The following is a 115,343-nucleotide window of genomic DNA, read 5'->3' on the forward strand; positions in this document are numbered from 1 at the left end:
ATTCATACGAGTGGCATTACGATTTCGCACCTTTTTGTAGCATCTGACATCCGTATGCCCGCAATTTAATCGCTTCGAGTACGAGCGACATCTGTTGCTCATCCAATCGTTCAATCAGCTCGATGATCGTGATCGTCGTTCGTCCATTATACAATTGGACGATCAAGTGGATGATTGCTTCTAACGCTGGACTCGGATAGGGTTCAGCCAGAAATTCACGATCAAAAAACTCACCACTATCCGGAAAGAAGTAATCCGAGAACCGTTCGAGCACTTCTGGCTGTCCTGTCGCAAGGTACAGCATCGAGACCATCGCTGCATCTTCTCGTTGTTTCGGCTTTAATCGTCTCCACAACAGATCGAATCGTCGTTCATGTCCCTCTTGCATGAATTGTATCGTCTGCATGGTTGAAGCCCCCTTTGTTTTCATACTTCCTGTTGGTTCTTTTCCATATGTTACTATTCCCTATTCCATTCAACTGAATCGTCTCAGCATATCCTCTTGCGATTGAACCGACTCGATTGGGGGTACATTACAACAGATATAAGAGAGGAGTTTACATCCATGCCAACGCGCCTAGCTTTAGCCGGAGCCACCGGATACATTGGTCACAATTTACTGAACGAACTAAAGAAAAAATATGACGTCATCGCCCTTTCACGAAATGGTGACGACAAGGACAATGAGGAACGCGTCGAATGGCGATCGTGCGACCTCTTTTCTCTAGACGATACGATCGCTGGTATGAAAGGAGCAGACATCGCTGTCTATCTCGTCCATTCGATGATGCCATCTGCTAAATTGACACAAGGATCGTTTGAGAATATGGACTTATTGTTAGCCGATAACTTCGCCCGTGCCGCAAAAGAAAACGGCATCCGGCAAATCATCTACTTAAGTGGTATCATCCCCGAGGAAACAGAAAATCTATCGCGTCACTTAAAGAGTCGACTTGAAGTCGAACGCGTTCTCGGTGCGTACGGAACACCGGTGACGACGATCCGTGCTGCGTTAATCGTTGGTCCTAAAGGTTCATCGTTCCCAATCTTATCGAAACTCGTCAAACGCTTACCCGTCATGGCACTCCCACGATGGACACGTAACAAGACCCATCCTGTCGCCTTACCCGACGTCATTCATGCCCTTGGTGAAAGTGTCGATCGCGATGACGTCAAAGACCGGGCCATCGATATCGGTGGACCGGAAGCGATGACCTATAAGGAGATGATCCTTAAAACAGCCGACATCATGGGTAAACGACAACCGACGATCGATATTCCTTTATTGACCGTTAAATTATCGCGCCTTTGGGTGACGCTCGTGTCCGGAGAACCAAAAGAAACCGTCTATCCACTCGTTGAAAGCATGGTCCATGAGATGGTTGCGGATCCAGAAAAAATGGTTCCCGGCATCAGTGACGGCAAAATCACATTCGAACAATCAGTCCGAGATGCATTAAAAGAGGAGGAGGAACAAAAAGGATCTTCTTCCTCGTCGTCTTCGACACCAGACGTCCTTGACGTCCGATCGGTACAACGTGTTCTTTTGCCAAAGGATCGCGATGCCGACTGGGCAGCTGACGATTATATGAACTGGTTGTCATCATTTGCCCGCCCTTTCCTATCGTCAACTGTGAAAGATCAAGTCGTTGGAATCCACATTCCGTTTTACGAACAACCGCTGCTTGAATTGACGAAGGAACCGGTTCACGATCGACAAATGGCGACATACCGGATTACCGGCGGATTGTTCGCAAAAGTCGAGCAAGATAGCCGTGGTCGGATTGAATTCCGGCAAATTCCCGGTACGCAAGAATGTATCATCGCCATCCATGAATTCGTCCCTGCGCTACCGTGGATACTCTACAAGGCAACACAGGCGAATGTTCACCTGCTCGTCATGTATCTCTTCAAATTACACTTGTTGCGCCGGATTCATTCGACGGAACAAGAATCGACACGTGCGGACGAAATCGTTCCGTCGTCTTGAACCTAATTAAAACAATCTGCCTCTTACTGGGCGGATTGTTTTTGTCGTTTGCGGAAGGATGACGAAACGGAAAAAATCGTGATACACTGGACGATGACTGAAAGAAAGGGGTTTCATTGCATGCGCTCATTTGAGGAACGATTATCGAACCAACTCGAGGCGACGGCTTCACTCGCCACATTGATTCAACCTTCAACGGATCAACTCCGTTTAGATAAACTAGATAAATTTGCTAGCAAACTATTAAAACGAGAGTTCACGATTGCGTTTGCTGGTCACTTTTCAGCTGGAAAGTCGAGCATGATCAACGCCTTGACGGGTGAATCGGTCTTACCGACGAGTCCGATTCCGACGAGTGCAAACATCGTGACACTTCAGCAAGGTGAGATGGATTCAGCAATCGTTCACTTTCATGAACAGCCGTCTGTTCGTCTGACTGCAAAAGAGCAAGAGAAGCATCTTCAATCGCTTGGGAAAAGTGGTGATGTCCAACAAATCGATTTGACGCATGCCGCGTCCGCGCTGCCTCCTGGTCTCGTCTTAATGGATACGCCAGGCGTCGACTCGGTCGATGATGCCCACCGTGTATCAACGGAGTCTGCCCTTCACTTGGCTGACATCTTGTTTTACGTCATGGACTACAATCATGTTCAATCCGAATTGAACTTCATGGTGACGGATGAATTACAAGCTGCCGTACCGGAATTATATTTAATCGTCAATCAAATCGATAAACATCGTAACGATGAACTATCATTCGACGCCTTCCGCCGCTCGGTTCATGCGTCCTTCGCTGAACACGGTGTCGTACCGAAAGGAATCTTCTTTACGAGCCTACGGGACCCAGCCCATCCGCATAACGATTTCACGGAAGTCGAACAGCTCGTCAAACAAAGCATTCGCGACGCTCAACCGAAGTTGTTGACTTCTGCCGCTTTGACACTCGAAAGTCTTCACCAGGAACATACACGTTATCTCACACGTCTCGTCTCAGAAACACAAGAGACGATGGCTGAGCAATTGAATGACGCTGAACGACGGGATCCGGCGAAAATCGAAACCGAATTAACGCGTGTCTCGCAACAATTAGAAGCACGCCAACCGGACCGCTGGGTACAGACGTTTTCGCTTCATCGGGATCAACTCTTGAAAAATGCGACATTGATGCCATTTGAGTTACGCGAGAAGATGCGCCGCTTCCTCGAGTCACGTCAGCGTGATTTCAAGGTTGGATTATTCCGTAGCGCGAAAAAAACGGAAGCGGCTCAAGCAGAGATCGCACAAGACGTGCTCCGTGCCTATCAGACAGTGACCGCTTCCGAAATTTCGCTTCATTTACGTAACTTGATGAAACAATCATTACGTGACCTTGGTCTCCTGCAGGATACGCATATCGTCGCAATCGATCAGCTATCACTCGACCCACCGCTTTCCGTACTCGAAAGTGCCTTGCCAACCGGTATTACGATCACAGGTGAATCAGTGCTCCAGTTCACGAATCGTGTCGCCGAACAGACACAAGCGTGGTTCGTCAAGGAAACGAACGCGTGGCGTGAGCTTGTTCGTCAAGAGTTGACGGCAACTTTCCCGAAAGAACAAGCTGAACTATTGCAACAACAGACGTCACTACAGCATAAATGGAATAGCGTTCAAGCATGGCAACAGGCTACCGTAGCACTCGAGCGATATGAGCATGGCGTTGCCAATCCATCTGACCAACAACTCGAACGGGCTCGGACGCAAGTCTCAGTTTGGGAGGAGCAATTGATTCAGCAAGAAGCGGCGATCGTTTCCTTTACCGGGTATGAATCGGTAACAGAAACTACTGCGTTTGAAGTAGCGACGACGATCAGTGAGCAACAAACCATCCGTTATGCACCGGAAGACGTCGCTCAAATCCGTCAGCATCTGAATGGTCTTCAAGGTTTTGAAGATGCTGTTGCTTATTTGAATGACAAATTGGACCGACTGACACACCAATCGTTCACGATTGCCTTATTCGGTGCCTTCAGTGCCGGAAAATCATCGTTTTGCAATGCCTTACTCGGAGATAAAGTCCTCCCAGTCTCTCCGAATCCGACAACCGCATCAATCAACCGGATTCACCCTGTTGACGCTGCACACCCGCACGGCGTGGCAGAAGTCACGTTCAAGTCGGAAGCAGCGATGCTTGAGGACTTAAATGAAGCAATGGTCGAAACAATGACGTTCGAGTCAACGAAACAGGCATACGATACGCTCTTACCACGTAACGCGTCACTGACAGACCCGTTCTTGCGTGCTTTCTTGAAAGGATTCCCTGCCGTCCAACCCTTCATCGGTACCATTCACACGGTCGATCAAGACGCTTTTAAACAGTATGTCGCGCAGGAAGAACGAAGCTGTTTCGTAGATGTCATCGATTTCTATTACGATAGTCCGTTAACACGTCTCGGCGTGACGCTCGTCGATACACCGGGAGCAGATTCAATCAATGCCCGTCATACTGATGTCGCTTTTGATTACATCAAGAACGCGGATGCGATCTTATTCGTCACGTACTTCAATCATGCCTTCGCCCGCGCTGACCGTGAATTCTTGATTCAACTCGGTCGTGTCAAAGACGCATTCGAACTCGATAAGATGTTCTTCCTCGTCAACGCGATTGATCTCGCTGCGTCAGATAGCGAACGTCAAGATGTCTTGAACTATGTCGCGACGGAATTGCAACGCTTCGGGATTCGATCGCCTCGACTGTATGGAGTCTCGAGCTTACAAGGACTCACGGAAAAGCAACAAGAGCGATCAGATTCAACTTCCGGTTTACCTGAATTCGAGGAGGCATTCCATCACTTCCTAGCGGAGGATCTGACCGGTCTCGCCAAAGTATCGTTGTCTGAGCAGACGGAAAAGACCGTCCAGCGACTCGAACGATTTATCGCTGCGACTGAAGCGAATCTGTTGCGAAAAGAAGAACGGTTGGCTGAGTTATCTACTCTAGAACAGCAGGTCACGGATCGTTTCGAAGACAATCGCGCCGCTTTGATCGAACCTGCACTCAAAGCAGAGATCCATGAGCTGTTGCATCATGTCGTACAACGCATTTATTACCGTTTCCCTGACTTTTTCAAGGAAGCCTATAATCCTGTTCGTTTTGCTCAAACTGGCAAAGGAGTGGCATTACAGGATGCGTTAACGGAACTGTTGATGTTCCTTCGGTTCGATTTTGAGCAAGAGCTCCGGGTCACGCATTTCCGTGTCGACCAATGGCTCGAAGCGGCCTTGATCCGGCGTCAACAAGAGGAGCAACAGTTGCTAGAGCAATGGAACGAATCCTTCCAGCTCGCGCCTGTCACGGTCTCTCGATTAAATGAAATGACGTTCGATGGTCCATTCGAAGATGCAACGCCTTATGTCGGCGTCAAACGCCACTTCCGGAATGCGAAAGCCTTCTTTGAAAAAAATGAGAAGGAGCAGTTGAAGGAGGAACTTGCGACATTAACTAAACAAGAAGCACTCGCGTATACTGCCACTCAAGAAGAACGCTTGCTGGCAGTCGCTGCGGCACATCTGGACGTTTCTTTGACAGCCGTTTCAGAGCACCTGTTACGCCAAACACTCGAGCAACTTGAGAGTGAACGCGCGACGTTACAGGCACAAGAGACGCTGACTCCTTATAAACAAGCAGCAAAGCAGATTCGTAGTCTGACGCCACACGTCACTTCTTGAAACACGATCGCTCCAACGTAAAAGAGGCTGACCCAACAGTCAGTCTCTACAAAGATAAGGGTGGCAGATCATAATTCTGCCACCCTTATCCCGTAAAAATAGAATGACCCGTCATACGCCACTCCTACAGGAAAAGCGCATTTTTGCGCTGTCAGAGACAAACAAGACCCGTTTTCATGCTGGAATGAAGCAGGAAAACAGGCTTGTGTCTCGCCTGAGGAAAGGGCGTGAATAGACGAGTCATTCTTTTTTTTGAGTCAGTCCCCTTTTTGATTGCCTTCTCGTCATCGCGATGGCGTTGGCCAGTACGACTGAAAATAGTGGACGATGTATTGGTGAACGTGCCGGACGACAGGACGTAATTCCGTCCCAACGAGTCGGTTCAATGAGACATCCCATAACATCGGTGGGTCGAACGGGATGATTTTAATGTCATCCGCATGATGAAACCGTAGTATCGGCTCCGGTAGGATCGAGATGACGTCAAGTTCTTGGACCATCCCGATCAACAAGTCCCATGCCCCTGACATGAAGAAGATATTCGGCTCTTGCTGCACTTTACGAAACTCCGATAGTATTTGATGATGTAACATGAATCGGTCGTTCAAGATGACGAGTGGTTCATTTCCGATATCACGATAGGATAGCGCTTCTTTTGCTTGAAACGGGTGATTCGGACGAACGGCGACGACGACCTCATCTTCGATCAATCGAAAACGTTCGATGCCATAGGATTCACCCGGTTCGATCAAGATGGCCAAGTCGAGTTCTTCAAGTAACAGTCGACGTTTGAGTTCAAACGCCCCCTCCTCGATGATTTCGAGTTCGATGCCAGGGTGTTCCGCCATGAACTTCGGAATCAACTGCGAAAATAAGACAGGGAGGATGACGGGTGGGATGCCGAGACGGACTTTTCCTCGGACGACGTTCGAGCGTTCACGCAGATGCCCCATCAATGCTTGATGACGTGTCAGAACGATCTTCGCATCCTCATACAATTGACGTCCCGTTTCCGATAACCCTGTCAACCGTCCGTGCTTTCGAATGAACAGTTCCACTTGCTCCAGCTGCTCGAAGTCGCGGATCATCTGACTAAGCGCCGGTTGCGAGATTGACAAGTGCTTCGAAGCACGCGTTAAGTTATAGCCTTGCTCAACGATTGTCGTAAAAAAAAGTAACTGTCGAATATCCACTTACATCTCCCCTTATTCATCAAACCAGCGATTTTTTTTGAAAAACAGAATCATTCCTAAAGCGAGGAGTCCCATTGCCCCTAATGTCACGAAATAACCGTACCGAGTGGTCAGTTCTGGCATATGTTCGAAGTTCATGCCGTATATACCGGCGATGAACGTCAACGGCATGAAAATCGTCGTGAAGATCGTCAACGTCTTCATGATGCTATTCATCCGGTACGAGTTGAGGGAAATGAAATTATCCCGAAACTCAGATGTCATCAATCGGTTGTATTCGATCATTTCCGATAACTTCAGTAAGTGATCGTACAAATCGCGAAAGAATGCCTGTTTCTTTGGATGAATCGATAACCGCTTCGATTCGACGACACGATACAGTAAGTCCCGCATCGGCATGACCGTCCGCGAGATTCGAAGTAACCGCGCGCGTAGTTCGAAAATCTCCTCCATCAACCGACGATCATTGCCACGCGTTCGGTAGCGTTCCTCAAGCGCAAACAATTCATCTTCCGTTGCATGAACGATCGGAAAATACCCGTCGACGATCTTATCCATGATTTTATGTACGAGGTCGACTGTTTCTTGTTTGTCGAGGCGTTGGCTACACTGTTCAAACACGATATCAATTTCTGGTGAAGATTGCTCATGGTAGCTAACGAGATGCCGATCACTTGCGAACAAATTGATTTCACGACTCGTCAACGTTCCTTCATCGAGCGCATGAAGGACAAAAAAGCTATGTTCTGTATAATATTCAAGCTTTGGGCGTTGCAAGTAATGAAAACAATCTTCAATCGCCAGTGGATGAAAATCAAAAACCTCAATCAATTTTTGCTTCTCTGCGTCTGTCGGTTGATCGAAATCAACGAAATAACGTTTGATGCCCGACTCCTGTATCCGACTTACATCATCGGTCAAAATGATTGTGTCATTCGCATCGATCAGTATACAACGAATCAACTTTTTCTCCCCCTTTTCCTATGTAAGCGTACTATATTTTTTCGTATGCAACAAAAAAAGGATTTCCTCGAAGAGAAATCCTTTCAGATTGTAGACAAATGAACTGACTCAAAAAATGACACACCTTTTCACGCCCTTTCCTCAGGCGAGACACAAGCCAGTTTTCCCGCTCCATTCGAGCAGGAAAACGGGTCTTGTTTGTCTCTGACAGCGCAAAATCGCACTTTTTCCTGTAGGAGTGGCGTGTAATGCGTCATTTTTTTATATCCGGAAGAAGGACCGAGAAGCATTTTGTTCACTCGACATCGCTTCCTAGGGAAAAACAAGCAAGAGCGACCCTGAAGCGAAGCGGCGCGATGCTTGTCCCAGGAAAACGATGCGAGTCGAACAAAAAAAGCGCAATCCTTCTCGTTAGAGAACAATTGCACTTGTCTTCAGTCTCAAAAGATTTCCCCGAAGAGAAATCCTTTTCATATAGCAATCAACCATGTTCAATATAAAATCCGCTCCAATAAACCTGACGATACGTAAACTCTTTTCCACTCTTCGTCGTCACAAGCATCTCATCTTCTGCCATGACGGCAATTTTAATGGGTACTTCACCGTGATCCGTCAAATAATTGAGGATCTCAAGATGCCGATTCAACCAAAGACGACGGCGGAACCAACGAAAACGACTGAATGCCGCACTGAAGTGGAGTAAGGCAAGCGCAAGGATAATTAAAGCAAACGGAAGTGGAATATCGAACAACGCAATCAAATATACATCTGCGATCAGCAAGGATAACGAGAGACCCATTTCCGTCATCTCCATGAAAGATGCTTTATAGGTCGCAAAGTAGGTCATCACACGAAATAGGAAGATGACCGTGAGGTACGGTACAAAGTACATTTGAAACACATGGTCCGTGCCGCTGTTGACGAACATGAGCAGTGGCAGGAAGAATAGCAATTTCCAGATTAGGATGGCGGAATAAAATAAAGTATGATCCGTGTAGCGTCTGCGTACGATGGCTTGACTCATATTCATTGCCTTCCCCTCCTTCATGATGGACCGTTTCAAAGTCGATGATGACAGGACATGATGCCTATAAGGGTATGTTTCCGAATTCAGCTGTTTCTAATCGTCTAATTCACAGTTTTTAGAAACTGTATATTTAGTATACGTCATGACGCGCTAAATGGTTCACTTTCCCCATCATTTCCCATCATTCGATGTGCTACAGATTGGAAACCCGCTCTTGCTAGTCGTCCGGATCTTCTACTGCTACAATAAAAGATATTCCAATTGAACAGAATCGAGTTGAATCTTTCATGTACACCCATATCATCATCGGCGCCGGAATTCTCGGCGCCTCGACTGCCTATCATTTATCGAAGGCTGGTGAACGCGTCTTACTCGTCGATCGGAAGGAACCCGGTCGAGCCTCTCATGCGGCAGCCGGCATCATCTGTCCATGGATGACACAACGGCGAAATAAGGCATGGTACAAATTAGCGAATAACGGGGCTCATTTTTACAAGACATTGATTCCTGAACTGGAAGCACTCGGTGAGACGAGTACGGGTTATCAGCAAGTTGGCACGATCGCCTTACACGAAACATCAAAAATCGAAAAGATGGAGACAATTGCGCAAAACCGTTTTCCGGAAGCACCTGCCATCGAACGTATCGAACGACTGGACCAAGATCGTGTCAAAACGCTCTTTCCACTCGTCGAACAGATCGAAGATGCCTTATTCGTTTCCGGTGGTGCCCGCGTTGACGGACGTGCCTTGTGTGCCTCATTGATTCGTGGTGCTGTCGAACACGGTGCGACCGTCCTAGAAGGAGATGCTACTCTTGTCGTAGACAAGGGAGTCGTCACTGGTATAACCATGGAAAATGAACAGTACTCGGCAGAACAGTTCATTTTAACGGCGGGTGTTTGGTTAAATGACCTGCTCCGTCCACTTGAGCTTAAAATCGATTTGCATCCGGAGAAGGGACAGATCCTGCAACTCGATTTGACGGATTCTACATCAACGACTTGGCCCGTCGTCATGGGACAACGCGGATTATATCTCGTCTCCATCCACGAAGGGAAACTGATCGTCGGTTCAACACACGAAAAACAGACCAACTACGACTTGAAACCAACCGTTAAGGGGATGTATGCCTTATTGAATCGGGCTTTACCTGTCTTACCGCGTCTCGAAGAAACAACGATTGATGAACTGCGTATCGGCTTACGCCCGTATACGAAAAACTCCCTGCCGGTGATTGGACCGCTTCAAAATCATCCGAACGTGTTCCTAGCGAACGGACTCGGTGCATCTGGTTTGACGATCGGACCCTATCTCGGTAGCCAATTAGCGAAGCTTGCACGTCATCAAGCGCCTGATATCGAATGGACGACTTATGAGCCGACCTATGTCTCTCTCAACTCCTGACCAACTCTATGCTTCACTTTGAAAGGAAGTACACCATTGTCCATGAAACCAATCGTTCCTCTTGAATTATTCGATGCTTTAGATATACGTGTTGGTACAATCCAGTCGCTTTCGGATCTTACCGATGGCTCAATTCAGCTTGAACTACAATTCGACGGATTTACGCGTTTATTCTCACTCGACTGGGAATCACTGCGACCCGATGTCCATGAATTGCTTGGAAAACAAGCGATTGCCGTACTCAATATACCTGGTCGTACGCCTGAAGAGTCCGGGCGGTTGCTTGAGATCGGACGTTCGGAACAATGGATGCCGATCCTCGTCGTACCGGAACATCCGATTCCGGAAGGAGCACGTGTCGAATAAGGCATATCATTTAGAAAAACACTCCCTGTGTCGCTTCGTAATGGAAGCTTTCAAGTGGGAGTGTTTTTTGATGTGCCGTTACATTTTTTCTAAATAATGCACGCTGAATCGTTCATCGTCATCGATCCAACAATTGACTGAATGAAAACCACTTTGACGGGCAAGTGTCTCAAACTCTTCTTTACTATACTTATAGGAGTTTTCCGTATGAATCGTTTCCCCTTGTTTGAATGGAACCGTCACATCTCCAACTTGCACGAGTTGATCGAGTTGACTCCGAAGATGCATTTCGATTCGTCCTTTTTCTTCATTATAAAAAGCATGATGTTCGAATCGTGTCACATCAAACGTTCCCTCGAGCATCTGATTCAAATGCGTCAACATGTTCAAATTGAATGCTGCTGTGACACCGGCTGCATCATTATAAGCCCGTTCAAGCACATCAACAGACTTTTTCAGATCAACACCGATCAAGAATCCATCGCCCGTTTCAAGAATTCGTGAGGAATGACGTAAGAAGCGCATCGCTTCCTCCGGTTCAAAGTTACCAATCGTCGATCCCGGGAAAAAGATGACTCGTTTTTGAGACTCCTCGACCGGTAAAGAAATCGATTGTGAGTAATCCCCACAGACCGCTTTAATATGCAGCGCAGGATACCGTTCCGACAATTGGCGTGCAGATTCCATTAGGAAGTCTTTTGAGATATCAATGGGCATATACGTATCGAGATGTGTAAATGTCTCCAGTAACATCTGGATTTTACGACTGCTGCCACTTCCATATTCAATCAGTGTATGCACATCGCCGATACTTCGTGCAATCTCCGCTCGATGCTGCTCCAAGATGGCGAGTTCTGTCCGTGTCGGATAATATTCCGGTTGTTGCGTAATCTGTTCGAACAACTGGGATCCGATATGATCATAAAAATATTTTGCCGGTAAGACCTTTTGTTCTCGCATCAGACCTTCAATGACTTCTAAACGCATGTTTTGTTGCGGCGTATATAAATCGTACCCAATGACTGTCTCTCGCATCACATGTCACCTGCCAATCGGAAGCCGCCAAATAACCAACGTTTATCAGGCGGGAAGAAGTTGCGGTATGTCTCGCGAATGTGATCGTCAGGCGTCACGCACGCTCCTCCACGCAGTACCATTTGATTACACATGAACTTCGCATTGTATTCCCCGAGCGCTCCTTCGAGCGGTTTACTGCCTGGATATGAACTATAAGCGCTCGACGTCCACTCCCAGACGTTTCCGAACATGCTCGCAAGCGTTGTCTCTGACTCTTCGACGGCTACCGGATGGAAGGTTCCGCTTCCCATCATATTACGCTTCGTGACAGAATCGACTTGGCGAGAAGCCCATTCCCATTCCGCTTCTGTCGGCAAGCGTTTCCCTATAAAGCGACTATAAGCGTCCGCCTCATAAAAACTGACATGACAGACCGGTTCATCGAGACGAAGTGGTTCGACACCGTTCATCGTAAAGATCGTCCATTCTCCCGCGTCATCTTTCATCCAATATAACGGGGCTTTCCAGCCTTCTTTTTGAACCGTTGCGTACCCATCCGATAGCCAGTACTCTGATTTTTGATAGCCCCCTGCTTCAATGAACGCCAAATACTCCCCGTTCGTGACAGGACGCGTCGCTAATTCAAACGGATGTAACCACGTTTTATGACGTGGACTCTCGTTGTCAAACGCAAAACCGTCTCCTGTATGACCGATCTCGACGAGTCCTTCCTCGAATTGGATAAACGATGTTTCCTTGACTGCATTTTCAGGCACATCTGTTGTCAACGACTTTGACTGATAAGCAGGTAACAGTGGATTCGTGAAAAAGTTATACTTCACGTCCATCAAGATCAATTCCTGGTGTTGTTGCTCGTGTTGCAGTCCCATCTCGACTAACGATTCGATTTTCCATTGGTCTTCTGGAGTCCGTTCTTCTTTCAAGAACTCGACCATTTGTCCATCGACATATGACCGGTAAGCAATGATGTCTTCGACGGTCGGACGTGACAACATCCCCCGTTGTTGACGAGGCTGGTAAGGACCGATTGAATTATAGTAAGAATTGAATAGATAATTGTACTTCGGATGGAAGACTCGATAGCCTTTACTATATTCTTGTAAAATCATCCGTTCAAAAAACCAGGTCGTATGGGCGATGTGCCATTTCGGCGGACTCACGTCCGAACTCGCTTGAATAATGAAGTCTTCTGCTTCGAGCGGTTCAATCAAGGCAATTGTTTGGTTACGAACAGTGGCAAATTTTTCGATTAAGTACGATGTCGTTTCAAATAGCATGTCAATCACTCCCTATCCAAAATATTCCGAATCTTTTGGTCCATTTGATGTATACCCCTCCTATGGAAGAGTTATGCTAAAGAAACAAAAAAAAGTCCGCTCCGTTAAGAGCGAACTGATCACTTTAATATACTTTATCGCCGTTGAAGATCGAGTTCTTGACGACGACGTAGTCGACCGTCCGAATCGCCTGCAATTTGTTTCCGCCAGCGTATGAGATTGCCGATTGTAAATCTTGCTCCATCTCGATCAACGTATCCGCCAGGCTTCCTTTATGCTCGACGAACATCTTTTTTCCTTCAACGTTCTTGCGTTCCCCTTTTTGGAACTCAGAAGCAGAACCGAAGTATTCCTTGACGAGCACTCCGTCCACTTCATGTGTCTCACCAGGCGATTCTTCATGCCCCGCGAAGAGTGAACCGATCATGACCATCGACGCACCGAACCGGACCGACTTCGCGATATCGCCATGCGTCCGAATCCCACCATCCGCGATGATCGGTTTACTTGCTGCTTTTGCACACCAACGAAGTGCCGCGAGTTGCCAACCGCCTGTACCGAATCCTGTTTTAATCTTAGTGATACACACTTTACCTGGTCCAATTCCGACTTTTGTTGCATCGGCTCCCGCATTCTCAAGTTCACGCACCGCTTCCGGTGTCCCGACGTTACCCGCGATGACGAAACTTGCTGGTAGAAGCGACTTGATGTGACGAATCATCTGAATCACGGCTTCCGAATGACCGTGCGCGATATCGATCGTGATGTATTCCGGAGTCAGCCCTTCTGCTGCGAGCTGTTCGATCAGCTGATATTCCTCTTCCTTGACACCGACGCTAATTGAAGCGAACAGTTGGCGTTCTTGCATCATGCGAACGAAAGCCAAACGACGAGCCGGTTCGAATCGATGCATGATATAGAAATAATCGCCTTCCGCTAAGAACAAAGCGATCGATTCATCAATGATCGTTTGCATGTTTGCCGGTACGACCGGAAGCTTGAAACGTCTACCACCGAACTCGACTGACGTATCACATTCCGAACGACTACCAACGATTGATTTTGCTGGAATTAATTGAATATCTTCATAATCGAATACTACATCCATGAATAACACCTCTAATTACGAATATTTTTTAATATATTGGCGATAATCATTCGCCCCTTGACTACTATAACGAACTGTCCTCATAGTGTCAAAGAAATTTTCGCATTTTTAAAGCTTTTTAAGAACTTTATTCAGATATCAACAGTTAAATGTTCGTATTTTACCGATTTTTACATTGTAAATTTGTCAACCAGTGCTCTTCCCAGTCAAAATAGCTTGTTGCTTCGGATACTTCGAACACATGATCAGGATAAGGGAGTGCTAGAGGTGGACGATCCTGTTTTGGGAAATATGCCAGTTGTTTGGATTCCCCATCGACGGCTTCGAGCGTTCCCCCGACTACCTTACACTCGAATACTGTCGCTACGTATTCAACTTCGTTTCCGTCTGGGTACGTCAAACGAAACGACTCTCCACCGAAGGTCGCAATCAGACGGACCGGTCGGACGAATAGACCCGTCTCTTCATAGACTTCGCGAATGACTGCCTGTGCCGGCGATTCCCCCAGTTCGATCGCTCCAGCAGGCAAACTCCAAAACGGACCTCCTGGATCCTGAAAGAGGATGTGACCTGCTTCGTTTCGAATGATCGCTGCGACGCATGGTGTAAAAAGACGCTGCGTTCCGACAAGTTGGCGCAGATTGGCATAATAATTAGAGATTGGCATGACGTGACTCCTTTCGGTCTTCTTTTAATAGGGCAAACAAAACAAAGTCTTCCCAGGCATCGTTGATGAAGAGATTTTGTTTCGCGATTCCCTCTTTACGAAATCCGACTTTTTCAAGGACACGGATCGAGCCGATATTCTCTGGCATGACTTCAGCACGGATCCGGTGGAACTGGTGGACATCAAATAAATGATCCACGAACAATCCGACCGCTTGTGCCATATATCCTCGTCCTGAAAAGGCGGCATCCAACTGGTAGCCAATCATGCATGTCTCCGCTGGTCCACGTTGAACGAACATCGCCGAAACATCCCCAATCAACTGGTCCGTCTCGGATAAAAAAACACCATACGCATAATAAGCATCTTGACGCATTAACTCTTGATGACGATGAATCCGTTCACGTTGCCCTTTTATCGTGTATTGTTCTGGTGACGGCTTGATTGGCATCCAGTATTCAAAGTGATCACGGTTTCGCAAATTCACCTCAAGGATCTCCGCTGCATCCTCCAAGATGTACGGGCGAATGTATACAGGAAGCATATAACGTTCCTCCATTTCCATTATTATCTTCAGTTCAAGAAGTTTGGGTGTTTCATAATTCATATAGCGGGAATCTACATTATAGTTTCATTACATTACAGTGACAGCATACTATAGAGAAAACTGTCGAAGAAGGAGTGACCTATGTATTCAGACACTGATTTGCTTAATCAAATCAAACAACGCGATTCTGTCGCGTTAGAACGATTATACGATCGTTACGAAAAAACACTCTTTCTTCTATTCCGTCGCACACAAGTCGAGGATGCACTCATTCATTCCGCGATGACACAACTATTCCGAACTGTTTGGGAACAACCGACACGTTATCCGAACTTCCAAGGATTCATTTTGCATACATTACGACAGCTCAGTAGTAAAAGAGAACATATTCCGACTCGTTGAAAGAATCAGTTATACTCTTTCGACACGGGTAGAATGAACCCTTTAATTGCATGATTTATTCAAAGAAGAACAGCTTCGTTTGTTCTTTTTTTGTTTTGTCCTTTCTTTTTCAATTCAGGCATGCTATATTATTAAGTAATTATTGTTGTTCGGTGGAGATACGAAGTGTTTCACTTTATATTCGATGAAATTGATCACGGTAGTAATAATCAGTGTGCCAGTCACACGCAGGAGGCAATACACATGGAACAAGGTAAAGTAAAATGGTTTAACGCAGAAAAAGGATTCGGCTTCATCGAGCGCGAAAGCGGAGACGACGTATTCGTACACTTCTCAGCAATCCAATCTGAAGGTTTCAAATCACTTGACGAAGGTCAAGAGGTTTCTTTCGAAGTTGAAGAAGGTCAACGTGGACCACAAGCAACTAACGTTGTAAAACTTTAATTTCTTTTAGACCCTGCTCACGCAGGGTCTTTTTTTGTGTTTATATATGCTACACTAGCGATTCAGGAAGAAAGGAGATGTATTATGACACTTGAACAAACGATGCAACACCTTCAAGATGCTATGCTAAAAGGCGACCTAACACAAGTCTCGCATCTATTATCTCCCGAATTTACGTTCATCGATGCATTAGGGCGGTCATTTGATACCGAGACCTACCTCGATCATTACGTGGATCCTGCAAACATCCGCTGGTTATCCCGGACCGATGATTTTTCATACATTGATCATTTCGAAGATACGGCAATCCAGTATAGTTTGACAGAAGACCGATTTGAATACGGGACAACTCAATACGTTGGTCGTTTCCGGATCGTGTCCATCTATCGTGCTACGTCAGATGGTTGGAAATGGCACTTTGGTCAATTAACATCTCTTGATCCGTCGTAACGGATTCAAGGGATGTTTTTGTTTTCATTTTCCATTCATCGTCAGTTGGAATTGCTTCTCATTTTTCATTCCGTTACACTTGAGGGGTACATATTTTCTGAAAATTCAAGAAGGAGTGTTCCTCATGACGGTTTATAACTTCTCTGCCGGTCCAGCAGTCCTTCCTGCCCCGGTCCTATTGAAGGCTCAATCCGAGCTACTCGATTATGAAAATTCAGGACAATCCGTTCTTGAAATGAGTCATCGTTCGCCAATCTTCGAATCGATTCGGGAGGCAGCTGAACAATCCTTACGGAGACTGATGTCGATTCCCGATTCGTATTCCGTATTGTTTCTTCAAGGAGGAGCTACACTTCAGTTCGCGATGTTACCGCAAAATCTGGCGACGAAGACCGGACGGATTGATTTCATCGATACCGGCGGCTGGTCGACGAAGGCAATTGCAGATGCAAAACGGTACGCCACGGTCAACGTGCTCGCCTCTTCCGCTGATCACGGGTATCGCTTCATTCCAGAAGGTCCGTTCACGTCAACAGCCGACTATTTGCACATCACTTGGAACAATACCCTCGAAGGGACGACTTATCAGACACCGCCTCATGTCGATGTGCCACTCGTCGCTGATGTCTCGTCATCGATTTTGTCTGAACCATTGCCAATCGAGTCATTCGATGTGTTGTATGCTGGTGCTCAAAAAAACCTTGGTGTCGCTGGTTTAACGGTCGTCATCGTGAAGAACGAGTTGCTTGATCGTGTTCCTGACACGATCGGTGCCTACTTACGGTATGACATCCATGCAAAACAGCGATCTCTTTATAACACGCCACCGACGTTTAGTCTTTATATGACGAAATTAGTGCTCGATTGGATTGAAGAGACGGGACTCGAGACGATCGCGGCACGAAACGTCTCACAAGCGCGCATGTTATATGAAGCAATTGATCAATCCGATCTATTTCATAACCATGTAGCCGTCAAGGATCGAAGCCGGATGAACATTCCATTCTCGACTGGAAGCGAATCGGAAGACGCTGCTTTCTTGAACTTCGCTGCGCGTCACGATTTGATCAATCTTGCCGGTCACCGCTCGATTGGTGGAATGCGCGCGAGTCTTTACAATGCGATGCCGACCGAAGGGGTTACGGCACTGCTTCATATCATGCACCGTTTTGAACAGGGGGAACGTTAAATGTATCAAGTCCAACTATGGAATGATCTATCAGACAAAGGATTAAAACGATTTACAGACGACTATCACGTCCAGCGGGAAACGGAGCAACCAGACGCCTTTCTCGTCCGCAGCAAGGATTTACATGACATGCGCTTTCCAGATAGTCTCAAAGCCGTCGCCCGAGCTGGCGTCGGTGTCAATACGATTCCACTCGATCAACTCGCGAACCGCGGGATTCCCGTCTTTTCGACACCAGGTGCCAATGCGAATGCCGTCAAGGAACTTGTCATCGGTAGTTTGTTCCTGACGGCGCGAAAACTCGTCCCGAGTCTGCTTTGGACGAACAACTTGCGCGGACCGGATATTCCGGAGCGGATCGAAGCGAACAAAAAACAATTCGTCGGAACGGAGTTACTCGGGAAACGAATCGGGATCGTTGGACTTGGGGCGATCGGGGCAAACTTAGCCAACACCCTTCACGAGCTCGGCATGACCGTCACAGGCTATGATCCACATATGTCCGTTGAGTCCGCTTGGCGCGTCTCGAATCAGATTCAGCGGGCAACACAGCTCGAGGATCTCCTCGCGACAAGCGACTACATCACGTTGCATCTCCCGCTCGTTGATGCGACGACGGGTTTACTCGATGCGTCACTCTTTTCAAAAATGAAACACGGCGCGACCCTACTCAACTTCTCGCGTGGTGAACTCGTCGATGAACAAGCGCTAGCCGAAGTGCTCAGGTCCGGTCGCCTGGCGAATTATGTGACGGATTTCCCGAACGCCTTCATCTTGTCCCTCCCCCGGGTCATTGCTTTACCACATATCGGGGCATCAACAAGTGAAGCGGAGGAAAACTGTGCCATCATGGCGGTCGATCAACTGCGTCTGTTCCTTGAGACAGGAAACATCCGCAATGCGGTCAATTTCCCAGCCGTCGAGTTACCGTTCACTGGAAAACGACGAATTACGATTGCTCACCACAACATTCCGAACATGGTCGGTCAAATCGCCTCCGTGTTAGCGCAAGAGTCGATCAATATCGCGAATATGATCAATGGTAGTAAAGATGCGATTGCCTATACGATCATCGATATCGATAACCATGCGGACGAGATGATTTCGCTCGACCGACTGAATCAGATTCCTGGCGTCTTGAAAACACGCCTACTCTAAAGGAGTGAACCCCATGCCAACTTTCGAACCTTTTGCGGCGTTACGACCGGACTCAAAATATGCGGCAGAATTTGCCGCTTTACCGTATGATGTTTATTCGCGCGAAGAAGCACGTTCCGAGATCCGACGTCATCCGCTGTCTTTTTTACGGATCGATAAAGCAGAAGCTACTCTTCCGTCATTAATCGCTGAAGATGACCCACGCGTTTATCAGCAAGCAGCGCTTGCCTTCGAAGAGAGTCAAACAAACGGCATCTTACAACTCGATGCAGACGAGACGTATTACATTTATCAATTGTCAGATGGAACACATACGCAATCCGGTTTCGTCGGATGTGTTGCCGTCAGTGATTATGAGACGAATCAAATTCGTAAACATGAGTTCACACGTCCTGATAAAGAGCGCGACCGTGTCCGACACGTCGAACAGTTACAAGCACATACGGGTCCGATTTTACTTGCGCATCAAACCGATGCACAACTCGAAGCAATCGTCACGACGATTACTGCTGGCGATCCCCTATATGATTTCACCGTCGAAGGAGTGACGCATCGAATTTATAAAATCACCGATCGCAATCATCTATTGACGATCGGGAGCCAGTTCGCCCGTCACGATGCTCTCTATATCGCTGATGGTCACCACCGCGCTGCAGCAGCAGCCATCGCTGCCAGTCGGACGGACCAGGAGGAAGCACAACGTTTTCTTGGCGTCTCCTTCCCGCAGGATCAATTACGGATTCTCGGTTACCATCGTGTCGTTGAAGATTTGTACGGTCAATCCGTCGTTGATTTCCTCGAGCGATTAGCCCATCGCTTTACGATCACAAAAGGACGTGCCGAACAAACGAAGCCTCACCAAATCGAGATGTATCTCAACCGGCAATGGTATATCCTTTCGTACGATTCTGAACGAACAGGGACGAAAGCGAATCTCGACGTCTCGATTTTACAAGAAGAGTTGTTGACACCGTTACTCGGTATCGAAGATCCACGGACGGACGCACGGATCCAGTTCGTCGGTGGTCATAAGGGGTATGCCGGCCTTGAGCAGATCGTGGACTCTGGACATGCCGCTGTCGCCTTCCACTTGCATCCGACTTCGATCGAAGATTTAATGGCTGTGGCTGATGCGGGAGAAGTGATGCCGCCGAAGTCGACTTGGTTCGAACCGAAGCTTCGGAGCGGTTTACTGATCCATCCGTTTGATTCATAATGCACACGCACTAAAAAAGCAAGTCGTGGATTCGATATCCACGACTTGCTTTTTCTTATACGTGTCGCAAAAGAAGAGCCGACACAGCTTCTACTTGAATAGTTCCCGACAACGTCGTTGCATTTAACAGACTTTCATACGTTCCCTCAAGCGAAAGAGATTGTGCCTCTTCACTTACGTTGACCACGAGCAAGTAAATCTGTTCACCCTGACGTCGCTCGACGACAAATGTCTGTTTTGTATCATCGATCCTTTGGAAATGATACGTTCCGGCATTTGCTAAAACAGGATGCTGTTTTCGAAGAGCGATCAACTGTGCAACGTGATCGAACAACTCACGGTTCTGCTTCGTCTCACCCCATTCCATACACGCACGGTTTGCCGGGTCTTGCCCCCCAGTCATTCCAATCTCATCGCCATAGTAGATGACGGGTGAACCCGGAAACGTCAACAGTGTAGTGAAGAGTAACTTCATTCGATCGATATTCCCTTTCGCACGCGTTAGAGCACGCGGCGTATCATGCGAGTCAATCAAATTGAACATGACCTCGTTGACATTTTGAGAATGCCAGTTTAAATTCCGGCTGACTGCATGTGAGAAATCACGAACGCTCGTCTCGCCCGTCGCAAAACAAGTCAAAAAGCTCTCTGTCAAACCGTAATTCATGACGGCATCAAATTGATCGCCGAGGAGCCATGGTTGCGAATCCGTCCAGCATTCGCCGACGATATAACATGTTCCGTTCGCAGCCCGGACTTCCTTTCGAAACTCACGCCAAAACGCATGATCGACTTCACTAGCGACATCCAGACGCCAGCCGTCAATTCCGAATTCCTCGACCCAGTAACGTCCGACGTGAAGCAAATAGTCTTTGACGTCCGGATGGGCAGTATTCAACTTCGGCATGTTTCGTTCAAATGCAAACACTTCATAGTTTGGAATCGATGGATCGACCGGGAAGGAATCAATCGTAAACCAGTTGGCGTATTTTGAGTCTTTTCCCTTTTCTAAGACATCTTGAAATGCTGGGTGCTCTTCACTAATATGATTAAAGACGGCATCGAGTAATACGCGGATACCGTTCTCATGTAGCACATCGATCATCTTGCGGAACGTTTTCTCGTCACCGAACGCAGGATCAAGCTTCAAGTAATCAAGCGTATCGTATTTATGATTGGATGGTGCCTCAAAGACTGGGCAGAAGTAGACACCCGTGACGCCGAGACGTTGTAAATGATCGACGTGATCAATGACCCCTTGAAAATCTCCACCGAAGAAATTCTGAAAAGCCGGTGCTTCACTTCCCCACTCCTTCGTTCCCGCTGGATCATTCGTCGTGTCGCCATTCGCAAATCGTTCCGGGAAAATTTGATACCAGACCGTATCCTTCACCCAATCCGGTGTATCAAAGACATCCGTCGCATGAACATATGGCACAGAAAAATAATAGCCTGGATGATCGAGTGGTGCTTCGTCATACCAGCCACGCTCGGTTAAAACGGCTATCTTATCGCCATGAACCTCAAACCCATACCGTACCCGCTTCCGTTCTGGACGGATTGCAATGAACCAATAGTCATACGTCGCATCACTTCCATTGTGTTGCATCGGCGTCCGTTTCACTTTCCATGATTTTTCTTTCTCCGGATCAAAATTCCAATCTCGGTCTTCTTCTTTTTCCGCTTCCCATTCATACGGATCACCATATATCAATTCAACTTTTTCAATATCGCCTTTAGCCGTCATAAGTCGGACATGGACGGTTTCTTGATCATAGGCATAAACGAACGGTGATAATGCGCGATGAACTACTCCAGCCTGATTCAAATTCTGCCACTCTCCCTTAAATTGATATTTCTCTATCGGTAAAGTTCCTTTCTTCCGCATCGCTTAAACGTATTTAGTAGAAATTCAACTGTTCCACCGACATTTTAGTTCAGTCTGTCAGGTAGTTTAAGGTATACTGATAACGCATAGGAAATCAGGGATTTCTGATATTACGGAAAGAGAGTGGATACGAAATGGGTCGTAAATGGAACAACATCAAGGAAAAAAAAGCATCAAAAGACAAAAATACGAGTCGGATCTACGCAAAGTTCGGTCGTGAGATTTATGTAGCGGCTAAACAAGGTGAACCCGATCCAGAATCAAACCAAGCATTAAAGGTCGTTCTCGAACGAGCGAAGACATACAACGTGCCACGTGCCATCGTCGATCGGGCGATTGAAAAAGCAAAAGGTGGAGCGGAAGAAAACTACGATGTCTTACGTTATGAAGGATTCGGTCCAAGCGGTTCAATGGTCATCGTCGAAACGTTGACGAACAACGTTAACCGGACGGCTTCTGACGTCCGTGCTGCATTCGGAAAAAATGGCGGAAACATGGGCGTGAGCGGATCCGTCGCTTATATGTTCGATGCGACGGCAATCTTTGCCTTCGAAGGTAAAACTGCAGATGACGTTCTCGAGTTGATGATGGAAGCGGATATTGATGTGCGCGATATCCTCGAAGAAGACGAATCTGTCATCATCTACGCTGAGCCGGAACAATTCCATGCTGTACAAGAAGCGTTGAAAGCTGCAGGGATCACCGAGTTCTCACTTGCCGAACTCGTCATGCTCGCTCAAAACGAAGTCGCGTTGTCTGAAGACGACGTCGCACAATTCGAGAAAATGATCGATGCACTGGAAGATCTTGAGGATGTGCAACAGGTCTACCACAACGTAGAACTATAATTAAAAAGACAAGGGGATGGTCACGACCATCCCCTTGTCTTTTTGATTATAGTTTCTGTATCGGTTAACGCCCAGAATCGGTCACGCACCGTCTGTATTCATCATAAAGTATGAAACGCGTTTCATAACAAGAACTAAAAAAGATTCATTTATGATGTTTATTTCTTGAATTTAATGGGAATAGTAATATTCGGAGTCGATTATAACTTATTTTGCTTTGAAGAAATAAAAGGAGGAACGAACGATGACATATTCTTTAATTGAAACATTCAAACACATCGTAAGCGAGGCAACTAGCTTTAAGCGCGTTGATTTCGGAGGATACGATATTTATATGCAGACAACAGATGGACGAACGATTACGGCACACATCCGCTATGATGGTGGTGGAACAGACTTCAATGAAGCTTATTTAATGCTAGAATCGAGTACCGGTCAACGTCGCACAGCGACCTTAACGCTTTATCAATTCGAACATCTTTCTTCTTATACTGCACACAGTGAACGGACACGTGCCCTAGTCACAACAAGTGCTTAATGACTATAAAACACGCCTCTCATTCGAGAGACGTGTTTTTTTAATTTTCTTCTCGCTCGAGGCGTTCGAGTTCTGCGTGTGTTTGTGGGAATCCATTCGCTTGCCAATCTGCCCGATGAATGGAATCCAGTTGTGTCAGTCCGACTTCAGCCGGATCGCGTTTCGCGTCGACACTTGGACGATGGTCAATATCTTCTGAAGTCGATTTTCGTTGTTGGTATTGTTGATAGGCGATTGTCGCAATCGCTGCTAGACCACCTAAAATAACACCTGTCTTGAATGTTGCTCGCATGAAAGTTCCCCCTCTATGGTCATTAGTTGTGCTCTAGATAGATGTACCCGCGTTCCTTGAGTTTGAATCATTCTTCTCATGGATCCACGTGTTTTTTGAAAAAAATCAAAAAAATTTTCAGCCTATTTCTGCCGTGTTCCTACATATTTAATAATCAAGAGAAAAAATGGCTCTATCCCTTATGCTTCAACGCTTCACGTCATGCAAGAAGGAAAAAAGTACGCTATACTTGATTCAGAAACATCTTCGACGAACAAAATGAATCGTGTCTTCTACTGGACAGTTCCGAGCTTCAACAGCTTGCGTTCGCGTCCCTTTTTCATTTTTGGTCGTCGATGTCACAAAGGAGGGAATTTCGTGTCTGTGATGCACGGGGCTATTTTACTGCCCATATTGATCAGTCTTTTCATTCCGCTTCTAGCGAAACGCCTTCCGAACATTCATACCGGTTGGTTTGTACTTGTCGTACCTGTACTGCTCGTATCGTATTTCAGCCGCTTTCTCCCTGGTACGATGTCAGGTGAGACCTTTACGGCACGCATGCCGTGGATACCATCGCTCGGTATCGATTTCGTCACGTATCTTGACGGACTCGGCTTATTGTTCGCACTATTGATCACAGGAATCGGATCACTCGTCGTTCTTTATTCGATTTTTTATCTAGATGCGAAAAAAGAATCACTCGGAACATTTTATGTCTATCTGTTGATGTTCATGACCGCCATGCTTGGGGTCGTGTTGTCAGATAACATGGTCGTCCTCTATCTGTTCTGGGAATTAACGTCGATTTCGTCGTTCTTATTGATTGCCTACTGGTACGAGCGGGAACGTTCTCGTTACGGCGCTCAAAAATCGATGCTGATCACCGTCTTCGGTGGACTAGCGATGCTTGGGGGAATTGCGATTCTCTCTACACTCAGTGGATCGTTAAGTATTCGTGAGACGTATGCGTCACTTGAATCGATTCAAGGTGAACCCTTCTTTACGGTCGCCCTTGTTTTATTCTTGCTAGCTGCCTTCACGAAATCGGCTCAGTTTCCGTTCCACATCTGGTTACCAGATGCGATGGAAGCACCGACTCCTGTCAGTGCCTACTTGCACTCGGCAACGATGGTCAAGGCAGGGTTGTATCTTGTCGCTCGTTTTAGTCCGATTTTTGCGGATGAGTCGCTTTGGTTCTATCTCGTCTCATCTGTCGGAATATTCACCTTATTCTGGGGTTCACTCAATGCGGTGAAACAACATGATTTGAAAGGAATACTTGCTTACTCGACGATTTCTCAGCTTGGATTGATCATGTCCTTACTTGGACTTGGAGCTGCCGCCTTACACGTCGATGCCTTAGATGACGGATTATATACAATCGCGACAGTTGCTGCGATCTTCCATCTGATCAACCACGCGACGTTTAAAGGCAGTCTCTTCATGATGGCGGGAATCGTCGATCACGAGACTGGTACTCGCGATATTCGGAAGCTCGGTGGTCTTGCGCAACTCATGCCGATTTCGATGACGATTGCGATGATTGGGACGCTTTCAATGGCGGGGATTCCACCATTCAACGGGTTCTTGAGTAAAGAGATGTTCTTGACAGGTGTACTTCAAGTTTCAGGATCTGACTTGTTCCACTTACCGTCTTACGGTTGGATTATTCCTGTACTCGCCGTCGTCGGAAGTATCTTTACATTCGTCTATAGCATCTTGATCGTCCGCAGAACGTTCTTCGGTAAGCGTCAAGACGACAAGTTACCGAAAACACCACACGAGGCACCGATTGGCATGTTGATTCCACCTCTCGTCCTCGTCTCGCTCGTCGTCATCATCGGACTCTTCCCGAATCTATTATCGGATACGTTGATTCGACCGGCAGTCGAAGCGATCTTACCGCAAGTCGTTGATGCGGGTGGCAAGATTGATGTGCATATTTCAATGTGGCATGGATTCAATACTGAATTATTCCTGACACTCGTGATCATCAGTGCTGGCGTAATCTTGTATAAAACACTCCCACGTTGGCAATCGCTTTACAACCGGATGCCACGTGCCGTCTCCTTGAATCATCAATATGACGCCTTGTTACGTCGTGGTGAACAGACATCGACAAAGATCCATGATACGGTCATGACCGGATACATGCGGTCGTATCTCGTCTACATCTTCGGATTCATCGTCATCTTGATCTTGACGGCATTATACGGGTTTGATGCCTTCCGCTTCGCAGTTGATCCAATCAGCTCGATTGACGCGTATGAGATCATCCTTGCACTCGTTCTCGTTTCGAGTGCACTTTCGATCACCTTTGCGCGTTCACGACTGACATCGATCATCTTGCTCGGTGTGACAGGTTATACGGTCGCTCTGTTCTTCGTCTTGTTCCGAGCGCCAGATCTCGCCTTGACACAACTCGTCATCGAGACCGTATCGGTCGCTCTATTCCTGCTCGTTTTCTATCGTTTACCGGAAATCAGTCGGAAAGAAGAACGCATTCCGTTCAAGCTCGGCAACGCCTTGATTTCAGCACTCGTCGGATTGACGGTGACACTCGTCGCCCTTGCTTCTCTCAGCCAACGATCGTTTACTTCAATCGCCAAGTATTACATCGATAATGTCGCTGATCTTGCCGCTGGCGGTAATATGGTCAACGTTATTCTCGTCGACTTCCGTGGCTTCGATACGTTGTTTGAGATTGCCGTTCTCGCACTTGCCGGAATCGGTATTTACACGATGATTAAATTCAGACGAACAGGAGGGATCGATAAATGAAAAAGCAGGCGAAAAAGCATACGAATGACGTCATCTTAGAGTCCGCGACTTCCTTTATCACGTTCGTCATCTTCCTGTTTGCTGTCTACTTGTTCTTTGCTGGACACTATACACCGGGTGGCGGTTTCATTGGCGGTCTTGTGACGGCGTCTGCTCTTGTATTGATCTTACTTGCTTATGACATCAAGACGTTACGCCGGATTTTGCCATTCGACTACAAATGGATCACGGCTCTTGGCATGTTGATTGCCGTACTGACGGCTTCAGGAGCGCTTGTCTTTAACGTACCGTTCTTCACACATGCACATGACTATTTCAACCTACCGTTATTCGGTAAGACATCACTTCATACAGCGATGTTGTTTGATCTTGGTGTTTATCTTGTCGTCGTCGGTGTGACGATGACGATTATTCAAACGATTGGGGAGAGTGATTAATATGGAAATCATCATGGCGATCGCCGCAGGCATCCTGACGATGTGTGCCATTTATCTCATTCTTTCGAAAAGTATTCTTCGCATTATCATCGGAACAGGGTTGCTCAGCCACGCTGCCCATCTGCTCGTCATGACGATGGGTGGATTAAAACGAGGCGCGGCTCCGGTCTTAAAGGATGGCGTGACTTCCTATACGGATCCACTACCGCAAGCACTCGTCTTGACCGCCATCGTCATCAGCTTTGGTGTCACTGCCTTTTTCTTGGTACTCGCTTACCGTGCTTATCAAGAACTCGGAACCGATAATATCGAAGAGATGAAAGGAACCGATTCGAATGATTAACTTACCGCTACTACCAATCATCATCCCTTTGTTGACGGGTGTCCTCTTGATGTTTTTCCCGCGACACCTCAAAGGACAACGAATCGTTTCCCTCTTTTCGACGATTTTGACTGTCTGTGCCTCCATCTATCTCGTGCTGACTGTCCGGTCAAACGGCATCTTAACAGTCACACTCGGTAGCTGGCCAGCACCTTTTGGTATCACGCTTGTCTCTGACATGCTATCCGCTTTACTCGTCACGACGACAAGCATTCTTGTTCTTTGTATCATCTGGTATGCCATTGTCTACTTGAGCGTTTCCTATCAACGGTACTACTATTTCATCGCCGTCCAATTCCTGCTCGTTGGTGTCAATGGTGCCTTTACGACAGGTGATATCTTTAACATGTTCGTCTTCTTCGAAGTCTTCCTGATTTCGTCTTATGTTTTGATCGTTCTCGGCGGGAAACCGGCACAATTACGAGAATCGCTGAAGTATCTTTTGATTAATGTCATCTCGTCTGCATTATTCGTCATGACCGTCGCCTTCTTGTACGGAATCATCGGATCACTCAGCATGGCGGATATCAGTCAAAAGATTTCAGAGGTCGGACAGCCGGCAATCCTCAACGTCATCGCCTTGTTATTCCTGATCGTCTTCGGATTAAAAGGTGCGATCTTCCCGCTCTACTTCTGGTTGCCTGGTTCTTATCAAGTACCACCGACACCTGTTCTTGCTTTGTTCGGTGCCTTGTTGACGAAGGTCGGGGTCTACGGGATTTTACGGACGTATAGTTTGTTCTTCTCAAATGAGATTGGAACGATCCATCAAATCTTGAGTATCCTTGCGCTCAGTACGATCGTCATCGGGGTGATCGGTGCGCTCGCGACACGAGATGCGAAGCAAATCATCATCTACAACATCATCGTCGCAGTCGGAGTCATCTTGTACGGGGTTTCCCTCATGACACCGCAAGCGCTAGAAGGTGCGATTTTCTACCTTCTTCATGATATGTTGATTAAAGCCGCTTTATTCCTACTCGTAGGAATCATGGTCGGAATTGCCGGCTCGAGTAAGCTGAAAGATATGGGCGGGATGATCAAAGCCTATCCTGTACTAGGTTGGACGTTCTTCATCGCGGCTTTATCACTTGCCGGGATTCCACCGCTCAGCGGATTCATTGGGAAATTCCTGATTGTTCGTGGTGGTATTGAAGCCGGTGAGTTGATTGGACCAATCATCGTTCTACTATCCAGTCTACTCGTCTTGTATTCGGTCGTTCAATTGTTCATGCGTGCCTTTTGGGGAACACCGAAGACCTACTCTGGTGATAAACAAGCGCTTGTTCCAAAGCTGCTAGTTCCTACGATTGCCTTAGTTGCGCTCAGCGTTCTCTATGGAGTAGGTGCTGAGGCGATGCGTCCACTGATTCAACAAGCCGTCGAACCGTTGACGAATCCAACGCTCTATATCGATGCCGTACTAAAAGGAGGTCGTTAATTCATGCCATTTCAAGTCTTGCTCAACTTATTTCTTGCATTCTTGTGGATGTTTCTCTCAAACAATTTCTCGGCCTCCGGTTTCGTCATCGGTTACGCGCTAGGGTTGATTGCGATGTTCGCTTTCCGTCGCGGCTTCAAAGGACGCTTTTATCTCGGACCTGTCGTCGCACTCGTCCTATTGTTTTTCCGCTTTCTCTACGAGCTTGTCGTCGCGAACATCGATGTCTTGAAAATCATCTTAAAGCCGAAGTTAGATATTCAACCTGGTATCTTTGCTTATGAGACCGAACTCGATCAACCGTGGCAAATCACGTTGCTGTCAATGCTGATCACGCTGACACCGGGAACGCTTGTCGTTGATATCTCGGATGATAATAAGACACTCTACATTCATGCACTCCACATGCCAGAGGTCGATGAAGCGGTCGCTTCGATTCGTGATAGTTTTGAGAAAGCCATTCTGGAGGTGAGTCGGTGATGTTCGATATTTTAATCTATATCGCACTCGGGGGTGTCTTTCTCTCGATGCTTGGTCTGTTTTACCGGGTCATCAAAGGACCAAGTGTTGCGGATCGTGTCATCGCGCTTGATTCAATTGGTATCAGCTTGATTTCAATCGTTGGACTTGTCTCGATCATCTTACGGACGAGCGACTACCTCGAAGTCATCCTGTTGATTGGTATACTCGCCTTCATCGGTACAGTTGCCTTTTCAAAATATATCGAGAAAGGAGAGATCATCGAACGTGATCGCAACCAATGAATTGATCGTCGCGGTCTTCGCCTTGCTCGGTATGGAATTTAGTCTCGTCACCGCGCTTGGTCTGATCCGCTTACCGGATGTCTATACGCGTGCTCACGCTGCATCTAAAAGCGCGACATTAGGTGTCATGTCGATTTTAATCGGCGTCATCATCTATTTCGTCACTGAAGATGGATTCTTCTCCTCTCGTGTCGTTCTCGGCATCCTGTTCGTGCTCATCACAGCACCGATTGGAGGACATCTGATCGCTCGTGCTGCATATTACAGCAATGTGCCGTTATGGAAATCGTCTGTTCGTGACGACTTGTCTCAGAACAAAGAACATGTGGAACCAAAGAAACGCCAAGATGATCTATAAGTATCGCTATGACAAAACCCTCGTTTCCGTGAATGGAAGCGAGGGTTTTTTGATTAAGAACGCTGTAAAGGTGAGGCAGCAAACAAGAGTGCCAACTCATCACGATTATCTAACAATTCTTCTAATGTATGCTGTTCCAATTCCCGGATAAAAGCTCGAAGCGCTCGTCCGAGCACACCTTTTAGACGGCATCCTGGTTCGATGACACAATGACCGTTGCTTCCAAAACACTCGACGATATCCATCGGTTCCATTTCCCGAACGACTTTCCCGATGTTGATGTCTTTTGGATCACGAATCAAACGGAGTCCGCCTGACCGACCTCTTGTTGATTCGACATAGCCAAGTTTCGCTAATTGTTGTGTCACCTTCATTAAATGGTTGGATGAGATGCCATAATGATTTGCAATCTGCGGCATTGGTGTGATGACATCCCGGTGCACCCCGAGATACATCAACACACGTAGTCCATAATCCGTATACTGTGTAATTCTCACGATCCTCACTCCATTTCTTCCCAAAACTGCACTGTTATCGTACCATGAAATACGAAACTGACTACATTGTTTTGTCTCATGATTCGAAATTCTGATAAACCTCTATTTGGTTTACGTATGGAATGAAATATTGGATTTAAGATACGAGTTTTAAAAACAAAAAAACTATTTCTTCTTTCCTGTTCGAAAGAAGAAATAGTGCTATTTCCTTTTTACCTTATTTTTTGTATAGTCCTTTCACGACATCATTAAAACGGTCGGCATAGTTCGTGAAGACTCCTGTGACACCATAGTCGAGCATACGAACCATATCCGCTTTTTCATTCACAGTATACGGGTGAAGTAACAAATCATGAGTCCGAATCGCTGAGACGTTTTCACGTGTCAATGCTTTGTAGGAAGGACCAACACCGACTGCATACTGACGGATTGCGGTTAATCGATCATCCGTCAAAGCCTTGACTTCATTTGCTTCCATCAACTGAACCAGTGGAACGTTCGGGTCGATGGCTCTGACTTTTTGAAGACTCGCTTCACTAAACGACTGAATCAAGACTTGTCCTGGTTTGACCTTGTTACTCGACAATCCGTTCTGCTTTAGTACGTCGAGCAATTTCTGTTCCATTCCGGGATACACTTCCGGTGATTTCGTCTCGATATAGTAATTCGCATGCTTCCCATACTTACTCAAGACTTCTTGAAGCGTCGGTACTTTCAGACCGACATATGACTTTTTCGCAAGCGTCGGGTTCGCTTCATTAAACCAGCTACCAGCATCAAGTTTCTTGATTTCAGCAAGCGTTTTATCTTTGACGGCACCTGTTCCGTTCGTCGTCCGATCAACCGTTTCATCGTGCATCGCAATCAATTGACCGTCTTTCGTCATCTGTAAATCAATTTCGATGTAATCTGCTTTGAATGTCTTATGTCCCATTGCATAAGCTGGCATCGTATGCTCTGGCGCGTACCCAGAAGCTCCACGGTGAGCAACATTGATGATTCGATTTGGATCAAGTAACGATTTGCCTTTTGATTGTGCGCTGACATCTTCTGTCGGAAGCCCTGTGCTTAATACGGCTCCTGCTACCATCGTCATTCCAAATTGTTTCAACATAATCAATTCCCCCTTGAAATATTCTTACAACACTTATCCTAAATCGTATGTATGAAGCTGATATAGAGAAGACGTAAATGTCGTTTCGTGATTTGATGACAAAGTGATATCAACAAAAAAAGACCCGCATCTAAAACGGGTCTTTTTATGATTACGCTTCGAAAATCAATGACTCTGGATCTTCAAGGAGATCTTTAATGTGCTTCAAGAACGTAACGGCTTCTTTTCCATCAACGATTCGGTGATCATAAGAGAGTGCGACATACATCATCGGACGGTTTTCCATGCGTTCAGCATCAATCGCTACAGGACGCAAGTTGATTGCGTGCATTCCGAGAATCGCGACTTGTGGACCGTTTAAGATCGGTGTCGACATGAGTGAACCGAACGTACCACCATTCGTGATCGTGAACGTACCACCCGTCAAATCAGATAGACCGAGTTTATTATCACGCGCCTTGACCGCTAGTTGAATGATGTCTTTTTCAATCTCAGCGAAGTTCTTCTTATCCGCATCACGAACGACCGGAACGACGAGACCGTCTGGTGCTGAAACGGCAATACCGATATCATAGAATTTTTTGAGGACGATTTCATCGCCTTGAATCTCAGCATTCAAATATGGCATCTTTTTAAGTGCTGCGACTGCTGCTTTCGTAAAGAATGACATGAAGCCGAGCTTGACTTCGTTTTCCTTCACGAATTTCTCTTGGCGACGTTTACGCAGTGCCATGACCGCTGACATATCGATCTCATTGAATGTCGTCAACATTGCTGCCGTTTGTTGAACTTCAACGAGTCGGTTCGCGATTGTCTTACGACGGCGTGACATCTTGATTCGCTCTTCCGGTTTCCCAGGAGCGGCTGCTGGTGCTGGTGCCGGTGTAGCAGGTTTCGTAGGAGCCGGTTTTGCTTGCTCACGTGGTGCTACTTCAAACGTCGCGACGTCTTGCACGCGAATCCGACCGAGCGGATCTTGCGTTGCCACTTGTGCTAAATCAATTCCTTTTTCACGAGCCAGTTTACGGGCAGCAGGTGAAGCAATCGGACGATCCGCAACAGATGTACTTTCAGTCGCTGCTGCAGCCACCGGTTGTTCCGCTTTTTCTTCTGCTTTAGGTGTCTCTTTTGGAGTTTCTTGTACTGTTTCTGCCGCAGCCGGTTTTGGAGCCTCGCCACCAGCAGAGATGACAGCAATCGTTTCCCCGACGCGGACTGTATCTCCTTCAGCAGCCATCACCTCCGTCAACGTACCAGCTTCATCTGACGGTACTTCGATGTTGACCTTATCTGTCTCGAGCTCAACGATGGCTTCCCCTTTTTCCACGTGATCACCTGGTTGTTTTAACCAAGACGCCACCGTTCCTTCTGTAATTGATTCGGCAAGTTCTGGTACTTTGATTTCCATCGTATTCTCCCCCTATGACTCGATTCTATCTTAAGTTATGATGTGTGATTTGATACGTGTGATGGTGCTGTTGGAGTAGAAGCAGTCGCTGTGAGTGCATCATTGATGATACGTGCCTGCTCTACTTTATGACCTGACGGGTCACCTTCTGCTGTACTGGAACGACGACGACGACCGATGTAACGGACGGTTTGGATACCATTCGGTGCGACTGTCTCAAGTCGAGGTTCCATGAAGGACCACGCCCCCATGTTTTTCGGTTCTTCTTGCACCCAGACCATCTCTTCGACGGCTTCATAGCGCGCGATGACTTCTTTTAAGGCTTTTGCCGGGAATGGATACAACTCCTCGACCCGGACGATTTGTAGCCAATTGAGATTCTCATCTGATTTTGAAACGGCTTCAGCTAGATCGATTGCCATCTTACCAGAACAGAACACAAGACGTTTAACTCGATCTGGTGCTTCTCCGAGCCCTGATTGTTCGATGACACGCTGGAAACTACCTTCCGTCAACTCAGAGACATCCGATGTTGCAAGCGGATGACGCAAGAGACTCTTCGGCGTCATGACGACGAGCGGTCGGACTTCCTCTTTTCCGAGAATCGCTGCTTGTCGGCGCAATAAGTGGAAGTACTGGGCAGCACTCGATACGTTCGCGACTGTCCAGTTTTTCTCACCCGATAACGTCAAGAAGCGTTCTAAACGACCACTCGAGTGTTCTGGTCCTTGCCCTTCATAACCGTGCGGAAGCAACATGACGAGACCTGACGTTTGTCCCCATTTCGCGCGGCTAGCTGAGATGAACTGGTCGAAGATGACTTGTCCTGAGTTCGCAAAGTCCCCATATTGCGCTTCCCATAATACGAGCGTTTCCGGAGCGAAGACGTTATAACCGTATTCAAAACCAAGTACACCTGCTTCAGACAACGGACTGTTGTAGACCGAGAATGATGCAGTTGCCGTTGATAAGGCATGGAGTGGCGAGAAGCCTTCTCCTGTTTTCACATCATGAAGATTAATGTTCCGTTGTGCGAACGTTCCTCGTTCAGAATCTTGACCGCTCAAGCGGATTGGTGTTCCATCTGAGAGAATCGAAGCAAACGCCAATGTTTCGGCATGTCCCCAGTCAATTCCGTTCTTTGTCGAGAACGCATCCGTCCGGCGCTTCAGGACCTTCTCAAGTTTATGGAATACTTGGAAGCCATCCGGCCACTGTAACAATTCTTCGTTGTACGCCGTCAATGTTTCAATCGAGACCCCTGTCTCAATCGTCGGAACGCCTTTAAAGACGACGTCCGGCATGACCCCACCATACTCTTTCTCCGCGTTCGGTACTTTTTCACGAGCCGCTTTCATTTGATCATTGATCGACGTTTCAATCGATTGAATTTCGTCAGCTGTCGCATCCCCGTTCGCGACAAGCGTTTTCCCGTACAAGACACGAATTGGATCATGTTTATGAATCAAATCGTATAAGACCGGGTTCGTATTCATCGGTTCATCCATTTCGTTATGACCAAAACGACGATATCCTATTAAATCAATCATGACATCCTTCTTAAACGTTGCCCGGTACTCGCTCGCGAGCAAAGCGACTGCGAGACAGCTTTCCGGCTCATCCGCGTTGACGTGGAAGACTGGGATCTCGTATCCTTTGGCAAGATCACTCGAGTAACGCGTCGAACGGGAGTCCGTCGGCTCCGTCGTGAAGCCGATCGTGTTGTTCGCGATGATATGAATCGTTCCGCCGGTGTTATATCCTTTGAGATTCGCTAAATTCAATGTTTCAGCCACAATTCCTTGACCTGGGAACGCTGCATCCCCATGAATGAGGATCGCAGCTGCTGCTGCTTGCTCTTGACGTGGTGCCCCTTTTTGTGAGCGATCATCTTGAGCCGCACGTGTGAAGCCTTCGACGACTGGGTCGACGAACTCAAGGTGCGACGGATTGTTCGCAAGCGTCATCCGCACGTTACGTGTCTCTTGCTCGAGTTTTCGGTTTAAACCGAGGTGATACTTCACGTCGCCCGTCCAACCGTACGTGATCCCGATCGATCCTTCAGATGGTACGAGGTCGTGGTTCGGTGCATGCTGGAACTCAGCAAAGATCATTTCATATGGCTTCCCAAGTACGTGCGCCAAAACGTTCAACCGTCCACGGTGTGCCATTCCGATATTAATCGTCTCCGACCCGTTCGAGATGAGGTGTCCGACGATCGTGTCGAGCAATGGCACCATCGCGTCAAGTCCTTCAATCGAGAAGCGTTTTTGACCGACGTATGTTTTGTGCAAGTATTTTTCGAAGAGATCCGTTTCAGCTAAGCGTTTGAACAACTGTTTCTTTTGTTCAGCGTCTAGCGTCGCCGTCAAAGCACCTTGCTCGATTTTCTGTCGGAGCCATTTCTTTTCATCGAGATCGTCGACATGCTGGAACTCAACTGCGGCTGCTCCCGTGTACTGCGCTTTTAAATGTTCGATGCCTTCAAACGCGTCCTGTACACCAGTTGGTGGTTCAGGACAGACGAGTGAGACTGGCATTTTTCGAAGATCTGCCTCTGTTAATCCGTACTGACTCAATTCGAATAATCCTGTTTCTCGCGGATGGTCCTTCAGCGGATAGATATCCGCCGCAAGATGTCCTTTTGCACGAATTTGTTCCGCTAAACGATTCGCCGCAAGATATTTTTCGAAATCTCCTGTCTCGACTTGCATCGGTACGACTGGTTCCGTCACGGGTGCACCATGCTCTTCGAAATAAGCACGTGTCTCCTCATCAACGGATGTCTTGTCTTCTAAAAAACGCTCGTACAATTCAATGATGTAGCCAAGGTTTGGTCCATAGAATGCTTGTTGATCTTGCTCGTGGCCTGCCATGTACGGTTCCCCCCGTTTCTATATTTCTCCCCACACATCCAGTGGATAGTCGATGTGTTTCCAGCCCTCTACCTGTTAGCGCTTTCAAAAGGAATTGCATGAATGAAACGCTGAACGTCATGAGAAGGAATGATCGTGTCATTCTTCCATGAAAGTGCCTTCGTTACTATATTACTACTCTTTTCCTGTGTGTGCATTTCGAATTCCCAAATTCTCACGCTTAAATGTATAAGTTTTTCTTATGAGCGCTTAGACAGTTATTTATGATTCGTTAAAAAACCGGCGTATCCGCAGTTAGATACGCCGGTTCCATCATAAGACTTTACTAAGGAACGATTGCGTCCGTTCGTGTTGTGGAGAATCAAACAATGCTTGTGGCACGTTCTCTTCGACGATATAGCCACCATCCATGAATAAGACGCGATCTCCGACCTCTCGAGCAAATCCCATCTCATGGGTCACGACGACCATCGTCATGCCTTCAAGGGCAAGCTGTTTCATGACGGCAAGCACGTCACCGACCATTTCCGGGTCAAGCGCTGACGTTGGCTCATCAAATAACATGATTTTCGGATTCATTGCAAGCGCGCGGGCAATCGCGACACGCTGTTTTTGCCCCCCAGATAATTCACCTGGATAATTATCCGCTTTTTCACGTAATCCGACTTTATCGAGTAATTCAAGTGCCCGCTGTTTCGCCTGTTCTTTATCCGATTTACGCACTTTGATCGGTGCAAGCGTGACGTTTTCTAGCACGGTCTTATGCGGGAAGAGATTAAAATGTTGAAAGACCATCCCGACTTCTTCCCGGACCTTGTTGATATCGACCTTTGGACTCGTAATATCGAAATCATCGACGATGACCGTGCCACCTGTAATCTCTTCCAATCGATTCAAACAGCGTAAAAACGTACTTTTCCCAGATCCCGACGGACCGATGACACAAACGACTTCTTTTTCGGCAATCGAGACGTTGATGTCTTTTAAGACTTCATTCGAACCGAATGATTTCTTTAGATTCTTTACTTCTATGATACTCATCGTAATGTAAACCTCCGTTCCAAGAACTTCGCCACTAAGGACAAGAGATAAATGATGACGAAGTACATCAATCCGACGACGGACCAGACGATGAATGGTTCAAACGTCGTTGACTGCTGCACTTGACCTTGTTGTGTCAAGTCAGCGATTCCGATAATCGACAACAACGATGTATCTTTTAAGCTGATGATCGATTGGTTCGTAATCGTTGGTAACATCCGTCGGAATGCTTGCGGTAAGATGATCTGTACCATCGTTTGACGCCCTGTCATCCCGAGTGAACGCGCAGCTTCTGTTTGTCCTTTATCAATCGACTGGATACCAGCTCGAATGATTTCCGCAAAATAAGCACCGGCATTGATTGCGACCGTCAGTATCCCTGCATACATCCGGTCCATCGATAACCATTCGAGCGAATTGAGTCCAAAATAGATGAAGAATAACTGAACGATGAACGGCGTTCCGCGAATGACATCGATGTAGACGATCGCGATCCCGTTTAAGATTTTTGATGGTGATAACCGCATCAATGCGACGACTAAGCCAATCAGAAAGCCGACGATGACCGCGATGATGAAAATATACAATGTGACTTGAAGCCCTTCCAAGAAAAATGGAAATGCGGTTTTGACCACTTCCATTGGCTATCCCACTCCCTTATCGCCTTGCGACTTATTTCAGATACGTGTCAACGATTTTATCGTATTCACCGTTTTCTTTCAGATTCGCAAGTCCTTTGTTGATTTTCTTCATCAGATCCTCGTTCTCACCTTTTAAGACAGCGATTCCGTAGTTGTCCCCGTTGAGACGGTCTCCGACAAGTTTTAATCCAAGGTTTTGTTGTTTGTTTGCATATGAGATGACAGGATAATCTTCAATCAAAGCAGCAGCGTTACCGTTCTTCACTTCTTGGAACATCGCTGGACTGTCATTGAACTGTGTGACCGTGAATCCCAGTTTGTCTGCGTTATCCGTTGCATATTTCGCACCCGTCGTTCCCTTTTTGACGGCTACTTTTTTCCCTTTTAAATCGTTGACGGATTTAATACCATTCTCATCTTCTTTGACGACTAGAATAAGACCAGCTTTGAAGTATGGATCCGAGAATGTGACGACTTTCTTCCGTTCTGGCGTAATACTCATACCAGCAATGGCAACGTCCAATTGATTTGCTTGAAGTGCCGGAATAATGCCGCTAAAGTCCATCGCTTCAAATTGAATCTTGAAGTTCTGATCCTTCGCGATTGCTTTCATGAGATCGATGTCGATTCCTTTGTACGTATCCCCGTCTTTATATTCGAATGGTGGATACGTGACGTCAATGCCGACCTTATAAGTCTTTCCTTCAGACGACTCTTCTTCTTTCGAACCGATGCTACATGCACCAAGTACGAGAACACAGCTCATCAAGAGCGCTAGCAAGATACTCCCTTTTTTCATGTTTGTTTCCCCTCTCCTATGTGTTAAAGATTGTCTACTTCATTTAGTACTTTCCCTGAAGAGTACCCTCTTTAAAACGTATTTTACCAGAAAAATTCTAAAAAGATAAATATTTCTGAATTTTTATTCGTTGTAATCGTTTTCTATTCAGCAACAAAAAAGAAGGCAACCCCTTGCTGGGATTGCCTCCTTCAATCATTTATGCCGCCGAGAGGACTTGAACCTCCACGGTGTTGCCACCACTAGATTCTGAGTCTAGCGCGTCTACCAGTTCCGCCACGACGACGTTGATTTATGATATTAATATAGCGGGTAACGAACTGAGTTGTCAATCATTTCGCAAGATGTTGCGAACGAACTTCTCCACGACATCATCATACAATGCCGGATCCTCAAAATAGGCCATCGCGTGAGCGGCATTTGGAATGACGACGAGCTCTTTTTCCGTTGGACAAGCTTCATACAGCTCATATACCATATCTGTCGGTACAAACGTATCCGCCCCACCATGGATGAACAAAATCGGTACCTGTGCTTTTTTGACTTGTTTCAACGCTGATGCTTCACGGAACGTATAACCTGCCTTTAGCTTCGTCAATACGCTCGTCATGCCTAAGAACGGAAAGTGTGGTAGTCGATACATCCGCTTCATCTGATACGCAAGGACAGCATTGACGGACGTATAGGCACAATCAGAAATGATTCCTTTGATTTGTGGTGGGAGTTGTTCGCCACTCGTCATCAATACGGTCGCCCCTCCCATCGACACCCCATGCAAGAACAGTTTCGCATCCTGTCCGATCCGTTCAATCAGATAGTTCGACCAACTGAGACAATCTTCCCGATCATGCCATCCGAATCCGATATAGTGACCGTCACTCATTCCGTGTCCACGATTATCGGGCATCATGACATGGAAACCGGCCTGATGGTACAGATAGGCGAATCCGGCTAAATCCGTTCCGACGCCTCCGTACCCGTGCACGAGAATGACGATCCGATCTGACGGAACAGGTGACGGAAGAAAATGCCCGCGTAACGTTAAACCGTCTTTCGCTTCAATCTCGATCCGCTCAAGCGGTTGCTCCTTGATCCACGTCTGACCAGGTTGCATCAATCGGACCATCTCGTCACTTAAATCTCGATTATTCGATAAGAATGGCTTTGGATTCGTGGCGATTGCCATCTCATAAAAATAATAACTCGCTGCTACTAATCCGGATCCGATGACTCCGATTCCAATTTTTGTTCTGCGACGCATCTGCCCCACTCCTTCTTTCCGTTATAGCTCGATCTTCAGTTGAGCAGCATGTTCATCCTCTTCATCCTGCAAGACTTGTTGACGTAATCGTTGTTCTTGTTGCTGACGCCGGTAGGCAAATTCCTGGACAAGCTCTGTACCCGTGAATCCATCTTCTACGAGTTCGCTCAATAATTCCGTTTCTGTCTCGACGACCTCCCCCGGACGTCGCATGACGAGAACATCTCCGACTTGTGCAATCAGCAATTCATCTTCTAGACGAAGTGCATCGTAAAATGGTTCAGGTAACGTCATTCGACGTGTCTCCGGATTGATATGGACGCGTTTATAAACGCCTAATGCTTGAAACTTACGACGTGCCATTGCGTGCTCTCCTTTTTAGTTGAACGTCAGATCGATTCGTGAATCTTTCCCTTGAATACGAACCGTCCCCGTCGCTCCATTGATTAACGTCAACTGTGGTGGTTGATGACCGATGTCAAGATCATATAAGACTGGTAAGCCCGTCTCATCCGCGAGATATTGATATACGTCTAGCCATGTCAGGTCTTCTATAATCCTTGCAGACGTACGCCCGAATAAAAAGCCAGCCGCATGGTCGAACCACCCAGCATACGCCATTTGTCGCAGCGTCCGGTGTACCTCTGCCGAATTCGCTTCAGACACCTCAAAGTACCAGAGTATCGGTTCTCCGTTGATCTCTTCACGCTGGAAACGCTGCACATCTCCATACGGTGTCCCAATCAGATGGCGAATCGTCTCCAGACACCCACCAAGTAACCGTCCAGTCACTTCTGTTCGCTCATCAAGTGCTTTCCATTCCGTCGCTTCCGTTAGCTGAAATAACGAACCTGTTGGACGTTCTTCATCAGTCCACTCGGGTTGATAACGATCGGAAGCCCATTGTGTGACGGTTCCTCCAGTTGGCGTCGCGAGCACCCGTCGCCAGGCACTTGTCGTCTCGTCCCATTCTTCACTCCGAAGCTCAACGAAATTCGGACCATGTGCTGTCGCGATTCCCGTCTGAAGCGTCAGACTGAGCAATAACGTACTGATATCGGAATAGCCAAGCAACCATTTTGTTTGGTAAGTAGCTAGCGTCAACTCGGGTAAAAGATCAATGGCGCGTTCCCCACCAAATGGCGGGATGACGGCATCAATCGTCTCATCCGTCATCATGTGATTCAATTCCTCCGCCCGTTGTTTGACCGGTGCACTCTCAGCAAGTTGATGCGACCAAATCGTTTCGCCTAAACGGACGTTCATTTGCCGTGCTTGTACCTGTTCAACTGCTTGTTCGACCCATTCCTGTTGCTGTTCACGTAATCCGGAGGAGGGCGCCGTCACTCCGATCGTTTGACCTGTCCAACCTAAAAATGGATATTTCATGGTGACCCCCTATAATGTCATAGTGTGAAACTATCTTCTCGTCAAAATATGAGTTCATTATACCGTTCTTATGCCGCATTACCAACTTTTATCCTGTTCGAACGTCGTGATACGAACAAAAAAACACGATTCCGTACGAGCGACCTGAATGAACAAGTCAACTCGACGAAACCGTGTTTGATTCCTTAGCTTGATGCTGATAGTTCAGCGTATTCCTCTTGCGTGAACGCACGGGAGCGTGTCAAAAAACGTTTCCCTTCGACACCTTCAAGAGAGAACATTCCGCCTCGACCATCCACGACATCAATGATGAGTTGCGTATGTTTCCAGTACTCATATTGATCTTCATGAATATAAAACGGACAACCACCGATCTCTCCCAGTTTTTTATCCTGATCTCCCAGGAATAGATCACCCTGCGCAAAACACATCGGGGAACTGCCATCGCAACAACCACCAGATTGATGAAACATCAACGGACCGTGTTTTTCTCTCAACTGGTCGATTAACTCTAGACAAGCTGCTGTCGCCTGAACACGTTCCACCATTTGCATCCACGTCCTTTCCGACTTAGAAGAAACCGAGTTTATTCGGGTTGTAGCTAACGAGTAGGTTTTTCGTCCGTTGGTAATGGTTGAGCATCATCTTATGGTTTTCACGTCCGATCCCTGACATTTTGTAACCACCAAACGCCGCGTGAGCTGGATATTGGTGATAACAGTTCGTCCAGACGCGTCCTGCTTCGATCGCACGCCCAAACCGATAAGCACGGTTCATATCACGTGTCCAGACGCCGGCACCAAGACCATATAACGTATCATTCGCAATTTCGAGCGCTTCTTCTTCCGTCTTGAATGTCGTAACCGACAAGACCGGTCCGAAAATTTCCTCTTGGAAGATTCGCATCTTATTGTGTCCTTTGAAGATCGTTGGTTGGATGTAATATCCTTCTGCGAGATCCCCTTCAAGCATGTTGCGTTCCCCACCGATGAGACATTCTGCGCCTTCCGACTTACCGATTTCAAGATATGAAAGAATTTTCTCCATCTGTTCGTTCGAAGCTTGAGCACCCATCATGACGTCCGAATCAAGAGGATTTCCGATCTTGATGGCTTTAACGCGCTCAAGAACACGTTCCATGAACGGCTCGTAAATCGATTCTTGAATCAAGGCACGCGACGGACACGTACAGACTTCTCCTTGATTCAACGCGAACATCAGTAATCCTTCGATTGCTTTATCAAAGAAAGCATCGTCTGCCTGCATGATATCCTCAAAGAAGATGTTCGGTGATTTCCCACCGAGCTCGAGGGTGACCGGAATCAAGTTTTGCGATGCGTACTGCATGATCAAACGTCCTGTCGTCGTCTCTCCCGTAAAGGCGATTTTTGCGATTCGTTTGCTTGAAGCGAGCGGTTTCCCTGCTTCAAGACCAAAACCGTTGACGATGTTAAGAACACCCGGTGGGAGTAAATCCTCAATGAGCTCAACGAGTACCATGATGCTCGCTGGTGTTTGTTCTGCCGGTTTTAAGACGACGCAGTTCCCTGCCGCGAGTGCTGGCGCTAGTTTCCAGACAGCCATCAAGAGTGGGAAGTTCCACGGAATGATTTGACCAACGACGCCAAGTGGCTCATGGAAGTGATACGCGACCGTATCTTGGTCGAGTTCACCGACCGAACCTTCTTGGGCACGGATGACCCCCGCGAAATAACGGAAGTGATCGATCGCGAGCGGTAGATCGGCGTTGAGTGTCTCACGGACCGCTTTCCCGTTCTCAAGTGTCTCTGCATAAGCGAGCATCTCGAGGTTTTCTTCCATCCGATTCGCGATTTTATTTAAAATGTTTGAGCGTTCCGTTACAGACGTTTTCCCCCATGCTTCTTTTGCCGCATGTGCTGCGTCAAGAGCCAGTTCGATGTCTTCCTTACCGGAACGAGCGACTTGACACAATACTTTACCGGTAACAGGTGTTACATTATCAAAATATTCTCCCCCGACAGGTGCCGTCCACTTTCCATTGATGTAATTTTCATACCGTTCCTTGTACTGTACCTTTGACCCTTGCTTGTTCGGAATGTCATAAATCATGCTTTATTTCCTCCCTCAACTAAAATGGTCAAGCAGTGAGACGGATGCTTGTATGCGCTTACATTTTAATATAGGCTAAAAACAGCCCTCTCGATACCATCGTACCAAAATTATATGAAAAGTCAAAAAATTCCGGTAAATATTTGTGATTTTTTTCGAGAAAAAAAACATCTCCATTTTCGGGAGATGTTTTGCCGGTCAAGACCGTGTCGGGTCAATTCCGTCTTCTTGGTCAGACGGTGTATCAGAACTACCAAAGTCACTCACTTTCGAGAATCCGTCCGTATCACCGTCGATGTCTTTGCCGCGGGCTGTGACAGATGGATCCAGTACGTCTTCTTCGCTTGGTCGCGAATTGGGATCGTTCTCGTTTTGTTCTGCTTCTTCTTTTGCATGCTCGATGCATAATAACGTTTCCGGAATGATATCAAGACGTTCAATCTCAATCTCTTTTCCACAGACCTTACAAATGCCATACGTTCCGTCCTCGATCGCTTTTAGGGCACGGTCCACATCAGAGAGCATATCCTCTTGCATGTCCGTGATTGCTTGATCGCGTTCCCGCAAGAACAATTCATCGCCGGAATCGGCAGGATGATTATCGTAACTCGACAATTCACCTTCATCGTAGTCGGTATCGCGTTGTTCGATGTTTGATGTCGTCTTTTCTTTTTCCTTTAATAACCGTTGCTTGAATTCTTCCGTCTGTTGTTTAGATAACATGATTGTTCGACTCCCCTTCGTTAGAACCTCTGTTAAGAATGTAGCCTATTCGAAGAAGAGTTAAACCATCACGAACACTTATAAGAACGAATTGATCCATGAAGATCACAGATGACCGTCATGCATTCATTCCCATCGTTAAAACAAATCTGATGTGATCGTCCGTTCTTGGATGTCGTGATGTCATCAATCCACAGTTGCGAAGCATCTGCCGAAGACAGCATCGCAATTTTGTCACGAATCATGAATAAATCAAACGGTAACAGATTCAAGGATTGAATCGTCAAACCATGTTTACGGAAGAGTGGATCAAGCTGATATTGCGAAAGACTATACAAACACTTCTCGGCCCCACCAATCAACAACTGAATCGAATGGGAGGGCTCATGACTATCGATGCGCTCCTTGTGCAGGATGATTCGTCCTCGAACACCAGACTCATTGAAAATTCGTTGCGTATCCTCTTGTGAAAGGCGTGGTCCACCTTCCTTCACCTTTAAGACGATGTGGGCGAATTCAGCAAAATCAGGTTTCCCGATTTCAAGAGCCGGGATATGACGGACTTCTTCGCGTTCAATGATTTCAATCAAGTCACGCTCAACTTGGACACTGACCGTATCTGTCGAAAAGACACGGACGTCGATCACGAATTGATCAAGTACCGCATTTACTTCGATCGTGTACGTCAAATCAAGGTTTTTTTCTTGTTCAACCAATAGTCGATTCAAGATGAGTTGATGCAATAAATGGACTGGCGTACGCGAAGAAAATTGACTCGAATAAATCAAATGTTTTGGTCCGGTTCCTTTTGTAGTTTTTGGTCGTGCTCCGTTTAATCTATATACGTTCACTTTATAATTCAACATATGATCACCTTCTCTTACCTGAAAAATCGGAATAGAGATGTTCCGTTCATATAGCGTACAATGTATTTTAATCGCTAAATATTCGTTTTCGAATATTCCAAATTTAATATACAAATTGTAATCAAATTGTGATAGAAGAATTTCAAAAACTGATCATTTCGATGACGACACGTCGCATTTAATTCGATATACAAAAACACCTTTCACATCCCGTGAAAGGTGTTGAGAACACTTATTCTTAAGCAATCGAATTGACTTGGTGTTGCATCGCTTCATAATGTTCGATGATTCGAGATCCAAGTGGATCCGTTGCCGATAATTGTAAATACGCGTTTAGCGCATCTTCGATTCCATGTTTCGTAATATATGCATTTAATTCTGAAGATTCTGAATCATTTGGATCGAAATAGGTTAGAGCTGCTGCGATCCCACGCGCTAATCCATCTGCTTCGATGCCACGCTCCATCAATTCCTTTGCTGGTTTGACGAGTCGGTCACTTGGACTCAGTTTACGAATCGGTGAACGAGCGACACGTATGATTTCATCATGAATCCGCGGGTTTTCAAAGCGTTTCATATTCTTTTGGATATACGCACTATGATCGACCGGATTAAAGCCGTACTTTTCAAGTAATAGCCATCCTGTTTCGTAAAGTGCTGTCTGGACACCACGACGGATGCGTGGATCCGTTAGACTTTCAGCGATCGTCTCTTTATGGAATAGTGCTCCGAGATAAGAAGCGATCGCATGTCCCGTATTAACGGTGAACAGCTTCCGCTCGATGAACGGTTCGATGTTCTCGACATAGGTGACGCCTTCGATCCGTGGATAAGCTTCCGGTAGTCCAGTCGTCTCAATCACCCATTCGAAGAATTCTTCCACTTCGACGTACAACGGGTCTTCGTGATGTTGAAGCGGTACGATCCGGTCAACCGCTGCATTCGGGAAATACCAGTTCTCCGCTACGGGGTGATGTTTCGCCACCTCTGCTTGCAAGTGTTTTGACCCACCGATCATGTTCTCACACGCAATGACGTAGACAGGTGTCTGTTGATCACGTTGACGTAACCCTTCCGCGATCAAAGGAGATACTTTCGATAACAAGCTCGGGCCGACAGCTGTTGTAATCACGTCTGCATCGCGAATCGCTGCAATGACTTGATCCGGTTCAGATAAACTGTTGAGTGCTGTCACGCCGTTGACCCGTTCACGTCCTCCTTGTTCAGAGGCATAACCTACTTCGTAGGTTTGTCTCGTTTTTAATGCATCGACGACCGTCGTATTGACATCTACGAAACAGACTTCGTAACCCGTCTTGACGAGTTGTAAGCCGATGAACCCACGTCCGATGTTACCGGCACCAAAATGGATGGCTTTCATGCTTACACCTCCGCTGTCAATAAGGCGATGATTTCTTCTTTTGATGTCGCTGCCACGATACGCTCGACGTTCTCCTCATCGGAGCAAATGACCGCGATATTCGATAGCAACTCGAGGTGTTCATCCCCAACGCCAGCGATGCCGATGACGAGTCGTGCTTGTTCCGTTCCGAATGCTACGCCTTGCGGTACTTGTAGAATCGATAGCCCCGTTTTCTTGACCTGTGATTTAGCCGACTCTGTTCCGTGGGGAATCGCGACATGGTTGCCGATGTAGACCGTCGATAAGGCATGACGCTCCTGCATTGAATCGATATAACCCGCTTCGACATATCCGTGATCGACGAGGAGTTGACCGGCAGCCGTAATGGCTGCCGTCTCGTCTGCGAATTGTTGGTCAAGTAATACAAGTTCTGGTGAAAGGTTCATTGTCGTTGTCATGTTTATTCCTCCTTGAGTGTCTCTCTCTTTATTTTTAAGAAATCTTATTCCGTGCTGTTTCGATCTCATGGACGAGTTGATCATAATACCCGGCATTCAGGAAATTATCGACTGATCGGTGTTCTGCCGTTGGGACTTGTTCCTTCGCCCGCTCCGTCAAATCACGATGCGTGATGATCAGTTCGGCGTTTTGCGGCAGTTGACTGATCGACGTATTCGTCACTTTGATCGGTAAGCCCGCTTTATTGATTTTATTGCGAAGGACAGATGCCCCCATCGCACTCGATCCCATACCAGCGTCACAAGCGAAAATGATATGTTCGACTTCCGCAAGTGGTTTGGCATCAGCTGAAACGAGTGTCGAGGCAATCGATTGTTTTCCTTTCATCGCACTGACGTTCGCACTTGCTTCTTCAAGTGATGTCTCTTTTGCTTTGCTTGTTTTCAATAAGACTGTCGAGACAACGAATGTCACAGATGCTGAGACAAGGACACCGGCGATCAATCCGACGTAAGAGCCGCGGGATGCCATTGCAAGGACAGCGATGATACTACCCGGTGAAGCAGGTGCGACTAAACCGACATCAAATAGGACGAATGTGAGGATCCCACTCATACCGCCTGCGATCATCGCAAGCAATAAGACCGGCTTCATCAAGACATACGGGAAGTAGATTTCGTGAATCCCACCGATGAATTGAATGAACGCAGCACCCGGTGCTGTTTTCTTTGCTGCACCAGAACCGAAGAACGAGTAGGCGAGTAACAATCCGAGACCCGGACCTGGGTTGGCTTCGAGTAAGAACAGTACCGATTTTCCTGCTTCATTCACTTGATCGAGACCAAGAGGGCTTAAGATACCGTGGTTGATTGCGTTGTTTAAGAATAAAATTTTTGCTGGTTCGATGAACAAACTGGCAAGCGGTAATAAGTGTGCACTGACAATTGCACCAACTGCTGCAGCCATGATGTCGTCAAGACCTGTCATGAGTGGTCCGAACACTTTGAATCCACCGAGCATCAACAAACCACCGATGATTCCGACCGAGAAATTGTTGACGAGCATCTCGAGACCTGGTTTGATTTTTCCTTCGATCAACTGATCAAACTTTTTGATGACATATCCGCCAAGTGGTCCCATGATCATGGCACCGAGGAACATCGGAATCTCTGTTCCGACGATGACCCCCATCGTCGCGAGCGTCCCGACGACGCCCCCTCTGACGTCATGCATTAATTTCCCGCCTGTGTATCCGATCAGCAACGGTAAGAGATAGGTGATCGTCGGACCGACGAGTTCACCGAGTTCCTTATTTGGTGCCCATCCAGTTGGGATGAACAGTGCCGTGATGATCCCCCAGGCGATGAATGCACCGATGTTCGGCATGACCATACCGCTTAAAAAGCTTCCGAACCGTTGAACTTGTACACGGATGCCCCGTGCTCCATTTTGAGCTGTCGCCATTGCGTTAGCCTCCATTTCGTGTATGAGTTGATAAGATGATTGCTTTGCTATGACCTTATTGTAAGAGCACTGCAAGCGCTTACTCAATCTTTCCTAGTTCAGTCTTTGTCCAAGAAGTTGGACAGACTGGAAAGAAGCCTGCCTGACCTAAAAAAATCCCTGTCACTTCAGGAATGGAGTGACAGGGATTTTTCAAGTGTGACCTAGGAATTGATCAATGACCGTTCGAAACGTTCGATTCAAAAGCAGACGAATCGTCTGTTCCTCCCCGAACTCGAATTGATCCATTTGTTCGGGACTCTCGATGATCGCAGCACTGATCGAACTGAGTAATTCAAGCATTTCATTCGAGGTCTCTTCCGGTGCGACCAAGATGAGAAGCCGTTCGACGGATTGCAACTGTTGATCCATTCCGAGTAAGTCGATTGGTTCGGGCAATTCAAAGATAAGAAATCCCCCTCGTTGAATCGTCGCATCGCGTCCGTGAAATAGTGCGAGCCGTGTTCCCGGAATACCGAGACCTGACATCTCATGACGACGCAGCAATTGTCCAGAGAGCGAAACAGCTGACTTCGCCAATCCTTGCTCGACCATGCGTGTACTGATCTCAAACAAGAGCGATTCAATCCCATCGCCCACGCGCTCTAACCGTTCCATTCGGAATCCGTCCGATACTTGAATGGACGATGCAACGAGCCGATGCAATTGCTCAAGATCGAGCCATTCCGTTTTTGTCTTTCGCGGTGCCGGTTGAAAGGATTTAGGCAAGGCGAGAATTAATTTCCGAATCCGTTCGACCTCATCCTGAGGAAGCAACGGGTTGACGAGAAGATGTGGTGGACGAATGTCAGGCAACGGTACAGTCGACAATACAAAGTCGTACGAATCGATTGGTAACCGTTCGATGCCAAACAAGGACGAGTTATCGATGTGCTCGAGTTCAGCGAATTCTTGCCGTAGCCGATTCATCAACAACTTAGAGGAACCGAGTCCAGCAGAGCAGACGACTAGAACACGATATGGGAGTTTTGGTGTCGGTTTGCTGAGAACGGCACCGAAATGCATGACCCAAAATGCTAAATCTACGTCTTCAAATGTCGCATCGGTGAAGATCGACAGTGCTGCTTGTTTGACCGCATCAAACAAGCGCGGATATTCCCGTTCGATTTGTTTGATGACATAGGACGGATTGACGCTATTTTGACGTGTGTACGATTGAATATGCGAGACGAGTCCGCGTTCTAGCGTATGATCCTTCGTAAAGTTCGTTCCATATAATAAGGAGACATGCTCAATCAATCGTTTTACACGAAGGCGCGTGACGAGTTCTTCCGTATCTCCTGCGTCCGATTGAAAGAAAGCACGCAATTCTTCTGATAACCATTGGCGTTCGGCAATCGACAACGTGTCAGGTAATCGCTCTTCGACGCGTTCCACCCATTTGAGGATTTCGACCGGATACGCTTTTAACTCGTAACGCATCGGAAACTGATCTTTGCGTAACGCTTGTAAAGCTAAGCTGAGTGTCGCACGCATGATTTGTCGGTCATTGAGACGCCCTTCTTTCGTCAATGGCGCTATGACCGCGTACGCTTGATTGATCATCTCAAGCCAGGATGTTCGATTCATGCGTAACAGATGAGGTAATTGCCCGGCGTCGCCTTGTAACAACCGATAGAAAGCGAGAACATCCCATTGCGTAAAGATCAATGAAATCAGTAAACGGCGTTTGTTGATTTCTTCGCCGATGACTTCGGCACCAATACCTTTTTTGCGCTTGATTTCAAGGTCATATTGTAGAAACCACTCATCAATCCGCTCTAAATCCTGGCTGACCGTGCTCGGAGCCACATACATCGCATGGGCGATCGCCTGTAATTTGACCATCCCTTCTTCTTGTAGTAGCCGATACGCTAACTCGACTTGGCGATCTTCAGCGTTCGGTAATTGTTTATGTGACAACAAGAGTTGGTCCCGTAATGCATGTTTGGCTTCGTCCGTTCCCTCAATTAAGAGACCTCTGCCGCGAACATATGTCAAACGCAAATCATGATCTTCTAAAGACTGGGCAAGACGATCGCGTTCACGTTGAATCGTTCGTTCCGATGTCTCGAGCGTTTCCGCAATCTCTTGTATTTGAACAGGTTCCTCACGTGATAAGAGGAAAAATAAGATATCATGCTCCCGTGGTGTAAATTCAGTCATGCAGCCTCACTCTTTTCTGCCAAGATTCGAGGATAACGTCATATGCAGTCGGATCAAGAATCCGATCGACTGGATGAACCGAACAATGTGTTTTCCATACGTGTCGATGGACGAGCTGCGTTTCTCCGACGATAAAAGCTGCTTGATCAGGTAGTTCTGCGATCCGACATGTCTTGACGTCTGTCGTAATACCGCATTCAAGTAAGCGCTTTCTTAAAATCGTAGCCCCCATGATACTACTCGCCATTCCACTCTCGCATACGAAATAGATGATTTCTGAATTCATCTGTCATACCTCCTCTTCATTTTATAAGAATAGCAGAAATATTTTCGGTGTTTCACCTTGAAACAAAATCAATAGTTATTTTTGAACTGGCAGATTTCTTTGCCAAACACAAAAAAGCCTGGATTTCCGATGTTGCCAGAAAATCCAGACGATGTGATTTAGCCTGTTTGTTGCATTGCTTTTAAATATTGTCCGACGGCTTCCGCTACTTCACGACCTTCGCGAATCGCCCAGACGATCAGTGATTGACCACGTCTTGCGTCACCTGCGGCAAATACGCCTGGTCGGTTCGTTGCGTAACGCGTCGTCTTGATTTTCCCTCGTTCCGAGGCGACTGCTAAATGTTCGAGTACGTTCTCTTCGACACCACTGAATCCAATGGCAATCCAGACTTGATCGACTGGGAAGTAACGATCGCTCCCTTCGATCTCCTCAAAGATCACTGTACCCGATTCATTTTTTGTTTTCGTCGTCTGAATCGTCCAGACACCGGTGACTTGACCCGATTCACTTGTTGTGAAACGCTTGATCGCGATCAAGTATTCACGAGGATCCCGACCGAATTGTTGAAACGCTTCTGCGTACCCATAATCGATGGAGTAGAGTGACGGTGTATCCGGCCACATGTTTCCTGCTGCACGCGTCGTACCCGGTTGTTCATGTTTACCGAATTGGACGACGGAGCGACAACGTTGACGGAGTGCTGTTGCCACACAGTCCGCTCCGGTGTCGCCTCCACCGATGACGAGAATATCTTTATCTTTTGCGTCATGATCAGCAGACAACGGTTCTTGCGAGAGCACGTGACGTGTCACCCCTGTCAAATAATCCATCGCATAACCAACTCCACGCGTTGGCGCATTTGTTAATTTGCGTGGTTCCGTCGCGCCGACACATAAGATGACGGCGTCATACTCCGCTTCAAGTGTCTCGAGAGTGATATCTGCACCGATCGTGACGTTCGTCCGGAAGTGGATCCCTTCTGCTTCAAGCAAATCAACACGGCGCTGTACGACCTCTTTATCAAGTTTCATGGCTGGTATACCGTACGTGAGTAATCCGCCAATCCGATCTTCCCGCTCGTAGACCGTCACTTGGTGACCGGCTTGATTCAGCTGATCGGCAGCCGCAAGACCGGCAGGACCAGATCCAACGATGGCAATCGAACGTGTTGATCGTATTGCTGGAATTCGGGGCACGACCCATCCTTTTTCAAAGCCAATGTCGATGATCGTCCGTTCGATATCTTTGATTGCGACCGCAGGTTCATGAATCGACAACGTACACGACCCTTCACATGGCGCCGGGCAGACGCGACCCGTGAATTCCGGGAAATTGTTCGTCTCAAGAAGGCGATCGAGTGCCTCTTGAAAACGTCCTTCTTCTACGAGCAAGTTCCATTCTGGAATCAAGTTATAGACTGGACAACCAATCTTCACTTGATCAAACACTTCCCCTACATGGCAAAACGGAGTGCCACAATCCATACATCGACTTGCTTGTTGACTCGCTTCTGCTTCCGTCAAAGCCGTCTTATATTCCTTAAAATCACCCACTCGTTCGCTTGGATGTCGTTCCGTTCCACCCGAACGAGCAACTGTCATGAATTGATCGCGTCGTTTCATCGTACCCCTCCTGTTCTGCGCCCTAGATGTGTCTCAAATGCGAGCAACATCGCTTCTTCGGTGTTGTGTCCTTGTTTAGCGAAATCAGCCATCAACGTTGTCACTTTCTCATACGTCGAAGGAATGACGCGGATGAACGAATGAATGACATGATCCCAGTTCGCTAGAATCGCATCTCCCTGCTCACTTCCGGTCCGTGCGACGTGACGTTCGATGAACGTCTTCAGTCGCGCAATCTCTTCGACATGCGTGACAGGTCCCGTCGAAACGAGTTCGCGGTTGACACGTTGTAAAAATTGTTCAGGATTACGCGGCAAGACATAGGCGACACCACCTGACATACCGGCAGCAAAGTTTTTTCCGACATCGCCAAGGACGACAACGGATCCACCGGTCATATACTCGAGTCCATGGTTACCGATTCCTTCGACGACAGCGACTGCTCCACTGTTTCGAACCGCAAATCGCTCACCTGCCTGACCGTTGACATAGAGTTCTCCACTCGTCGCCCCGTAAAGTGCGACGTTACCAATGATCGACTGATCGGACGAGACGAACGAAATCGAACGTGGAGGATGAACGGCGATGATACCTCCGGACAATCCTTTCCCGACGTAATCATTCGCTTCTCCCGTGACATCAAGCGTTACTCCGCGTGGTAAATACGCACCTAAACTTTGTCCGGCAGATCCATTCAGTTCGAGTTTCAATCGATCCGTTGGCAGACCAAGGGCCCCAAACCGTCTTGTTAGCATGGCACCGGTCTGCGTTCCGATCGCACGGTCTGTATTTTGAATCGTTAAACGTAGTGTCTGAGGCTGACTGAAATCTGCCGCCTCCAAATACGGCGAGATTTCACGCGCGTCAAAGGAACGCTCGACATGATGCTGTTGTTGTTCAGCCGGACCGTGTGTCACGTGAACGAGGAGACGCGAAAAATCAAGACTCTTCGCCTTCCAATGCGTCCGTTGTCGCTCCGATGGTTCGAGTAGGTCCGTCCGCCCTACGAGATCTTGTAGTCGGCTAACACCGAGCTTCGCTAAATGTTCTCGTACTTCCTCTGCGATGAACGTCATGAAATGGACGACGTCATCGGCAGATCCCGTGAATTTCTTACGGAGCTCTGGATCTTGCGTCGCGACACCAACAGGACACGTATCGAGATGACAAGCACGCATCATGATACATCCGACGGCGATGAGCGGAGCTGTCGCAAACCCATACTCATTCGCTCCGAGCATCGCGGCGAGGATGACGTCGCGACCAGTCAATAGCTTTCCGTCGGTTTCAAGGACGACACGCTCGCGCAACCCGTTTAATGTCAACGTTTGGTGCGTCTCAGCAAGACCAAGCTCCCATGGCAGTCCGGCATGTTGAATACTCGTCTTCGGCGAGGCACCCGTGCCGCCGTCATGACCACTGATGACAATGACGTCCGCAAGCCCCTTCGCAACTCCAGCCGCGATCGTCCCAACGCCACCTTTTGCGACAAGTTTGACGCTAATCCGGGCTTGATCATTGGCACGTTTTAAGTCATGAATTAACTGGGCCAAATCTTCAATCGAATAGATATCGTGATGTGGTGGTGGGGAAATCAATCCAACACCCGGTGTCGATGCACGCACCCGTGCGATCCACGGATAGACTTTTTCACCAGGCAATTGACCACCTTCTCCGGGCTTCGCACCTTGTGCCACCTTGATTTGTAATTCGTCCGCGTGAACGAGGTAATGACTTGTCACCCCAAAACGACCAGAGGCGATCTGCTTGATTCGGCTCATCCGGAAGTCACCATTTTCATCCCGTTCGTATCGTTCCTCCTCTTCACCGCCTTCACCACTATTACTCTTTCCGCCTAAGCGGTTCATCGCGATCGCAAGCGTCTCGTGCGCTTCTTTTGATAACGAGCCGTATGACATCGCACCCGTCTTGAAGTATTTGACGATTTCGCTGACAGGCTCAACTTCTTCAATTGGGATCGCCTTCGTCTCCTTGAACGTCAACAGATGTCGTAGCACCGTTGCCGGTTCCTCCTGAATGCGTTGAGCGTACTTTTGATAAAGCCGGTAATCATTCGTACGGCATGCGTGTTGCAACAAATGAATCGTTGCTGGGTTAAAGGCATGATGTTCTCCTGCTTGACGGTACCGGAAGACACTACCGGACTCTAAATAAATCCGTTCATCTGCAACCTGTTGTGCTCGTCGGACTTCTTCTTCCATCAGTTCAAGCGTCATCCCGCTCAATTGAGAGACCGTACCAGTGAAATGCTGGTCGATGACGGAGCGATCGATTCCGACTGCTTCAAAGATTTGCGCACCACGGTAGCTGAAGACCGTCGAAATGCCCATCTTCGACATGACTTTGACGACGCCTTCCGTGACTGCTTTTTGGTAACGTTTGTCTACATCCGTAAAACGATCCCCTATCGCTTCTTCAAGCGTCGTATATGCCAGGTACGGATAAATCGCATCCGCACCATATCCGAGCAACGTCGCGACATGGTGGACTTCACGAATCTCTCCACCTTCAACGATCAAGCTGAGATTTGTACGTAATCCCTTGCGGATCAGCGCATGATGAATCGCACTCGTCACTAAGAGGATTGGCATCGGCAATGTGCCGGGGCGTACGAGACGATCCGATAATGTCAATAATTCATACCCGTTTCGTGCAGCGGTCACAGCCTCATCAACGATCATGTCGAGCGCTTCTGCAAGCGAGTCGGTGAACGTCGTCGAAATCGTTTTTTGCTTAAGTCCACTTTGTTTAAGCGCATGGGCTTCGTCTGGTCGCAGAATCGGGGTCTCTAAGCGAACACGACGACAGTTCGCGCGGTTCGGCGTCAGCAGTTCCCCTTGTCGACCAAGCCATGTCAGCGTCGAGGTGACGATCTCTTCGCGTAACGCGTCAATTGGTGGATTCGTGACTTGTGCGAACAGTTGCTTGAAATATCGGAACAAGGATTGAGGGCGTTCACTTAAGACCGCTAGCGGTATATCCGTCCCCATCGCACCTAACGGATCCTTTTGTTCTTCGACGAGCGGGATCAAGTATTGATCGATATCTTCACGCGTATATCCGAAGTGTCGTTGTTTCGTTCCAAGTTCAACGAGTGTTTCCTTGAAGTCGTTACTTGAAAGGGAAACGACTTCTTGCGCGAGCCACTCCGCGTAGGGATGACGTGTCGCTAGCTCCCGTTTAATCTCTTCGTCTGCGATCAACTGACCGGACGCAAAGTCGAGTAAAAGCAGTTCACCCGGTGCTAATCGTTTTTTGTACAGGATGTCTTGTTCACGAAGAGGGAGTACTCCTGCTTCTGACGACAACATGAAGTGACCATCGCGTAACAATACATATCGCGCTGGACGTAAACCGTTTCGGTCAAGCGTCGCACCGATCTGTTTTCCGTTCGTAAAGACGATTGCAGACGGACCATCCCATGGCTCCATCATGCTACTGTGGTACTCATAATACGCGCGCTTCGCTGGTCTGATCTCAGCATGTTCGAATGGTTCCGGTACGAGCATCAGTGCTGTCTCAGCGAGTGAGAGTCCGGACAGATGAAGAAACTCAAACGCATTATCAAGCATCGACGAGTCGCTACCTGTCTCATCTAGAATCGGTAACACTTCCTCTGCCCGATTACCATATGTCGTCTCAGCAAGTCGACGTTCTCGACCGCGCATCGCCCGAATATTTCCTTGCAACGTATTGATTTCGCCGTTGTGAATCAAATAACGGTTCGGATGGGCACGTTTCCAACTTGGGAACGTATTCGTACTAAAACGCGAATGCACGATACCAAATCCAGACTGATAGCGCTCGTCTTGTAAGTCATCGAAGTACGCACGCAATTGATCCGTCGTCACGAGTCCCTTATAAACGATTGTTTCACTCGAGCTACTCAGGACGTATTGTTCAAGACCGAGTTGCTCCGATTCACGTTCAAATGCGCGACGAATCAAAAAGAGTGTTCGTTCAAATGTCAATCCTTCCATCGCCTTTGCACCAATGAAACATTGACGAATGACTGGCTCCGTGCGGCGGGCACCCGACCCAAGCACTTCGGACTGGACGGGTACGGTACGCCATCCTAAGACGTCTTGTCCTTCCGTCAAAATGATTGACTCTAACGTTCGTTCGAGTCGCACCCGTTCTCGTTCCTCACGTGGTAAGAACATCATGAAAACGCCATAATCCCCTTTTTTAGGAAAGGAAATGTGACGAACCGTTTCACGAAACAAACGATCTGGTAATTGCGTTAAAATACCCGCCCCGTCTCCCGTCTTCGCATCGCTTCCTTGTCCACCACGGTGTTCCATTTGACAAAGCATGGCCAATGCATGTTCAACGATTTCATGACTCGCTCGTCCTGTTTGATGTGCGTAAACCCCGATCCCGCACGCATCATGTTCCATACGAGGGTCGTATAATCCCTGCTGTTCAGGGTATTGATGAAATGTCATAGTAGCACTCTCCTTGCCTTCTTAATTTTCTGTATATTCAGTTAAATTATACTTTACACCCTTTTATGTTTATTCGCTACTATGCATAATCACCATTTTGTTCAACCTCTAGAGATAGAATTACCATATATCAACATTGATAACGCTTACACAAACTTGGATATTCATTCAATATTTTTTTTGGTTGAATTCTACACTTTGTGCGCGTATTACTTTGCCCGAACATATGATTCCGTGGTATTTTTAACTATGAAAAGAGTTATTGATCATGGAAATAAAGAGAGGAATAATACGATGAAAAAAACAATGCAATTTACGGGTCTCTTGATCGCAGGAAGCTCGATCTTATTAAGCGCATGTGGTCAGCAAGAGGAGAAGGCAACCGCATATGACAAGATTCAAAAAGAAGGAACGATTGTCGTCGCTACGGCTGGTACACTTTATCCGACATCTTATCATGAAGAGAAAAACAATAAGTTGACTGGATTCGACGTTGAAGTCGTCAAAGAAGTAGCAAAACGTCTTGATTTGAAAGTGAAATTCAAAGAGATGTCATTTGACGGTATGTTGACAAGCGTCAATACAGGTCAAGTCGATCTTGCCGCCAACGACATTACGATCACCGATGATCGTAAAGAAAAATTCGCGTTCTCAAAACCATATAAATATACGTATGGTACGGCAATCGTCCGTAAAAGTGATTTGTCAGGCATCAAGTCTCTTGAAGACTTAAAAGGGAAAAAAGCTGCCGGAGAAGCTACAACGACGTATATGCAAATCGCTAAAAAATTCGGTGCAAAAGAAGTCACGTACGATAACGCGACGAACGATCAATATCTACGAGATGTCTCAAATGGTCGAACAGACGTCATCTTGAATGATTACTACTTGCAAACACTCGCTGTCGATTTCTTCAAAGACTTCGATATTACGATTCATCCTGATATCGCTTATAATCCAAGTCAGGTTGGTTTAATCATGGATTTAGATAACAAGGAACTTCAATCCAACATTAACGAACAACTCGATAAAATGAAGGAAGACGGCACATTAAAGGAAATTTCGAAGCAATTCTATGCTGGAAAAGATGTCTCCCAAATGCCTGACGTCAAAACGACGATCGTCGATGTGAACTGACGATGTCTTCGATTGATTGGCGGTCCGTCTTCAATCCGGAATTGGCGGTCGAATCGTTTCCTTATATTTTGAGTGGACTGGGACAGACGCTATGGATTTCCTTGCTCAGCATGGCCATTGGTCTCGGAATCGGGTTAATCCTTGCCCTTTGCCGTCTGTCTCACCTTCGACTTTTACGCATCGGGGCTAGCGCTTATATCTCGTTCATGCGTGGTGTTCCGATTCTCGTGTTGCTGTTCATGTTGTATTTCGGACTGCCGGTCATCAATATTCAACTTGACGCGTTAACAGCAGCAATCACCGGTTTTAGTTTGAATAGTGCTGCGTACATGGCAGAGATCATTCGTTCTTCCTTATTATCGATTGATCGTGGGCAAGAAGAGGCGGCAGCGTCACTCGGTTTATCCAGGTATCGGACGTTTGTTGGCATCATTTTGCCACAAGCGATCCGGATTGCCATCCCACCACTCTCAAACGTCTTGCTTGATCTGGTCAAAGCTTCATCGCTTGCTGCTATGATTACAGTTCCTGAGATTTTTCAAAAAGCAAAAATCGTCGGTGGGCGCGAATTCGATTATATGACCGTTTATTTTGTTGTTGCGTTCATCTACTGGGGAATCTGTTCTTGTATCGCAGTCATTCAAGAGGTTCTCGAACGTCGTTTTGCGCGGTATCTGTGATTCATTGATAAATAGCTATACGAACAGGCGATGGACCATGTCCATCGCCTGTTTACTTTCTTTCTTTGATATATCATATCGTCAGCCTTCTCGATACATCGTTAAAAAGTGTTCTAATTGTCTTGGTTGTAACGGGCGATGGAAGAGATATCCTTGCAACGTATGACATCCCAATCGCTCGAGCAATGTCGCCTCTTCTTCTAATTCAATCCCTTCAGCTACGATTGTCATATCTAATCGCTTTCCTAACTGAATGATCGTCTCGATCATCGCTCGTTTTTTCTCTGAATGAATGGCTTCTTGAACGATTTCTTTTGGAATCTTCAATTGATCGAACGGTAACTCCACTAACGATTGCATCGATGAAAATCCCGTTCCGAAGTCATCGAGCGCAATCCGGATCCCGTATAAATGAAGTGCGTTTAATGTCTCGATGATTTGCTCTGTTCCTTCAATGAAGATGTGTTCTGTCATCTCGATTTCGAGTAATGACGGAGGGAAGCCAGACTGTTTTAAGATCGCCAATACGCGATCCATAAAATCGGGTTGACGTAATTCCCACGGTGAGACATTCACAGAAATCGTTAACGGCTCCTTCCCTTCTTCCAACCATGCTTTACCCTGGAAACAAGCTTGACGCATGACCCAAACGCCTAATGTCTCAATGAAACGTGTCCGCTCCGCAAGTGGAATGAACTCATTTGGCGGAACGAGACCATATTCCGGATGATTCCAACGAATCAATGCTTCGACTCCTGTAATTTGACGCGTTTTTGCATTGACCTGAGGTTGAAATAAAATAAAAAAGTCGCGATCCAGCTCTGCATCGTATAAGTCGCGTGTTAATTGAAGCGCCCGTTTTCGTTCATTTTGTGTCGCTAAATCTGTAATTGCATAAGTATTTTTCCGATTGGATTTAGCTGTGAATAAGGCAATCTCCGCATCATTAATGACATGGTCCGTCGTTTCGTCATTTACATAGGAAACACCGATACTTGCAGTGACGTTAATCTGTTTAAAGTCAATTTGAACGCGCTCTGATACACTCGATAAAATATCGTCACAAAGAGTTCGTGCATCGTAATGGTTTGGAGCATGCAGTAAAAAAGCACTTCCGCTCGCTTTCGCAATCGTACAATCCGGAAAGCGATTCATTAACCGACGACCAATGATGTGCAAAGTGCGGTCACCTGTCCGGTAACCAAAAGCATCATTGACGGTTTTAAAATCATCCAGATCAACAAGACAAATCATGTCGCCTTCTCGTTTTTTCTTGTCCACTTCTATGACAAAAGAAGAACGGTTCGACAAACCTGTCACAGTATCCGTAAATGCTTGTTCTTGTAAACGTGCTAAGTAGTCAATATTACGTTCAAGACGGGTGACGTATTGATTATGGATCAATAAACTGATGATCGTCGCAATTAAGATAAGTCCAATTCGTGCGATATGATCAGATGCAAACATCGTAACGTTTTCTAATGAAGGAGTTTGATACCAGATATAGAGTAGGGAGATCGTCGTGATGCTCGTTGCGTATAACAACATCGTTCGGTTAATAACAACAAGAGACGCTAAAATGAAAAGTAGTGCGCATGCCCAAACGGACTGAACGCCTCGATCAATGAATGGATAATAAATATAAGGAATCAATAAAAAAATACTCGACATCATATGTGGCTTCAATCGATCCGACAATGTACTTTTACCAATGAAATATTGCACGATTCCAGCACTTGCAATGACGATTGCTCGCACCCAATCGGCTCCATCTAAACCGGAGCGACTAAATATATTCGCCACAATGTATAAAACGGCACCACAACTCGTCAATACAAAAATTATCATCCCGAACAATTGATAATTTGCTCGAATCTCTCGATGATATTGCAGACTATTGGAAGAACGTCGCTGTGTATTCACCGCCATCCCCTCTTTCTAGTTCCTGTCGTTTATTTTCCTTATCAGAACCGAAATAAAACCTGAATTTTCTAAAAATAATAAAATATTGGGAAGTCATGATTTTAAGTAGAATGGGAATAGAGAGGTATAGAAAGGAGTAATGATTATGTCACATTTACTATTCATTGAAGCGAACGATAGCACACATCAAAAAAAAGGCATTAGCTCTGAATTGAACGATGCCTTTTTGAACGCGTATCGTGAAACACATCCGGATGATACAGTTACGGTTTTAAATTTATTTGAAGAACGTCTTCCCTTCTTCGATTTGAAACTGGCGAGCGCGGCAGGTCGCCTCTTTAAAGGCGAGGAATTAACTGGAGAGGATGCGACACATGCACAGCGACTTCAGGAGTATTTAAACGGTTTCTTAGATGCCGATAAGGTCGTCTTCTCATTTCCGATGTGGAACTTGACGGTTCCGGCACCGCTGCACAATTATATGGATTACCTTGCTCAAGCTGGTCAAACATTTCGTTATACGGCCGAAGGTTCGATTGGACTTGTTGAAGACAAACAAGTCCTGTTGATTCATTCACGCGGTGGTGATTACTCGACGAAAGAGAAAGCACCGAGTGAACACGCTGTTCGCTACATGCTCGATCTATTGGCATTTTTCGGCATTGAGGATGTATCGACTGTCATTCTCGAGGGACATCAGCAATATCCGAAACGTGCCTCTGAATTAATCGAACAAGCACTTCAAGAATGCCGACAATTCGGTCGTTCGTTCTAAGTTGGGAAGAGAATGTACTCTGCATGTTCTTCAAGAAGCAGTTTTTCATGAAGTGGCATATCAAATGCACGAAATACGGAATAGGCCATCGTAAAATCACGTTGGATAGCAGAAAGATCTCCATTCAATTGTTGAGTGAAATATCCTCGCTGATAATAAAAGTGACCTAAGAAATGAGCATCTTCTATTTGAAGACTCTCTTGAATACCTTGTTCGGTGATTTTTAGACCGGCAAGGTATTTTTTTTGCATTAATAATTGTTGTCCATAATTATATAAAATCTTGATGCGAACTTTTTTCAATTCAACGGATGGATAATTCGAATGAATCAATGTTTGAAAGATACTCTCCGCTAAATCGAAGTCACCGTGTTCAACATACAAATTTGCTATCGCCATCTGAATTCTTACATACAGAGTAGCTGATTCAAACCAAAGGTGTTCTTTTTTGAGTAATCGTCCGAGCGATTGAATGGCTTTTAGGTAGTGAAGTTGACCACTTTTTTCCTGAACGATGACTTGATAATATGCTACTAAATCACGAACTTCCTCAAAATCAACCGTTGAAAGAACATGTTCGATCATCTTTAAAGCATCAACGTATTGATTAGTCCGCAATAGTTCTGCTAATTGTTCGTCATACGTTTGAAAAACATCACTTCGTAAATGATCTTGAAACAACATCGACAATGGTACCTTTAATCGTTTTGCGACTTGTTGTAGCAAATCGATGGTGGGTGAATTTTTACCATTTTCGATTTTACTGATTTCAGCTTGGCTACAAATGCCCTCACACAATTCTGCTTGTGTAATCTTTTTTTCTTTTCGAAGCCGCTTGATTTCATAACCAATTGAGACGGGTAAGTGATCCATTATATCATCCTTTCTTTCACTTCCGTCCTCACATTTGAAAGTGGAGAAATTGTTTTTTACCTTTTAAGACTAACGCGGCATGATTCTCATTGCCGAAGGCAGTAAAAAGTGAATAGGCATGAGTAAACGCATCATGGATATCACACTTTGGATAATTCAATTCTTCATAGAAACATCCTCTTTGATAAAAGAAATGTCCTAACATCGCTGTATCTTTTCGTTCGACGGATAAACGAATTCCTTGTTCAGTAACCTGTAATCCTGTTTTAAAGTCATTTTGAAAATACAACTGTTGCGCATGATTATATATGATTTTACACTGTAATTTTTTAAGTGCATATGTCGAATAATCATACGATAATAATCCTTCATAGATTTTTCGCGCATATGGATATTGACCGTTCAAGTAATAATAGTTCGCAACCGACATTCGAATACGTAAATAAAGAACAGGATACTCTATTTCCATTTGGTGTTCATCCGATAAGCGAAGCAATTGGGAGATACATGTCCGGTAATCAATATCTTTTTTACCTTCGCGAGCGACCCATTCAAAATAATGAATCAATAATTGAACGGAAGGAGGAAGACTAGGTGGTAAACGTTTCATAAATTCTAGCATTTCATCATAACGACGTTGCCTAGAAAAGTCCGACAGTTGTACGTCATAGTCATGAAATAGCTTTACTTCATTTGAATCGATGAAGATTTGTCCCATTGAAATATGTAACTTTTGAGACAAACGTTGAACAAGATCGATTGTTGGCATTATTTTTCCATTTTCAATCTTACTTAATTCCGCTTGACTACATACATCCTTTGCCAATTCTTTTTGTGTTAAATTTTTCTCGATTCGTAGTTGTTTTATCTGTTTACCAAATGACTCGATACGCAACCTTTCCTCCTCCTTTCTTGTATTTTTTAGTCATGATCTTAGTCCAGTACAGATTGTAAATATGAACCTTTCGTTTTTAGAACGATAGTAGCGTATTGTTTCATCTGAAAAGCAGAGAATAATTCATACGCCATCGTATAATCATGTTTCATCTGCATAAAATTCGTATCCATCCGTTCATGAAACTCGCCACGTTGATAATACAAGTGTGCTAAGTAGGAAGTCTGTCTCAATTGTCGACTGAGCTGTATGCCTTCCTCGATGATACGAAGACCCTTTTGAGGCTGATCCATTTTATATAATAATTTTGCATAGTTATAAAGAATCTTTAGTCGTTCACTCTTTAGACCGCTGATTTCTGTAGTAATGCGTAATACTTCATCATATATTTTTTCTGCTTGTTGGTACTGTCCGCATTCCGCATATAAAATGGATAATGCCATCTTGATTCGAAAGTAAAGCACCGGATCTTTCACCCATAAATCCTCTTGATCCATCCATCGCGTAAATAAAACGGAGGTCGTTCGATAATCAACTTGTTTTTTTCGATATGCAATCACAATTTCATAGTAGGTCATTAATCGTCTTATTTCATCAGAAGATTCACTTACTGAGATTTTTTTCATTTCATGAAAACATTCATCGAAAGCATTCTCGCGTAGTAAGGTACTAAGTTTTTGATCAAGGATATTTACCTGCTCCAATTGATGTTCAGAATTGCTCTTTAATAATTCTGATATAGGAATACGAAGTACTGTTGCGAGTTGTTGTAATAATTCCACAGTCGGCATCGTCTTCCCGTTCTCGATCTTACTAATTTCAGCTTGACTACAAATCCCTGCACTCAGTTCTTTTTGCGATAACCCCTTCAATTGTCGAAAAAATTTGAGTTTCTTACCAATAGAATGTTCGTCCTTCATCTCATCACCTCTTTAAAATAAACGAGTTGCACTTTTCATGAAAAAACCTCCTTGTTTACCAAGAAGGTCACGTATCCTTTTTATTAATTCTCAAAAGTGAACAACATATACGACTCCTTCATGCGAAGAATCATTTTCTTTCGAACGTCGTGCTCAAATGCATGAAATAGTGCATAGGCGACTGAATATTGTTTTTGGAGTGACTTCTCATCCTCACCTAAGTATTCATCATAGTGAGCGAGTTGATAATAAAAATGACCGAATAGAAATGTATGATTATGCAACAAGCATAACTCATATCCTTTTTTGGCGATGACGATACTTTCCTCAGACTTCCCTTGGTACTCAAGGATCTGACAATGATTGAAGTAAATTTTCAATAGCGCATTTAGATGGGTATTGGACTGAAGAACTTCGATTTCATTTTCTAATTCCTGATACACGGATTCCGTTAAATGAAATAAATCCTGCTCTGAATACATATTCGCAATTGCCATTTTGATTCGAATGTACAATTGAATGGACTGAGACCAGACTTCTTTTTCAATCAACAAGTTGCTGAGTAGGCTTGCTGCTGCCCGAAAATCGATTCGATTTTGCTTTAATTCAATGATCGTCTTGATGTAGCTTTTTAAAATGTCGATTTCGACGATGCTATCCTTTTCTTGCTGGTGAATTCGCTCTAACGCCTCTTTGTATTTCTCTTCTCGAAGCAAATCGGATAAGAAGCGATCTAGTTGAAAGAACTTTTCCTCATCGGTATGTTCTTGAAACAACAAAGAGATGGGAACTTGCAACCTTACAGCAAGTTGTTTTAATAATTCCACAGTCGGAGAATTTAACCCGTTTTCAATTTTACTAATTTCAGCTTGACTACATAAATCAACACATAGTTCTTTTTGAGTCATTTGCTTTTCGATACGAAATTGTTTGATTTTTGTACCAATCGATGAAGTTAAAGTATTCATCTCCATCGTTTATTCACTCACTTTCATTAATCGGAAATAAGAGGTGTTCAGAAAAATAGGTTTCAAGGATTTTTAGATAAGAGTGACTCTGAGTAGCAATGAAAAAAGAATAAGCGGTCGTATACGCTTCCTTTGTTTCTGATTCAGATCCTTTTAACGCCTCTAATAAAATTCCTTTTTGAAAATAAAACTGTCCAAGATACGTTAAATCCTGCAATTGTTTTGTCTCTTCGATGACCTTTTCAACTTCCTGCAGCCCTTCTTCGAATCGTTCAAACTCTACTAAATTACGTATGAAATTATACATGATCTTCATTCGAATTTTTTTATATTCTCTTGTTTGATAAGGTAAGCCTAATAGTTCCTTATAAATTTGATGGGCACGACTATATTCTTCGTGGTTCGTATACAGAACAGCAATCACCATCTGAATTCGTGTATAAAGAAGAAAGGATTTGTCTTTGACCTGTTCCTGTCTGACAACTTGTAATAAGGAGGCGATACATGTCCGAAAATCAATATTTCCTCTTTCATAGTCTAGTAATTCTTGGTGGTAGCGAATTAAAATTTGAGTTTCAACCGCATTATTAACGTTCTCATATTTTGCTAAGTCTTTTGCCATATCTGAATACGTTTTTTCACGCAAATGCCGAATCATTCGTTGGTCTATCTCATTTAACTTTTGTGATACGATTTCATCTTCAAAAAACAATGAAATCGGGATGCGTAATCTTCGACAAATCAGCTGTAACAAATCAATCGTTGGGGAATTTCGACCATTTTCGATTTTACTGATTTCAGCCTGACTACAAATTCCTTCACAAAGTGCTTTTTGTGTCATTCCTTGTTTTTTTCGTTCTTGCTTGATCTTATCACCAACAGAATGAATGACTGGATGCATAGAGGTCACTCCTCAAATCAAAAATATCGAACTCATGAAAAAAGTCTTCCGTTTCAAGTATATATCACTTGAGACGGAAGACGTGTCTATGCTTCCGGCGAGAATCGAACTCGCACTGCAGCATTACCATTGCTGAGGTCTGCCATTAACCTACGGAAGCTTGTAAAACCTAATTCTAGTATAACTTATAGAAAAAGACAAAACAAGAAGTCGATGCTTTTCAGCTCAACTTCTTGTCACTAATTTACAGTGTAGTTTTCGTTAGCGAGTTATCATAGACGACTAAAACTGAATAATGTTCATCCGCTTTAGACGCAACAAATGTTGAAAATTTTAATGTAATGATGGCGTTTGATCCGACCCCATTATTTTCAAAAAATTCATTTAGTCTCTCCTCTAATTCCTCAGGCGATCGCCCGACGACTACTTTAGAATGCAACATGATCATCACTCCGTTTCATTATGGTAGGTTCGAGTTTAGTAATTGCCTGATCATATAAATGTTAAACCTTTATTTTTTCGACTTGCCCCACTCTCTCTCTATCCGCTATGGTGAAATGGAGTCATTCAACTATTGAAGAACAGGAGTGAAGTCTGATGGAACAAATCAATTTTGATGAAACGATCGAGAAACGAAATACAGGATCCGTCAAGTGGGACGGGCTCCCTTCGCTATATGGATCAGATGAGCTAATTCCAATGTGGGTCGCCGACATGGACGTCCGTCCACCCCACCATTTGACAGAACGATTGACTAGACGTGCTGCTACAGGTCATTTCGGTTACTCGATGTTTGAAGACGAAGCCAAACGAGCAATTCAACAATGGTTTCAAAAGCGATATGACGTCACAATCACTACTGATTCCATTCTCTACTCAAGTGGTGTTGTTCCAGGACTTGCACATACGGTCCTCGCACTGACGGAACCGAGTGATGAAATCATCATCCAGACACCTGTCTATCCTCCATTTCATCAAATCATTCAGTCTAATCAACGACAACTCATTGAAAATCCGCTTCTTTTAGACGGAGAGACGTACCAGACTGACTTTTCACTTCTCGAACGACAAATGCGAACAGCACGTATGATGATTCTTTGTAGCCCGCATAATCCAAGCGGTAAAGTCTATCCGAGAGAAGAATTACAACAAATCGTCGAACTCGCGAAGCAACATGATGTTTATCTTGTATCCGATGAGATTCATGCGGACCTCGTCTATACAGGTTCCGTGCACACGCCCATTCTCGGTTTGGATTATGAAAAACTCATTTTAGTGAGTGCACCATCCAAAACGTTCAATATTCCGGGTCTCTATGCGTCTTATCTAATCGTACCTGACATCTCGATTCGTCAACAGATCGAACGTGTCCAACAACGTCATTTCGTTCACCCGAATGCATTGGCTTCGACTGCGATTTCAGTAGCGTATGGTGATGCTATGAGTGAGCAATGGCTGTCACAATTACTTGTGTATTTAGAAGGAAATCGTGACCATGCCATCCGTCGGATTCGCCAAGAGATGCCAAAATTAGACGTTGTCATTCCAGAAGCAACTTTCCTGTTGTGGATCAACTTCAAAGCACTCGAACTAGATAGTAAAACACGAGCAGATTGGCTCGTCAAGGAGGCAAAAATCGCTCTAACGCACGGTTCTTCGTTCGGATCTGGTGGAGAAACATTTGAACGTTTAAATATCGGGTGTCCTCGTGCACAATTAGATCAGGCATTAGACCGTTTAAGCGCCGCATACCAACGGTTTTGGACCAATTAACATCACATAAATGATCCTAATTTATTAGGATCATTTATGTTTTATTAAATTATTCAGAACATTTCGAGTAGTAGAACTTTAACAGGGACTAAAACCGTCCCGACCCCTTAAGGCACTAGGCGTGGCGGCACTTTTCATGAAAATGAAGTGACTTGCAAAGTCGTTTTATCCCCTGTAAGGTGGGGAACATATCATTTGGCGAACAAGTCAATACATGCTTGATCGCTGAAAAAACTATTGCATTTGGAGGATTTAACTTTATGACGCAAGAATGGATTTCGATCATCCTGTATCTTGTTCTCATGTTGGCAATCGGTTATTTTGCCTACAAGCGAACGACGAATACAGAAGATTACATGTTAGGCGGACGCGATCTCGGTCCAGGTGTCACAGCACTCTCTGCTGGTGCATCGGATATGAGTGGATGGATGCTCATGGGACTTCCCGGCGCCATGTATGCAACAGGTGTATCAGCCCTTTGGCTCGCACTCGGTTTATTGATTGGATGTTACGTAAACTATATCGTACTCGCACCACGTTTCCGTCTCTATACGGAAATGGCAAACGACTCAATTACGATCCCTGATTTCTTAGAGAATCGCTTTGAAGACAAATCACGCGTGCTTCGTACCGTATCGGCACTCGTTATCATCATTTTCTTCACGTTCTACACATCAGCTGGAATCGTATCTGGCGGAAAATTGTTCGTCAGCTCATTTGGATTTGATTACCACTATGGTATGCTCTTGACGATTGCGGTCGTAATCGCCTACACACTTTTCGGCGGTTTTCTCGCAGTTAGTTGGACCGATTTCGTCCAGGGCTGTATCATGTTCATCGCACTCGTTCTCGTACCAATCGTCGCATTGACAGACGTTGGTGGAATCGATGGTGCCTACAATTACGCTGAAAAATTAGACCCTTCGTTGTTTGATCCACTTAAAGGAACAACGATTCTTGGAATCATCGGTTTCCTAGCTTGGGGACTTGGTTACTTCGGTCAACCCCATATCATCGTCCGCTTTATGGCGATTCGTTCTGTTAAAGATTTAAAAAGTGCCCGTCGCATCGGGATCGGTTGGATGTTCGTCTCTATCATCGGTGCGATGATGACTGGTCTTGTCGGGATCGCTTATTTCGAAGGACAAGGCAATGGACTCGGTGATCCGGAAACAGTCTTCATCCGTTTCTCGGATGTCCTATTCCACCCGTATATCACAGGATTCTTGATGGCTGCGATTCTTGCAGCGATCATGTCGACGATTTCATCACAATTGCTCGTTACTTCGAGTGCGTTGACAGAAGATTTTTATAAGACGTTCTTGAAAAAAGACGCATCGGATAAAGAACTCGTCCTGACAGGTCGAATTGCCGTTCTTGTCGTTGCCGTCATCGCAAGTATTCTCGCGTGGAACCCATCAGCGACGATTCTTGCACTTGTCGGTTATGCATGGGCTGGATTCGGTTCTGCCTTTGGTCCAATCATCTTGCTTTCTCTTTACTGGAAACGGATGACGAAACAAGGCGCACTAGCTGGTATTATCTCAGGTGCCTTGACTGTCATCATCTGGGTTCAACTCGGACTCAGTACGACGCTTTATGAAATGGTACCTGGATTCTTCACAAGCTTGATCTTTACGGTCGTTGTCAGCTTGATGACGAAACAACCGGTCAATGCCGTTCAGGAAACGTTTGAAGAGATGGAAGACGAATTAAAAGACGCAGTTCAATAATCAGCGAATTACAAAAAAGACCTCTGCCGAAACATCGGCAGAGGTCTTTTTTTGACTTACAATTCAATTACGCCATAATGCAACTTCGACGTCTTCCGCTTTGTTCGTTCGAACCCAAACCGTTCAAACAAGGGACTTTCATAATGTGCTTTTAAAACGATGCGCTGACGTGCCACACGCTTCGCCTCCACCATCGCTTCCTCGGATAAGGCTTCATAATTCGCAAGCGTTCGTAAAGCGTCGAGATGCGTCGATTCTTCGACGGTCTGTTCGAACATAGGATCAAAGTAGATGACATCAAAGGAATTATCCGGACATTCTTTCAAATAGGCGAGATGGTGTTTGACTCTCACTTCAATTCGTCGCATCGCTTGATTGATCGGTTCGTAGGATTCTTCCCACCGTTTTAATCCGTTCTTGACGACAAATGCTGTCTCAACCCGACTTTCTAACCCGATGATCCGCCCCCGCTCTCCGATGGCATGACTCATGACGATGGCATCTGCTCCAAGACCAAGTGTGCAGTCAAGCACACGCATCCCTTCCGATAAGCGTCCGATCGCAATGAGAGGGTCGCCTCCACCTGCATCAATTTGTTTGATGCGAAACACCGCACTCGAAGGATGGAAAAAGAACGATGTCGTCTCGCCTAATGGATATAAATCAAGCCGTTGTTTATCGACGACAAGCACCGGTAATCCTGTCTCCTGTTGCAAGTGTTCTATGCTTTTTTTCTGACGCACGACGTAGATAAAATGTATCGTCTCATCCGCTAACAACTGCTTCACACGATGATGCACGTCGTCAGTCGGACGAAGACATGTCGTCAGTCCAATGGTTGGTTTCATAATGTGTTCCTCCACAAAAAAATAAGCTAGCCGGAGCTAGCTCATTTCTTTTTCTTCAATAATCCTTCGATATCTTCAATCAATGCTTTTTTCGAAATCAGGTCTTCTTGCTTTTCCTGTTCGACTTTTGCATCGACCGTCGTCCGCTTCATGAGTGCCTGAAGCGTCTCATCAATGCTTGACTTCAAATGATCGCGGTCTTCTTTATTAAGGGAAAGATCATGTTGAACTTCATCCCCTTGTTCATCTAATTGGCGTAAGCGTTCCGTCAATTGTTTCGCTTCACGATTCAAGTCCGAATACAATCGTTCGATTTGCTCTAGACGCAATTTGATTCCGTCACGTTCTGTGAACACGTTTTCCAGCCCCTTCCAGTATGCAGTTGTCTACATCATTACTTTACCATATTCCGAGGTAATTAAAACAATCACAAGATGATTACAGAATGACTTTTTTTAGATTTCTTCCTGCGGATCGATTCCAGTTAATTTTTGCAATTGCACGGAGGGTATCGCTATAATGTAAACGAAGCATCAATTGGGATGAGGGAGGATTTTGTGATGGAATTGAGACGTCGAACATTACGTCATGTCGATCAAGCTGAGTATGATCATTTCTTGAAGTATGGCGAGCAAGCATATGGACTGACTCCGCAAGAAATCAAAGGGTATGACCATGAGCTTGGAGAAGAGCGGGCTTTTGATTCCGTCGAGCACAGTTATCCTGAAGATTATTACTTTGATATCGTTGAAGCAGATACGATCGTGGGGCGGGTTCTGTTCTTAAAAATGGGTCACTACTTCCAACTCGACTTCATGGTGTTTGATCCCTATACGCGTCGGGGTCTAGCTACTCAAGCAGTTGCTGAAGCATTGGCGTATTCCGGGGTACTAGATCGTCACGAAGTACGCGCGCGTGTCCTTGAACAATCTCCACACGCTTCGTTTGCAAAACGCATTTTGGAAGCGAATGATTTTACGTCGACAGAGAACTATTACGTCAAAGGAAGACGTCGTCGGTACTCTCTGCAACGAATGGGCTAAAGACCGTCCGAAAGACCATGAAACTTATGGTCTTTTTTTAATGCCCCTCATCTCTTCATCACCTTTGACAGTTGATGAATTTCAGCGTACAATTTTCATCTGTATGAACAGAAAGGAGTACATCTCATGAACGAATGGTTATGGATCCCTTCCATTTTTTTAACGATGGGATTATTGATTTTCAGTTATTATTTATTTGGTAAGACAGGATTGTTGATGTGGATTGCCATCGCAACAATCATTGCAAACATCCAAGTTACACAAACCGTTGATATTTTCGGTTTCGTCTTTACGTTAGGGAACGTCGTGTATGGCAGTTGTTATCTAGCGACAGATATCCTCAATGAAAAATACGGAAAACAGGTCGCTCGTAAAGGCGTCTATATGGGGTTCTTCTCCCTGATCACGACGACCGTTCTCATGCAGTTCAGTCTCTTATATACACCACTTGCTGATAAGGCTGCACTCGAAACATCCGATTCCTTGCATTTATTGTTTGGACTTTTACCATGGATTGCTGTCGGTAGTCTTGCCGCTTATCTTGTCTCGCAACTATTCGATGTCTTTATTTATTCAAAAATCCGTCAGAAGACAGGCGAACGTAAGCTTTGGTTACGGACGACAGGGTCAACTGTATTAAGTCAATTGCTTGATACGTTGACGTTTTGTGCGATTGCCTTTCACGATATGCCCTTCTCCATCTGGTGGCAAATCTTCATTACGACGTATCTCGCGAAATTCGTTGTCGCTTGGTTCGCGACACCATTCATGTATTTAGCAAAACGTATCCATCCGACGAAACAATCGACAGACGCTGCTGCATGACCAAAAAAAACTAGAAGACTTGACGAAATTGTCGGATAATGGGATTGGAGGTGCCTACATGAAAATCAAACGGAATGAACCCTTTCGATATACGCTGAAAAAACCAATAACAGGTGAATTTCATTTATTGAAAAATGATCAGCGTACTCCTAATGGACTGATGAAAATTCATAATATCTCACCGAACGGACTAGCAATCAGCACAGAACTAAAACTTCCACTCCTCAAATCAATGAAAATCGTTGTTGAGTTCTCATTGATCGAGGGTCAAGAACCTTTGTGCATCGAAGGTCAGTTATTGCATGAGAAGCCAGTGGGGCCCGAAAGACTGTATGGCATCCGCCTCAATCCGTCAACGACTGATCGTGATACGATCATCGCTCAAGTTAAACAAGTCGCTCAATTGGAGCGATAATTTATAAGGAAAAGGTGGCAGATCATCATTCTGCCACCCTTTCCTTATAAAAAAATGACGCGTCACACGCAACTTCTATAGGAACAGCGCATTTATGCGCTTCAAAGACAAACAAGACCCGCTTTCCTGCTTGAATGAAGCAGGAAAGCGGGTCTTGGTGTCTCGCCTGAGAAAGGGGCGTGAAAAGACGCGTCATTCTTTTTTTGAGTCAGCCCTCTGTTTTATGCCTAGATGAATCAACCTTCAAACGTACGGAAGACGATGGCCTCATAAGGTCGAAGTGTGAGTTCGTCGGTAACAACGGCCCCATCATAGTTTCCGATGACGCGGTCTGACGTATCATGCGTAGACGGAATATTCACATCATGATTCGCAAACGAACAGTAGACATACCATGTCTCCCCTTCAAGCGTTCGTGAGTAGGCGTATACTTCTGGATGATCTTCGAGTAAGAGTTCATAGCGACCATAGACGACGAGCTCATGGTCATGTCGTAGACGAATCAACTGTTGATAGTAATAAAAGATGGATTGCTCATCTGCAAGCGCCTGTTCGACGTTGATTTCCGGATAGTTCGGATTGACCTTCAACCATGGTGTTCCCGTTGAGAAACCAGCGTTCTCCGACGCATCCCACTGCATCGGTGTCCGCGCATTGTCACGTCCTTTGACATGGATGGAACGTAGTAGTTCAGCCGGTGATGCTCCTTGTTCCGTACGTTCTTTCCACATGTTCCGAATTTCGATATCTTCATAGTCCGCAATGTCTTCAAAAGCGACGTTCGTCATGCCGATTTCCTCGCCTTGATAGATATATGGCGTCCCTTTTAACAAATGCAATAATGTAGCAAGCATTTTAGCTGACTCGACGCGGTACGTCGTGTCATTTCCGAATCGACTGACGACGCGGGGTTGATCGTGGTTGTTCCAATAGAGCGAGTTCCAACCCGTCTCATGTAAGGCCGTCTGCCATTTTGTGAAGTTTTGCTTGAGTTTGAGTAAATCAAACGGAATGACGTCCCATTTCCCGTTCGGACCTGAATCGAGATCCATATGTTCGAACGTAAAGACCATGTTGACCTCTTTACGTGCCGGATCCGTGTAAAGGATGGCATCATCCGTCGTCGCTCCTGGCATCTCACCGACTGTCAGGACATCGTATTTACCGAAGGAAGCTTCGTTCATCTCGTGTAAAAACTCATGGACACGTGGTCCATTGATATAATGTTCTCCACCATCTCCATACAGTGCTCCTGGATGGACCGTCGCATCTGGTAAGCCGGGTGTCTTCGAAATCAAGTTGATGACATCCATTCGGAAACCATCAATCCCTCGATCCAACCAACGACGAATCATCCCGTACACATCGTGACGCATCTGCTCATTTTCCCAGTTCAAGTCAGGCTGCTTCTTCGAGAATAAGTGTAAGTAATACTCATTCGTTGTTTCATCATATTCCCAGGCAGGTCCAGAGAAAATCGATCCCCAGTTGTTTGGTAGCGAACCGTCTGGATTTGCCGGGCGCCACATATAATAATCCCGATATGGATTGTCCTTGCTTTGACGCGACTCCGCGAACCACTGATGTTCATCTGACGAATGATTGATGACGAGGTCCATGACGATTTTGATATCTCGTGCATGTGCCTCATCTAGAAGACGATCAAAATCATCCATCGTCCCGAATTCCTTCATGATGGCTTCATAATCACGAATATCATAGCCATTATCGTCATTCGGTGAATCATAGACAGGACTTAGCCAAATGACATCGATACCAAGTGTCTTCAAATAATCCAACTTTTCGATGATTCCGTTCAAGTCACCGATTCCATCCCCATTCGAATCATTATAACTACGTGGGTAAATTTGATAAACGACACTATCATGCCACCATTTACGTTCCATCCTCAACACTCTCCTCTTTTATGTACGTAACGTGCTACATATTAAGCAAACGATTGCATCAATTTGTAAAAGCGCTTTCAATTATCACAACGTCATCTTAACATGTCCATGAGAGGTGCTCAAGCAAGAACCTTAACATATTTGATATCATGAAATATGAAATCCAAGTGTTTACTACATCCAAGATGATGGGAAAGAAAGGTATGAGAAAGGAGTGTGGACAAATGTATCGTCGATATTTGCTCTTCCTTGTCTGGGCGATTGCTATTGTCTTCATCTTATTATTTGGAAATAATCGTGTCTTTCCAGAAGGTTTCTTGATTTCGTTTTTACGTTTCGACCAAAGTCAATTTGATACATCCGCGTTAAGTTTATTTGCCTTACTCGGTATTTATCCGTTCGCTTTCTTTTTACTATTTCTAGATGAGAAACGATTCATGCGCCCCGGACCGCTCGTCGCAAGTATTGGATCGTTCTTCTTAGGTGCCTTCGTGTTGATGCCTTATGTCGCCCTCGCTATTCCAAGGAAAACGTTTCTTCCTTTTCGTCGTCGCGGGTGGATTCCTACCGTCGTCGCCTTACTTAGCGTCGTGACGACATTATTGCTTTGGATTGCTCTTGCTCGATCTGATTGGAGTATATTCCGCATCTACTTTGAGACCAATCAATTCGTTCGAACGATGACCGTCGATTTGTTATTATTCTACATTCTGCAAGTCTATCTGCTCCGGCGCATTCGTGTTCGGAATGCACAATCATTAGAGTGGCAAGACGTGATTCCGCTCTTTGGCTTATTTCGTTATCTATTCGCAAGACATTTACCGACATCCTCAAAATCTTAATTTATGTTACAATGAAATTTGGATTTTTCGAAAAGGAGATGTCATCCGATGGAACAATATCATGCACTTTGCGAACACATTTTGGAACACGGAACAAAAAAGGAAGACCGGACGGGAACGGGAACACTCAGCGTGTTTGGTCACCAAATGCGCTTCTCCCTTCAAGATGGCTTTCCTCTCATTACGACGAAAAAGTTACATATGAAGTCGATCATCCATGAGTTGATTTGGTTCATCTCGGGTGATACGAATATTCGTTATCTACAGGAAAATGGTGTGCGGATTTGGAACGAATGGGCAGATGAGAACGGAGATCTAGGTCCTGTTTACGGAGCACAATGGCGCTCTTTTCCACGTCCAAATGGCACGACGGTCGATCAGCTGGCACAAGTCATTGAACAGATCAAAACGAATCCGGATTCTCGTCGTTTGATCGTCAGTGCTTGGAATCCTGGACAAGTTGATGAGATGGCGTTACCACCTTGTCATCTCTTGTTCCAATTTTATGTCGCTGACGGAAAACTATCATGCCAATTGTATCAACGTTCAGCTGATGTTTTCCTAGGCGTACCATTTAATATTGCATCTTATGCGTTACTGACACATATGATTGCTCATGTGTGTGGACTTGAGGTTGGTGACTTCGTTCATACGCTCGGTGACGCTCATATCTATTCAAATCATATTGAACAAGTTAATCTTCAGTTGACGCGTACCCCGAAAAAATTACCGACGCTGCGCTTCGCTCGAACAGTCGATCGTATCGAAGACTTCCGCTTCGAAGACATCATCATTGAAGGCTATGATCCTGATCCGCACATTAAAGGTGTGGTAGCCGTATGATCACACATATCGTAGCGTATACAAAAAATCATGTCATCGGTCGTGACAATGCGATGCCTTGGCACCTTCCAGCTGATTTAGCTCACTTCAAACGTACGACGATTGGCAAACCGATCATCATGGGACGAAAGACGTTCGAATCCATCGGACGACCGTTGCCCGGTCGAGAGAACATCGTCATTACGCGCGATCAGACGTTTGCAGCCGAAGGTGTAACGGTATGGCATGATCTATCTGCTTTACAACCATACGTCGATTCAGAAGAAGAAGTCTTTTTGATTGGTGGTGGAGAGTTGTTTGCTCAAACGCTTCCTCTTGCTCGCCGCCTGTATGTCACTGAAATTGATACGGTTCTTTCTGGAGATGTACATTATCCCGAAATCCCATCTTCATTTCAGATTACTTCCGAAACACATTATGATGCGGTCGAGGGAAACGATTATCCGTTCATCATTCGTCGATATGATCAGTAACTAAAAAACAGCCACATTGCTCCGTATGACGGACAAATGTGGCTGTTTTTTTAAGGAATTTGCATGATCCATTCAGCAATCCATTCCTCCATATCAGAATCGATCTGTGAGGTCATGATATAGTCTGTCGCACCGCATGATAACGCCTTGGCTAAACGATCGTCTTCTTGATCTGTCACGACCAAAGCATCAATGATCGATTCCCGTTGTTGTCTCCACTCCTCTAATCGTACAAAGTTCTCGCTTGCTAACTGATCGAGTGAAAGAATCGCCAATTGTATTGGCGACGTCCGTTGATCATCTAGCGGAATCACCTCAATATGGTATTTCGGATGATCCGGCATATCAAGCGTATGTACCTGTTTAAGGAATCCTTCCTCGACACGGATATAGACTGGTATTTTTTCGATCGATATCGCTGTCGAATAGGACACCACTTGATTACGACCATTACGTTTCGCTTGATATAGAGCTTCATCTGCCTCTGCTGTTGCTTGCGCCAGGGATGTGTGGAGATCAAAAGCAAAGGAGAGACCAATCGAAACTGTTACTTTTAATCCGTTCGCAAAAATATGGCGCTCGACACGCTCGCGAATTTTATTCATACTCGCAACTGCTTGCGGTACTGTTTCTGCTGAAAACAATAAGATGAACTCCTCACCACCGAAACGAATGAATTCATCATCGAGACGAGCGGCTTGTTGAACGACGGTAGCTAGTTCGGAGAGGACCAAATCCCCCGTTGGATGTCCATGTAAATCATTGATCCGCTTAAAATGATCGATATCAAAAATCGCTAACCCAAATGTCCGCTGTTCACGTTCGAGACGTGCTACGCGACGATCATAGGCACTTTGGAGGTATTTCCGGTTATAAGCTCCCGTCAGTTCATCGACCAAGATCGTCGAAGATACGACCCTTAATTTTCGTAATAGTCTCGCTAGACGAACATGTCGTTCTTCATTCGTCACTGTCTCATCCCAGTAGTCATCAGCTCCCATCTCATAGCTGACTTGACGAATGTCAGACCGGTTCGGACCTACGATGATGACGGGAACGAATGCTGACTCCATTTGTTTGATCAGTTTTTGAGTCAACTCTAAGGATTCCGCGATAGATGCATGGTCGATGATGACAGCATCCATAGCAATATCATGTGATATCGACAACGTGTCTTCCACCGAACTGAAGAATCGTGACATATAGCGCTCCTGTTCGAGCGATTTCTTCCATTTGATATTCTCAAGAAAACGTCTTGTCACAGTGACGACCAATTCTTTTCGAATCCGATTGGCGCGTGAGCGTTCAGACAACTGATCGACGATTGGCCGCAGTAATTCTTTAACGATCGGCTGAGTGATGACCGCATTCATTTGTTCCCACGTCGCTTTTTCCCGACTCACTTGATCGGCAAGTCCTTTAAACAGTTCCTCTCTCCCGAGCCCTTCAAGCCAGCTTGCTAATGCGAGCAATTCTGTCCGTGGCACGGTCGGCATCCGAAGTAACGTCTCCACCATGATGATCGTCTGTTGCAGTTGTTTTTCTATCCGTTTTCGACTCCGTTCCATCCAATCCCCTCTCTTTCCATACATCCGAAGAACCGTCCTCGGATAAAGAGAAAGCGAGGGAATTCCCCCGCTTTTTCAACTCACGCTTTTAAGTTCGGACGGACCATATCTGCTGGTACGATCCATTGATCATATTGTTCTTCTGTTAGTAGACCAGTCGCAAGTGCTGCTTCTTTTAAGGTTGACCCGGATTGATGCGCTGCCTTTGCAATTTTCGCCGCATTCTCATATCCAATGTGCGGGTTGAGTGCAGTGACGAGCATCAACGAACGTTCGACGTTCTCAGCGATGACGGACTGTTCTGGTTCGATTCCGATCGCACAGTGGTCATTGAACGAATGCAAGGCGTCTGTCAGTAAGCGAACGGATTGTATGAAGTTATACATGATGACCGGCTTGAAGACGTTTAGTTCGAAGTTTCCTTGACTTGCAGCAAAACCAATCGTCGCATCGTTTCCAAGGACTTGCGCAGCGACCATCGTCAACGCTTCACTTTGAGTCGGATTGACTTTCCCAGGCATGATTGAGCTTCCCGGCTCATTTTCTGGAATCGTGATTTCGCCGATCCCTGCTCGTGGACCTGATGCGAGCCAGCGAACGTCGTTTGCGATCTTCATCGCGTCCATCGCTAACGCTTTGACCGCACCATGCGTAAAGACGAGTTGATCGTGGCTTGTTAGGGCGTGGAATTTGTTTTCCGCACTCGTGAATTCATATCCCGTTTCTTCACTCATCTTTTGCGCAGCCAAATCACCGAACTCAGGATGTGCGTTGATGCCCGTTCCAACAGCCGTACCGCCGATTGCTAATTCCGTTAACGGATCAAGCGTCCGTTCGATCATTTGCTTCGAAAGTGCAAGCATCCGGACCCAACCGCTGATTTCTTGACCGAGTGTGATGGGTGTAGCATCTTGCAAGTGTGTCCGTCCGATCTTGACGATATCTGCAAACGCGTTCGCTTTTTCGTCAAGTGTCGCATGCAAAGCATCGATTGCTGGGAATAGTGATTCCAACAAGACTGTCTTCGCCGCTAAATGCATCGCTGTCGGATATGTATCATTTGAACTTTGTGATTTGTTGACGTCATCATTCGGATGAATCGTCGTCTCACTGCCTTGTTCTTTCAACTTGCGTGTCGCGACCCGAGCGATCACTTCGTTGACGTTCATATTTGACTGTGTACCTGAACCCGTTTGCCAAACGACAAGCGGAAACTCATCATCGAATTTCCCCGCGATGATCTCGTCACATACTTCAGCGATGACACCTGCTTTTTCTGCCTCAAGCACGCCCAAGTCGCGGTTCGCAAGCGCCGCTCCTTTTTTCAGGACTGCAAAGGCACGAATGACTTCAATCGGCATTTTTTCCGTTCCGATCTTAAAGTTTTCTAGACTACGTTGTGTTTGTGCGCCCCATTCCTGCGCTTCTGGTACACGAATTTCCCCCATCGTGTCACGTTCTACACGGTATTCCATAAACAAATTCCCCCTTTTGATTATTTCTCTTTTAGTTTAACGCAAAAGTAGACAGAATGGGAATGAGAGAGACAGTTTTGGGGAATAGTTTATTATCGAAAAAGGAGTGAAGATTTCATGTGGTTGATTAACTTAACAATTGTACTGCTTTTGATTCTAGCAAACGGTATTTTTGCGATGACCGAACTCGCTTTGCTTTCCTCAAAACGGTCGAAATTAGAGAAAGCAGCGAATGATGGCAAAAAGTCAGCCCATGTTGCGTTAGAGTTACTTGATCGACCAACCGATCTGTTATCGACTGTTCAAGTCGGCATCACGTTAATCGGCATCGTCAATGGTGCCTTTGGTGGTGCCGCTCTCTCAGGACCGGTCATCAAGTGGCTTGCTCAATTCGCGTGGCTCGCCCCTTATGCCAGTACGATCGGCTATATTCTAGTCGTAACGATCATCACCTATATTTCACTCGTCATCGGTGAACTCGTTCCTAAGCGTGTCGCCCTTGTCAGTCCAGAACGGGTCACGATGTGGCTTGCCCCACCGATGCGTTTTTTCTCGATTGTGCTTCGACCATTCATTTGGGTTCTAAGTAAGTCGACGAGTTCCATCTTCCGTTTGATTGGTCTGGATCGCCTGCAAACAGAAGACGAGACGGAAGACGAAGTCCGGCAATTACTGATTCGTGGTACGCAAGAGGGAACCTTCAATCGGTCTGAAGCGGAGCAAGTCTCTCGTGTGTTTGATTTTCATGATTTGTACGCTTACGAACTGATGGAGCCGCGTACCGTTACCGAATGGATTGACTTAGCGGATGACTCCGATACGATCTTACAAGAGCTCCGGCAAGCGCGACATCGAAACTTACCGGTTGGTCATGGTGACTTGGATCACTTCGTCGGGTTCATCGATGCGAAAGAGGTGCTATCAACGGAACGACCTGTTCAAGAACTTGAACGACTGATTCAATCACCACTGATCGTTCCCCGTCAATTAAAAGCAACCGTCTTGCTTGAACGGATGCGCAAAGAGACGGTATCAATCGCCTTTGTTCTTGATGAATACGGTGGTTTCCTCGGCATGATCACCTTATTTGACATCCTCGAAGCATTCGTTGGCGAAATTTCAAGCGTTGAGGAAGAACCGGAACTCGTCATGCGAAAGGATGGCTCCTTCCTAGCGGATGGTCTATTGCACATCGATGATTTAAAGCGGACGCTCGGTTATACAGAAGACTTACCCGGTGAACAGTTGAACGCCTATCATACGGTTGCTGGTTTGATTCTATATACGTTAGGTGATGTCCCCTCCCGTGGGAGTACTGTTGAAATTGGACCGTACCGGTTTGAAGTCGTTGATTTAGACGGACGACGCGTCGACCAAATTCTGATCGAGCGCATCGAACATGAACAAACACCCCTACCGTGAGGATAGGGGTGTTTGTCGTCAATCATGCTTCGTATAATCGTAACGCCTCTCGTGCGACACGATCTGCTTTGTTCTCCGACCGTGGAATCCACTTCACGAAAGCGAGTGGTAAGAGTTGATAACGCGCAAAGGCAGGATCAAAAATCGTCTGCGTTCGTTTGTTCTTGACGAATTCGCGTTCGACTGCGAGTGAAACGGCTTCTGAATCCGTCCGAAACGAAATGACGCTCTCGCCTTGTGCAATCAGTTCGTGCGCCCACTCGACGGCTTTCGCAAAAGCAATAAATTCTGCTTCATGATTATTGATCGCTTGAATTTGATACATTTTTTCCGTGACTTCGCCCTCGGAATTTTTACTGAAAAGCCCAACCGCCGCTTCATCATTTGAAGGACGGACCGTACCGTCAAAATAAAGTTCAACCATGTTCAATTGCCGCCTCGATTCCTTTTCGTATCGCTTGTTCATCTAGCCCTTTCCCAATGAAGACGAGCGTCGTCTTTGGTTGTTCGCTAAATGGTTCTCTGATTGCTGTGCCATAAATCATGCCAGTACCTTGTAAAATGACCTTTCGATCCGTATCTGCAAAATGAATGATTCCTTTATAGCGATAGAGATCTTCTGCATACGCTTCTAACACCTCACGTAGGACCATTCCAAATCGATTTCGGTTCAAGGGTCGTTCCTCGACAATCGTCAATGCCGTGAAATCCTCAACCGATTGATGAATCTGATCCGTTTGTTGACTGAGTCGTACTTGCTCTTCTTTTGGAAAATGGAACGTTTCAAACAGTCGGTCCGATTCAAGTTGAGCCTGTTCCGTTTCAATGATAGCTGCAGAAGGATTTCGTTCGCGAAGTAAAGCGGACAACGTTTCGCGCTTTGACTCGTCAATCAAATCCATTTTATTCAAGATCAGGACGTCAGCAAAGCCGATTTGTTTCACATTTTCTTGGAACGTCAGTTGACGTTCCAAGTGATACGCATCGATGACCGTAACGACACTTGAAATCTGATAAGACTGTTCAACAGCCGGCTCAAAGTAGAATGTCTGTAGAATCGGCCCTGGATCAGCAACGCCTGTCGTCTCAATCAATAATCGATCAAACGATAACTCCCCATCTCGACGGCGTTTTGCGATCCGTAGCAACGCATCCCGTAAATCACCGCGAATCGAACAACAAATGCAGCCATTCGTCAATTCGATCATCTCTTCGTCACTTCGTTCAATCAATGCTTCATCAATATGAACAGAACCTACTTCATTGACGAGCAAGGCAAACTTTTCTGTCGGTTGAGAAACGAGATGATTGAGTAGCGTAGTTTTACCGGCACCTAAAAAACCAGTAATGACGGTCGTACGTATTTTGTCTTGCATGATTTCACTCCTTAGCGTCCTTGTTGCTGACGCCATTTTTCTTTTCGTGCATCGAGTAGATCAATCGCATGAAGATACCAAGCATCTGTCGTTTGCGGCGTAACACTTGATCCCCACTCGCGTTTACCATGGTGTGATAATACCATATGCATGAGACGGTGATAAACAGCACGCGGTAATCGGATATCTTCTTCTCGAAGTGCTTGTTCGAGAACAAAACAACCATATGGCATATGACCCATCAATACACCGTCCGGATCAAGCGCAATACCTGCCAGTTCTTCCTCTTCTTCTGTTACGTGAAACAGTCTTGAAAAACGATCTGTCGATGCACCCGCATGCGTATACTCCCATAGCTTTCCGATGTCGTGCAATAAAATACCGAGCAACAACTCATTCGGATTCGGTCGTTGATCTAACAGAGCAACCCCTTTTGCCGCTTGATAGAGGGCATCAAAACTGTCATCCCAAGAAAATTGACGTATCTCTCGTTCAGCTGCTTGGAAGAGTTCATTTTTATGATCGGCTTCTGCTTCTTGAATACATTTGAGTAGCGTCAAGTATGGTTGTTCACTATCACAAATTCCTCGACCAATCGTCATCATACAAGCAGTATGTTTCAGCAAACCACCGATATAGGCATGGTGATGAAACAGCGCAGCCGGTCGTGTTGAAAAATCCGCCCAGTACTGTCGCAGAATCGAGAGCGCGATTTCTTGGTAAGGAGAATCAAGTTGACCGACTAGTCCAAGCAACTGATCACGATACGTTTCAAGCGATTCATCTGCTGGTAATTGTGGTAGGAACTGCGTCGGTGAGGCGTCATGAATCGGAGTGACGCGCTGAACGGTCAATGACTTGTTTCCGGATTGCGGCGGGTACTCCTCTACCTTTGCCTCGACCCGAACGATTCTTGTTTCGAGATATGGACGAAGTGCTTCTTCTGCCGTTCCTTGATTGATCCACTGTTTTCCCTTACAAGATCCAGCTGGCGAATTGAACGTGAACTGTAACCATTCTCTCCCGGTTTGACCAGTACGGATTTCACCAGAGGCAACGAGTAACACTTCTTCGATTCGTTCACCCGAAACAAGCGTCTCTATCGAAAGTCCAATCGGTTGATTCGATTGATGGATGGAAAAAGTATCATTTCCATAAGAAGGCATCGTCACTTCCGGAAGTGCTTTGAATAATTGAATCACGTCATCTCACTCCTTTTTCTTCACTCATATCATAGCAGACACGATTTCATCACGACTACTAGCAAACAGATATTGTAAGCGTTTTCTAAATGAATTATGATGAAACTGGAAGTCCATTTTATGCTTAAGGAGGAGAAACGATGATTCGACCACTTACTCAACTATACAGTGAAGCTGTTGGCACACTCGATCAATGGACGGTATCCGAAATCGTGACCCGCGATCAAATTCGGCAAGCTGTCCAGTTGTACGATCCATATCAAATGCATACGTCGTATGCTTTGGAACATTTGTTGATTCATGAATTGCGTGAGGCTTGTCATCATGTCCAAGAACAAGGACTAACATTGGCTGATGCGCAAACAGAGCTTCTCATCCTCTCTGCTTTCCAAAGTGATGCCGGCTATCAAGCAGAAGAAATTCAAGATATGTCTCCCACTGCAATCAAACGGCACTTGTCTTCGCTAGACGCCGCCTTCAACCGACTATTACATCAACTATTCTTACATCAATCGCAACCAGACATCCTCTGTCAGCGATTCATGACGATCCTTTCAGGTGCGGTCGCCACAAAATGTGCAATCCGTGCTAAACGCCTCAAGGAAGCGACACTTGTTCATCCATAAAAAAAATCCTGACTCATGTGAGTCAGGATTTTTCATTCAACGACCTGGCATTCCAGCTCCTTGATTGGTTTTGTATGAAAATGCGGCGTTCCGCTTCGTCATATTCTATAGTCATCATGCCAAACTATTCAAGGTCTGTCAATTCTTTTCTAAAAAAAAGTGGACCGATTTTCGATTGAAAATCAGTCCGAATGGAAGAGTGAATAATTACCATGGCAATGCTTGATTTCATCATACAATGCAATGGAAGCGTTTACAACCCTTTTTCGTTAAATTTTTTCAAGAAAATATTCGTTTGCGAGTGGCAAGTGGATGACTTCGATTCCACTTTGTCGCATGAGATTCAATCCGTCCCCATATTCATAACCTGTCGAATAAACGACACGATCGATTTTAGAAGCGATGAGCGCTAAACTACACGCATGACACGGACTATGTGTGACATAAGCTGTTGCATGACGAGCGCTCGTCGAATCAGCTGCTAGCTTACCGAGCGCGTTGATTTCAGCATGAATCTCATGTTGCTTCGACCATTCATGGTGTTCTTCCTGATTTTCGCACCGATAAAAGAGAATCCCGTTTCGTTCAATCAATTCTTCAACAATCGGGTGGTCAGGACGTGATGTATAGAGAATACCATCTTGCTTTAAGTAAATTTCGTTGCAATTCACATGCTGACTAGGTGTTCCGTTTATTCCGATTGAAATCGGCTTTTCATCTTTGACGATGACACAGGCAACGGATTTTGAGGCACATTTTGAATGACGGTCTGCCATCATCCGTGCGAATAATAACCATGTCGTATCCCATTTCAACTGCTTCTCTTCATTATTCATTCAAACTCTCCTTTCATGAAGGAAAGGAACACGAAATGTCGTGTTCCTTAGTATGGTCGATTCGGTAATTCTCTGCTTTTTGAGGCGACTTCGATGACTTTTTGTTTCAATTCATTCTCCATTCGCTCTAGTTCATGCTCTGCGTCGCGGCGCTTTTGTTTTCCTTCTTGTTGGATGCGTAATGTCTCATCCAGTGTCTCGATCAAGTTTTGGTGCGCCACTTTTAACGATTCAACGGATACGATACCTTTTTCGTTTTCTTCCGCAATTTCAATCGACGATTCCTTCAGCAACTTCGAATTTTGCTCAAGTAACTGGTTCGTCGTATTGGTGACATCCTTCTGCATTTCAAGCGCTGCTTTTTGACGCGACAGACTCAAAGATAGGACAACTTGGTTCTTCCAAAGTGGAATCGTATTGACGACTGCTGATTCAATTTTTTCCGCTAGAATTTGGTTATTTTGTTGAATAACACGAATTTGCGGTGCCATCTGCAAGCTAATCGTTCGGGATAATTTTAAATCATGGATTTTCTTTTCAAAACGATCCGTCAATTGAATCAAGTCATTCAATTCCTGTAACTTCGTTTGATCCCGCGATACCTCGACTTCCGTTCGTAACGGTTCGATTTCATGTTGACGAACGTGAGCGATTTTCGTCTCGCCAGCTGCAATATAGACGTTTAATTCTTCGAAATAACGCTTGTTCTTTTGATACATTTGATCGAGTAACGTGATGTCCTTCATCAATCCAAATTTTGATCGATCAAGATTGTGTACGACTTCTTCTAGATACGCACTCATCTTCTCGTATTGTAAGAAGTACGTCTCCGCTTTTTTCTTCGCCCGACCAATGACCGGTACGTTCGACCAGAAGCTCTTTTTTTCTTGGAGTGTATCTGGGTCCATTTGGCGGACACGTTGCATTAAGTCACTCAGCAATTTTCCTGCTTCCCCGCCGTCCTTCATCTTCACTTCACTTAAGACTTGATCAGAGAATTGGGATAGTTCACGCTGGACGGGCGCCCCGAATTGCATGACGGCATCCGTTTTTTGAAGATCAATCACCTGCAGTAGACGTTCAATCTTTTGTCGTTGTTCTGACGGAACATCTGAAGGAATCATCTCTTCTACTGGTTGCACAGGCATTTTCGGTGGTGTCTCTGCTACATTCAGATCGACCGACGGATCAGAAATCGTCGGTTGATCTTGCTCATCAGGCCATTGTTGCCATGTATCTTTATCAGAATGGGTCATGTCGGTAACTCTCCTCCTGTTTTCGTTGTTCAGTCTCTTGCGTCAACACCTTTTCAATCGTCAAGAGTTCCCGTTCTAAATCAACGGTATCCCCTTCAAGCAACAAGGTTTGTTGTTGCTTTAATTTTTGTCCGATCATTTTCAAGTTCGAAATCAATTGATTTTTCGTATCCAATTGAACTTGAGCACCACGGCGTTCCAAATCGGCATATTTTTCTGAAATTGACAATAAGGAATCCAGGTAGAACGTAAAGAAGTCCCGAACTTTTTTGACGTCGCGCGGACTTTCATATAACTCTTCGAACAAGACATGTGCTTCACGCGAAACGATTCGCATCTCACTTCTGATTTCACCATCTCGAATGGAGGGAACAATTTGATCGTACGTCTGGATTTTTGTGAATCCTTCTTCGATCGTCCGTTGCAATACTTGAAGTTCTAAATCATCCGTCTCTTCAAATCGGCGTGTCGCCCGTTCCGGTTTTAAAATGACACTTCCGACGAACTCGTCTTCGTCATCAAGTAGTAATTTCTTTTTCACATTTTTTCGCTTAATTTCGGTCGATTTCCGTTCTGTCCGATATCGTCGACCTGGTTTTGTTCGATAACCGCTCCAAATGAACCACAAACCAAGAGCGATGAAGATTCCCGAGAAGTTGAACGTATCGGCCAATTGTAGAAATACGAACATCATACCGATGGAACCAAATATCCACCATGAAGACTTCATGTCATCCCCTCTTCCTTCGTACTGATTCTTCTATCAGGTTTACGTGTCTTTATTTTAACATTACGTAACGTCTAACAAAAAGTTTCCCGTTTTTCCGAAATGTTACGCCTCGTGTATTTATATTTCAACATACTTTTAAAAATATCGCATCAGACCGAAGAATGAACTATCCGTTCTTTCTTTCGCATGATTCTTTTGACAACAAATAAGGTAGTCGACAAAATTGTCGACTACCCTAAAAAAGTGATCAATTATCCGAATAATGGCCATACAAGGATGATCAAAATCGCGATCGGACTCAAGTAACAAACACTCACACGCCACACAGGTACGATTTTTTTCATGAATGGACTCGTCACGAGTTCCTGTTCGACAAGAGTACGATCGAGCTTGTACCCAGCAAAAATCGAAATCAGTAAAGCACCAATCGGCATTAAAATATTCGAGACAAGGAAATCAACGCTGTCAAAGAACGTTTTCCCCATGAATTGAGCATCACTCAACATACCGAACGAGAGTGCGGACGGAATTCCGACGATCGCAATCGCAAGTGTCGCAAGCCATGTCGTCCGCTTTTTATCACGCGATGTCGCATTTTCCTTACGATCCGTTAATGAAGCAACAACGACCTCAAGCATAGCGATCGATGAAGTGATCGATGCGAAAGCAAATAGAAGGAAGAACAGTGTCAAGAACAACGAGCCAAACTGGATCTGACTGAAAACAGTCGGCAATACGATGAAAAGCAATGCCGGTCCTTCTGCAGGGTCAAGACCCGAAGCAAAAACAGCTGGGAAAATCGCGAATCCAGCTAATAATGAGACCGCGACATTCATCGCGACGATCCATGCGGCGGAACGATTAATCTCGCCACGTTCCTTCATGTAGGAAGCATACGTCAGCATCGCCGATACACCGAGCGATAAGGAGAAGAACGCTTGGCCAAGCGCACTCAGGACAGAAGTTCGGTTGAGGACCGAAAAATCAGGCTGTATGAAGAATTTAACACCTTCCATTGCACCATCAAGTGTCAATGATCGAACGACAAGGATGATGAAGCACACGAATAATAATGGCATCATGATTTTACTCATTTTTTCAATACCGGATTGAACACCACGTAAGACGATCCAACATGTCAAAGCGAGGAAAATCAATTGCCCTGAAATGACATATAACGGTGAGGCGGAAATCGTTCCGAACAATTCACCAAGCGCACCACTGTCCATCGTCGTCAGGCGACCTGTGAAACCAAGAATGGTATAAATCAAGACCCATCCTCCGATGACGCTGTAGAAAGAGAGCAACAAGAAACAGGCGATGACACCAAGTACACCAATGAATGTGAACTTCTTATGACCAAGTGCCGAGAACGCTTGAAGTGCTGTTTTTCCACTCGTACGACCGATTAAAAACTCGGCAATTAAAACAGGCAGTCCAAGTAATAAGGTAAACACGAGGAACAAGAGTAAAAACGCGCCTCCTCCGTTCGTTCCAGTCGTGTACGGGAATTTCCAGATGGCCCCCAGACCAATGGCGGATCCCGCTGCTGCTAAAATAAATCCAACTTTTGAAGCCCATGCGTTTCCTTTCATGGTGCTCCACCTCCTTTTCAAAATACTTTTTCATTGTACAGAAAGAATCTGTGAAAGTCATCCTTTATCAAATATTTTCTTTAAAGCGTCAAAGCATAACCGCATATATGTACTGAAATATAAAAAAGAAGGTCGTTTTTTATGACGACCTTCTCTTCATTCGTACTTTATTATTGTGTGCCTCCATACATGCGCAGGTACTCCGGCAACACTTTAACTGTAACCGGCGTATGGATGGCTTTCTCACCATCTGTATCAATGACTTTTGCATCTTTTGTTTTCAGCTGAAAACCACTCGTCAAGATATGTGTAAAGGAAGGATCATTGGCAAGACCAATTTTTTGAAGAATCACATCTCGAATGGTTGTCAAGTTTACTTCATCGACGATCACTAAATCAAGTTTCCCGTCATTATAGGCTCCATCTGATAAGTTCGTCTCGATTCCACCGAGTGATTCTCCGTTTGCCGCCAGAATGAGAACTGCTTCGCCGGTCATGTGACGACCTTCATCTAAAATCAGTTCATATTCGAAGGGTTGTGCTTCTAGACTTGAGCGAATCGTCGATAGATAATATCCCATCTTCCCGAGACGCGCTTTTTCTTCTGTATCGATGCCAATCGATGCCTCTGCGACAAGACCGACACCAAGGAAATTCAAGAAATAGCTATTTTCGACTTGTCCGAGATCGACCTGAACAACGTGTTGCATCGCGATTGCTTCCGCAGCAAGCCGAGGAGCCATCGGTAAACCAAGCGTTCGAGCGAAGTCGTTACAGGTCCCTCCAGGAATGATGCCAAGTATCGGGCGATCATCCAGTTTTGCGACCCCGTTGATTGTCTCGAAAACCGTCCCATCTCCGCCGATGACGACGACCGCATCAAATGCGGACGAATCTTCCGCAAATTGCATCGCATCTCCAGCTTGCTTCGTATTCTTGATGACGATTTCATCGAATAATATACTTAATGGTTCGATGACTTCTCCAAGTAACCCCGTGCCGTTTGTCCCAGCTGTCGGGTTACTGATCAGTAAAAGTTTCATTGAATGACGCCTTCCTTCTTCAGGTAATCACGAGCGACCTCATTCGCCGTCTTCCCGCCGTATGCGACAGCTTCATTCATTTTTGACATCTCTTCATCTGAAATTTTACCTGACAATTGCTCAAGTGCTTGTTTTACTTCTGGATACTCCTCGATCGTCTCTTGTCGCAGAAGAGGAGCTCCTTCGTATGGAGGGAATAGTTGCTGATCATCTTTTAAGACGACCATGTCGTATTTCGCAATCTCCGGATCTGTCGAATAGGCATCAATGACATCGATTTCCCCTGATTCGATTGCTTTATAACGCAATTTCGGCTCCATCGTGACGACCTTCTGGAAATTGACATCATATTTATCTTGAATCCCTTTATACCCATCCTGTCGATCCTTAAATTCTAACGTGAATCCAGCCGTCAACTGATTCGCGACCTGTTTTAAATCAGAGATCGTCTTCAAATCGTAGCGTTCTGCTAATTTCTTTGGAACAGCTACAGCATAGGTATTGTTATAGTTCATCGGTGGTAGCAAGGCTAAATCTTGTTTTTCAAGACCGGCTTTTGCTTGTTCGTACACTTCTTTTGCATCATTCGACTTCGGTTTTTCATTCGTCAAACTAGCGAGCACCGTTCCTGTGAACTCTGGATACGCATCGATATCACCTGACTCGAGTGCCTTGTAGACAAACGTCGTCTTCCCGAAGTTTGGTTTGACTTGTACCGTCAAATCCGTTTCATCTTCGATGACAATCTTATACATATTCATTAAAATTTCCGGTTCTACACCTAGTTTTCCGGCGACGACGAGATCTGGTCGTTCACTACGCCCGAACGCAAATGGTGCGGCGACGATCGCGACCATCAAGACGACTGCCGTCACGAGACGTGCTGTTTGTCGTTTACGTGTCGCTACTTCCGTTTGACGTAACAATCCATCAAATAAAAGTGCGAGGAGTGCTGCTGGAATCGCACCCAGCAATAATAGATAGTTATCATTGCGGTCAATCCCGAGGAGAATGATCGAGCCTAATCCCCCAGCACCAATCAAGGCAGCAATCGTTGCTGTACCAATGATCAGTACCATTGCTGTTCGAATCCCAGCCATCATGACAGGCAAAGCCAACGGGAGTTCGACTTTCCAAAGACTTTGCATCGGGGTCATCCCACACGCTCGTGCTGCTTCCTTGATCGAAGGATCGACTTCGGCAAGACCCGTGTAGGTATTACGAACGATTGGTAATAAGGAATATAAGACAAGTGCAATAATGGACGGGACTGTACCGATCCCGACAAGTGGTATCATCAGACCGAGTAACGCGAGTGATGGAATCGTCTGGATGACAGAGGTTACACCAATCGACCACTCACTCAGACGTTTGTTACGTGATAAGTAAATCCCAAGCGGAATAGCGATTACACAGGCAATGAGCAAGGAGATGACCGATAATTGAATATGCTCGATTAGCGCTTGAAGCAATTCAGTCTTCCGGTCTTGATACGTTTCGATCAATCCATTCATTCGACACTCCCCCTGACTTGACGCATGAACTCTTGAACGAATGGATCGTTACTGGCTAGTACCTCTTCCTTCGTACCGATGAAAGCGATCTCTCCAGCGTTCATCAGACAGATGCGACTGCCTAGTTTCAACGCTTCGTTCATATCGTGCGTGACAAATAAAATTGTTTTACCAAGCTCTTCGTTTAGATGCAACAAATCATTTTGTAATTGCTCACGTGAAATGGGATCAAGAGCAGAAAATGGTTCGTCCATCAAGATGACGTCTTGTTCTGCTGCGAGTGCCCGCATGACACCGACACGTTGTTGCTGTCCACCAGAGAGTTCACTTGGATATTTTTTCTTAAGTGATGTGTTTAACCCAGTCAACCGAAATAATTCATCGACTCGTTGTACTACTTTCTCCTTTTTCCACTTCAATAACTCAGGCACGACGCTGACGTTTTCCTCAATCGTCATGTGTGGAAAGAGAGCGATCTGTTGTAAGACATAGCCAATTCGCCGTCGAAGTTCATGCTCATTGATCGACATGATCGGTTCACCATCGATCCAAATTTGTCCTTCCGTATGATCAATCAATCGATTGACCATTTTCATCGTCGTTGTTTTACCGCACCCTGAAGGACCGATCAAACAAAAAATCTCGCCTTGTTCAACCGTAAAATTCACGTGTTGCACTGCCTTTGTTCCGTCTGCATACGTTTTGCCGACATCCTTGAATTCAATCACGAACCATCCCTCGTTTCCCGGTTTATTATCTTTGTAAAATTCCCCTTTCTTGGACATTCTAAAACCTATTCCGTCTACTCTTTCCCCTGTTTTCTAAATCCATCATCGAACAGATCGTTATTTTATTCTTCATCAAAACAAAAAGACGATGGAAACTATCCACCGCCTAACCGTAAACTTCTCTTATTCGAACGTCACCGTGACTTGACGGCGACCCCATTCTAAAGCTTCTTGTTTTGAACCGACAAGAAGATCCATGATTTTCCCGCGAATCGCACCACCTGTATCGAGCGCAATCGCATCGCCGAAACCTTCTACATGTACCTTAGTTCCAAGCGGTACGACCGATGGATCGACAGCAACGATGCGACGTCCTTCGTATGTAATCGTATTCGTGACGTCATAACCCGATGCCGTTAAGGCGCGACCATTATACAAACGGCTTCCATTGTTTTCTGGATTCGTCGTATACGCTGTCGTCTCAAATGTTTCCGTACGTTTTGTGGAACGGTCAGCGTTTGCTTGCGTTCGACTTTGTTTCTTTACCTGTCGTGCTTCCTTTTTGGCTTCTTGTGCTGCTTTTGCTTTTTGCTCTGCTTCTGCTTTTTGCTTAGCCAAGGCTTTTAGACGCGCTTGTTTTTTCGCCTCTGCTTGTTCACGCTTTTCTTGAGCAGCTTGACGTTTCATCTCTAATGGATTTTGTACGATCGTCTTCTCCGTACCAATCCCGATTTGTGCTGCCGACGCTTCGTGATGCGGCAAAAGAATAAATATGAATCCCGCTAAACAAAGGGATAAAAGGAATGATGTTCGTTTCATGTTGATGCCAACCTTTCTCGCCGTTTTACGACCCGCACAACGTATCACGGTGACAAATAGTTTGAAAAGCGAACACTATGAATTGAAATATATCTGTCAAAAAGTAACGAAATGGTTACACGCTTACAAAAAACGCTCTCAATCGTTGTGTATCAACGTTTTTATATTTTGTAACCGTTCTGTTACGAATTAATCTTTGTTACTCTTTTGTAATAAATGTATCTTTTCGATGTTTTCAGTCATTTTGTCCAATTCTTCAAAAATCAAAAGAATGTAGAATTTCATTATTATTCAGTCCGCTGGATGAACATAAAAAAACACACCAATTATGTGGTGTGCTGAGTTTGCAAACAAGATGGTCCTGCGGAACCAGTTGTTCCAATATGATAGTGGTATGTTTTAATCGATGATGGTGATCTCTTTTACCCATTATGGGAAGTCTTTCTCCTTCTTCGTTTATACTTTTTTATACCGAAAGAAAGAGGCGAGAAGCGTTTTGTTCAATCGAAATCGCTTCCTAGGGGAAAACAAGCAGGAGCGACCCTGCAATGAAGTGAAGCGGCGCAATGCTTGTTCCAGGAAAACGATTCGAGATGAACAAAAAAGCGCAATCTTTCTCGTTAAGAGAAAAATTACGCTTTGTCTTAAGTCTGAGCAAACCAATTATGTGGTGTGCTTTCATGTATTATTTTGTTTTGCGCTCTAGCAATTCAATCTCTGACTTTAATAAAACTTGTTTTTCAAACTCTAAGCCGAGTGCCTCAAAGTTTTTCGTGTGGGATACATCACCAACGACCGTATTTGTCAATACTGCCGTTACTTCCGCCACCCAGCCTTCTTTCGTTTTTACCATATCGCCAACGATATAATCGAATAACTCTTCTGTTTCTTCCATTTTACTCATCTCCTGACACGTTCAATTACAGTTAATCATATAAAATAACGACCGAAAAAGCTAGTCACGCGTCAATTGAGCTAAGAACTGGCGCAAGATTTTAGCAGTTAGTCCCCAAATCAGATAGTCCCCGTGCTCATAAAAATGCTCCGTGACTGTATACGTACGATCCAGATAGGCTTCTCGATTCGCCATTCGTTCGGTCGGCACTTCCTTACCAGGGCGAATCCGCCACTCCATATCTCCTTTAATCGGCTTTGAAGTCATCAATTCTGTTAATGACACAAGAAACACATGATCGACTTCAGCCGGCGAAGGATTAAAGTCTGTCGCATGGAGAATACCAAGATACGGATAAATGATCGACCGGTTCGGTGTCACGAGTGGTTCAAGCGTTCCAATCACTTCGATTTCAGAAGCACTGACATTTAATTCTTCAACCGTTTCGCGGACAGCCGCTGCTTTCGGTAATTCACCGCCATCGATCCGACCACCTGGAAAAGCGATTTCACCTGGTTGCGAACGTAATGTCTTAGCTCGTACTTGAAATAACAAATAGACTTCGCCATTCTGTTCAACTAACGGAACGAGTACAGCTGCCGCATGACGAGGTAAACGTTCTTCAGAATCTACGTAATGCTTTCGGATATCGGCTAAGTTCACCTGTTTCATCGCCCTTCTTGTGCAACGTGTTGGTACGCCTCTTCCAGATGGCGCATACGGACGATGAGATCCGCATTCTTAGCAATCCGGTCCGATAAAATCGATCCTGCTACCGTCTTGTAATAGGCGTTTAACGCATGTCGTTTCGTCAGATGTGCCTCATTCTGACGGATATATTCTTTAAAATTCGCAATCAATCGTTCTGTCGTAAAAAGTTGTTCGTTCACAAGTTTCATCCTTTCACACGTCAAGCGTGTCATCAATAGTTTAATGGTAACGAGTTTTGGCTAAGATGTAAATTAAGGGGGGTTATCCGTGAATAAAAAATTAGATGTCCTCATTATCGGTGCCGGACCAACCGGTTTAACACTCGCACTCGCACTCTCACGCTATGGATTATCCTTTCGCATCGTCGAACGTGCAAGCGGACCATCTGTCGTCTCAAAAGCGATCGGGATTCAAGCGCGTTCTCTGGAGTTGTTCGCAAGGCTTGGTGTTGCAGAAGACTTGATGGAGAATGCAATCAAAATCAATCAAGGAAACCTCTATGTCAATGGTGCATGGCAGGCAAAACTTGATTTTACGGATTTGAATACACCTTTTCCGTTCGTTACGCTGTTGCCTCAAAGTGAGACGGAACGGATTCTTGAAGCGCAACTCGCCCAATATGGACACGTAGTCGAGCGCGAAACAGAATTAACAGGGTTTGCTCAATTTCCAACTTTCGTTACAGCATCCTTACAACATAAAGGAGAAACAGAGACGGTCGACGCTTCCTTCATCATCGGAGCAGATGGTGCAAACAGTTTCGTCCGTCGTGAACTCGGGCTTCCGTTCAGCGGGAAGTCGTTCAAAGAATCGTGGGCACTGGCTGACATCGAGGTCGACTGGCCGCTCTCTTCTGAGGAAGTTCATATCTTTTTCTCTGATCATGGCGTTATCGAGTCGTTCCCTCTCCAGTCGAACTTGTTCCGGATTACCGGCAATCTAACGAGCGGACCTGTTCCGACCGACCATAAAGCGATTGATGACTTTTTACAAAATCGAGCAAAAGTACCGTTTGAGCTCAAAAAAGTCCATTGGTATTCGATGTTTCGTGTCCATAATCGGATCATCGAGAAATTCGGTCACCACCGGATTTATTTGATCGGGGACGCAGCACACATCAATTCACCCGTCGGTGGTCAAGGAATGAATACCGGAATTGCTGATGCGATGAACCTCGCTTGGAAACTATGGTGTGTCCATCAGTTCAAGGCGAGTTTTCCATTACTTGATTCTTACAGCGTCGAACGTCGGGAAGCGGCACAAGGGATCTTACGATCAACCAATCTTGCGACGGAACTTTTGCAAATCAATATTCCTTTTTTATTGCCCTTGCAGGAAAAAGTCATTCGAAATAGTCTAAAGATCGCACCCTTACATCATTTCGTGACGAACCGAATTGCACAGCTCAACAGCCACTACCCAGCGAGTTCGACCTTCGTCACACAAGGACACTTTAGTCCATTGACACCAAAACCAGGCGAACCGATGCCTTACAGTGAAGTCGTTCACCCGCGGACGAAAAAGAACGAACTATTGTTACGTCGTGCCGATCGGAATTTCTTATTACTACTGTTCTTACCAAAAAATGCAACCGATGATCTTCTTGAGCCATTCAAGGAACTCGCCTATACTTATCCCGATCTATTTGAGACAGTACCGATCCATCAATCCCTTAAAGAGGATGGTGTCGTCGATCAAGGCGGTGAACTGGCACGACGCTTTGGCATCAAGCAATCTGGATTATATTTAATTCGCCCTGACGGTTATATCGCGTATCGCCAACAAGGTTTGAAAAGTAAATCGTTCGCCCGCTATGTTGAACGTTTACTTTATGCGCGTTAACTCGGTATGATAGTAGGTGAGGTGAAGGCAAAGATGGATATACAGCTAGTTCGAACGGTTTTAATCATTCTTTTGGTCATTGCATTTCTCGTCATCGTCAGCAGACGAACGAAGGAAAACCTTCGATGGTCACTGATCGGGGAAGCATTTGGTGAAAAAGGAGAAGATTTATTAAAGGACGCTGCGCGACTCGAAGCAGCTGACTTAGAGATTCGAGTCGAACGCGGCGTCAAAACTTCGTTTTTATTCCGACGTTTCAGTAAAGACTTGGATGATCGCGTAGCGGTGTATGTCTTGAAAGAAGACTTGGATCAAGCTGAAGACATTCTTGCGTCTCGACCAAGACGATGAATTCAAACGAAAAGGCAGTGAAGCGAGCGCTTCACTGCCTTTGTTCATTCCTGTTGTTGCGCGAGATAAAACGCAACTTGTTTTCGTTCTTGCTCTTGAACAGGTGAGGATTTCTTTGAGACGATGAACGCCCGCACATCTTTAAAGCTGTGCCCCGTCGGGAATTTAATTCGTTCCGTCCGCATCTGTGGTGCATTCGGAAAAAGTGTAATGCCATGAATCGGAATGATGATCCCTTGTTCTTTTAGCGTTTTTCGAACCGCTTGAACGATTTGTTTCGACCGATGGATGGGATGAGGTGCAAACACTTTTCTTCCATGCTCAGCATCCGTGACATGACAAGATTCCTCCGTCATCCATTCTACGACCGCATCGTTTTGTAACACGAGGAACAATCCTTTTGGTCCGATTAGCGCAAAAGGAATGACTATCGTGTCAGAAAGACGAATCCGATCAAACAACATCCAATCAAAACGACAAACATGACGGATTTCATTACAGAGTGCATCCGTTTCACTCGTCGTCGGACTCACTTGTTTGCTTGCAAAAAAACGACGGCGCGGTGGTTGAGGAACAGAAGCAGTCATGACTTGTAACATGGTTCATCATCCTTTGTAGTATGTATTATTAGTTATCTTAACACCGTTTTCATTCAGATGACGATTCTTTCAAAAAGAAGGAAATAAAAAAAGACACTTCTGATCTGACAGAAATGTCTTTTTTGATGCGTCAATCTTGGTGCGGACGTCCGAAAACGGCCTTCTCTAGATTTGAAATACGACGTAACATGTCATAGTTCGATGAACTTGATACTTGTGGCTCCGCTTGCTCGACGCGGCGCTCTTCACGTTTTACCGGTTGTGCTGGTGCTTGTTTTAACGCCTCGTTCTCTTTCTTCAGACGTTCGATCTCACGTTCGAATCCTTCATAATCTTTAATGATTTGATCCAAATATCCATCGACATCTTCGATGACATAGCCACGGAGGCCGGTTTTGAATTCCTTTTTGTAAATATCGTCCGCTGTCAACAATGGCTTATACATCCTCTTCACTCCCACTGATCATTGTATTGTAATTCTTGTTCGAGCCAAGATAAATCATCTTGTGTAATTAAAAACAACTGATAATCGGATTGTTCCATTTCTATTCTAGCACGCTCTACTAAAAATTTCGCTGATCCTCCATGTTCTTCATCAAAAACCGACAATAATCCTTGGCTTTTTTGAATCATGAACTCGGTTTTATTACGTAACTGCGATGGATCCGTATACGGTTTCTGGCTGATTGCTTCGACGAAGTCAGCTTGTTCAAGAATGGAAAGGTACTGCGCTTGAACTGGCTCTTTCCAGCGTGCTTCCTGTTCCAAGAACGGCAAAAGAATACCTAGACGAATATGGGGATACTCTTCCTTTAATTCAAGCACGACCTCGCATGCCCAGATTTCGCAACCCGGTGAGGCATTCGTGATAAACCACTCTGTGCCTCGATCCTCAATTAAGCGAATCATTCGCTCACGATATGCTGCCTTTAAGACCCGGATACCAGGGTGTTTTTGATCAAAGATACCTAGTTCATTGGGTTTGTATCCTGTGATGGCGACAACTTTCACGCGTCACACTTCCTTTTCAACCGACGTCCTCGATGATCCAGCTCTGCCAAGATTCGTTCTTTTTTAGTAATCAACCAATGATGTCGCTCGACGTGTTGTCGTGCTCGTTCCGTATAATCATAAGCAAGCACTGGATCTTTTGCAATGTGCTCTGCCCACTTCGCAAGCTCAACGTACCCTAAATAACTGTCGCTCTTCAAGAAACAATCCCGAGCTTGTTCATGGTTCTTCATTTTTTTATGCAAATATCCTTGGCGCAACCATCCTTCTGCTGATAGTTCTTTGACTTGCTGAAAATGAGCGTGTGATCCTTCATGAATTCCGAGATCTGCCAGCCAAATCGCGATATTTTCTTGAATCGGAGAAGGCGCCTCTGCTCGATGTGTGACGAGTCGATTGCACGCATCATACAGTCCGACAAGCGTCAGACAGTCATCCAGATGATGTTGCAAGACCCCTGTCATGATATCCGGATGCTGGTGTTCGACGTACTGAAAGTAATGCATCGGCGCCAAAAATCCAGGTAAATCCCCTTCCCGTTCAAATCCGATTCGCTCTTCCATCGCTGTCAATCGATAGGAATCATACATTCCTTTAAAGATTCGTCGCGCGACATGAAGTAAATCGAGATGACCGACTTTCGGCAAACGCGGAACACGTTCCCGAACGAAGACATGACGTGTCTTGATTTGCGGCCAATCAAAACTTTTCCCGTTATAGGTCACAAAGCGGACATCATCTCCGATATCGTGCAGGAAGTGATGGTAAAAGGCAGCTTCAAAGTGCGGATGCGGTAAGAAATATTGTCGCATCAGCAATCCGCCCTGCTCAAAGCGCGCGAACCCGAGTAAAAAGATCGTCGTTCCGGTTCCTCGTAATCCTGTCGTCTCTGTATCAAAGAAAATGACCTGCTCGAGCGGGACATCTAACGCAAGCGGCGGATGCGGCAATTGTAAGGACTCATACACTTCAGCAAAGCTTCGGTCTCCATGTCGATCTGTTAATGCATATCGCTTGTCGATCCTGACGATCCACTCTTCTTCGAACGTCAAGATATCGGCCCCACGATCAATCCAGGCTTGCTGTTCGTCAGTCCACCCGATTGGTGTTTTCAGCGTCTCCACTTCAGGAGCGGAAGACACTTGATCCTCCGTTGCGGCGTCTGATGTAGATTTCAGCATACGTCTAAGACGATTTTTCATGATAGTTCCTTCTCCATTTCTGCTAACAACTGAATCGTTCGTTCTTTCTCGTCTGCTACGCCAACCATACCGATACAGGCAGGACAACCGTCCTGACACGGGCATGTGACGATCGAATCACGGGCGGCACGCAACATGACACCGCGTTGCTTATAAATCGACTCCGCGAGACCGACACCCCCTGGATAACGATCATATAGATAAACAGTTGGCTGTTGCGTGTGTGTCGCCTTGACTTGCGGCACGACGAAGACATCACTAGCATCACACATCAAATAAAGCGGTGCGACACGTCTGAGACTATTCGCGACCCCTTCTAACACTTGTTCGAGCTCTGTCGAAGAGCGTGCGTGATCGGATAAAGTGAACCAAACACCTGTCGTATGAATTTCTCGTTCCGGTAAGTGAATCGGACCAGAGCCGATGTTCTCATGCGTACCGAACTTAATCTTCTTAAACATCGTTGCCATTCCGCGGACGCTGACATCTCCGCGCGCAACACTATATTCTCCCTCTGCATACTGTTCATCTTCTTCGAGCACGGAAAGGTCGACTGAAAAATTAGCATCCGTATAATAATCAACGTCCACGGCACGGACGAACGCTTTTTTCTCTTCAAAATCCAAATGCTCAACTTGGTATTGATCGGCTCCGTGAAGATAAATGGCCTCGTCATGTAACAATGTCATCGCACTAAACGTATCCATTTCACCGATGACTCGATTCGGTACCTCGGTCTGATCGACGATGATGACGTTCTCTTGATCACTCGACCGAAGCGATATTCCATGAGCCGGAAACGCATCGTTCATCCAATAAAATCGATCGCCACGTTCGTGCAGGACACGCTCTTCGACTAAGTATTCGAGGATATCTTCCGTCTCGAGAGTCCCAAATGATTCTCCTTTCGTAAAAGGCAGTTCAAACGCTGCACATTTGACGTGATCGACGGCAATGATCAGATTATCCGGATCAAGTCGGGCTGCTTCAGGGGATTGATTCAAGAATAACTCTGGTCGTTCTGCGACATATTGATCGAGCATACCGGAAGAAGCGACGAGAATGATTAGTGCATCATCTTGTCGACGTCCCGCACGCCCTGCCTGTTGCCAGAGCGAAGCAATCGTTCCCGGATAACCATTCATGATACAGACTTGCAGTTGACCGATGTCGACACCAAGTTCAAGGGCATTCGTCGAGACGATACCGGTGATTTCTCCTTGACGCAACCGTCGTTCGATATCCCGTCGCTCACTCGGCAAATAACCGCCCCGGTACCCTTCGATGGATCGAGGACCGAGTTCATGAGGATAGATGCTTCGTAGATACGTCAGTAAGACTTCAACGCGAACGCGTGACCGTGCAAAGACGATCGTTTGGAACTTTTTCTTGATGAAGCGCATCGCCAGTTGTTTCGTCTCAAGCGTCGCTGAACGTCGAATGCCGAGTTGTGCGTTGACGATGGGTGGTTGATAGACGAGAAAATGTTTACGTCCTGTTGGCGCACCGTTATCATCAATCAAACCGACTGTTTTTTCTGTCAGTCGTTCTGCTAGTTCCTGCGGATTGGCGATCGTCGCACTCGTCATGATGAAGACGGGATCACTACCATAATACCGACAAATCCGTCGCAGGCGACGAATGACATTGGCGACATGGCTACCAAACACACCACGATATGTGTGTAATTCATCAATGACGATATACTTCAAGTTCTCGAACAGTTCGATCCATTTCGTATGGTGTGGTAGGATGCCGGAATGTAGCATATCCGGATTCGTGATGACGATATTACCAGCTTTTCGTACTTTTGTTCGAATCGTCGGTGACGTATCTCCGTCATAGGTAAAACATCGGATCGGCGCCTCTAATTGATCGATCAATTCAAGTAATTCACTGTTTTGATCCTGTGCGAGGGCTTTTGTCGGATAGAGATATAATGCCCGCGCGTTCGGATGCTCGAGCAGGTGCGATAAGACCGGTAAGTTAAAACAATAGGTCTTTCCGGAGGCAGTCGGTGTGACGATGACCGTCGACTCTCCCGCTTGTACACGTTCAAACGCTAACCCTTGGTGACGGTACAATTGCGTGATCCCACGTGTTCGAAGAGCTTGTCGTAAACGCTCCGGTAGTCGTTCTGGAAAATCGACATACCGCCCAGCTGTCGCTTCCATCGTTTTCATATACGTAATCCGCTCCATGAACGAGCGGTCCTGTTTCAATTCTTCGAGAAATGCAACGAGCGTTTGTTTCGCTTGCATGCCTTCACTTCCTTCCACTTCTCATTATACAAAAAAAGAGGCAAGACCAAAGAACGAACTACTCGTCTTTGGTCTTGTCTACTTTACAAGTGACGCTCCTTTATTAATCTTCAGAGTCATCTCCATTGTTATTCGGATTGTTGGTATTGTTGTTTCGTTCCGTCGAACCATTCGAATTGTTTTGCGCGTTTGCTCCATCATTCGAATTCGGTGCATCTGTTGCTGGTTCGTCCGTCGTCGGTTCATCCGTTGCCGGTTCATCCGTTGCCGGTTCATCCGTCGTCGGCTCGTCCGTCGTCGGTTCGTCCGTTGTCGGTTCGTCCGTTGCAGGTTCATCCGTCGTCGGTTCATCTGTCGATGGTTCGTCCGTTGCAGGTTCATCCGTCGTCGGTTCATCTGTCGATGGTTCGTCCGTTGCAGGTTCATCCGTCGATGGTTCATCCGTCGTCGGTTCTTCTGCTTCAGGATCGGTAACCGTTACCGTCGTCGAGACCGGACCAGATTCCTCTCCAGACGCTTTCGCTACGACTTGGAACGTTGACCGTCCTGGTTTCAAACCATTGATGGCAATTCGATTCGTCGTGCTCGTACCAATCGTCGATGTTTCACCGTCAGCATCTGTCATCGTCACTTCAAACGATACATCGTCATACCCATTGGCACGAAGCGCGGCGTCATTATAGTTCCAAGTCAGTTCACCGCTCTTTGTGTCTTCATCGTAAGATGCTTGTAATCCAGTCGGAGCGGGTACCGTCTTTTTTTCAACGACAGGTTCCTTCGTCCCTTTCACGTACAATTCATTTCCGATACTGAGGACAGAACTAGGTTGTTCAAATGGTGCTGGCGTACGATCACGTGTCTTCGTGATGAAATCTTTCCAGATTTGCTGTGCCATCGTACTGTTGTACGGACCGCTAAGTCCGGCTCCATTGTTGTTTCCGGATTTCGTTGTCCCTGTCCAGACACTGATTGAGACATCCGATGTATATCCTGCGAACCAGACATCTTTATAGGCATTCGTCGTTCCTGTTTTACCGGCTGCATCAAATGACAATCCAGCACTCGGGAACGTACCACCTGGTTTTAAGACGTCACGCAGCATGTCCGTCAACATATACGCTGTGTAGTCTTCCATTGCCTTTTTCGATTTGATCGGTGATTTGATTTTAGATCCATCACTATACTCAATCGATTTGATGACGTGCGGTTTGATATAATCGCCACCATTACCGAGTGTGGCATAAGCTCCTGCCATCTGTGTCGTATTGAAACCGTGTTTCATCCCACCAATCGCATACGCAGGCGAAATCGACTCATCGTCTTTCATCTTCAAGCCAGATTTTTCAGCGAACGCCTCGACTGAATCACCGCCGATTTCTTGATACGTTTGGATGGCCGGTGTGTTTGCCGAGATTTTTAACCAGTGGCGGATCGTGTTCGTGCCACGGTATCCATCATAATAGTTTCCAATCTCTTTGCCGTTGACTTCTGTTGGTTTATCCGTCAATTGTTTCGCAGTCGACCACTTATCATTTTCAATCGCTGGTCCGTAAGCGAAGAATGGTTTTGCGGATGATCCCGGTTGATGCGGTTCATTCGCAAAGTTTCGTCGCGCTGTGCCTTTACCTGGATTTTTACCATCAACGACCGCAAGGATTTCTCCAGTTTGCGTGTTGACCGCTGTCGCAGCTGTTTCCGCATATTCCGGTAATTGAACGATTTGATCTTTCTTGATCGCTTCATTCATATAGTCGTGCATCGGTTTATCGATCGAAGTATAGATCTTCAACCCTTGACCGTAGATGTCTTTTCCTTCTAAACCAAAATCATCTTCTAACTCTTTTGATACCATATCGAAGATGACGCTGTCGTACGATTCATCCTTCGTCGACTTTGGCGCCGGATTGATTAATTTTGAGATCGGTTGTTTGACTGCCTTGTCTCGTTGCGCTTGTGAGATGACGCCTGTCGTCAACATCGCATCAAGAACTTGTGTCTGGCGCCATTTCGTCAGTTTTGGATCTCCTTTAATTGGATCGTATGCGGTCGGACGTTGTGGCAGTCCTGCGAGCATCGCAGCTTCCGCGTAATTCAACTTATCAACTGATTTGTTGAAGTAAGCTTTTGAAGCCGTCTGAATCCCAAACGAGTTTTGACCGTAGTAGTTTTTGTTCAAGTACATCTCTAAAATTTGATCTTTTGTATAGTCCTGCTCTAAACGAATTGCGAGCCATTGTTCTTGGACTTTCCGCGTGACCGTTTTATCGAAGCTAAGGAATGATTGTTTGACGACCTGTTGTGTGATCGTCGAAGCTCCTTCCGATCCGAAACCATCCGTCACGTTCGCGATGATGGCTCCGCCCAGACGACGGAAATCGATTCCGTTGTGCTGATAGAAACGACGGTCCTCAATCGAGATGAATGCGTCTTTAACGACTTCCGGTACTTCATCGATTGACACGTATTCTCGACTCGTTCCGCCTTTCGTAATCTCTTCCTTATTGCTCGCATAGATTTTCAATGGCAGAGCATCTCGAAGTTCTGTCTCATCGAGCTCAGGTGCCGTAGCAATCGCGTAAGCGGCAAATCCGCCTCCGACTAACATCATGACGATGAATAATCCGGTAGCGATCAGCAATAACTTTTTCCAAAGTGGACCTTTCCCACCGGAACCTCCACCTGACTTTTTCTTTTGGGGACGTTTCGTCCGTTTCATCTTTTTCTCAGATGACTTCGTCTCTTCACGACGTGCGACACGACTTCTTTCCATATGCTATCCTTCTCCTTCAATCAAAAAGTGTCTGAATTGAAATATAGTTCGTCCACTGCCTTTAAATAATCGATGGCAGGGTACGCGCCAGTCTCGACTTTGATACCGTCTCGTTCAATGACCGTCAGCGGAATTGATTTTCGTCCGCTTTCTAGCTGATCCCACCAGGGGAACACGTGCTCGACTGAAAGCACATATTGCACATTATACAGACTGAAACGAATGATGACAAAACAAATTCCTCCATGTTCGACACATTGACGCATGTGTGCGATTTGATGGGGGTGAAAATTTTTTATCGGGAAGGACGTTTTATTCGTCGTCTCCTTCGCTTCGAAATCAATATATTTTCCGCGATAAACACCGTTATAGTCCGTCGTCGACGGTTGCTTGAAATAGGCTTCCTTGACGACCGCTGCCGACCGTTTCGGATAATCAACTTGGACGATTTGTAACGGAGTGGGTTTCTTGTGAATGATTGCCCGATTATGGGTCAGGTAAAACGTATTACTTTCATTCAATAATTTTTCGAGCGTCATCCCTCGATTCGAAAAGGTGGAATCGGTTGATCGCGCCTTCTTGATTCGGGTTCCATGCGACTCGAGTGGCTTTTGAAATTTTTTACCGTTCGGGTAATTCAAAACGATTCCCCTCCTATCGCGTTTATTGTACCATGATATGTGATTGTACCGTATCGGCCGAGAGGAGTAGTTAAAAACCAATGACAATTGAACCGTTATTACAAGAGATTGAACGTATTTATCAAGAAGGACGTGCCGGAACCGAATATGACTTCAATCGAGACGTCGTACCGTTCGTTGAACGAGCGGATCAACTGATTGCACAGTGGCAAACGAATGCCCAAGATAGTCCTTACTTACGACCTAGCATGGTCGAAAGCGCCGTTGATCAATTGAAGCAAATTTCCGTCCAAGCATTTCAGCCGAAAACGAGTCTGAAGCGCTTCAATGAAACGATTAAATCCGTTCGTTATATCGATCGCTTGATGAATGGTGAAGAATAACGATTAAAAAACAGGAATTATCTTCCTTAAGTCGAACACCTAATCATACGAAGGAATGTTTCTACGGTTTCACTTATCAGGCTATAGCTTTTCAGCCGCCTAGCGTGTAAAGTGGCATCAAGAGCATTTCTTTCGAAAAGACTGTGTAATTATTGTGCAATTGGAGGAGATTCATTTGAACAAACGGGTACAATCGAACGTCAAAGGCGTTGACGTCAAAGGATTTCCTAAGAATTCGACCCCTGCCCCGAAGAAATACATCATGTTCGTCGACGAAACTGGGACACCGAAGGGTAATACACAATTCAACTTAACGGGTGTCTTGATGGAATATAAATATGCCATCGATTCGGACGAGACCGGTGAACCAAGTCCGCTTCGTCAACGTTTGATGGATTTTAAGGCAAAAGTTTTTGAAGATCCGCATATTCCCCTTCATTTGAAGGAGATTTTAAAAGCTGAGCATCCGTATGGTAAAGAAGATGGTATCACGATCGATATGTTACGTCATTTCTGGATCGCTTTACCAGAATTTTTAGTTGATATCGATTGTACGATCGTCAGCGTCGAAGTCGATAAACAGAAGCTACAAGACTTCTTCTCGACACCAAAGGATCCGTATGTCGTTGCCTTCGCCCATCTGATGAAGTCGTTTTATTCCTTCCTCGATGAGACAGAAGCAACGAGTGCGCGTGTCGTTCTTGAAAGCCGTGATGATTATCAAAACTTGCTCATTCAAAAGGCGTTCTTCGATATCTTCAATTCGGGAACGGTCCATCTCGACGTCGAAAAAAGCCGTCAAAAAATCAAAGGCTTCATCTTTGCTGAAAAAGACAGCGACCTCTACCAATCTGGTCTTGAGATTGCCGACTTGGTCTGCTTACCTTTATCTCGCGTCCGTCGTGGTGTCATCGAGGTAAAACCACGGTTTGTCCATTATGGGGACGAAAACCGGATTTTTAAAGCCATCAAAGATAAGATTTACATTCGACGCGATAGTCCGGACCAAGATTTCCGAAACTGGGGATTCAAAAAAGTACCGATCACGAAAAAGCGTCGTGAATGGTCCGATACTCCTTGGAATGGGTAATGACTCAAAAATTAGTCTCTATAAAGATAAGGGTGGCAGAATGATCTGTCACCCTTATCTAATAAAAAAGAATGACTCGTCTTTTCACGCTCTTTCCCCAGGTCTTGTTTGTCTCTAACAGCGCAAAATGCGCTTTTCCTGTAGGAGTTGCGTGTGACGAGTCATTCTTTTTTTGAGTCTGTCCCTTTTTAGGGTGTAGCTATTCCTTTTGTCCGTTTTTTCCCTTCTCGACACATGTCGAGTAACGGGCACGCTTCACAGTTCGGACGTTGTGCCTTGCAGTGATAACGTCCAAAGAAGATGAATTGATGATGGAGCTTTGACCAACGCTCCCGTTTGAAACGACGCATCAGTGTTGCTTCGACCTGCGTGACATTATCCTTCCAGCGACAGATCCCGAGGCGTTTCGAGACACGTTCGACATGTGTATCGACCGCAAAGGCCGGTACATCAAAGGCGACAGACAAGACGACGTTCGCCGTCTTGCGTCCTACGCCAGGTAAGGCTTCGAGCCCGGCGCGTTCCGTCGGGACTTCTCCGTCGTGTTGCGCAAGGAGCTGTGCCGCAAGCGCCTTGATGTTTTTGGCTTTATTCCGGTACAATCCAAGTCGTTTGATTTTGTCCTCGATTTTCTCAACGGGTGCCGCAGCAAGCGACGCAGGATCCGGATACGCTGCGAACAACCCAGGCGTCACCTGATTGACAAGTACGTCGGTCGCTTGTGCACTGAGTGCAACCGCTACGACCAGTTCAAACGGGTTGCGATGAATCAACTCACAAAATGCATCTGGAAACATCTCTTCTAACGTTGCTTCAATCCGATCGATTTCTGCCTTTCGTAACATTTCCTTAACCTCCCCGCCCTGCGAGATCCTCAAGCGTCTTGATCCCTTCACGTTCCCACGTCCGTAAAATTTGATTGATATAGGTCATTTTGCGGACATTATGATAGACCGCTTCTCGAAGTGCGGCAAGTACTAGCTCTTCCGAAATGTTCTCGATCGTCAACCACTGAATGATCTGCTCCATCTGAAACGGTGACATCATCCCGAGTTCCCGCTCGAATTGTTGGAAGACGGACGGATTGATCGTATCAAAGTTCGGTGCTTCCTGTTCCGGTGGTGCCATCAGCTTTTCGTAAAGCGGAACAAGCGAATAACGTTCAGACCCGTTGACGTTCTCCATTGCCAGTAATCCTTTTTGTAATAAACCGAGTGTCGTCTCGATCGTTTCCGTCTCGGATAGTCCAAGTCGATTACTTAACTCTTCCGGTGACGGCATCTCCATGCCTTCTGCCCGGCAAGCAAACAATTGACCAATTAACGTGAACTCGACAAAACTGATGCCTAACCGTTTTGCCTCGGTGAACAATCGTTTCGGTAAGACGACCGTCCCTTCCTCGAATAATTGCACTAAATTATGATTCATCGTATTTCCTCGATTCTCTAGTCTAAACAAGAAATCGACCCGTCGAGACGATGGGTCGATGTTTTTCCTTACTGCTTATGGATAGAGGCGGTTTAGCAAACGTGGGAACGGAATTGTTTCCCGAACGTGCTCGACACCTGTGATCCAAGCGACTGTCCGCTCTAAACCAAGACCGAAGCCACTGTGTGGAACAGAACCGTATTGGCGTGTTTCGAGATACCATTTATAAGCACCTGTCTCGTCAAGACCATGTTTCTTCATCTCAGCGAGGAGTTTTTCATGATCTTCTTCACGTTGTGAACCACCGACGATTTCCCCGTATCCTTCAGGGGCAATCAAATCATCACACAAGACGAAGTCTGGGTTTTCCGGATCTTCTTTCATGTAGAACGGTTTGATTGCTTTTGGCCAGTGCGTGATGAAGACAGGACGTGCGAAGCTGTTTGCGATTGCTGTCTCGTGTGGTGCACCAAAGTCATCGCCGAATTCGATATCGTCGAATCCTTGCTCCTTGAGCATGTCGATTGCTTCCGTGTACTTGACGCGCGGGAACGGTGCTTTAATGTTTTCAAGGACCGTCAAGTCACGTCCAAGCAACTCAAGTTCCGCACGACAGTTTTTCAGTGCTGATTGCACAAGGTGCGAAACATAGTTTTCTTGGACTTCGAGGTTCATCTCGTGATCGTGGAATGCCATCTCAGGCTCCATCATCCAGAATTCGATCAAGTGACGACGTGTTTTTGATTTTTCAGCACGGAACGTTGGACCGAACGAGAAGACCTTTCCAAGTGCCATTGCTGCCGCTTCCATGTAAAGCTGACCCGATTGTGAAAGGTACGCATCTTCATCGAAATATTTCGTGTGGAACAATTCTGTTGTTCCTTCTGGTGCGCTACCTGTCAAGATTGGCGGATCCACTTTGATGAATCCTTCTTGGTTAAAGAATTCGTACGTTGCACGAATCAATTCGTTCCGAACGACCATGACCGCATGCTGACGCTTTGAACGCAACCAGAGGTGACGGTTATCCATCAAGAAGTCCGTTCCGTGTGCTTTTGGTGTGATCGGATAATCGATTGCTTCATGGATGACTTCGATTTTTGAAATTTCCATTTCATGACCGATCGCTGTCCGACCGCCATCTGATTTGATGACACCTGTCACCCATAGTGATGATTCCTGCGTTAAGCCTTTTGCTTGTTTGAATAAGTCTTCGCCGACTGTTTCTTTGACGACGACACCCTGCATGAATCCAGAGCCATCCCGAAGTTGGAGGAAGGCGATTTTACCGCTTGAGCGTTTGTTTGCTAACCAACACCCGATCGTCACTTCTTCTCCTACATATTTGTTTACATCCCGAATCATTGCTTTCAACAGTCAACATCCTCTCTCTATTAAACGGCTGTATGTGCCGTGATGAATCCTTCAATCCGGTCGAGTGCCTCTAGGACACGTGCCGGATCCGTCGCGTAAGATAGGCGAACATAGTCCGGTGCACCAAATCCTGAACCTGGAATCAAGGCGACCTTCGCTTCAGATAAAACAGCTGTACACCAGTCATCGACATTATCGAATCCACACATCTCGGCAGCTTGCTTTGCATGTGGGAACAAGTAGAATGCCCCTTCTGGCTTCAGACACGTCAATCCTTTGATTTCAATGAGTCGTGCATAGATTTTCTCAAGTCGTTCCTCAAAGATGACACGCATCGCTTCGACCGGTGCATCGCCTTCTGCATACGCAGCAACCGATGCTGCTTGCGCAATCGATGTCGGGTTCGACGTCGAATGGCTCGCTAAGTTCGTCATCGCTGAGATGATCTCTTTCGGTCCGATTGCATACCCGATCCGCCAGCCTGTCATCGCATGGGACTTCGAGACACCATTGATGATGACCGTCCGTTCGCGCATCTCTGGCAAGGACGCGATCGAAATATGTGTCGCACCGTTATAGAGCAACTTTTCATAAATCTCGTCACTGATGACGAGTAGATCGTGCTTGATCGCAACATCTGCTACCATCTCGAGCTCTTCTTTCGAATAGACCATTCCTGTCGGATTCGATGGTGAATTCAAGACGAGTGCTTTCGTTTTTGGGGTAATGTGTTGCTCGAGCAATTCCCGTGTCACTTTGAAGCGAGACGATTCGTCCGTTTCTAAAATGACCGGTACGCCGTCACTGAGTTTAATTTGCTCTGGATAACTGACCCAGTATGGTGCTGGGACGATGACTTCATCGCCTGGATCGAGAATCGCTTGGAACAACGTTGATAGTGCATGCTTTGCTCCTGAAGCGACCATGACTTCTGAGCGTTCGTATGGCATCCATAAGTCACGGCGTGTCTTTTCGATGATTGCATCCTTCAAGGCAACCGTTCCGCCAGACGGCGTATACTTCGTATCGCCCGCTTCTGCTGCCTCGAATGCTGCTTGGATGATGAATTCCGGTGTATTGAAGTCGGGCTCTCCCGCACCTAAACCGATGATGTCTTGACCTTCTTCACGTAGTGCCTTGGCTTTCGCTGTGATGGCTAGCGTCGTAGATGGTGTCAATTGTCGTACGCGTTTCGATAACATGTCGCCCACTCCCTTTACTTGATTCGTAATCGTTTGATGAAAGAACCTTCTTGATACGTGTAATACGAATAATCATAACCTGTCGTCGTCTTTGAAACGATCTCGATGACGGCACGATCCTCAAAGCCGTACTTAGCAGACACGATGTCTCCTAGTTCCGGATGATCCGCGATGACCGTTTTGATGGCAATACCATCAGCAACTGGTCGTGTCTCAATCGTTCCTTTTTTCGGAACGAACGCCCGTACCGCCTGTTCGTTCTGCTTCATCGTAAAAACGACATATTGACGTTTCCCGTTAAAGACAGATTCGAACCGGACGTCCGTCGGTTTGAGTTCTTTTTTCAGACGCGCCTCTGCTTGTTCGGCGACGCTCTGTTCCCGGTCTTTTGCCTCAGCGATCGTCACCTGATAAACGGCGGTGCCAAGTACAGTCAAAAGGATGAGTGCACTTAGCAGACCAAGCGTGATTTTCCACTTCATGTGCGGTAGATGGTAAAGACCATCTGCTCCTTGTCTTTTTCATCGAGAGCAAGACCGAACATTAAATCTTCCGTTTTCAGTGTCCGATTCAACAAGTCGACGATTTTATACGTATCGTCATGGCGGTTCACTTTGACGGTCGCAAGTGTTTCAATTTTTGAATCCATCTGTATGTCCTCCCTCATTTTTCTCTATCTATTATAATGCGATAGGGTTTATCTGAATAGACTTAATCGCCATCATTCAAGAACAATTCTAGTTCTGCCGTCAGTTCATCAAGCGGTTTTGATAAAACAGGTACTTTCGGCAGACTCGTGACGAACCGTTTTCCATAACGCGTCGTCTCAATCCGGCGATCAAGTACGAAGACGACACCTCGGTCGTTCGTCGTCCGGATCAAGCGACCAAAGCCTTGCTTAAAGCGAATGATCGCTTGCGGTAAGCTGTATTCGAAAAATGATGATTTCCCGAGTTTTTCGATCCGTTCCGAGCGTGCCTGGACGATCGGTTGATCTGGTGGCGCGAACGGTAGTCGGACGATGACGAGACAACTGAGATCATCTCCTGGGATATCGACCCCTTCCCAAAAGCTAGCCGTCCCGAACAAGATACAGGCGTCGAGTTGCTTGAACTGTTTCATCAGTCGTTGCCGTGAACCTTGCGTGACCCCTTGCGAGAGTAACGTAAACCGGTCAGGTAGTAACGGCTTCGTCGCTTCATGCGTCAGTCTTAGCAAGTCATTTGAGGTAAACAAGACGAGCATCCGTCCTTCCGTCACCTCTGCGATTTGTAAGATGGCTTCCGCAATCGTCTCTGCGAATTCCGGCAATGGTACATCCTGTAGGAGCGGGAGATCCGTCGGAATCATCAATCGCACGTTATCAGCATATCCGAACGGCGACGGAACGACGAAACGACGTGTCTCGAACGCATCGAGCCCTAAACGGTTCTCAATGAACTGGAACTTGTTCGAGACAGTCAACGTCGCAGACGTCAGGATACACGTCCGTTTCGAAAAGACGTCGCGTCGCAATCGTTCTGAAATGTCGATTGGTTGTGTGTAGACCCGTGTCAGTTTCCGGTTCTTAACGGACGTCTCGATCCAAGATACCGTCTCATCGTGCGGGGCAAGCATCGTCTCGAAGATGGCGAGCTCCGCTTCTTCGATTTGTGACGTGATCGCTTTTAAATCCGCGACGAGTGAACGTTCGCGATAACTCATCTGCTCCCGGTGTTCATGGAACAGTTTATGAATCGCCCGGATTGCTTGACGCAAACGCCGCAACACCAATTCAACCCGCTTGGCACTTTCTTGGACGGCACGCATCGAACGGTCGAGTCGCTTGAAGCGAATGCTGACCATTCCTTCCCGTCTTGCTTTGCGGGAAGCCAGTTCAAGCCCGTACGCTTGAATGATCATCAATAGACCGTCTGCTTCTTCGAGTAACGTCGTCAGCGCCTCATCGACCGTCTCACTATGGGCTTCGACCATCTCGGCGATATCCCATTCTTCCGACAGATCGAGCAAGCGGTGTAATAATTTTTTATCGGACGAATACCCGAGTTGTCGGAACAGACGATCAAACGTATGTCCATCAAAGACGAGACCAAAATGATGGCTCGCGACTTCTTCGATTTGGTGTGCCTCGTCAAGAATCAACGGACTTCCTTTCGGTAAGACCCCTGCTTCGAACTGCAGGTCACTAAACAACAAGGCATGGTTCGTGACGATGATCGTCGCATCCTTTGCTTGGCGAATCGCATGTTGGAAGAAGTCCCGGCTGTACCACGGGTCAAATCGTCCGAGCTGCGATTGGCTATCAGACTGGATCAACTGTTTAATGCCGATATTGCCTTGCGCTGCACCGCCTGGTAAGCTGACTTCTTCTAAATCTCCCGTTTCCGTCTCCGTCAACCAGACGAGCAGAATCGCTTTTGCGAGCGTGAAGTTATAAGCATCCTCTTGATCATTCAAGAAAAATTCGAATTTCCGTAAATCAATATAGTTACTTCGTCCCTTAAGCAATGCAATCTGGACCGGCGCATCGAACAGTTGACGCAAGAGCGGTAAATCACGCGCGAACAATTGCTCCTGCAATTGAATCGTGTGCGTACTGACGACGATCGGGACTTCATGTTCGAGCGCGTAATGCGCTGCCGGAACAAGATAACCGAGCGATTTCCCGGTTCCCGTTCCCGCTTCGACGAGTAACGGCGTTTCTTGATCGAGCGATTGATAGACATGACGCATCATCTCGAGCTGCCCACGTCGCTCTTCATATCCTTCGAATAGACGAGGGAACGTCACGGCATTCAATTCATCAACGAATGGTCCGAACGGTTCAAGAACGGGCGGATGCGTTAAGCGTTCGATCGTCTGACGCTTTTTCAAAGCGATTTTTCGAAAACGATCAAACTGTGAATCCTCCTCGATGCCGACTAAACGAATCGCATGGTCGATTTCCTCTTCGATGGCACTGAACAGGCGTGGTGATAAACGTCTTAAGTGCTTCAATGTCTCAAGCGGCAACGTATGTAGTCGTTTGAGTAGTTCAAGCAACAATTCAGCCGTCGCCGAAGCGTCACTCCCTGCCCGGTGCGCTTCTTGATGGGCAAGGTGTAATGACTCTGACAGATGCGACAGCGCGTGGCTTTCTGCTGTCGGAAGTAAGATTCGTGCGAGTTCGACCGTATCGATGACAGGACCTGTGTACGGCAAGTATCCTTCCTCTTCTAACGCATCGTTTAAGAAGTTTAAATCGAACTGCACATTATGTGCGACGAAGACACCACCGTCGAGCAATGATAAGACACGCGGTGCGATGACATCGAATGTCTCGGCCTCTTTGACATCCTCATCCGTGATGCCCGTCAACTGGGAAATGAATGGAGGAATCGGTTGGGTCGGACGCACGAAGGCAGACAATTGTTCTGTCAACTGTCCATCTTCAATGACCGCCATGCCGATCTCAATCATCTCATCGCCAGCCTTTATGGAATGACCTGTCGTTTCCAGGTCGACTACGACGTACTTTTTCTTCAACACTGATCCTCCACCTTTTATCCATCCTCTCCATGACCGGATGGCATTTCATTCTTCATCTTAACAAAAAAGAGACCCGCTGACATGATCGGGTCTCTAAAATTTCATAAGATCGTGTGGGCGATTTCTTGAGACAACATTTGTTTGATGTCGTTCTGTTCATTTAGAACAGCCACTTTTGGAACATGTGTCGCGATTTCTTCCGTCGATAGTTGTGCGTACGCCATGATGATGACCTCATCTCCGACTTGGAAATGGCGAGCTGCCGCACCGTTCAAACAGATGACACCTGAACCACGAGCACCTTTAATCGCATACGTTTCAATCCGTGCACCGTTCTGATTGTTCGTCACTTGGACTTTTTCATTTTCAAGAATCCCGACAGCATCGAGTAAATCTTCATCGATCGTAATCGAACCAACATAGTGTAAGTTTGCCTCGGTGACCCGAGCTTTGTGTAGTTTAGCGTGCATGAATGTGCGTAACATCGTCATGCTCCTCTCGTATATAGTAAATTATCGATCAAGCGTGCCGATGCAAACTGCACGGCGACAGCTAAGAGAATCGTAGTCGTTTGTTCCGTAACGGGTCCTAGTGATGGATAGTCGACGGCTTCGACGTAATCGATTGTCGTCCCTTCGAATTGAAGTGCTTCGCGAGTCCGATCGAGAACCGTTTCAACAGGCACCCCTTGATCGAGTGCTTGTTTCGCTTGTTGCAACGCCTGCTGGATGCCCGGTGCTTGCGCCCGCTCTGTTTCCGATAGATAGACATTGCGTGACGATTTCGCTAGACCATCCGCTTCGCGAATGATCGGGCAACGGACGATCTCAACCGGAACAAAGTAATCAGCGACATACGCTTCAATCAATGCGAGCTGTTGTGCATCCTTTAAACCGAAATATGCACGGGTTGGACGGACGACGTTCAATAGTTTGCTGACGACCGTCAACACACCATCAAAATGTCCTGGTCGTGATGCGCCGCATAAGACATCATCACCGGAGCGGACCGTAACACGAGCCATATCCAGCGGATACATCGTCTCGTTCGTCGGATAAAACAGATAATCGACCCCTTCTGCCTCCGCGATCTTCTGATCGCGTTCCGCGTCTCGTGGATAACGATCCAAATCTTCGTTTGGTCCGAATTGTGTCGGGTTGACGAAAATACTCAAGACGACGACATCGTTCTCTTGTCGTGCTTGTTTGAGCAAGGAGGCATGCCCTTCATGCAAGAATCCCATCGTCGGTACAAAACCGATTGAACCGGCTCCCGCTAAACGTTCGCGTAACGTCTGGACGTCCTGGATGATTTTCATTCTTTAGTCCCTCCATAAAGCGCACCAATCAGTTCTTCGTCCATCTGGAACGAGTGTGCTAGTTCAGGGAAGGCACCGGCTTTGACGTCTTTGACGTAAGCAGCGATCGCTTCCGTTCCTGAAGTATTCCAATCCGTGTACGCTTTGACGAACTTCGGTAAACGACCGACACCATACGTCAAGATGTCATGATAGACAAGTACTTGACCGGCGACGTCTGCACCGGCACCGATTCCGATGACCGGAATCGAGAGGAGCTCTTGAATGCGTTTCGCGAGCGGATGCGGCACACATTCGAGGACGAGCATCTTAGCTCCGGCACGCTCTGCTTCCAAAC

At 46.0% G+C, this 115,343-nt stretch carries 111 protein-coding genes and 2 tRNA genes (1 of these 113 running past the window's edge); 37 read left to right on the forward strand and 76 right to left on the reverse strand.

The genetic code is table 11. The features are described from left to right. Positions 1-16: 16 nt before the first annotated feature. Entirely contained in the window at positions 17-406 is a 390-nt protein-coding gene (locus KNQ11_RS05875) for a hypothetical protein (RefSeq protein WP_035397030.1), read from the reverse strand. 159 nt (positions 407-565) lie between these two features. Between KNQ11_RS05875 and KNQ11_RS05880 the strand changes: the two genes are divergently transcribed. Beyond that, positions 566-1,990 (forward strand): NAD(P)H-binding protein, encoded by a 1,425-nt coding sequence (locus tag KNQ11_RS05880; protein ID WP_064299730.1) that lies wholly within the window; start codon positions 566-568, stop codon positions 1,988-1,990. A gap of 120 nt (positions 1,991-2,110) precedes the next feature. Continuing rightward, positions 2,111-5,698 carry a dynamin family protein gene (locus tag KNQ11_RS05885; protein WP_214770530.1) on the forward strand — a complete coding sequence of 1,196 codons (3,588 nt, stop codon included), beginning with the start codon at positions 2,111-2,113 and terminating at the stop codon, positions 5,696-5,698. A gap of 284 nt (positions 5,699-5,982) precedes the next feature. Here KNQ11_RS05885 and KNQ11_RS05890 read toward each other — a convergent pair whose 3' ends face one another. From KNQ11_RS05890 to KNQ11_RS05900, 3 genes are all read right to left on the reverse strand, one after another. Beyond that, positions 5,983-6,891, reverse strand: coding sequence for a LysR family transcriptional regulator (locus KNQ11_RS05890; protein WP_050677213.1), 909 nt, complete (start codon positions 6,889-6,891; stop codon positions 5,983-5,985). A 12-nt stretch (positions 6,892-6,903) separates the two neighbouring features. Next, positions 6,904-7,854, reverse strand: coding sequence for a magnesium/cobalt transporter CorA (gene corA, locus KNQ11_RS05895; RefSeq protein ID WP_214723466.1), 951 nt, complete (start codon positions 7,852-7,854; stop codon positions 6,904-6,906). Between the two features lie 481 nt (positions 7,855-8,335). After that, positions 8,336-8,884 carry a hypothetical protein gene (locus KNQ11_RS05900; RefSeq protein ID WP_023468520.1) on the reverse strand — a complete coding sequence of 183 codons (549 nt, stop codon included), beginning with the start codon at positions 8,882-8,884 and terminating at the stop codon, positions 8,336-8,338. Between the two features lie 284 nt (positions 8,885-9,168). Between KNQ11_RS05900 and KNQ11_RS05905 the strand changes: the two genes are divergently transcribed. Beyond that, positions 9,169-10,287, forward strand: coding sequence for an NAD(P)/FAD-dependent oxidoreductase (locus tag KNQ11_RS05905; RefSeq protein WP_214770534.1), 1,119 nt, complete (start codon positions 9,169-9,171; stop codon positions 10,285-10,287). Positions 10,288-10,329: 42 nt separating this feature from the next. Beyond that, complete coding sequence (locus KNQ11_RS05910) at positions 10,330-10,653, forward strand: hypothetical protein (RefSeq protein ID WP_214770538.1); 324 nt, start codon at positions 10,330-10,332, stop codon at positions 10,651-10,653. A 78-nt stretch (positions 10,654-10,731) separates the two neighbouring features. Here KNQ11_RS05910 and egtD read toward each other — a convergent pair whose 3' ends face one another. From egtD to KNQ11_RS05935, 5 genes are all read right to left on the reverse strand, one after another. Continuing rightward, on the reverse strand, positions 10,732-11,688 hold the full coding sequence (gene egtD, locus KNQ11_RS05915) for an L-histidine N(alpha)-methyltransferase (protein ID WP_055968420.1): 957 nt from the start codon (positions 11,686-11,688) through the stop codon (positions 10,732-10,734). Further along, positions 11,688-12,968, reverse strand: coding sequence for an ergothioneine biosynthesis protein EgtB (gene egtB, locus KNQ11_RS05920; protein ID WP_214770550.1), 1,281 nt, complete (start codon positions 12,966-12,968; stop codon positions 11,688-11,690). Before egtB ends, egtD begins: the two co-directional genes overlap by 1 nt. A 124-nt stretch (positions 12,969-13,092) precedes the next feature. After that, positions 13,093-14,076, reverse strand: coding sequence for a GMP reductase (gene guaC / locus KNQ11_RS05925; protein WP_023468525.1), 984 nt, complete (start codon positions 14,074-14,076; stop codon positions 13,093-13,095). Between the two features lie 160 nt (positions 14,077-14,236). Beyond that, positions 14,237-14,743, reverse strand: a complete 507-nt coding sequence (locus KNQ11_RS05930) for an NUDIX domain-containing protein (RefSeq protein ID WP_214770552.1) — start codon at positions 14,741-14,743, stop codon at positions 14,237-14,239. After that, the gene (locus tag KNQ11_RS05935) at positions 14,730-15,287 is read right to left on the reverse strand and encodes a GNAT family N-acetyltransferase (protein ID WP_149427536.1); all 558 of its coding nucleotides are present in this window, start codon (positions 15,285-15,287) and stop codon (positions 14,730-14,732) included. The genes KNQ11_RS05930 and KNQ11_RS05935 overlap by 14 nt, the downstream gene beginning before the upstream one ends. A gap of 162 nt (positions 15,288-15,449) precedes the next feature. Between KNQ11_RS05935 and KNQ11_RS05940 the strand changes: the two genes are divergently transcribed. The 6 genes from KNQ11_RS05940 to KNQ11_RS05965 all read left to right on the forward strand — a co-directional run bounded on the left by KNQ11_RS05940 (position 15,450) and on the right by KNQ11_RS05965 (position 20,149). Further along, positions 15,450-15,692: a hypothetical protein gene (locus tag KNQ11_RS05940; protein WP_208796362.1), complete on the forward strand. Its 243-nt coding sequence runs from the start codon at positions 15,450-15,452 to the stop codon at positions 15,690-15,692. Positions 15,693-15,935: 243 nt separating this feature from the next. Then, a complete protein-coding gene (locus tag KNQ11_RS05945) occupies positions 15,936-16,136 on the forward strand; it encodes a cold-shock protein (protein WP_023468529.1) in 201 nt (66 codons plus the stop codon). 84 nt (positions 16,137-16,220) lie between these two features. Then, positions 16,221-16,586, forward strand: a complete 366-nt coding sequence (locus KNQ11_RS05950) for a nuclear transport factor 2 family protein (RefSeq protein ID WP_214770555.1) — start codon at positions 16,221-16,223, stop codon at positions 16,584-16,586. Between the two features lie 124 nt (positions 16,587-16,710). After that, positions 16,711-17,775: a 3-phosphoserine/phosphohydroxythreonine transaminase gene (serC, locus tag KNQ11_RS05955; protein WP_029341915.1), complete on the forward strand. Its 1,065-nt coding sequence runs from the start codon at positions 16,711-16,713 to the stop codon at positions 17,773-17,775. Continuing rightward, the gene (locus tag KNQ11_RS05960) at positions 17,776-18,933 is read left to right on the forward strand and encodes a phosphoglycerate dehydrogenase (protein ID WP_133207446.1); all 1,158 of its coding nucleotides are present in this window, start codon (positions 17,776-17,778) and stop codon (positions 18,931-18,933) included. It begins immediately after the preceding gene. A 13-nt stretch (positions 18,934-18,946) separates the two neighbouring features. Then, positions 18,947-20,149: a DUF1015 domain-containing protein gene (locus tag KNQ11_RS05965; protein WP_214770557.1), complete on the forward strand. Its 1,203-nt coding sequence runs from the start codon at positions 18,947-18,949 to the stop codon at positions 20,147-20,149. Positions 20,150-20,204: 55 nt separating this feature from the next. On the opposite strand, the gene KNQ11_RS05970 is transcribed toward KNQ11_RS05965, so the two are convergent. Further along, entirely contained in the window at positions 20,205-21,977 is a 1,773-nt protein-coding gene (locus tag KNQ11_RS05970; protein ID WP_214770560.1) for a glycoside hydrolase family 13 protein, read from the reverse strand. Positions 21,978-22,171: 194 nt separating this feature from the next. Between KNQ11_RS05970 and KNQ11_RS05975 the strand changes: the two genes are divergently transcribed. Next, positions 22,172-22,885: a YebC/PmpR family DNA-binding transcriptional regulator gene (locus tag KNQ11_RS05975; protein ID WP_023468535.1), complete on the forward strand. Its 714-nt coding sequence runs from the start codon at positions 22,172-22,174 to the stop codon at positions 22,883-22,885. A gap of 244 nt (positions 22,886-23,129) precedes the next feature. Beyond that, positions 23,130-23,423, forward strand: a complete 294-nt coding sequence (locus KNQ11_RS05980) for a hypothetical protein (protein WP_023468536.1) — start codon at positions 23,130-23,132, stop codon at positions 23,421-23,423. Between the two features lie 40 nt (positions 23,424-23,463). Here KNQ11_RS05980 and KNQ11_RS05985 read toward each other — a convergent pair whose 3' ends face one another. Next, a complete protein-coding gene (locus tag KNQ11_RS05985) occupies positions 23,464-23,715 on the reverse strand; it encodes a hypothetical protein (protein WP_149427541.1) in 252 nt (83 codons plus the stop codon). Positions 23,716-24,072: 357 nt separating this feature from the next. Here KNQ11_RS05985 and KNQ11_RS05990 point away from each other — a divergent pair, with 357 nt between their 5' ends. From KNQ11_RS05990 to mnhG, 7 genes are read left to right on the forward strand one after another with little or no spacing between them, the layout of a single operon-like run. After that, positions 24,073-26,478 carry a Na+/H+ antiporter subunit A gene (locus tag KNQ11_RS05990; RefSeq protein WP_214770563.1) on the forward strand — a complete coding sequence of 802 codons (2,406 nt, stop codon included), beginning with the start codon at positions 24,073-24,075 and terminating at the stop codon, positions 26,476-26,478. After that, the gene (locus tag KNQ11_RS05995) at positions 26,475-26,915 is read left to right on the forward strand and encodes a Na(+)/H(+) antiporter subunit B (protein WP_029341921.1); all 441 of its coding nucleotides are present in this window, start codon (positions 26,475-26,477) and stop codon (positions 26,913-26,915) included. Before KNQ11_RS05990 ends, KNQ11_RS05995 begins: the two co-directional genes overlap by 4 nt. A gap of 1 nt (position 26,916) precedes the next feature. Next, entirely contained in the window at positions 26,917-27,258 is a 342-nt protein-coding gene (locus tag KNQ11_RS06000; RefSeq protein WP_023468540.1) for a Na(+)/H(+) antiporter subunit C, read from the forward strand. Continuing rightward, the gene (locus KNQ11_RS06005; protein ID WP_149427543.1) at positions 27,251-28,738 is read left to right on the forward strand and encodes a Na+/H+ antiporter subunit D; all 1,488 of its coding nucleotides are present in this window, start codon (positions 27,251-27,253) and stop codon (positions 28,736-28,738) included. Before KNQ11_RS06000 ends, KNQ11_RS06005 begins: the two co-directional genes overlap by 8 nt. 3 nt (positions 28,739-28,741) lie before the next feature. Further along, a complete protein-coding gene (locus KNQ11_RS06010; RefSeq protein ID WP_047395595.1) occupies positions 28,742-29,218 on the forward strand; it encodes a Na+/H+ antiporter subunit E in 477 nt (158 codons plus the stop codon). Positions 29,219-29,265: 47 nt separating this feature from the next. After that, entirely contained in the window at positions 29,266-29,502 is a 237-nt protein-coding gene (locus tag KNQ11_RS06015) for a Na(+)/H(+) antiporter subunit F1 (RefSeq protein WP_369792030.1), read from the forward strand. Then, entirely contained in the window at positions 29,486-29,860 is a 375-nt protein-coding gene (mnhG, locus tag KNQ11_RS06020; protein ID WP_214770566.1) for a monovalent cation/H(+) antiporter subunit G, read from the forward strand. Before KNQ11_RS06015 ends, mnhG begins: the two co-directional genes overlap by 17 nt. A 53-nt stretch (positions 29,861-29,913) precedes the next feature. Here the strand turns inward: mnhG and KNQ11_RS06025 are convergent, their stop codons facing one another. From KNQ11_RS06025 to KNQ11_RS06075, 11 genes are all read right to left on the reverse strand, one after another. Beyond that, a complete protein-coding gene (locus KNQ11_RS06025) occupies positions 29,914-30,357 on the reverse strand; it encodes an Rrf2 family transcriptional regulator (RefSeq protein ID WP_050678277.1) in 444 nt (147 codons plus the stop codon). Positions 30,358-30,574: 217 nt separating this feature from the next. Further along, on the reverse strand, positions 30,575-31,471 hold the full coding sequence (locus KNQ11_RS06030) for a glycerophosphodiester phosphodiesterase (RefSeq protein ID WP_214770569.1): 897 nt from the start codon (positions 31,469-31,471) through the stop codon (positions 30,575-30,577). A 151-nt stretch (positions 31,472-31,622) separates the two neighbouring features. Next, positions 31,623-32,879, reverse strand: coding sequence for a 2-oxoglutarate dehydrogenase complex dihydrolipoyllysine-residue succinyltransferase (odhB, locus tag KNQ11_RS06035; RefSeq protein WP_050678279.1), 1,257 nt, complete (start codon positions 32,877-32,879; stop codon positions 31,623-31,625). 35 nt (positions 32,880-32,914) lie between these two features. Further along, on the reverse strand, positions 32,915-35,755 hold the full coding sequence (locus tag KNQ11_RS06040; protein ID WP_214770572.1) for a 2-oxoglutarate dehydrogenase E1 component: 2,841 nt from the start codon (positions 35,753-35,755) through the stop codon (positions 32,915-32,917). 312 nt (positions 35,756-36,067) lie between these two features. Continuing rightward, complete coding sequence (locus KNQ11_RS06045; RefSeq protein WP_023468549.1) at positions 36,068-36,796, reverse strand: amino acid ABC transporter ATP-binding protein; 729 nt, start codon at positions 36,794-36,796, stop codon at positions 36,068-36,070. Further along, positions 36,793-37,437: an amino acid ABC transporter permease gene (locus KNQ11_RS06050; protein ID WP_023468550.1), complete on the reverse strand. Its 645-nt coding sequence runs from the start codon at positions 37,435-37,437 to the stop codon at positions 36,793-36,795. The genes KNQ11_RS06045 and KNQ11_RS06050 overlap by 4 nt, the downstream gene beginning before the upstream one ends. Before the next feature lie 31 nt (positions 37,438-37,468). After that, positions 37,469-38,236 (reverse strand): transporter substrate-binding domain-containing protein, encoded by a 768-nt coding sequence (locus tag KNQ11_RS06055; RefSeq protein WP_023468551.1) that lies wholly within the window; start codon positions 38,234-38,236, stop codon positions 37,469-37,471. Between the two features lie 202 nt (positions 38,237-38,438). Next, positions 38,439-38,522 (reverse strand) — tRNA-Leu (locus KNQ11_RS06060). 42 nt (positions 38,523-38,564) lie between these two features. Next, a complete protein-coding gene (locus KNQ11_RS06065; RefSeq protein WP_029341930.1) occupies positions 38,565-39,497 on the reverse strand; it encodes an alpha/beta hydrolase in 933 nt (310 codons plus the stop codon). Between the two features lie 21 nt (positions 39,498-39,518). Then, positions 39,519-39,860: a hypothetical protein gene (locus tag KNQ11_RS06070; RefSeq protein WP_214770575.1), complete on the reverse strand. Its 342-nt coding sequence runs from the start codon at positions 39,858-39,860 to the stop codon at positions 39,519-39,521. A 15-nt stretch (positions 39,861-39,875) separates the two neighbouring features. Further along, a complete protein-coding gene (locus tag KNQ11_RS06075; protein WP_214770578.1) occupies positions 39,876-40,886 on the reverse strand; it encodes a S66 family peptidase in 1,011 nt (336 codons plus the stop codon). A gap of 48 nt (positions 40,887-40,934) precedes the next feature. On the opposite strand from KNQ11_RS06075, the gene KNQ11_RS06080 reads away from it, so the two are divergent. Then, a complete protein-coding gene (locus tag KNQ11_RS06080) occupies positions 40,935-41,075 on the forward strand; it encodes a hypothetical protein (RefSeq protein WP_214770581.1) in 141 nt (46 codons plus the stop codon). Here the strand turns inward: KNQ11_RS06080 and KNQ11_RS06085 are convergent. The 11 genes from KNQ11_RS06085 to gltB form a co-directional block, all read right to left on the reverse strand. Continuing rightward, positions 41,072-41,434, reverse strand: a complete 363-nt coding sequence (locus KNQ11_RS06085; protein WP_023468555.1) for a DUF779 domain-containing protein — start codon at positions 41,432-41,434, stop codon at positions 41,072-41,074. The genes KNQ11_RS06080 and KNQ11_RS06085 overlap by 4 nt on opposite strands. A gap of 22 nt (positions 41,435-41,456) precedes the next feature. Further along, on the reverse strand, positions 41,457-42,977 hold the full coding sequence (gene adh / locus KNQ11_RS06090) for an aldehyde dehydrogenase (protein ID WP_023468556.1): 1,521 nt from the start codon (positions 42,975-42,977) through the stop codon (positions 41,457-41,459). 198 nt (positions 42,978-43,175) lie between these two features. After that, entirely contained in the window at positions 43,176-43,700 is a 525-nt protein-coding gene (locus tag KNQ11_RS06095) for a TraR/DksA C4-type zinc finger protein (RefSeq protein ID WP_023468557.1), read from the reverse strand. 68 nt (positions 43,701-43,768) lie between these two features. Beyond that, positions 43,769-44,551: a hypothetical protein gene (locus tag KNQ11_RS06100; RefSeq protein WP_353049814.1), complete on the reverse strand. Its 783-nt coding sequence runs from the start codon at positions 44,549-44,551 to the stop codon at positions 43,769-43,771. 253 nt (positions 44,552-44,804) lie between these two features. Then, positions 44,805-45,947 carry a mannitol-1-phosphate 5-dehydrogenase gene (locus KNQ11_RS06105; protein ID WP_214770584.1) on the reverse strand — a complete coding sequence of 381 codons (1,143 nt, stop codon included), beginning with the start codon at positions 45,945-45,947 and terminating at the stop codon, positions 44,805-44,807. 2 nt (positions 45,948-45,949) lie between these two features. Continuing rightward, positions 45,950-46,387, reverse strand: a complete 438-nt coding sequence (locus KNQ11_RS06110) for a PTS mannitol transporter subunit IIA (RefSeq protein ID WP_200934376.1) — start codon at positions 46,385-46,387, stop codon at positions 45,950-45,952. Between the two features lie 34 nt (positions 46,388-46,421). Beyond that, a complete protein-coding gene (locus tag KNQ11_RS06115) occupies positions 46,422-47,852 on the reverse strand; it encodes a PTS mannitol transporter subunit IIBC (protein WP_075642502.1) in 1,431 nt (476 codons plus the stop codon). 192 nt (positions 47,853-48,044) lie between these two features. Further along, positions 48,045-50,057, reverse strand: a complete 2,013-nt coding sequence (locus tag KNQ11_RS06120; RefSeq protein WP_214770587.1) for a BglG family transcription antiterminator — start codon at positions 50,055-50,057, stop codon at positions 48,045-48,047. Next, complete coding sequence (locus KNQ11_RS06125) at positions 50,050-50,343, reverse strand: PTS sugar transporter subunit IIB (RefSeq protein WP_023468563.1); 294 nt, start codon at positions 50,341-50,343, stop codon at positions 50,050-50,052. Before KNQ11_RS06125 ends, KNQ11_RS06120 begins: the two co-directional genes overlap by 8 nt. 158 nt (positions 50,344-50,501) lie before the next feature. Beyond that, positions 50,502-51,968, reverse strand: coding sequence for a glutamate synthase subunit beta (locus KNQ11_RS06130; protein WP_214770590.1), 1,467 nt, complete (start codon positions 51,966-51,968; stop codon positions 50,502-50,504). Beyond that, complete coding sequence (gene gltB, locus KNQ11_RS06135) at positions 51,965-56,437, reverse strand: glutamate synthase large subunit (RefSeq protein WP_214770592.1); 4,473 nt, start codon at positions 56,435-56,437, stop codon at positions 51,965-51,967. Before gltB ends, KNQ11_RS06130 begins: the two co-directional genes overlap by 4 nt. 294 nt (positions 56,438-56,731) lie before the next feature. Here gltB and KNQ11_RS06140 point away from each other — a divergent pair, with 294 nt between their 5' ends. After that, positions 56,732-57,574, forward strand: a complete 843-nt coding sequence (locus KNQ11_RS06140) for a transporter substrate-binding domain-containing protein (RefSeq protein ID WP_214770595.1) — start codon at positions 56,732-56,734, stop codon at positions 57,572-57,574. Positions 57,575-57,576: 2 nt separating this feature from the next. Then, complete coding sequence (locus KNQ11_RS06145) at positions 57,577-58,254, forward strand: amino acid ABC transporter permease (RefSeq protein WP_064299703.1); 678 nt, start codon at positions 57,577-57,579, stop codon at positions 58,252-58,254. Positions 58,255-58,335: 81 nt separating this feature from the next. Here the strand turns inward: KNQ11_RS06145 and KNQ11_RS06150 are convergent, their stop codons facing one another. Then, entirely contained in the window at positions 58,336-60,177 is a 1,842-nt protein-coding gene (locus tag KNQ11_RS06150) for a putative bifunctional diguanylate cyclase/phosphodiesterase (protein ID WP_483299363.1), read from the reverse strand. 145 nt (positions 60,178-60,322) lie between these two features. Between KNQ11_RS06150 and KNQ11_RS06155 the strand changes: the two genes are divergently transcribed. Next, positions 60,323-60,952, forward strand: a complete 630-nt coding sequence (locus tag KNQ11_RS06155) for an FMN-dependent NADH-azoreductase (RefSeq protein WP_214770599.1) — start codon at positions 60,323-60,325, stop codon at positions 60,950-60,952. Here KNQ11_RS06155 and KNQ11_RS06160 read toward each other — a convergent pair. The 6 genes from KNQ11_RS06160 to KNQ11_RS06185 form a co-directional block, all read right to left on the reverse strand. Continuing rightward, entirely contained in the window at positions 60,949-61,824 is an 876-nt protein-coding gene (locus KNQ11_RS06160; protein ID WP_214723507.1) for a helix-turn-helix domain-containing protein, read from the reverse strand. The genes KNQ11_RS06155 and KNQ11_RS06160 overlap by 4 nt on opposite strands. A gap of 28 nt (positions 61,825-61,852) precedes the next feature. Further along, a complete protein-coding gene (locus tag KNQ11_RS06165; RefSeq protein ID WP_214723509.1) occupies positions 61,853-62,719 on the reverse strand; it encodes a helix-turn-helix domain-containing protein in 867 nt (288 codons plus the stop codon). Between the two features lie 38 nt (positions 62,720-62,757). Beyond that, a complete protein-coding gene (locus tag KNQ11_RS06170; RefSeq protein ID WP_214723511.1) occupies positions 62,758-63,639 on the reverse strand; it encodes a helix-turn-helix domain-containing protein in 882 nt (293 codons plus the stop codon). A gap of 83 nt (positions 63,640-63,722) precedes the next feature. Then, complete coding sequence (locus KNQ11_RS06175) at positions 63,723-64,607, reverse strand: helix-turn-helix domain-containing protein (RefSeq protein ID WP_214770602.1); 885 nt, start codon at positions 64,605-64,607, stop codon at positions 63,723-63,725. Between the two features lie 13 nt (positions 64,608-64,620). Beyond that, positions 64,621-65,508 (reverse strand): helix-turn-helix domain-containing protein, encoded by an 888-nt coding sequence (locus tag KNQ11_RS06180; protein ID WP_214723516.1) that lies wholly within the window; start codon positions 65,506-65,508, stop codon positions 64,621-64,623. Positions 65,509-65,597: 89 nt separating this feature from the next. Next, a tRNA-Thr gene (locus KNQ11_RS06185) sits at positions 65,598-65,668 on the reverse strand. A 437-nt stretch (positions 65,669-66,105) separates the two neighbouring features. Between KNQ11_RS06185 and KNQ11_RS06190 the strand changes: the two genes are divergently transcribed. Continuing rightward, entirely contained in the window at positions 66,106-67,281 is a 1,176-nt protein-coding gene (locus KNQ11_RS06190) for a MalY/PatB family protein (RefSeq protein ID WP_214723518.1), read from the forward strand. Positions 67,282-67,541: 260 nt separating this feature from the next. Beyond that, positions 67,542-69,014, forward strand: a complete 1,473-nt coding sequence (gene putP / locus KNQ11_RS06195) for a sodium/proline symporter PutP (protein WP_214723520.1) — start codon at positions 67,542-67,544, stop codon at positions 69,012-69,014. 56 nt (positions 69,015-69,070) lie between these two features. On the opposite strand, the gene KNQ11_RS06200 is transcribed toward putP, so the two are convergent. Next, positions 69,071-69,862 carry a class I SAM-dependent methyltransferase gene (locus KNQ11_RS06200; RefSeq protein WP_214723522.1) on the reverse strand — a complete coding sequence of 264 codons (792 nt, stop codon included), beginning with the start codon at positions 69,860-69,862 and terminating at the stop codon, positions 69,071-69,073. A gap of 41 nt (positions 69,863-69,903) precedes the next feature. Then, entirely contained in the window at positions 69,904-70,218 is a 315-nt protein-coding gene (locus tag KNQ11_RS06205) for a hypothetical protein (RefSeq protein WP_023468579.1), read from the reverse strand. 204 nt (positions 70,219-70,422) lie between these two features. Here KNQ11_RS06205 and KNQ11_RS06210 point away from each other — a divergent pair, with 204 nt between their 5' ends. The 3 genes from KNQ11_RS06210 (at position 70,423) to KNQ11_RS06220 (ending at position 72,145) form a co-directional block, all read left to right on the forward strand. Then, a complete protein-coding gene (locus KNQ11_RS06210) occupies positions 70,423-70,905 on the forward strand; it encodes a GNAT family N-acetyltransferase (protein ID WP_214770605.1) in 483 nt (160 codons plus the stop codon). Between the two features lie 126 nt (positions 70,906-71,031). Continuing rightward, positions 71,032-71,730, forward strand: a complete 699-nt coding sequence (locus KNQ11_RS06215) for a queuosine precursor transporter (RefSeq protein ID WP_029341956.1) — start codon at positions 71,032-71,034, stop codon at positions 71,728-71,730. Positions 71,731-71,890: 160 nt separating this feature from the next. Continuing rightward, on the forward strand, positions 71,891-72,145 hold the full coding sequence (locus KNQ11_RS06220) for a PilZ domain-containing protein (protein ID WP_251139637.1): 255 nt from the start codon (positions 71,891-71,893) through the stop codon (positions 72,143-72,145). Between the two features lie 236 nt (positions 72,146-72,381). Here KNQ11_RS06220 and KNQ11_RS06225 read toward each other — a convergent pair whose 3' ends face one another. Continuing rightward, positions 72,382-74,052 carry a glycoside hydrolase family 13 protein gene (locus KNQ11_RS06225; RefSeq protein WP_214770608.1) on the reverse strand — a complete coding sequence of 557 codons (1,671 nt, stop codon included), beginning with the start codon at positions 74,050-74,052 and terminating at the stop codon, positions 72,382-72,384. A gap of 224 nt (positions 74,053-74,276) precedes the next feature. Here KNQ11_RS06225 and KNQ11_RS06230 point away from each other — a divergent pair, with 224 nt between their 5' ends. From KNQ11_RS06230 to KNQ11_RS06240, 3 genes are read left to right on the forward strand one after another with little or no spacing between them, the layout of a single operon-like run. Further along, a complete protein-coding gene (locus KNQ11_RS06230) occupies positions 74,277-74,894 on the forward strand; it encodes a hypothetical protein (protein ID WP_064299693.1) in 618 nt (205 codons plus the stop codon). 48 nt (positions 74,895-74,942) lie between these two features. Continuing rightward, entirely contained in the window at positions 74,943-75,737 is a 795-nt protein-coding gene (locus KNQ11_RS06235) for a thymidylate synthase (RefSeq protein ID WP_214723526.1), read from the forward strand. Continuing rightward, entirely contained in the window at positions 75,734-76,210 is a 477-nt protein-coding gene (locus tag KNQ11_RS06240; protein WP_064299692.1) for a dihydrofolate reductase, read from the forward strand. Before KNQ11_RS06235 ends, KNQ11_RS06240 begins: the two co-directional genes overlap by 4 nt. A 50-nt stretch (positions 76,211-76,260) precedes the next feature. Here KNQ11_RS06240 and KNQ11_RS06245 read toward each other — a convergent pair whose 3' ends face one another. Then, on the reverse strand, positions 76,261-77,778 hold the full coding sequence (locus KNQ11_RS06245) for a GGDEF domain-containing protein (RefSeq protein WP_214723528.1): 1,518 nt from the start codon (positions 77,776-77,778) through the stop codon (positions 76,261-76,263). A gap of 80 nt (positions 77,779-77,858) precedes the next feature. Then, positions 77,859-79,253 carry a class II fumarate hydratase gene (gene fumC / locus KNQ11_RS06250; protein WP_050677406.1) on the reverse strand — a complete coding sequence of 465 codons (1,395 nt, stop codon included), beginning with the start codon at positions 79,251-79,253 and terminating at the stop codon, positions 77,859-77,861. A 117-nt stretch (positions 79,254-79,370) separates the two neighbouring features. Here fumC and KNQ11_RS06255 point away from each other — a divergent pair, with 117 nt between their 5' ends. Beyond that, positions 79,371-80,675: a hemolysin family protein gene (locus KNQ11_RS06255; RefSeq protein ID WP_055968472.1), complete on the forward strand. Its 1,305-nt coding sequence runs from the start codon at positions 79,371-79,373 to the stop codon at positions 80,673-80,675. A gap of 22 nt (positions 80,676-80,697) precedes the next feature. On the opposite strand, the gene KNQ11_RS06260 is transcribed toward KNQ11_RS06255, so the two are convergent. Genes KNQ11_RS06260 through KNQ11_RS16975 form a run of 3 tightly spaced genes read right to left on the reverse strand, consistent with a single transcriptional unit; the run spans position 80,698 to position 83,253 of the window. After that, positions 80,698-81,099, reverse strand: coding sequence for a reverse transcriptase-like protein (locus KNQ11_RS06260; RefSeq protein ID WP_214770612.1), 402 nt, complete (start codon positions 81,097-81,099; stop codon positions 80,698-80,700). Further along, positions 81,092-82,051 carry a CobW family GTP-binding protein gene (locus tag KNQ11_RS06265; protein ID WP_023468590.1) on the reverse strand — a complete coding sequence of 320 codons (960 nt, stop codon included), beginning with the start codon at positions 82,049-82,051 and terminating at the stop codon, positions 81,092-81,094. Before KNQ11_RS06265 ends, KNQ11_RS06260 begins: the two co-directional genes overlap by 8 nt. Positions 82,052-82,062: 11 nt before the next feature. After that, positions 82,063-83,253: an HD domain-containing protein gene (locus tag KNQ11_RS16975; RefSeq protein ID WP_214770615.1), complete on the reverse strand. Its 1,191-nt coding sequence runs from the start codon at positions 83,251-83,253 to the stop codon at positions 82,063-82,065. Positions 83,254-83,393: 140 nt separating this feature from the next. Between KNQ11_RS16975 and KNQ11_RS06275 the strand changes: the two genes are divergently transcribed. Then, entirely contained in the window at positions 83,394-83,879 is a 486-nt protein-coding gene (locus KNQ11_RS06275) for a hypothetical protein (RefSeq protein ID WP_214770618.1), read from the forward strand. 269 nt (positions 83,880-84,148) lie between these two features. On the opposite strand, the gene KNQ11_RS06280 is transcribed toward KNQ11_RS06275, so the two are convergent. The 11 genes from KNQ11_RS06280 to yvfG all read right to left on the reverse strand — a co-directional run bounded on the left by KNQ11_RS06280 (position 84,149) and on the right by yvfG (position 94,185). After that, positions 84,149-84,715 carry a deoxycytidylate deaminase gene (locus tag KNQ11_RS06280; protein ID WP_064299687.1) on the reverse strand — a complete coding sequence of 189 codons (567 nt, stop codon included), beginning with the start codon at positions 84,713-84,715 and terminating at the stop codon, positions 84,149-84,151. A gap of 47 nt (positions 84,716-84,762) precedes the next feature. Further along, positions 84,763-85,971 (reverse strand): toxic anion resistance protein, encoded by a 1,209-nt coding sequence (locus KNQ11_RS06285; protein ID WP_149427564.1) that lies wholly within the window; start codon positions 85,969-85,971, stop codon positions 84,763-84,765. Beyond that, the gene (locus KNQ11_RS06290) at positions 85,958-86,701 is read right to left on the reverse strand and encodes a 5-bromo-4-chloroindolyl phosphate hydrolysis family protein (RefSeq protein WP_050677413.1); all 744 of its coding nucleotides are present in this window, start codon (positions 86,699-86,701) and stop codon (positions 85,958-85,960) included. The genes KNQ11_RS06285 and KNQ11_RS06290 overlap by 14 nt, the downstream gene beginning before the upstream one ends. A gap of 251 nt (positions 86,702-86,952) precedes the next feature. Then, positions 86,953-88,296 carry a sodium-dependent transporter gene (locus KNQ11_RS06295; RefSeq protein ID WP_058705457.1) on the reverse strand — a complete coding sequence of 448 codons (1,344 nt, stop codon included), beginning with the start codon at positions 88,294-88,296 and terminating at the stop codon, positions 86,953-86,955. A 170-nt stretch (positions 88,297-88,466) separates the two neighbouring features. After that, positions 88,467-89,339 (reverse strand): diacylglycerol/lipid kinase family protein, encoded by an 873-nt coding sequence (locus tag KNQ11_RS06300; protein ID WP_149427566.1) that lies wholly within the window; start codon positions 89,337-89,339, stop codon positions 88,467-88,469. Further along, positions 89,336-90,853 (reverse strand): ABC transporter permease/substrate-binding protein, encoded by a 1,518-nt coding sequence (locus KNQ11_RS06305; protein ID WP_214723536.1) that lies wholly within the window; start codon positions 90,851-90,853, stop codon positions 89,336-89,338. Before KNQ11_RS06305 ends, KNQ11_RS06300 begins: the two co-directional genes overlap by 4 nt. Further along, on the reverse strand, positions 90,850-91,581 hold the full coding sequence (locus tag KNQ11_RS06310; RefSeq protein ID WP_050677660.1) for an ABC transporter ATP-binding protein: 732 nt from the start codon (positions 91,579-91,581) through the stop codon (positions 90,850-90,852). Before KNQ11_RS06310 ends, KNQ11_RS06305 begins: the two co-directional genes overlap by 4 nt. 183 nt (positions 91,582-91,764) lie before the next feature. Then, on the reverse strand, positions 91,765-92,400 hold the full coding sequence (locus tag KNQ11_RS06315; protein WP_214770634.1) for a 3D domain-containing protein: 636 nt from the start codon (positions 92,398-92,400) through the stop codon (positions 91,765-91,767). 685 nt (positions 92,401-93,085) lie between these two features. After that, positions 93,086-93,295, reverse strand: coding sequence for a hypothetical protein (locus KNQ11_RS06320; protein ID WP_023468601.1), 210 nt, complete (start codon positions 93,293-93,295; stop codon positions 93,086-93,088). Positions 93,296-93,355: 60 nt separating this feature from the next. Beyond that, complete coding sequence (locus tag KNQ11_RS06325; RefSeq protein ID WP_133207477.1) at positions 93,356-93,967, reverse strand: NUDIX hydrolase; 612 nt, start codon at positions 93,965-93,967, stop codon at positions 93,356-93,358. After that, complete coding sequence (gene yvfG / locus KNQ11_RS06330) at positions 93,964-94,185, reverse strand: protein YvfG (RefSeq protein WP_023468603.1); 222 nt, start codon at positions 94,183-94,185, stop codon at positions 93,964-93,966. Before yvfG ends, KNQ11_RS06325 begins: the two co-directional genes overlap by 4 nt. 88 nt (positions 94,186-94,273) lie before the next feature. Between yvfG and KNQ11_RS06335 the strand changes: the two genes are divergently transcribed. Continuing rightward, positions 94,274-95,848: an FAD-dependent monooxygenase gene (locus KNQ11_RS06335; RefSeq protein ID WP_214723540.1), complete on the forward strand. Its 1,575-nt coding sequence runs from the start codon at positions 94,274-94,276 to the stop codon at positions 95,846-95,848. 33 nt (positions 95,849-95,881) lie between these two features. Next, the gene (locus KNQ11_RS06340) at positions 95,882-96,199 is read left to right on the forward strand and encodes a hypothetical protein (protein WP_023468605.1); all 318 of its coding nucleotides are present in this window, start codon (positions 95,882-95,884) and stop codon (positions 96,197-96,199) included. A gap of 44 nt (positions 96,200-96,243) precedes the next feature. On the opposite strand, the gene KNQ11_RS06345 is transcribed toward KNQ11_RS06340, so the two are convergent. From KNQ11_RS06345 to recU, 7 genes are all read right to left on the reverse strand, one after another. Next, a complete protein-coding gene (locus tag KNQ11_RS06345; RefSeq protein ID WP_214770637.1) occupies positions 96,244-96,798 on the reverse strand; it encodes a hypothetical protein in 555 nt (184 codons plus the stop codon). A gap of 130 nt (positions 96,799-96,928) precedes the next feature. Further along, complete coding sequence (gpsB, locus tag KNQ11_RS06350; protein WP_023468607.1) at positions 96,929-97,243, reverse strand: cell division regulator GpsB; 315 nt, start codon at positions 97,241-97,243, stop codon at positions 96,929-96,931. A 5-nt stretch (positions 97,244-97,248) separates the two neighbouring features. After that, a complete protein-coding gene (locus KNQ11_RS06355; protein WP_023468608.1) occupies positions 97,249-97,809 on the reverse strand; it encodes an SLOG family protein in 561 nt (186 codons plus the stop codon). After that, positions 97,806-98,990 carry a ribonuclease H-like domain-containing protein gene (locus KNQ11_RS06360; protein WP_251138101.1) on the reverse strand — a complete coding sequence of 395 codons (1,185 nt, stop codon included), beginning with the start codon at positions 98,988-98,990 and terminating at the stop codon, positions 97,806-97,808. Before KNQ11_RS06360 ends, KNQ11_RS06355 begins: the two co-directional genes overlap by 4 nt. A 17-nt stretch (positions 98,991-99,007) precedes the next feature. Next, the gene (locus tag KNQ11_RS06365; RefSeq protein ID WP_214770640.1) at positions 99,008-101,272 is read right to left on the reverse strand and encodes a DEAD/DEAH box helicase; all 2,265 of its coding nucleotides are present in this window, start codon (positions 101,270-101,272) and stop codon (positions 99,008-99,010) included. 103 nt (positions 101,273-101,375) lie between these two features. After that, positions 101,376-104,042: a PBP1A family penicillin-binding protein gene (locus tag KNQ11_RS06370; RefSeq protein ID WP_214723544.1), complete on the reverse strand. Its 2,667-nt coding sequence runs from the start codon at positions 104,040-104,042 to the stop codon at positions 101,376-101,378. Positions 104,043-104,062: 20 nt separating this feature from the next. Further along, positions 104,063-104,689, reverse strand: coding sequence for a Holliday junction resolvase RecU (gene recU / locus KNQ11_RS06375; RefSeq protein WP_035396916.1), 627 nt, complete (start codon positions 104,687-104,689; stop codon positions 104,063-104,065). A gap of 74 nt (positions 104,690-104,763) precedes the next feature. On the opposite strand from recU, the gene KNQ11_RS06380 reads away from it, so the two are divergent. Continuing rightward, on the forward strand, positions 104,764-105,066 hold the full coding sequence (locus KNQ11_RS06380; RefSeq protein WP_023468613.1) for a DUF1798 family protein: 303 nt from the start codon (positions 104,764-104,766) through the stop codon (positions 105,064-105,066). Positions 105,067-105,241: 175 nt separating this feature from the next. Then, positions 105,242-106,156, forward strand: a complete 915-nt coding sequence (locus KNQ11_RS06385) for a DUF3800 domain-containing protein (protein WP_023468614.1) — start codon at positions 105,242-105,244, stop codon at positions 106,154-106,156. Between the two features lie 188 nt (positions 106,157-106,344). Here KNQ11_RS06385 and nth read toward each other — a convergent pair whose 3' ends face one another. From nth to panB, 10 genes are all read right to left on the reverse strand, one after another. Further along, on the reverse strand, positions 106,345-107,001 hold the full coding sequence (nth, locus tag KNQ11_RS06390) for an endonuclease III (protein ID WP_149427574.1): 657 nt from the start codon (positions 106,999-107,001) through the stop codon (positions 106,345-106,347). 4 nt (positions 107,002-107,005) lie between these two features. Continuing rightward, entirely contained in the window at positions 107,006-107,584 is a 579-nt protein-coding gene (locus KNQ11_RS06395; RefSeq protein ID WP_023468616.1) for a DnaD domain-containing protein, read from the reverse strand. 75 nt (positions 107,585-107,659) lie between these two features. Beyond that, positions 107,660-108,949: an asparagine--tRNA ligase gene (asnS, locus tag KNQ11_RS06400; RefSeq protein ID WP_174316766.1), complete on the reverse strand. Its 1,290-nt coding sequence runs from the start codon at positions 108,947-108,949 to the stop codon at positions 107,660-107,662. A gap of 29 nt (positions 108,950-108,978) precedes the next feature. After that, positions 108,979-110,160, reverse strand: a complete 1,182-nt coding sequence (locus tag KNQ11_RS06405) for a pyridoxal phosphate-dependent aminotransferase (RefSeq protein WP_058704903.1) — start codon at positions 110,158-110,160, stop codon at positions 108,979-108,981. Between the two features lie 14 nt (positions 110,161-110,174). Continuing rightward, complete coding sequence (locus KNQ11_RS06410) at positions 110,175-110,642, reverse strand: hypothetical protein (RefSeq protein ID WP_075642522.1); 468 nt, start codon at positions 110,640-110,642, stop codon at positions 110,175-110,177. After that, entirely contained in the window at positions 110,639-110,809 is a 171-nt protein-coding gene (locus tag KNQ11_RS06415) for a YpmA family protein (RefSeq protein WP_012370646.1), read from the reverse strand. The genes KNQ11_RS06410 and KNQ11_RS06415 overlap by 4 nt, the downstream gene beginning before the upstream one ends. 62 nt (positions 110,810-110,871) lie before the next feature. Continuing rightward, entirely contained in the window at positions 110,872-113,685 is a 2,814-nt protein-coding gene (gene dinG / locus KNQ11_RS06420) for an ATP-dependent DNA helicase DinG (protein ID WP_149427575.1), read from the reverse strand. A gap of 104 nt (positions 113,686-113,789) precedes the next feature. Continuing rightward, entirely contained in the window at positions 113,790-114,173 is a 384-nt protein-coding gene (panD, locus tag KNQ11_RS06425; RefSeq protein ID WP_029341994.1) for an aspartate 1-decarboxylase, read from the reverse strand. A 2-nt stretch (positions 114,174-114,175) separates the two neighbouring features. Then, positions 114,176-115,006 carry a pantoate--beta-alanine ligase gene (panC, locus tag KNQ11_RS06430; RefSeq protein WP_149427576.1) on the reverse strand — a complete coding sequence of 277 codons (831 nt, stop codon included), beginning with the start codon at positions 115,004-115,006 and terminating at the stop codon, positions 114,176-114,178. Then, on the reverse strand, positions 115,003-115,343 hold the end of the coding sequence (gene panB / locus KNQ11_RS06435) for a 3-methyl-2-oxobutanoate hydroxymethyltransferase (RefSeq protein WP_050677432.1). 499 nt of this gene lie beyond the right edge of the window; 341 of the gene's 840 nt are visible here — the last part of the coding sequence; the start codon falls outside the window, past its right edge; its stop codon occupies positions 115,003-115,005. The genes panC and panB overlap by 4 nt, the downstream gene beginning before the upstream one ends.

The sequence above is a fragment of the Exiguobacterium sp. s39 genome, from assembly GCF_018618925.1.
Lineage (GTDB): Bacteria > Bacillota > Bacilli > Exiguobacteriales > Exiguobacteriaceae > Exiguobacterium_A > Exiguobacterium_A abrahamii.

Coding starts and splice junctions, on each gene's coding strand:
- KNQ11_RS05875 (WP_035397030.1), bottom strand. CDS start 406: ATGCAGACGATACAATTCATGCAAGAGGGACATGAACGACGATTCGAT.
- KNQ11_RS05880 (WP_064299730.1), top strand. CDS start 566: ATGCCAACGCGCCTAGCTTTAGCCGGAGCCACCGGATACATTGGTCAC.
- KNQ11_RS05885 (WP_214770530.1), top strand. CDS start 2,111: ATGCGCTCATTTGAGGAACGATTATCGAACCAACTCGAGGCGACGGCT.
- KNQ11_RS05900 (WP_023468520.1), bottom strand. CDS start 8,884: ATGAATATGAGTCAAGCCATCGTACGCAGACGCTACACGGATCATACT.
- KNQ11_RS05905 (WP_214770534.1), top strand. CDS start 9,169: ATGTACACCCATATCATCATCGGCGCCGGAATTCTCGGCGCCTCGACT.
- KNQ11_RS05910 (WP_214770538.1), top strand. CDS start 10,330: ATGAAACCAATCGTTCCTCTTGAATTATTCGATGCTTTAGATATACGT.
- egtD (WP_055968420.1), bottom strand. CDS start 11,688: ATGCGAGAGACAGTCATTGGGTACGATTTATATACGCCGCAACAAAAC.
- egtB (WP_214770550.1), bottom strand. CDS start 12,968: ATGCTATTTGAAACGACATCGTACTTAATCGAAAAATTTGCCACTGTT.
- guaC (WP_023468525.1), bottom strand. CDS start 14,076: ATGGATGTAGTATTCGATTATGAAGATATTCAATTAATTCCAGCAAAA.
- KNQ11_RS05930 (WP_214770552.1), bottom strand. CDS start 14,743: ATGCCAATCTCTAATTATTATGCCAATCTGCGCCAACTTGTCGGAACG.
- KNQ11_RS05935 (WP_149427536.1), bottom strand. CDS start 15,287: ATGCTTCCTGTATACATTCGCCCGTACATCTTGGAGGATGCAGCGGAG.
- KNQ11_RS05945 (WP_023468529.1), top strand. CDS start 15,936: ATGGAACAAGGTAAAGTAAAATGGTTTAACGCAGAAAAAGGATTCGGC.
- KNQ11_RS05950 (WP_214770555.1), top strand. CDS start 16,221: ATGACACTTGAACAAACGATGCAACACCTTCAAGATGCTATGCTAAAA.
- serC (WP_029341915.1), top strand. CDS start 16,711: ATGACGGTTTATAACTTCTCTGCCGGTCCAGCAGTCCTTCCTGCCCCG.
- KNQ11_RS05960 (WP_133207446.1), top strand. CDS start 17,776: ATGTATCAAGTCCAACTATGGAATGATCTATCAGACAAAGGATTAAAA.
- KNQ11_RS05965 (WP_214770557.1), top strand. CDS start 18,947: ATGCCAACTTTCGAACCTTTTGCGGCGTTACGACCGGACTCAAAATAT.
- KNQ11_RS05975 (WP_023468535.1), top strand. CDS start 22,172: ATGGGTCGTAAATGGAACAACATCAAGGAAAAAAAAGCATCAAAAGAC.
- KNQ11_RS05980 (WP_023468536.1), top strand. CDS start 23,130: ATGACATATTCTTTAATTGAAACATTCAAACACATCGTAAGCGAGGCA.
- KNQ11_RS05985 (WP_149427541.1), bottom strand. CDS start 23,715: ATGCGAGCAACATTCAAGACAGGTGTTATTTTAGGTGGTCTAGCAGCG.
- KNQ11_RS05995 (WP_029341921.1), top strand. CDS start 26,475: ATGAAAAAGCAGGCGAAAAAGCATACGAATGACGTCATCTTAGAGTCC.
- KNQ11_RS06000 (WP_023468540.1), top strand. CDS start 26,917: ATGGAAATCATCATGGCGATCGCCGCAGGCATCCTGACGATGTGTGCC.
- KNQ11_RS06005 (WP_149427543.1), top strand. CDS start 27,251: ATGATTAACTTACCGCTACTACCAATCATCATCCCTTTGTTGACGGGT.
- KNQ11_RS06010 (WP_047395595.1), top strand. CDS start 28,742: ATGCCATTTCAAGTCTTGCTCAACTTATTTCTTGCATTCTTGTGGATG.
- KNQ11_RS06015 (WP_369792030.1), top strand. CDS start 29,266: ATGCTTGGTCTGTTTTACCGGGTCATCAAAGGACCAAGTGTTGCGGAT.
- KNQ11_RS06030 (WP_214770569.1), bottom strand. CDS start 31,471: ATGTTGAAACAATTTGGAATGACGATGGTAGCAGGAGCCGTATTAAGC.
- odhB (WP_050678279.1), bottom strand. CDS start 32,879: ATGGAAATCAAAGTACCAGAACTTGCCGAATCAATTACAGAAGGAACG.
- KNQ11_RS06040 (WP_214770572.1), bottom strand. CDS start 35,755: ATGGCAGGCCACGAGCAAGATCAACAAGCATTCTATGGACCAAACCTT.
- KNQ11_RS06045 (WP_023468549.1), bottom strand. CDS start 36,796: ATGAGTATCATAGAAGTAAAGAATCTAAAGAAATCATTCGGTTCGAAT.
- KNQ11_RS06050 (WP_023468550.1), bottom strand. CDS start 37,437: ATGGAAGTGGTCAAAACCGCATTTCCATTTTTCTTGGAAGGGCTTCAA.
- KNQ11_RS06055 (WP_023468551.1), bottom strand. CDS start 38,236: ATGAAAAAAGGGAGTATCTTGCTAGCGCTCTTGATGAGCTGTGTTCTC.
- KNQ11_RS06065 (WP_029341930.1), bottom strand. CDS start 39,497: ATGCGTCGCAGAACAAAAATTGGAATCGGAGTCATCGGATCCGGATTA.
- KNQ11_RS06070 (WP_214770575.1), bottom strand. CDS start 39,860: ATGGCACGTCGTAAGTTTCAAGCATTAGGCGTTTATAAACGCGTCCAT.
- KNQ11_RS06075 (WP_214770578.1), bottom strand. CDS start 40,886: ATGAAATATCCATTTTTAGGTTGGACAGGTCAAACGATCGGAGTGACG.
- KNQ11_RS06080 (WP_214770581.1), top strand. CDS start 40,935: ATGAGTTCATTATACCGTTCTTATGCCGCATTACCAACTTTTATCCTG.
- KNQ11_RS06085 (WP_023468555.1), bottom strand. CDS start 41,434: ATGGTGGAACGTGTTCAGGCGACAGCAGCTTGTCTAGAGTTAATCGAC.
- adh (WP_023468556.1), bottom strand. CDS start 42,977: ATGATTTATGACATTCCGAACAAGCAAGGGTCAAAGGTACAGTACAAG.
- KNQ11_RS06095 (WP_023468557.1), bottom strand. CDS start 43,700: ATGTTATCTAAACAACAGACGGAAGAATTCAAGCAACGGTTATTAAAG.
- KNQ11_RS06105 (WP_214770584.1), bottom strand. CDS start 45,947: ATGAAAGCCATCCATTTTGGTGCCGGTAACATCGGACGTGGGTTCATC.
- KNQ11_RS06110 (WP_200934376.1), bottom strand. CDS start 46,387: ATGACAACGACAATGAACCTTTCACCAGAACTTGTATTACTTGACCAA.
- KNQ11_RS06115 (WP_075642502.1), bottom strand. CDS start 47,852: ATGGCGACAGCTCAAAATGGAGCACGGGGCATCCGTGTACAAGTTCAA.
- KNQ11_RS06120 (WP_214770587.1), bottom strand. CDS start 50,057: ATGACTGAATTTACACCACGGGAGCATGATATCTTATTTTTCCTCTTA.
- KNQ11_RS06125 (WP_023468563.1), bottom strand. CDS start 50,343: ATGAATTCAGAAATCATCTATTTCGTATGCGAGAGTGGAATGGCGAGT.
- KNQ11_RS06130 (WP_214770590.1), bottom strand. CDS start 51,968: ATGAAACGACGCGATCAATTCATGACAGTTGCTCGTTCGGGTGGAACG.
- gltB (WP_214770592.1), bottom strand. CDS start 56,437: ATGACATTTCATCAATACCCTGAACAGCAGGGATTATACGACCCTCGT.
- KNQ11_RS06140 (WP_214770595.1), top strand. CDS start 56,732: ATGAAAAAAACAATGCAATTTACGGGTCTCTTGATCGCAGGAAGCTCG.
- KNQ11_RS06145 (WP_064299703.1), top strand. CDS start 57,577: ATGTCTTCGATTGATTGGCGGTCCGTCTTCAATCCGGAATTGGCGGTC.
- KNQ11_RS06155 (WP_214770599.1), top strand. CDS start 60,323: ATGTCACATTTACTATTCATTGAAGCGAACGATAGCACACATCAAAAA.
- KNQ11_RS06160 (WP_214723507.1), bottom strand. CDS start 61,824: ATGGATCACTTACCCGTCTCAATTGGTTATGAAATCAAGCGGCTTCGA.
- KNQ11_RS06170 (WP_214723511.1), bottom strand. CDS start 63,639: ATGAAGGACGAACATTCTATTGGTAAGAAACTCAAATTTTTTCGACAA.
- KNQ11_RS06175 (WP_214770602.1), bottom strand. CDS start 64,607: ATGAATACTTTAACTTCATCGATTGGTACAAAAATCAAACAATTTCGT.
- KNQ11_RS06180 (WP_214723516.1), bottom strand. CDS start 65,508: ATGCATCCAGTCATTCATTCTGTTGGTGATAAGATCAAGCAAGAACGA.
- KNQ11_RS06190 (WP_214723518.1), top strand. CDS start 66,106: ATGGAACAAATCAATTTTGATGAAACGATCGAGAAACGAAATACAGGA.
- putP (WP_214723520.1), top strand. CDS start 67,542: ATGACGCAAGAATGGATTTCGATCATCCTGTATCTTGTTCTCATGTTG.
- KNQ11_RS06200 (WP_214723522.1), bottom strand. CDS start 69,862: ATGAAACCAACCATTGGACTGACGACATGTCTTCGTCCGACTGACGAC.
- KNQ11_RS06210 (WP_214770605.1), top strand. CDS start 70,423: ATGGAATTGAGACGTCGAACATTACGTCATGTCGATCAAGCTGAGTAT.
- KNQ11_RS06215 (WP_029341956.1), top strand. CDS start 71,032: ATGAACGAATGGTTATGGATCCCTTCCATTTTTTTAACGATGGGATTA.
- KNQ11_RS06220 (WP_251139637.1), top strand. CDS start 71,891: ATGAAAATTCATAATATCTCACCGAACGGACTAGCAATCAGCACAGAA.
- KNQ11_RS06225 (WP_214770608.1), bottom strand. CDS start 74,052: ATGGAACGTAAATGGTGGCATGATAGTGTCGTTTATCAAATTTACCCA.
- KNQ11_RS06230 (WP_064299693.1), top strand. CDS start 74,277: ATGTATCGTCGATATTTGCTCTTCCTTGTCTGGGCGATTGCTATTGTC.
- KNQ11_RS06235 (WP_214723526.1), top strand. CDS start 74,943: ATGGAACAATATCATGCACTTTGCGAACACATTTTGGAACACGGAACA.
- KNQ11_RS06240 (WP_064299692.1), top strand. CDS start 75,734: ATGATCACACATATCGTAGCGTATACAAAAAATCATGTCATCGGTCGT.
- KNQ11_RS06245 (WP_214723528.1), bottom strand. CDS start 77,778: ATGGAACGGAGTCGAAAACGGATAGAAAAACAACTGCAACAGACGATC.
- fumC (WP_050677406.1), bottom strand. CDS start 79,253: ATGGAATACCGTGTAGAACGTGACACGATGGGGGAAATTCGTGTACCA.
- KNQ11_RS06255 (WP_055968472.1), top strand. CDS start 79,371: ATGTGGTTGATTAACTTAACAATTGTACTGCTTTTGATTCTAGCAAAC.
- KNQ11_RS06260 (WP_214770612.1), bottom strand. CDS start 81,099: ATGGTTGAACTTTATTTTGACGGTACGGTCCGTCCTTCAAATGATGAA.
- KNQ11_RS06265 (WP_023468590.1), bottom strand. CDS start 82,051: ATGCAAGACAAAATACGTACGACCGTCATTACTGGTTTTTTAGGTGCC.
- KNQ11_RS06275 (WP_214770618.1), top strand. CDS start 83,394: ATGATTCGACCACTTACTCAACTATACAGTGAAGCTGTTGGCACACTC.
- KNQ11_RS06280 (WP_064299687.1), bottom strand. CDS start 84,715: ATGAATAATGAAGAGAAGCAGTTGAAATGGGATACGACATGGTTATTA.
- KNQ11_RS06285 (WP_149427564.1), bottom strand. CDS start 85,971: ATGACCCATTCTGATAAAGATACATGGCAACAATGGCCTGATGAGCAA.
- KNQ11_RS06290 (WP_050677413.1), bottom strand. CDS start 86,701: ATGAAGTCTTCATGGTGGATATTTGGTTCCATCGGTATGATGTTCGTA.
- KNQ11_RS06295 (WP_058705457.1), bottom strand. CDS start 88,296: ATGAAAGGAAACGCATGGGCTTCAAAAGTTGGATTTATTTTAGCAGCA.
- KNQ11_RS06300 (WP_149427566.1), bottom strand. CDS start 89,339: ATGAAACTTTTACTGATCAGTAACCCGACAGCTGGGACAAACGGCACG.
- KNQ11_RS06305 (WP_214723536.1), bottom strand. CDS start 90,853: ATGAATGGATTGATCGAAACGTATCAAGACCGGAAGACTGAATTGCTT.
- KNQ11_RS06315 (WP_214770634.1), bottom strand. CDS start 92,400: ATGAAACGAACATCATTCCTTTTATCCCTTTGTTTAGCGGGATTCATA.
- KNQ11_RS06320 (WP_023468601.1), bottom strand. CDS start 93,295: ATGGAAGAAACAGAAGAGTTATTCGATTATATCGTTGGCGATATGGTA.
- KNQ11_RS06325 (WP_133207477.1), bottom strand. CDS start 93,967: ATGAAACAGGTGAACTTAGCCGATATCCGAAAGCATTACGTAGATTCT.
- KNQ11_RS06340 (WP_023468605.1), top strand. CDS start 95,882: ATGGATATACAGCTAGTTCGAACGGTTTTAATCATTCTTTTGGTCATT.
- KNQ11_RS06345 (WP_214770637.1), bottom strand. CDS start 96,798: ATGTTACAAGTCATGACTGCTTCTGTTCCTCAACCACCGCGCCGTCGT.
- gpsB (WP_023468607.1), bottom strand. CDS start 97,243: ATGTATAAGCCATTGTTGACAGCGGACGATATTTACAAAAAGGAATTC.
- KNQ11_RS06360 (WP_251138101.1), bottom strand. CDS start 98,990: ATGCTGAAATCTACATCAGACGCCGCAACGGAGGATCAAGTGTCTTCC.
- KNQ11_RS06365 (WP_214770640.1), bottom strand. CDS start 101,272: ATGCAAGCGAAACAAACGCTCGTTGCATTTCTCGAAGAATTGAAACAG.
- KNQ11_RS06370 (WP_214723544.1), bottom strand. CDS start 104,042: ATGGAAAGAAGTCGTGTCGCACGTCGTGAAGAGACGAAGTCATCTGAG.
- KNQ11_RS06380 (WP_023468613.1), top strand. CDS start 104,764: ATGACAATTGAACCGTTATTACAAGAGATTGAACGTATTTATCAAGAA.
- nth (WP_149427574.1), bottom strand. CDS start 107,001: ATGTTACGAAAGGCAGAAATCGATCGGATTGAAGCAACGTTAGAAGAG.
- KNQ11_RS06395 (WP_023468616.1), bottom strand. CDS start 107,584: ATGAATCATAATTTAGTGCAATTATTCGAGGAAGGGACGGTCGTCTTA.
- asnS (WP_174316766.1), bottom strand. CDS start 108,949: ATGATTCGGGATGTAAACAAATATGTAGGAGAAGAAGTGACGATCGGG.
- KNQ11_RS06405 (WP_058704903.1), bottom strand. CDS start 110,160: ATGTTATCGAAACGCGTACGACAATTGACACCATCTACGACGCTAGCC.
- KNQ11_RS06410 (WP_075642522.1), bottom strand. CDS start 110,642: ATGAAGTGGAAAATCACGCTTGGTCTGCTAAGTGCACTCATCCTTTTG.
- KNQ11_RS06415 (WP_012370646.1), bottom strand. CDS start 110,809: ATGGATTCAAAAATTGAAACACTTGCGACCGTCAAAGTGAACCGCCAT.
- panD (WP_029341994.1), bottom strand. CDS start 114,173: ATGTTACGCACATTCATGCACGCTAAACTACACAAAGCTCGGGTCACC.
- panC (WP_149427576.1), bottom strand. CDS start 115,006: ATGAAAATCATCCAGGACGTCCAGACGTTACGCGAACGTTTAGCGGGA.